At 72.6% G+C, this 110,343-nt stretch carries 111 protein-coding genes (1 of these 111 cut by a window edge); 59 read left to right on the forward strand and 52 right to left on the reverse strand.

Annotated features, from left to right (window positions below; translation table 11 throughout):
- A protein-coding gene (locus ACIBD9_RS11660; RefSeq protein ID WP_396716787.1) for an ABC transporter substrate-binding protein crosses the window boundary here: on the forward strand, positions 1-305 show its end. 643 nt of this gene lie to the left of the window's left edge; 305 of the gene's 948 nt are visible here — the last part of the coding sequence; its start codon lies beyond the left edge, outside the window; it ends in the stop codon at positions 303-305.
- Between the two features lie 203 nt (positions 306-508).
- On the opposite strand, the gene ACIBD9_RS11665 is transcribed toward ACIBD9_RS11660, so the two are convergent.
- The 4 genes from ACIBD9_RS11665 to trmB form a co-directional block, all read right to left on the reverse strand.
- Complete coding sequence (locus ACIBD9_RS11665) at positions 509-1,411, reverse strand: endonuclease domain-containing protein (RefSeq protein ID WP_396716789.1); 903 nt, start codon at positions 1,409-1,411, stop codon at positions 509-511.
- Between the two features lie 250 nt (positions 1,412-1,661).
- Complete coding sequence (locus ACIBD9_RS11670) at positions 1,662-2,306, reverse strand: hypothetical protein (protein ID WP_396716791.1); 645 nt, start codon at positions 2,304-2,306, stop codon at positions 1,662-1,664.
- Positions 2,307-2,448: 142 nt separating this feature from the next.
- The gene (locus tag ACIBD9_RS11675; RefSeq protein ID WP_396716793.1) at positions 2,449-4,962 is read right to left on the reverse strand and encodes a DEAD/DEAH box helicase; all 2,514 of its coding nucleotides are present in this window, start codon (positions 4,960-4,962) and stop codon (positions 2,449-2,451) included.
- A gap of 112 nt (positions 4,963-5,074) precedes the next feature.
- The gene (gene trmB / locus ACIBD9_RS11680) at positions 5,075-5,782 is read right to left on the reverse strand and encodes a tRNA (guanosine(46)-N7)-methyltransferase TrmB (RefSeq protein WP_396716795.1); all 708 of its coding nucleotides are present in this window, start codon (positions 5,780-5,782) and stop codon (positions 5,075-5,077) included.
- A 130-nt stretch (positions 5,783-5,912) separates the two neighbouring features.
- Between trmB and ACIBD9_RS11685 the strand changes: the two genes are divergently transcribed.
- A complete protein-coding gene (locus ACIBD9_RS11685; protein ID WP_396717171.1) occupies positions 5,913-6,560 on the forward strand; it encodes a hypothetical protein in 648 nt (215 codons plus the stop codon).
- Between the two features lie 205 nt (positions 6,561-6,765).
- Entirely contained in the window at positions 6,766-7,431 is a 666-nt protein-coding gene (locus tag ACIBD9_RS11690) for a class F sortase (RefSeq protein ID WP_396717173.1), read from the forward strand.
- A 17-nt stretch (positions 7,432-7,448) separates the two neighbouring features.
- Here the strand turns inward: ACIBD9_RS11690 and ACIBD9_RS11695 are convergent, their stop codons facing one another.
- From ACIBD9_RS11695 to ACIBD9_RS11710, 4 genes are all read right to left on the reverse strand, one after another.
- Positions 7,449-8,324 (reverse strand): alpha/beta fold hydrolase, encoded by an 876-nt coding sequence (locus tag ACIBD9_RS11695; RefSeq protein ID WP_396716797.1) that lies wholly within the window; start codon positions 8,322-8,324, stop codon positions 7,449-7,451.
- A 363-nt stretch (positions 8,325-8,687) separates the two neighbouring features.
- The gene (locus ACIBD9_RS11700; protein ID WP_124854512.1) at positions 8,688-9,005 is read right to left on the reverse strand and encodes an antibiotic biosynthesis monooxygenase; all 318 of its coding nucleotides are present in this window, start codon (positions 9,003-9,005) and stop codon (positions 8,688-8,690) included.
- 59 nt (positions 9,006-9,064) lie between these two features.
- On the reverse strand, positions 9,065-9,862 hold the full coding sequence (locus ACIBD9_RS11705; protein ID WP_396716799.1) for an exodeoxyribonuclease III: 798 nt from the start codon (positions 9,860-9,862) through the stop codon (positions 9,065-9,067).
- A 37-nt stretch (positions 9,863-9,899) separates the two neighbouring features.
- A complete protein-coding gene (locus ACIBD9_RS11710) occupies positions 9,900-10,820 on the reverse strand; it encodes a proteasome assembly chaperone family protein (RefSeq protein WP_396716801.1) in 921 nt (306 codons plus the stop codon).
- 420 nt (positions 10,821-11,240) lie between these two features.
- Here ACIBD9_RS11710 and ACIBD9_RS11715 point away from each other — a divergent pair, with 420 nt between their 5' ends.
- The 3 genes from ACIBD9_RS11715 (at position 11,241) to ACIBD9_RS11725 (ending at position 13,156) form a co-directional block, all read left to right on the forward strand.
- Positions 11,241-12,098, forward strand: coding sequence for a peptidase M23 (locus ACIBD9_RS11715; RefSeq protein WP_396716803.1), 858 nt, complete (start codon positions 11,241-11,243; stop codon positions 12,096-12,098).
- A gap of 106 nt (positions 12,099-12,204) precedes the next feature.
- The gene (locus ACIBD9_RS11720) at positions 12,205-12,351 is read left to right on the forward strand and encodes a hypothetical protein (protein WP_167457721.1); all 147 of its coding nucleotides are present in this window, start codon (positions 12,205-12,207) and stop codon (positions 12,349-12,351) included.
- A gap of 49 nt (positions 12,352-12,400) precedes the next feature.
- Entirely contained in the window at positions 12,401-13,156 is a 756-nt protein-coding gene (locus tag ACIBD9_RS11725) for an EcsC family protein (RefSeq protein WP_396716805.1), read from the forward strand.
- A 37-nt stretch (positions 13,157-13,193) separates the two neighbouring features.
- Here ACIBD9_RS11725 and ACIBD9_RS11730 read toward each other — a convergent pair whose 3' ends face one another.
- Positions 13,194-14,045, reverse strand: coding sequence for a GDSL-type esterase/lipase family protein (locus tag ACIBD9_RS11730; protein WP_396716807.1), 852 nt, complete (start codon positions 14,043-14,045; stop codon positions 13,194-13,196).
- Positions 14,046-14,165: 120 nt separating this feature from the next.
- Positions 14,166-14,759, reverse strand: coding sequence for an antibiotic biosynthesis monooxygenase (locus ACIBD9_RS11735; protein WP_396716809.1), 594 nt, complete (start codon positions 14,757-14,759; stop codon positions 14,166-14,168).
- Positions 14,760-14,892: 133 nt separating this feature from the next.
- On the opposite strand from ACIBD9_RS11735, the gene ACIBD9_RS11740 reads away from it, so the two are divergent.
- The 6 genes from ACIBD9_RS11740 to ACIBD9_RS11765 are packed head-to-tail and all read left to right on the forward strand — an operon-like array spanning position 14,893 to position 20,337.
- Entirely contained in the window at positions 14,893-15,711 is an 819-nt protein-coding gene (locus ACIBD9_RS11740) for an NmrA family NAD(P)-binding protein (protein WP_396716811.1), read from the forward strand.
- A gap of 52 nt (positions 15,712-15,763) precedes the next feature.
- Positions 15,764-16,027 (forward strand): DUF6343 family protein, encoded by a 264-nt coding sequence (locus tag ACIBD9_RS11745; protein ID WP_354943480.1) that lies wholly within the window; start codon positions 15,764-15,766, stop codon positions 16,025-16,027.
- 12 nt (positions 16,028-16,039) lie between these two features.
- Entirely contained in the window at positions 16,040-17,455 is a 1,416-nt protein-coding gene (locus ACIBD9_RS11750; RefSeq protein ID WP_396716813.1) for an NADP-dependent succinic semialdehyde dehydrogenase, read from the forward strand.
- A 52-nt stretch (positions 17,456-17,507) separates the two neighbouring features.
- Positions 17,508-18,473: a TIGR03885 family FMN-dependent LLM class oxidoreductase gene (locus ACIBD9_RS11755; protein ID WP_396716815.1), complete on the forward strand. Its 966-nt coding sequence runs from the start codon at positions 17,508-17,510 to the stop codon at positions 18,471-18,473.
- Between the two features lie 38 nt (positions 18,474-18,511).
- A complete protein-coding gene (locus tag ACIBD9_RS11760) occupies positions 18,512-20,083 on the forward strand; it encodes a Na+/H+ antiporter (RefSeq protein ID WP_396716817.1) in 1,572 nt (523 codons plus the stop codon).
- Positions 20,080-20,337, forward strand: a complete 258-nt coding sequence (locus tag ACIBD9_RS11765) for a UBP-type zinc finger domain-containing protein (RefSeq protein ID WP_091401591.1) — start codon at positions 20,080-20,082, stop codon at positions 20,335-20,337. Before ACIBD9_RS11760 ends, ACIBD9_RS11765 begins: the two co-directional genes overlap by 4 nt.
- 3 nt (positions 20,338-20,340) lie before the next feature.
- On the opposite strand, the gene ACIBD9_RS11770 is transcribed toward ACIBD9_RS11765, so the two are convergent.
- On the reverse strand, positions 20,341-21,594 hold the full coding sequence (locus ACIBD9_RS11770) for an MFS transporter (protein WP_396716819.1): 1,254 nt from the start codon (positions 21,592-21,594) through the stop codon (positions 20,341-20,343).
- Between the two features lie 228 nt (positions 21,595-21,822).
- Positions 21,823-22,737, reverse strand: coding sequence for a hypothetical protein (locus ACIBD9_RS11775; RefSeq protein WP_396716821.1), 915 nt, complete (start codon positions 22,735-22,737; stop codon positions 21,823-21,825).
- Between the two features lie 120 nt (positions 22,738-22,857).
- On the opposite strand from ACIBD9_RS11775, the gene ACIBD9_RS11780 reads away from it, so the two are divergent.
- Positions 22,858-23,514 (forward strand): HAD family hydrolase, encoded by a 657-nt coding sequence (locus ACIBD9_RS11780; protein WP_396716823.1) that lies wholly within the window; start codon positions 22,858-22,860, stop codon positions 23,512-23,514.
- A 65-nt stretch (positions 23,515-23,579) separates the two neighbouring features.
- Here the strand turns inward: ACIBD9_RS11780 and ACIBD9_RS11785 are convergent, their stop codons facing one another.
- Positions 23,580-26,189 carry a glycoside hydrolase family 9 protein gene (locus ACIBD9_RS11785; RefSeq protein WP_396716825.1) on the reverse strand — a complete coding sequence of 870 codons (2,610 nt, stop codon included), beginning with the start codon at positions 26,187-26,189 and terminating at the stop codon, positions 23,580-23,582.
- Between the two features lie 273 nt (positions 26,190-26,462).
- Here ACIBD9_RS11785 and ACIBD9_RS11790 point away from each other — a divergent pair, with 273 nt between their 5' ends.
- Positions 26,463-27,188, forward strand: a complete 726-nt coding sequence (locus ACIBD9_RS11790) for a PP2C family protein-serine/threonine phosphatase (protein WP_396716827.1) — start codon at positions 26,463-26,465, stop codon at positions 27,186-27,188.
- A gap of 72 nt (positions 27,189-27,260) precedes the next feature.
- Here ACIBD9_RS11790 and hrpB read toward each other — a convergent pair whose 3' ends face one another.
- Genes hrpB through ACIBD9_RS11805 form a run of 3 tightly spaced genes read right to left on the reverse strand, consistent with a single transcriptional unit; the run spans position 27,261 to position 30,878 of the window.
- Complete coding sequence (gene hrpB / locus ACIBD9_RS11795) at positions 27,261-29,783, reverse strand: ATP-dependent helicase HrpB (RefSeq protein ID WP_396716829.1); 2,523 nt, start codon at positions 29,781-29,783, stop codon at positions 27,261-27,263.
- 28 nt (positions 29,784-29,811) lie between these two features.
- Positions 29,812-30,012: a DUF397 domain-containing protein gene (locus ACIBD9_RS11800; protein WP_334509191.1), complete on the reverse strand. Its 201-nt coding sequence runs from the start codon at positions 30,010-30,012 to the stop codon at positions 29,812-29,814.
- 41 nt (positions 30,013-30,053) lie between these two features.
- Positions 30,054-30,878 (reverse strand): helix-turn-helix domain-containing protein, encoded by an 825-nt coding sequence (locus ACIBD9_RS11805; RefSeq protein ID WP_396717175.1) that lies wholly within the window; start codon positions 30,876-30,878, stop codon positions 30,054-30,056.
- Between the two features lie 183 nt (positions 30,879-31,061).
- Here ACIBD9_RS11805 and ACIBD9_RS11810 point away from each other — a divergent pair, with 183 nt between their 5' ends.
- From ACIBD9_RS11810 to ACIBD9_RS11820, 3 genes are read left to right on the forward strand one after another with little or no spacing between them, the layout of a single operon-like run.
- Positions 31,062-31,688: a GPP34 family phosphoprotein gene (locus ACIBD9_RS11810; RefSeq protein WP_396716831.1), complete on the forward strand. Its 627-nt coding sequence runs from the start codon at positions 31,062-31,064 to the stop codon at positions 31,686-31,688.
- Between the two features lie 47 nt (positions 31,689-31,735).
- Positions 31,736-33,247: an APC family permease gene (locus ACIBD9_RS11815; RefSeq protein WP_396716833.1), complete on the forward strand. Its 1,512-nt coding sequence runs from the start codon at positions 31,736-31,738 to the stop codon at positions 33,245-33,247.
- A complete protein-coding gene (locus tag ACIBD9_RS11820; protein ID WP_387175593.1) occupies positions 33,244-33,834 on the forward strand; it encodes a GNAT family N-acetyltransferase in 591 nt (196 codons plus the stop codon). Before ACIBD9_RS11815 ends, ACIBD9_RS11820 begins: the two co-directional genes overlap by 4 nt.
- 106 nt (positions 33,835-33,940) lie before the next feature.
- Here the strand turns inward: ACIBD9_RS11820 and ACIBD9_RS11825 are convergent, their stop codons facing one another.
- Positions 33,941-34,765 carry a SigB/SigF/SigG family RNA polymerase sigma factor gene (locus tag ACIBD9_RS11825; protein ID WP_387175591.1) on the reverse strand — a complete coding sequence of 275 codons (825 nt, stop codon included), beginning with the start codon at positions 34,763-34,765 and terminating at the stop codon, positions 33,941-33,943.
- A gap of 378 nt (positions 34,766-35,143) precedes the next feature.
- On the opposite strand from ACIBD9_RS11825, the gene ACIBD9_RS11830 reads away from it, so the two are divergent.
- Positions 35,144-35,893, forward strand: a complete 750-nt coding sequence (locus ACIBD9_RS11830) for a hypothetical protein (RefSeq protein WP_396716836.1) — start codon at positions 35,144-35,146, stop codon at positions 35,891-35,893.
- On the opposite strand, the gene ACIBD9_RS11835 is transcribed toward ACIBD9_RS11830, so the two are convergent.
- Positions 35,842-37,431, reverse strand: coding sequence for a phospholipase D family protein (locus tag ACIBD9_RS11835; protein WP_396716838.1), 1,590 nt, complete (start codon positions 37,429-37,431; stop codon positions 35,842-35,844). The genes ACIBD9_RS11830 and ACIBD9_RS11835 overlap by 52 nt on opposite strands.
- Before the next feature lie 134 nt (positions 37,432-37,565).
- Between ACIBD9_RS11835 and ACIBD9_RS11840 the strand changes: the two genes are divergently transcribed.
- Positions 37,566-37,694 carry a hypothetical protein gene (locus ACIBD9_RS11840; protein WP_274528164.1) on the forward strand — a complete coding sequence of 43 codons (129 nt, stop codon included), beginning with the start codon at positions 37,566-37,568 and terminating at the stop codon, positions 37,692-37,694.
- 64 nt (positions 37,695-37,758) lie between these two features.
- Here ACIBD9_RS11840 and ACIBD9_RS11845 read toward each other — a convergent pair whose 3' ends face one another.
- The gene (locus ACIBD9_RS11845; RefSeq protein WP_396716840.1) at positions 37,759-38,745 is read right to left on the reverse strand and encodes a pirin family protein; all 987 of its coding nucleotides are present in this window, start codon (positions 38,743-38,745) and stop codon (positions 37,759-37,761) included.
- 11 nt (positions 38,746-38,756) lie between these two features.
- Positions 38,757-39,239, reverse strand: a complete 483-nt coding sequence (locus tag ACIBD9_RS11850) for a MarR family winged helix-turn-helix transcriptional regulator (protein ID WP_238662302.1) — start codon at positions 39,237-39,239, stop codon at positions 38,757-38,759.
- A 155-nt stretch (positions 39,240-39,394) separates the two neighbouring features.
- Between ACIBD9_RS11850 and ACIBD9_RS11855 the strand changes: the two genes are divergently transcribed.
- Entirely contained in the window at positions 39,395-39,928 is a 534-nt protein-coding gene (locus tag ACIBD9_RS11855; RefSeq protein WP_396716842.1) for a GNAT family N-acetyltransferase, read from the forward strand.
- Positions 39,929-39,986: 58 nt separating this feature from the next.
- Here ACIBD9_RS11855 and ACIBD9_RS11860 read toward each other — a convergent pair whose 3' ends face one another.
- Positions 39,987-40,475 carry an FBP domain-containing protein gene (locus ACIBD9_RS11860; RefSeq protein WP_396716844.1) on the reverse strand — a complete coding sequence of 163 codons (489 nt, stop codon included), beginning with the start codon at positions 40,473-40,475 and terminating at the stop codon, positions 39,987-39,989.
- A 60-nt stretch (positions 40,476-40,535) separates the two neighbouring features.
- On the opposite strand from ACIBD9_RS11860, the gene ACIBD9_RS11865 reads away from it, so the two are divergent.
- Together ACIBD9_RS11865 and ACIBD9_RS11870 are read left to right on the forward strand one after the other, a co-directional pair.
- Entirely contained in the window at positions 40,536-41,105 is a 570-nt protein-coding gene (locus tag ACIBD9_RS11865; RefSeq protein WP_387175576.1) for a TetR/AcrR family transcriptional regulator, read from the forward strand.
- A 33-nt stretch (positions 41,106-41,138) separates the two neighbouring features.
- The gene (locus tag ACIBD9_RS11870; RefSeq protein ID WP_396716846.1) at positions 41,139-41,726 is read left to right on the forward strand and encodes a DUF1684 domain-containing protein; all 588 of its coding nucleotides are present in this window, start codon (positions 41,139-41,141) and stop codon (positions 41,724-41,726) included.
- A gap of 44 nt (positions 41,727-41,770) precedes the next feature.
- On the opposite strand, the gene ACIBD9_RS11875 is transcribed toward ACIBD9_RS11870, so the two are convergent.
- Positions 41,771-42,358: a general stress protein gene (locus ACIBD9_RS11875; RefSeq protein ID WP_396716848.1), complete on the reverse strand. Its 588-nt coding sequence runs from the start codon at positions 42,356-42,358 to the stop codon at positions 41,771-41,773.
- Between the two features lie 111 nt (positions 42,359-42,469).
- On the opposite strand from ACIBD9_RS11875, the gene ACIBD9_RS11880 reads away from it, so the two are divergent.
- From ACIBD9_RS11880 to ACIBD9_RS11890, 3 genes are all read left to right on the forward strand, one after another.
- A complete protein-coding gene (locus ACIBD9_RS11880; protein ID WP_396717177.1) occupies positions 42,470-44,299 on the forward strand; it encodes a glycoside hydrolase family 15 protein in 1,830 nt (609 codons plus the stop codon).
- A gap of 150 nt (positions 44,300-44,449) precedes the next feature.
- Positions 44,450-47,326, forward strand: a complete 2,877-nt coding sequence (locus ACIBD9_RS11885) for a ricin-type beta-trefoil lectin domain protein (RefSeq protein WP_396716850.1) — start codon at positions 44,450-44,452, stop codon at positions 47,324-47,326.
- Positions 47,327-47,456: 130 nt separating this feature from the next.
- Positions 47,457-47,957, forward strand: a complete 501-nt coding sequence (locus ACIBD9_RS11890; RefSeq protein WP_396716852.1) for a metallophosphoesterase family protein — start codon at positions 47,457-47,459, stop codon at positions 47,955-47,957.
- Between the two features lie 17 nt (positions 47,958-47,974).
- Here the strand turns inward: ACIBD9_RS11890 and ACIBD9_RS11895 are convergent, their stop codons facing one another.
- Positions 47,975-48,193, reverse strand: coding sequence for a DUF3072 domain-containing protein (locus ACIBD9_RS11895; RefSeq protein ID WP_396716854.1), 219 nt, complete (start codon positions 48,191-48,193; stop codon positions 47,975-47,977).
- 86 nt (positions 48,194-48,279) lie between these two features.
- Here ACIBD9_RS11895 and ACIBD9_RS11900 point away from each other — a divergent pair, with 86 nt between their 5' ends.
- Positions 48,280-49,239, forward strand: a complete 960-nt coding sequence (locus ACIBD9_RS11900) for an NAD(P)/FAD-dependent oxidoreductase (RefSeq protein ID WP_396716856.1) — start codon at positions 48,280-48,282, stop codon at positions 49,237-49,239.
- Between the two features lie 41 nt (positions 49,240-49,280).
- Here the strand turns inward: ACIBD9_RS11900 and ACIBD9_RS11905 are convergent, their stop codons facing one another.
- The 3 genes from ACIBD9_RS11905 to ACIBD9_RS11915 all read right to left on the reverse strand — a co-directional run bounded on the left by ACIBD9_RS11905 (position 49,281) and on the right by ACIBD9_RS11915 (position 53,515).
- A complete protein-coding gene (locus ACIBD9_RS11905) occupies positions 49,281-50,573 on the reverse strand; it encodes a cation:proton antiporter (protein WP_396716858.1) in 1,293 nt (430 codons plus the stop codon).
- Positions 50,574-50,679: 106 nt separating this feature from the next.
- Positions 50,680-51,357: an HAD family hydrolase gene (locus ACIBD9_RS11910; RefSeq protein WP_396716860.1), complete on the reverse strand. Its 678-nt coding sequence runs from the start codon at positions 51,355-51,357 to the stop codon at positions 50,680-50,682.
- A gap of 25 nt (positions 51,358-51,382) precedes the next feature.
- Positions 51,383-53,515, reverse strand: coding sequence for a SpoIIE family protein phosphatase (locus tag ACIBD9_RS11915; protein WP_396716862.1), 2,133 nt, complete (start codon positions 53,513-53,515; stop codon positions 51,383-51,385).
- A gap of 199 nt (positions 53,516-53,714) precedes the next feature.
- On the opposite strand from ACIBD9_RS11915, the gene ACIBD9_RS11920 reads away from it, so the two are divergent.
- A complete protein-coding gene (locus ACIBD9_RS11920) occupies positions 53,715-54,524 on the forward strand; it encodes a hypothetical protein (protein ID WP_396716864.1) in 810 nt (269 codons plus the stop codon).
- Positions 54,525-54,593: 69 nt separating this feature from the next.
- Here ACIBD9_RS11920 and ACIBD9_RS11925 read toward each other — a convergent pair whose 3' ends face one another.
- Positions 54,594-54,947, reverse strand: a complete 354-nt coding sequence (locus tag ACIBD9_RS11925; protein WP_396716866.1) for a DUF6401 family natural product biosynthesis protein — start codon at positions 54,945-54,947, stop codon at positions 54,594-54,596.
- Positions 54,948-55,110: 163 nt separating this feature from the next.
- Between ACIBD9_RS11925 and ACIBD9_RS11930 the strand changes: the two genes are divergently transcribed.
- Complete coding sequence (locus tag ACIBD9_RS11930) at positions 55,111-55,560, forward strand: hypothetical protein (protein WP_396716868.1); 450 nt, start codon at positions 55,111-55,113, stop codon at positions 55,558-55,560.
- Here ACIBD9_RS11930 and ACIBD9_RS11935 read toward each other — a convergent pair.
- Positions 55,557-55,766 carry a hypothetical protein gene (locus tag ACIBD9_RS11935; RefSeq protein ID WP_238660529.1) on the reverse strand — a complete coding sequence of 70 codons (210 nt, stop codon included), beginning with the start codon at positions 55,764-55,766 and terminating at the stop codon, positions 55,557-55,559. The two genes, ACIBD9_RS11930 and ACIBD9_RS11935, sit on opposite strands and share 4 nt — an antisense overlap.
- Before the next feature lie 158 nt (positions 55,767-55,924).
- Between ACIBD9_RS11935 and ACIBD9_RS11940 the strand changes: the two genes are divergently transcribed.
- A complete protein-coding gene (locus ACIBD9_RS11940; RefSeq protein ID WP_396716870.1) occupies positions 55,925-57,235 on the forward strand; it encodes an MFS transporter in 1,311 nt (436 codons plus the stop codon).
- Here the strand turns inward: ACIBD9_RS11940 and ACIBD9_RS11945 are convergent.
- The 4 genes from ACIBD9_RS11945 to ACIBD9_RS11960 form a co-directional block, all read right to left on the reverse strand.
- Positions 57,193-57,453, reverse strand: coding sequence for a hypothetical protein (locus tag ACIBD9_RS11945; protein WP_357224662.1), 261 nt, complete (start codon positions 57,451-57,453; stop codon positions 57,193-57,195). The genes ACIBD9_RS11940 and ACIBD9_RS11945 overlap by 43 nt on opposite strands.
- 97 nt (positions 57,454-57,550) lie before the next feature.
- The gene (locus ACIBD9_RS11950; protein ID WP_091401658.1) at positions 57,551-58,012 is read right to left on the reverse strand and encodes an SRPBCC family protein; all 462 of its coding nucleotides are present in this window, start codon (positions 58,010-58,012) and stop codon (positions 57,551-57,553) included.
- Between the two features lie 51 nt (positions 58,013-58,063).
- Positions 58,064-58,480: a DUF2795 domain-containing protein gene (locus ACIBD9_RS11955; protein WP_396716872.1), complete on the reverse strand. Its 417-nt coding sequence runs from the start codon at positions 58,478-58,480 to the stop codon at positions 58,064-58,066.
- A 102-nt stretch (positions 58,481-58,582) separates the two neighbouring features.
- A complete protein-coding gene (locus ACIBD9_RS11960) occupies positions 58,583-59,569 on the reverse strand; it encodes a YihY/virulence factor BrkB family protein (protein WP_396716874.1) in 987 nt (328 codons plus the stop codon).
- Between the two features lie 176 nt (positions 59,570-59,745).
- Between ACIBD9_RS11960 and ACIBD9_RS11965 the strand changes: the two genes are divergently transcribed.
- Complete coding sequence (locus ACIBD9_RS11965; RefSeq protein ID WP_396716876.1) at positions 59,746-60,147, forward strand: ChaB family protein; 402 nt, start codon at positions 59,746-59,748, stop codon at positions 60,145-60,147.
- A gap of 69 nt (positions 60,148-60,216) precedes the next feature.
- On the opposite strand, the gene ACIBD9_RS11970 is transcribed toward ACIBD9_RS11965, so the two are convergent.
- Entirely contained in the window at positions 60,217-61,650 is a 1,434-nt protein-coding gene (locus ACIBD9_RS11970; protein ID WP_396716878.1) for an aldehyde dehydrogenase family protein, read from the reverse strand.
- A gap of 72 nt (positions 61,651-61,722) precedes the next feature.
- Between ACIBD9_RS11970 and ACIBD9_RS11975 the strand changes: the two genes are divergently transcribed.
- Complete coding sequence (locus ACIBD9_RS11975; protein WP_396716880.1) at positions 61,723-63,330, forward strand: phytoene desaturase family protein; 1,608 nt, start codon at positions 61,723-61,725, stop codon at positions 63,328-63,330.
- A 162-nt stretch (positions 63,331-63,492) separates the two neighbouring features.
- Here the strand turns inward: ACIBD9_RS11975 and ACIBD9_RS11980 are convergent, their stop codons facing one another.
- The 3 genes from ACIBD9_RS11980 to ACIBD9_RS11990 form a co-directional block, all read right to left on the reverse strand.
- Positions 63,493-64,260, reverse strand: coding sequence for a polyprenol monophosphomannose synthase (locus tag ACIBD9_RS11980; RefSeq protein WP_396716881.1), 768 nt, complete (start codon positions 64,258-64,260; stop codon positions 63,493-63,495).
- A 148-nt stretch (positions 64,261-64,408) separates the two neighbouring features.
- A complete protein-coding gene (locus ACIBD9_RS11985; protein ID WP_396716883.1) occupies positions 64,409-65,410 on the reverse strand; it encodes an SDR family oxidoreductase in 1,002 nt (333 codons plus the stop codon).
- Positions 65,407-65,835, reverse strand: a complete 429-nt coding sequence (locus ACIBD9_RS11990) for an SRPBCC family protein (protein WP_396716885.1) — start codon at positions 65,833-65,835, stop codon at positions 65,407-65,409. Before ACIBD9_RS11990 ends, ACIBD9_RS11985 begins: the two co-directional genes overlap by 4 nt.
- 287 nt (positions 65,836-66,122) lie before the next feature.
- Here ACIBD9_RS11990 and ACIBD9_RS11995 point away from each other — a divergent pair, with 287 nt between their 5' ends.
- From ACIBD9_RS11995 to ACIBD9_RS12030, 8 genes are all read left to right on the forward strand, one after another.
- Complete coding sequence (locus tag ACIBD9_RS11995; RefSeq protein ID WP_396717179.1) at positions 66,123-67,685, forward strand: HAD-IIIA family hydrolase; 1,563 nt, start codon at positions 66,123-66,125, stop codon at positions 67,683-67,685.
- On the forward strand, positions 67,682-68,656 hold the full coding sequence (locus ACIBD9_RS12000) for a glycosyltransferase (protein ID WP_396716887.1): 975 nt from the start codon (positions 67,682-67,684) through the stop codon (positions 68,654-68,656). Before ACIBD9_RS11995 ends, ACIBD9_RS12000 begins: the two co-directional genes overlap by 4 nt.
- Complete coding sequence (locus tag ACIBD9_RS12005) at positions 68,641-69,858, forward strand: glycosyltransferase (RefSeq protein ID WP_387175522.1); 1,218 nt, start codon at positions 68,641-68,643, stop codon at positions 69,856-69,858. The genes ACIBD9_RS12000 and ACIBD9_RS12005 overlap by 16 nt, the downstream gene beginning before the upstream one ends.
- Complete coding sequence (locus tag ACIBD9_RS12010; protein ID WP_396716889.1) at positions 69,855-70,565, forward strand: SIS domain-containing protein; 711 nt, start codon at positions 69,855-69,857, stop codon at positions 70,563-70,565. The genes ACIBD9_RS12005 and ACIBD9_RS12010 overlap by 4 nt, the downstream gene beginning before the upstream one ends.
- Positions 70,566-70,629: 64 nt before the next feature.
- Complete coding sequence (locus ACIBD9_RS12015) at positions 70,630-72,090, forward strand: PfkB family carbohydrate kinase (RefSeq protein WP_396716891.1); 1,461 nt, start codon at positions 70,630-70,632, stop codon at positions 72,088-72,090.
- Complete coding sequence (locus ACIBD9_RS12020) at positions 72,087-72,788, forward strand: SDR family oxidoreductase (RefSeq protein ID WP_396716893.1); 702 nt, start codon at positions 72,087-72,089, stop codon at positions 72,786-72,788. The genes ACIBD9_RS12015 and ACIBD9_RS12020 overlap by 4 nt, the downstream gene beginning before the upstream one ends.
- Entirely contained in the window at positions 72,785-73,738 is a 954-nt protein-coding gene (locus tag ACIBD9_RS12025; RefSeq protein ID WP_396716895.1) for a glycosyltransferase family 9 protein, read from the forward strand. Before ACIBD9_RS12020 ends, ACIBD9_RS12025 begins: the two co-directional genes overlap by 4 nt.
- The gene (locus ACIBD9_RS12030) at positions 73,722-74,705 is read left to right on the forward strand and encodes a DNA topoisomerase IB (protein WP_396716897.1); all 984 of its coding nucleotides are present in this window, start codon (positions 73,722-73,724) and stop codon (positions 74,703-74,705) included. Before ACIBD9_RS12025 ends, ACIBD9_RS12030 begins: the two co-directional genes overlap by 17 nt.
- Before the next feature lie 153 nt (positions 74,706-74,858).
- Here ACIBD9_RS12030 and ACIBD9_RS12035 read toward each other — a convergent pair whose 3' ends face one another.
- Positions 74,859-75,893 (reverse strand): helix-turn-helix domain-containing protein, encoded by a 1,035-nt coding sequence (locus ACIBD9_RS12035; RefSeq protein ID WP_396716899.1) that lies wholly within the window; start codon positions 75,891-75,893, stop codon positions 74,859-74,861.
- Positions 75,894-75,903: 10 nt separating this feature from the next.
- Positions 75,904-76,665 (reverse strand): TetR/AcrR family transcriptional regulator, encoded by a 762-nt coding sequence (locus ACIBD9_RS12040; RefSeq protein ID WP_396716901.1) that lies wholly within the window; start codon positions 76,663-76,665, stop codon positions 75,904-75,906.
- A gap of 82 nt (positions 76,666-76,747) precedes the next feature.
- On the opposite strand from ACIBD9_RS12040, the gene ACIBD9_RS12045 reads away from it, so the two are divergent.
- The gene (locus ACIBD9_RS12045; RefSeq protein ID WP_396716903.1) at positions 76,748-78,337 is read left to right on the forward strand and encodes an MFS transporter; all 1,590 of its coding nucleotides are present in this window, start codon (positions 76,748-76,750) and stop codon (positions 78,335-78,337) included.
- On the opposite strand, the gene ACIBD9_RS12050 is transcribed toward ACIBD9_RS12045, so the two are convergent.
- From ACIBD9_RS12050 to ACIBD9_RS12065, 4 genes are all read right to left on the reverse strand, one after another.
- A complete protein-coding gene (locus ACIBD9_RS12050) occupies positions 78,327-78,830 on the reverse strand; it encodes a hypothetical protein (RefSeq protein ID WP_387175506.1) in 504 nt (167 codons plus the stop codon). The two genes, ACIBD9_RS12045 and ACIBD9_RS12050, sit on opposite strands and share 11 nt — an antisense overlap.
- Before the next feature lie 88 nt (positions 78,831-78,918).
- The gene (locus ACIBD9_RS12055; protein WP_396716905.1) at positions 78,919-80,550 is read right to left on the reverse strand and encodes a RecQ family ATP-dependent DNA helicase; all 1,632 of its coding nucleotides are present in this window, start codon (positions 80,548-80,550) and stop codon (positions 78,919-78,921) included.
- Positions 80,551-80,623: 73 nt separating this feature from the next.
- The gene (locus ACIBD9_RS12060; protein ID WP_396716907.1) at positions 80,624-81,574 is read right to left on the reverse strand and encodes a TIGR03557 family F420-dependent LLM class oxidoreductase; all 951 of its coding nucleotides are present in this window, start codon (positions 81,572-81,574) and stop codon (positions 80,624-80,626) included.
- A gap of 88 nt (positions 81,575-81,662) precedes the next feature.
- Positions 81,663-81,788: a hypothetical protein gene (locus ACIBD9_RS12065; RefSeq protein ID WP_007458111.1), complete on the reverse strand. Its 126-nt coding sequence runs from the start codon at positions 81,786-81,788 to the stop codon at positions 81,663-81,665.
- A 217-nt stretch (positions 81,789-82,005) separates the two neighbouring features.
- Here ACIBD9_RS12065 and ACIBD9_RS12070 point away from each other — a divergent pair, with 217 nt between their 5' ends.
- The gene (locus ACIBD9_RS12070) at positions 82,006-83,496 is read left to right on the forward strand and encodes a glycoside hydrolase family 3 protein (RefSeq protein WP_396716910.1); all 1,491 of its coding nucleotides are present in this window, start codon (positions 82,006-82,008) and stop codon (positions 83,494-83,496) included.
- Between the two features lie 10 nt (positions 83,497-83,506).
- Here the strand turns inward: ACIBD9_RS12070 and ACIBD9_RS12075 are convergent, their stop codons facing one another.
- Both ACIBD9_RS12075 and ACIBD9_RS12080 read right to left on the reverse strand, forming a co-directional pair.
- A complete protein-coding gene (locus ACIBD9_RS12075; protein WP_387175497.1) occupies positions 83,507-83,794 on the reverse strand; it encodes a GNAT family N-acetyltransferase in 288 nt (95 codons plus the stop codon).
- The gene (locus ACIBD9_RS12080) at positions 83,791-85,017 is read right to left on the reverse strand and encodes a cysteine desulfurase-like protein (protein WP_396716912.1); all 1,227 of its coding nucleotides are present in this window, start codon (positions 85,015-85,017) and stop codon (positions 83,791-83,793) included. Before ACIBD9_RS12080 ends, ACIBD9_RS12075 begins: the two co-directional genes overlap by 4 nt.
- A 95-nt stretch (positions 85,018-85,112) precedes the next feature.
- Between ACIBD9_RS12080 and ACIBD9_RS12085 the strand changes: the two genes are divergently transcribed.
- The 7 genes from ACIBD9_RS12085 to ACIBD9_RS12115 all read left to right on the forward strand — a co-directional run bounded on the left by ACIBD9_RS12085 (position 85,113) and on the right by ACIBD9_RS12115 (position 89,761).
- Positions 85,113-85,478 carry a hypothetical protein gene (locus ACIBD9_RS12085; RefSeq protein WP_396716914.1) on the forward strand — a complete coding sequence of 122 codons (366 nt, stop codon included), beginning with the start codon at positions 85,113-85,115 and terminating at the stop codon, positions 85,476-85,478.
- Positions 85,479-85,537: 59 nt separating this feature from the next.
- Positions 85,538-86,359 carry a DUF1206 domain-containing protein gene (locus ACIBD9_RS12090; RefSeq protein WP_396716916.1) on the forward strand — a complete coding sequence of 274 codons (822 nt, stop codon included), beginning with the start codon at positions 85,538-85,540 and terminating at the stop codon, positions 86,357-86,359.
- An 83-nt stretch (positions 86,360-86,442) separates the two neighbouring features.
- Positions 86,443-87,630 (forward strand): mechanosensitive ion channel family protein, encoded by a 1,188-nt coding sequence (locus ACIBD9_RS12095; protein WP_396717181.1) that lies wholly within the window; start codon positions 86,443-86,445, stop codon positions 87,628-87,630.
- Positions 87,631-88,195: 565 nt separating this feature from the next.
- Positions 88,196-88,630, forward strand: coding sequence for a phage holin family protein (locus tag ACIBD9_RS12100; protein WP_238661390.1), 435 nt, complete (start codon positions 88,196-88,198; stop codon positions 88,628-88,630).
- The gene (locus ACIBD9_RS12105) at positions 88,627-89,001 is read left to right on the forward strand and encodes a DUF3618 domain-containing protein (protein WP_196927356.1); all 375 of its coding nucleotides are present in this window, start codon (positions 88,627-88,629) and stop codon (positions 88,999-89,001) included. Before ACIBD9_RS12100 ends, ACIBD9_RS12105 begins: the two co-directional genes overlap by 4 nt.
- A complete protein-coding gene (locus ACIBD9_RS12110) occupies positions 88,998-89,270 on the forward strand; it encodes a DUF4235 domain-containing protein (protein WP_030338235.1) in 273 nt (90 codons plus the stop codon). Before ACIBD9_RS12105 ends, ACIBD9_RS12110 begins: the two co-directional genes overlap by 4 nt.
- A gap of 287 nt (positions 89,271-89,557) precedes the next feature.
- Positions 89,558-89,761, forward strand: a complete 204-nt coding sequence (locus tag ACIBD9_RS12115; RefSeq protein ID WP_030338233.1) for a cold-shock protein — start codon at positions 89,558-89,560, stop codon at positions 89,759-89,761.
- A gap of 122 nt (positions 89,762-89,883) precedes the next feature.
- On the opposite strand, the gene ACIBD9_RS12120 is transcribed toward ACIBD9_RS12115, so the two are convergent.
- Complete coding sequence (locus ACIBD9_RS12120) at positions 89,884-90,075, reverse strand: hypothetical protein (RefSeq protein WP_387175485.1); 192 nt, start codon at positions 90,073-90,075, stop codon at positions 89,884-89,886.
- A gap of 88 nt (positions 90,076-90,163) precedes the next feature.
- Positions 90,164-91,147, reverse strand: coding sequence for an aldo/keto reductase (locus ACIBD9_RS12125; RefSeq protein ID WP_396716919.1), 984 nt, complete (start codon positions 91,145-91,147; stop codon positions 90,164-90,166).
- Between the two features lie 83 nt (positions 91,148-91,230).
- Here ACIBD9_RS12125 and ACIBD9_RS12130 point away from each other — a divergent pair, with 83 nt between their 5' ends.
- Entirely contained in the window at positions 91,231-92,025 is a 795-nt protein-coding gene (locus ACIBD9_RS12130; protein WP_396716921.1) for a trans-aconitate 2-methyltransferase, read from the forward strand.
- Positions 92,022-93,044, forward strand: a complete 1,023-nt coding sequence (locus tag ACIBD9_RS12135; protein WP_387175479.1) for an adenosine deaminase — start codon at positions 92,022-92,024, stop codon at positions 93,042-93,044. The genes ACIBD9_RS12130 and ACIBD9_RS12135 overlap by 4 nt, the downstream gene beginning before the upstream one ends.
- Before the next feature lie 242 nt (positions 93,045-93,286).
- Here ACIBD9_RS12135 and ACIBD9_RS12140 read toward each other — a convergent pair whose 3' ends face one another.
- Together ACIBD9_RS12140 and ACIBD9_RS12145 are read right to left on the reverse strand one after the other, a co-directional pair.
- Complete coding sequence (locus tag ACIBD9_RS12140) at positions 93,287-94,690, reverse strand: HAMP domain-containing sensor histidine kinase (protein WP_238661396.1); 1,404 nt, start codon at positions 94,688-94,690, stop codon at positions 93,287-93,289.
- A 29-nt stretch (positions 94,691-94,719) separates the two neighbouring features.
- Positions 94,720-95,409: a response regulator transcription factor gene (locus ACIBD9_RS12145; RefSeq protein ID WP_091401712.1), complete on the reverse strand. Its 690-nt coding sequence runs from the start codon at positions 95,407-95,409 to the stop codon at positions 94,720-94,722.
- 73 nt (positions 95,410-95,482) lie between these two features.
- Between ACIBD9_RS12145 and ACIBD9_RS12150 the strand changes: the two genes are divergently transcribed.
- Positions 95,483-96,403, forward strand: a complete 921-nt coding sequence (locus ACIBD9_RS12150) for an ADP-ribosylglycohydrolase family protein (protein WP_396716923.1) — start codon at positions 95,483-95,485, stop codon at positions 96,401-96,403.
- A gap of 202 nt (positions 96,404-96,605) precedes the next feature.
- On the opposite strand, the gene ACIBD9_RS12155 is transcribed toward ACIBD9_RS12150, so the two are convergent.
- Positions 96,606-97,607 carry a DUF1775 domain-containing protein gene (locus tag ACIBD9_RS12155; protein WP_396716925.1) on the reverse strand — a complete coding sequence of 334 codons (1,002 nt, stop codon included), beginning with the start codon at positions 97,605-97,607 and terminating at the stop codon, positions 96,606-96,608.
- Positions 97,608-97,795: 188 nt separating this feature from the next.
- Here ACIBD9_RS12155 and thrS point away from each other — a divergent pair, with 188 nt between their 5' ends.
- Entirely contained in the window at positions 97,796-99,805 is a 2,010-nt protein-coding gene (thrS, locus tag ACIBD9_RS12160) for a threonine--tRNA ligase (RefSeq protein ID WP_396716927.1), read from the forward strand.
- Positions 99,806-100,043: 238 nt separating this feature from the next.
- Here thrS and ACIBD9_RS12165 read toward each other — a convergent pair whose 3' ends face one another.
- Positions 100,044-100,784 carry a D-Ala-D-Ala carboxypeptidase family metallohydrolase gene (locus ACIBD9_RS12165; RefSeq protein ID WP_396716929.1) on the reverse strand — a complete coding sequence of 247 codons (741 nt, stop codon included), beginning with the start codon at positions 100,782-100,784 and terminating at the stop codon, positions 100,044-100,046.
- A gap of 165 nt (positions 100,785-100,949) precedes the next feature.
- Here ACIBD9_RS12165 and ACIBD9_RS12170 point away from each other — a divergent pair, with 165 nt between their 5' ends.
- Positions 100,950-101,462, forward strand: a complete 513-nt coding sequence (locus ACIBD9_RS12170) for an HIT family protein (protein ID WP_396717183.1) — start codon at positions 100,950-100,952, stop codon at positions 101,460-101,462.
- A 47-nt stretch (positions 101,463-101,509) separates the two neighbouring features.
- Here ACIBD9_RS12170 and ACIBD9_RS12175 read toward each other — a convergent pair whose 3' ends face one another.
- Positions 101,510-101,992, reverse strand: coding sequence for a hypothetical protein (locus tag ACIBD9_RS12175; protein ID WP_396716931.1), 483 nt, complete (start codon positions 101,990-101,992; stop codon positions 101,510-101,512).
- A 99-nt stretch (positions 101,993-102,091) separates the two neighbouring features.
- On the opposite strand from ACIBD9_RS12175, the gene ACIBD9_RS12180 reads away from it, so the two are divergent.
- Positions 102,092-103,150: an aldo/keto reductase gene (locus ACIBD9_RS12180; RefSeq protein WP_396716933.1), complete on the forward strand. Its 1,059-nt coding sequence runs from the start codon at positions 102,092-102,094 to the stop codon at positions 103,148-103,150.
- Positions 103,151-103,305: 155 nt separating this feature from the next.
- Here the strand turns inward: ACIBD9_RS12180 and ACIBD9_RS12185 are convergent, their stop codons facing one another.
- Positions 103,306-105,462, reverse strand: coding sequence for an elongation factor G-like protein EF-G2 (locus ACIBD9_RS12185; protein WP_396716935.1), 2,157 nt, complete (start codon positions 105,460-105,462; stop codon positions 103,306-103,308).
- A gap of 249 nt (positions 105,463-105,711) precedes the next feature.
- Between ACIBD9_RS12185 and pgsA the strand changes: the two genes are divergently transcribed.
- The 5 genes from pgsA to pdxS all read left to right on the forward strand — a co-directional run bounded on the left by pgsA (position 105,712) and on the right by pdxS (position 110,200).
- The gene (pgsA, locus tag ACIBD9_RS12190; RefSeq protein WP_396716937.1) at positions 105,712-106,341 is read left to right on the forward strand and encodes a phosphatidylinositol phosphate synthase; all 630 of its coding nucleotides are present in this window, start codon (positions 105,712-105,714) and stop codon (positions 106,339-106,341) included.
- Positions 106,342-106,387: 46 nt separating this feature from the next.
- Positions 106,388-107,320 (forward strand): phosphatidylinositol mannoside acyltransferase, encoded by a 933-nt coding sequence (locus tag ACIBD9_RS12195; RefSeq protein WP_396716939.1) that lies wholly within the window; start codon positions 106,388-106,390, stop codon positions 107,318-107,320.
- A gap of 55 nt (positions 107,321-107,375) precedes the next feature.
- Positions 107,376-108,536, forward strand: a complete 1,161-nt coding sequence (locus ACIBD9_RS12200) for a glycosyltransferase family 4 protein (protein WP_396716941.1) — start codon at positions 107,376-107,378, stop codon at positions 108,534-108,536.
- Between the two features lie 81 nt (positions 108,537-108,617).
- Positions 108,618-109,121: a hypothetical protein gene (locus ACIBD9_RS12205; protein WP_396716943.1), complete on the forward strand. Its 504-nt coding sequence runs from the start codon at positions 108,618-108,620 to the stop codon at positions 109,119-109,121.
- A 161-nt stretch (positions 109,122-109,282) separates the two neighbouring features.
- Complete coding sequence (gene pdxS / locus ACIBD9_RS12210) at positions 109,283-110,200, forward strand: pyridoxal 5'-phosphate synthase lyase subunit PdxS (protein ID WP_396716945.1); 918 nt, start codon at positions 109,283-109,285, stop codon at positions 110,198-110,200.
- The last annotated feature ends 143 nt before the right edge of the window (positions 110,201-110,343 follow it).

Genomic DNA, 110,343 nt, shown 5'->3' on the forward strand with positions numbered 1-110,343 from the left:
GCGACACCGGCCTGGGCCGCCCCGAGCGGCAGTTGCTCGCCAACAAGGAGGACAAGCGCTTCGACCTGGTCAGCCCCGAGCGGATCAACGAGGTCGACGGTGACGTCATCTTCGTGACCGCGTACGGCGACAAGGCCGCCGCCGAGCAGACCAAGGTCGCCGGCGGGACGCTCTGGAAGGGCCTCAACGCGGTCAAGGCCGGCAAGGCGTACCCCGTCTCCGACGAGGTCTGGATGACCGGCATCGGCGTCGGCGCCGCCAACAAGATCCTCGACGACCTGACCAAGTACCTCCCCGCCGCCTGACCAACCCCCAGGCACACCCGCGCACGTCCGCGAACGTCTGCGCGCCCCCGCGCACGTCCGCGCATCCGCCCGGGGACACGCACCCTGCGCACTCGCGCAAGGCCGCGCGCCCCGCGCACCCCCTCATGATCGTGCTCGATCCAGGAAGTAGTGGCCTCCCCGTCGAGGGAGGCCACTACTTCCATGTTCGAGCGCGATCATCGTCACCGGGGGGAGCGCGAGCGTGCCCGTAGGGCGACTCGGACCTCGGCGAGGAACCCGTCGAAGTCGTCCCGGAGGCGCTTGGCGGTCACGTGCAGCACGATCCAGTCGCCGCCGAGCAGTTGGTTGAGGCGTTGGCGGTCCCGATGGAACTGCTCGGGGTCGTCGTGCCAGAGCCCGTCGTACTCCACCGCGACCTTGAACTGCGGCCAGGCCAGGTCCAGCCGGGCCACGAACCGGCCCTGCTCGGCCACGACCCACTGCGTCTCCGGCCTCGGCAGGCCGGCGAGCACCAGCCGGACCCGGGTGCGGGACTCCTGAGGGGATTCCGCGCCCGCGTCGGCCAGGTCGACCGCGCGTAGCAGCGACCGCCAGCCGCGTCGACCGGCCCGGCTCAGCGCGTACTCGCGCAGGGCCGGCACGGTCGTCAGCCGGCTGGCCAGCATGGCGTCAATGACGACCACGGCCTCGACCACGTCGAGCCAACGGGCCACGTCCCAGCAGGTACGCGCCGGGCTGGTCACCGTGACCCCGGCCCGGTCCACGGTGTCGCCGGGGTCGATGGCTGCGCGGTGGACCCGTATGCCGGCGGTCGGGCCGATCCGGGTGGTGGCGGGAACGAGGACGTCGACCGGCTCGGTCGCGATCGGCTTTGCACAGCCGTACAGGCCGGCGGCAGCGCGCCCTGCGATGGCGGCATCGGGCGGGACCAGCCAGCGTCGGACGGCGGCGCATCTGATGGTGTGGGTGACTGTGACCCGGGCATCCGCGTAGACGTCGCGGAAGAGCGGTCGCCACGCCGAGCTGCGGAGGTCGTTGCGGGTCAGTAGGCCTCGCGAGACGGCGGTCGAGCCACGGAAGACCCGACCCCGCAACTGCGGCGGCCGGCGAGGAACTTTCGGCATGGGCCTCAGGCTGGCCGAACCCCTTCGCGTTCCGCTGCCCCTGTGGATAACCGCCGTCACCGCACCGGTGCCGATGCGCGCCGTTGTCCCCATGATCGCGCCCGAACATGGATGTAGTGGCCTCCCGAGAAGCGGAGGCCACTACATCCTGGATCGAGCGCGATCTTGCCGAGCGGGCGCGCGAAGGGCGTGGAGCGCGTGGTGACGTTGAGGGTGGGGTGGGGTGGGGTTGAGGGTGGGTGGGGTGGAGTTAGGCGGCGGTGGACCAGATGGCGCGGAAGGCGGCGGCCTCGCCGGAGAGCCATCGTTCGATCTGGTCGGGCTTGGCGTCGGCGGGCATGCGGTGGGCCTGGCCGCGGCGGACGTCGACCAGGACCGGCTCGGCGTGCGGGAGCACCGCGTCCATGTGTCGGGCCATCAGGTGCAGGGTGGCGAGCACCGACTCCTCGCTCGGTGGGGCCTCGTCGAAGTGCAGGCGGACCGCTTCGGCGTGGCCGTCGGCGTGGCGTACCCCGAAATGGGGATTGATCTTGACGGGCAGGTCGCCCAGCATGGCCAGGGCGTCGCGGGTCTGGGCGAGATCGACGGCGGCCGGCTCGCCGAGGGAGTGCAGCCAGCTCGTGGCGCCGGGGACGAGCGCCTGGTAGAGCGGGCGCCACCGTGGCTTGACGATGTCGGCCACCCCGGCCAGGTGGGTGCCGCCGGTGTGGAAGGCGATGTCGGCCTTGAGCGCCTTGACGAACTGGCCGTGCGGGTTGAAGCCGGACCGGCTGGCGCGCTGCTTGCGCAGCCCCCCGACGAAGGTCGCCTTGGTGGGGCCGGTGCGGTCGACGTAGCGGGTGAAGCCGAGCAGTGTGGCGTAGGGGGTGAGGGGCGTGGAGGCGGGCGCGGTCACGGGCGTCCTCCCAGGTCAGGAACTCGATTAGTACATACATTCTAATCGACGGGTCTGACATCGCCCAGTGAAAACGGGGGTGCGGAAGACGCGACAAAGGGGGCCGTCCGGCGGGCGGACGACCCCCTTCGCGGGGAGGACCCTAGAGCTGGCCGACGTCGGTGATCCGCACGACCGCGGCGCCGACCTCGTCCGAGGCCGCCAGGTCGATCTCGGCGCTGATGCCCCAGTCGTGGTCGCCGTCCGGGTCGTCGAAGATCTGCCGTACGGTCCACCGCTCCCGGCCCTGCTCGATCATGAGCAGCGCCGGACCGCGGGCGTCCGGCCCGACCCCGATCGAGTCGTACGCCTCGAAGTACGGCGCCAGGGCGTCGGCCCACGCGTCGTAGTCCCAGCCGTCCTCGGCGTCCAACTCGGCGAGCAGGTCCCAGCGGCGTAGCGCGGCCAGCTCGACGCGGCGGAACAGCGCGTTGCGCACCAGCACCCGGAACGCCCGCGCGTTGCGGGTCACCGCCGGTGGCCGATCGGTCAGGGCGGCGTGCGCCTGGGCCACCTCGGCCACGTCGGACGGGTTGCGCAGCCGCTCCCACTCGTCGATGAGACTGGAGTCGACCTGGCGGACCAGCTCGCCCAACCACTCGATGAGGTCGATCAGCTCCTCGGTCTTGGCGTCCTCGGGCACGGTCTGGCGCAGCGTCTTGTACGCGTCGGCCAGGTAGCGCAGGACGAGACCCTCCGAGCGGGTCAGCCCGTAGAACTGCACGTACTCGGTGAAGGTCATGGCCCGCTCGTACATGTCGCGGACGACGGCCTTGGGGGAGAGCTGGTGGTCGGCGACCCAGGGGTGCCCCTGTCGGTACATCTCGTACGCGGCGTCCAGCAGCTCGGCCAGGGGCTTCGGGTGGGTCACCTCGTCGAGCAGTTCGAGGCGCGCCTCGTACTCGATGCCCTCGGCCTTCATGGCGGCGACCGCCTCGCCGCGCGCCTTGAACTGCTGCGCGGAGAGGATCTGGCGGGGGTCGTCGAGGATCGACTCGATGACGCTCAGCACGTCGAGCGCGTACGACGGGGACTCGGCGTCGAGCAGCTCGATGGTGGCCAGCGCGAGGGGGGAGAGCGGCTGGTTGAGGGCGAAGTCGAGCTGGAGGTCGACGGTGAGCCGGATCCGCCGGCCGGTCTCGTCCGGCTCGGGCAGCTCCTCCACGACTCCGCCGGCCCGCAACGCCCGGTAGATGGCGATCGCCCGGCGGATGTGCCGGCGCTGCGCGGCGGGTTCCTCGTGGTTGTCGGTGAGCAGGTGCCGCATCGCGGTGAACGCGTCACCGGGCCGGCCGATGACGTTGAGCAGCATCGAGTGGCTGACCTGGAAGCTGGAGGTCAGCGGCTCCGGCTCGGCGTCGACGAGTCGGTCGAAGGTGGGCTGGCCCCAGCCGATCGAGCCCTCCGGCGGCTTCTTGCGGACCACCTTGCGCCGCTTCTTCGGGTCGTCGCCGGCCTTGGCGAGGGCCTTCTCGTTGTCGATGACGTGCTCGGGGGCCTGCACCACGACCCGGCCGATGGTGTCGTAGCCGGCCCGGCCGGCCCGCCCGGCGATCTGGTGGAACTCCCGGTTCTTGAGCAGCCGGGTGCGGACCCCGTCGTACTTGGACAGGCCGGTGAACAGCACGGTGCGGATCGGCACGTTGATGCCGACGCCGAGGGTGTCGGTGCCGCAGATGACCTTGAGCAGGCCGGCCTGGGCGAGGGTCTCCACCAGGCGGCGGTACTTGGGCAGCATGCCGGCGTGGTGCACGCCGATGCCGTGCCGGACCAGCCGGGAGAGCGTCTTGCCGAAGCCGGCGGTGAACCGGAAACCACCGATCGCCTCGGCGATCATGTCCTTCTCCGCGCGGGTGCACACGTTGACGCTGGTCAGCGCCTGAGCGCGTTCCAGTGCGGCGGCCTGGGTGAAGTGCACCACGTACACCGGGGCCTGCTTGGTCTCCAGCAGCTCCTCAAGCGTCTCGTGCAGCGGCGTCATGGCGTACGAGAAGATGAGCGGGACCGGCCGCTCCGCCGTGCGCACGACGGCGGTCGGCCGCCCGGTGCGCCGGGTCAGGTCGTCGACGAAGCGGGTGGTGTCCCCCAGGGTGGCGGACATCAGGATGAACTGGGCCTGCGGCAGCTCGATGATCGGCACCTGCCACGCCCAGCCCCGGTCGGGCTCGGCGTAGAAGTGGAACTCGTCCATGATCACCTGGCCGACGTCTGCCTTCGTGCCCTCGCGCAGGGCCAGGTTCGCCAGGATCTCCGCGGTGCAGCAGATGATCGGGGCGTCGGCGTTGACGCTGGCGTCGCCGGTGAGCATGCCGACGTTCTCGGCGCCGAAGACCTCGCAGAGCGCGAAGAACTTCTCCGACACCAGGGCCTTGATCGGCGCGGTGTAGAAGGTCGTCCGGCTGTCGGCGAGGGCCGCGAAGTGCGCGGCGATCGCCACCAGGCTCTTGCCCGAGCCGGTGGGCGTGTTCATGATCAGGTTGGCGCCGGAGACGATCTCGATGACCGCCTCTTCCTGATGGGGGTAGAGGTCGAGGCCGCGCTCCTTCGCCCAGCTGGCGAACGCGTCGAAGAGGGTGTCGGGGTCGGCGCTTGTCGGCAGCGCGGCGGTGAGCGTCATAGCCTGTCCATGGTGCCTGGATCATGCCCCGGTACGCCAACCCGGCCGGCACCGGACCCCCGTCCGGACGTCCCGAACGCGCCGCTGCGTTCCGGTTCGGGCGTTTCGCCGGTCACCGTCGGCGGTACAGCAGGTCGGCGACCGGCCGGCCGGCCGTGATCGCCCGCCGCTCGAACTTCGTCACCGGTCGGTGCGCCGGCCGCGGCGCGAAGCCGCCGTACGCGTCCACCAGCTCCGGGTCCGCCTCCAACGTCTCCCGCATCGCCTCGGCGTACTCGGCCCAGTCGGTCGCGCAGTGCAGCACACCGCCGGAGCGCAGCCGGGACCGCAGCAGCGCCACGTGCGCCGGCTGGATGATCCGCCGCTTGTGGTGGCGGGACTTCGGCCACGGGTCCGGAAAGAAGACGTGTACGGCGTCCAACACGCCCTCGGGCAAGCCGTTGACCAGGGACAACGCGTCGCCCTGCGCGACCCGCACATTCCGCAGGCCACCGCGCTCCACCAGGTCGAGCAGGTTGGCGATTCCCGGCGTGTGCACCTCGACCGCCAGATAATCTCGATCCGGGTCGGCGGCAGCCATCGCAGCGGTGCTGTCGCCCATGCCCGAGCCGATCTCCAGCACCACGGGAGCCCGGCGACCGAACAGGTCGGCAAGGTCGACGGGCACGACCGGTCCGTCCGGCACATCCAGGCCGTACGCGGGCCAGAGCCGGCTCAGCGCGTCGGTCTGCCGGTCGCTCATCCGACCCCGGCGGGGGTGGAACGTGCGGATCGTCCGGCTCACGGGCGGGACGGCGGGGTCATGGTCGGTGGCGGTCACAGCGACCCGAGCGTACGCGACGACGCCCGCGGATCGGATGTGATGTGCGACCGGAAATGAGAGGATCCAACTGGTACGGCAGGTCGGGTGCTCCACTACCTGACCCGGCCGCACGGCGTCGAGAGGGGGCATCGTGACACTGACCCGCGGCGTCGTGAGCCTGTCGCTGGTGACCGTGTTCGCCGGTCCCCTGCTGGCCGCCGCGCCCGCTCTCGCTGCCCCTCAGCCTGCCGCCGTCGCTCTCGCTGCCCCTCAGCCTGCCGTCGCCGGTCTCGTCGTGCCCGAGCGGGCTGTTGCCGTCGCGGTCGCGCCGCAGCCGGGAGGGCCGCCCGGTGGCGCGCCTCAACCGACGCCGGTGGTGGACATCTTCGTCGAGGTGAGCCCCAGCACGGTGCAGCCCGGATATCTGGTTGGCCTCCGGGCCAGTTGTCGGGACAACTCGGTGGGCGCCACCGTGGTCTCCGACGCCTTCGGGGCGGTCGGCGTGCAGCCGCAGGGCGGAGTGCTCACCGCCGCTCCGATGGTGCGCGAGCGCACCCGCCCCGGCAACTACCGGGTCAAGCTGGAGTGCCGGGACGGCGAGACCGCCTCGACCATGCTTCAGGTGGTCAAGAAGATCCCCGTCCAGCCCAGCCGTGGTCCGGCGACCGGCTTCGGTGGGAGCAGCGGCGGGATGACCGGCAAGCTGCTGCTGCCCGGCGGCGCGGCACTGACCATCACCGGGCTGATCCTCGCCGTGATGGCGTTGCGCCGCCCCCGAGCCGTGACGCGTCGCTGAGCCCGCCATGACGATCTTCCGCCCCACGCCGCCGCCGGCCGGTTCACGCCCGCCGTTCGCTGGCCGCCCCGCCTCGCCGCCCGATGACGCTCGGCTGTCCCTGGACGACGGTTGGCCGGGCTCCGACGGCCCGCCGGATGCCCAGCGCCCGCCAAGTCACCAGCGCCCGGATCCCGACCGCTCGCCGGATCCCGACCGCCCGTCGGTGGCCGCGCGTCCGCCGACCGCCGTCGCCCCCCGGCGTAGTCGTCCCTCCGGCCGCAGCCCCTGGTCCGTACCGTTGGCCGTGGTGTTGGTGTTGGCCGGGGTCTTCGCCACCGGGGCGGGGCTGGGCCGTTCGGTCGGCCCGTTCGACCTGGCCCCGACCGGCGGTGACCGGCCGGCACGCAGTGAGTCGGCCGGGTTGTCGGCCAGTCGTCCGGTGAGGCTCAGTGTGCCGGCGATCAAGGTGGCCGCGCCGGTGGCACCCGTCGGGCAGGCGCGGGACGGCTCGATCGCCGTACCACCGCTGGAACGGCACAACGAGACCGGTTGGTACGACCGTGGCCCCACCCCCGGTGAGCCTGGCCCGGCGGTGATCGTCGGGCACGTGGACACGAAGACCGGCCCGTCGGTCTTCTACGACCTCGGCAAGCTGCACCCCGGCGACCTGATCGAGGTGGCCCGGGCGGACGAGTCGGTGGTGGTGTTCCGGGTCGACACCGTCGAGCACTTCCCGAAGGACCAGTTGCCCGGCGAGCGGATCTACGGCCACGACGGGCCACCCGGGCTGCGGTTGATCACCTGTGGCGGGCAGTTCATCGGGGGCCGCACCGGCTACGCCGACAACGTCATCGCCTTCGCCACCCTCCAGTCCTCCCGCAAGTCCTGAAACAGACCCGCCGGGCGTCAGCTCAGGAACGCCAGGAGTTGGCGGGTGGTCTCGTCGGGGGCTTCCTCCGGGATGAAGTGCCCGACTCCGACCGGCTCGCCGCGTACGTCGTCAGCCCACTCGCGCCAGATGGCGAGCGGGTCGTCGTAGAGCTTCGCGACCTGGCCGTGTTGGCTCCAGAGAAACAGCACCGGGCAGGCGATCTTCCGGTTTCCGCGGTCCGCCTCGTCCTGCTGGTAGTCGAGTGTGGCGGCCGCGCGGAACTCCTCGCAGATCGCGTGCACCGTGGCGGGGTCGCTGAACTGCTTGACGTACGCCGCGCGGACCTCGGCGGGGAAGGCGTCCTTCACCTCGGGCCAGGTGTCGAGCATGAAGTCGACGAGCACCGCCGGCGCCGCGTCGATGAACTGCTCGGGCACCGGAGCCGGTGCCGCCAGGAAGGACCAGACCCAGTAGGAGAGGCTGAACGTCTTGTCGGCGCGGTTGTAGACATCGCCGATGGGCACCACGTCCATCACGGCCAGCCGGGTGACGGCGTCCGGTGCGTCCAGCGCGAGACGGTACGCGCAGCGGGCCCCCCGATCGTGGCCGACGAGTCGGAACTGCTCGTGACCCAGACTCCGCATTACCGCGATCTGATCGCGGGCGATGGCGCGCATGCTGTACGGCTCGTGGTCCGCGGTGCTTGGCGGTTTACCGCTGTCGCCCCAGCCCCGCAGGTCGGTGGCGACGACCGTGTAGTTCTCGGCGAGCCGTGGCGCGACCTGGTGCCACATGAGGTGCGTCTCGGGGATGCCGTGCAGCAGCAGAACGGGCGGCCCGCTCCCGCCGCGGCGCCCGTGGATCGTCGCGCCGGGCGTGTCGATGTCGAACTCTTCGAAGCCGTCGAACATGGCTGGAATCTCCCCGCACCTTGGGATGCGCCCTGACCGAACGGCATGGAATGGCAGGTAGGGCGACTGGTGGCCGGCTACCGCTCGGACCGCCTCGACGCTATCAACGCAGACATCCGGCCCGGTGCGATTCGGCCGTGGTGCGGCACTCTCGACACACGAAGAGCGGCTCGAGATGTGGGCTGCGGGACGGCTGATGACCGAATGCCCGGTCAAGGTCGTGCTCGAACCAGGATGTACTGGCCTCGCGCCGCAGGGAGGGGACTAGATCCAGGATCGAGCACGATCAAGGCGGCGGGTGCCGCTCCGCACCCGCCTCGACGCGCCCCAACGCGCCTGAACCGCCCCGACGGTGGGAGGTGGCTAGGGCTGGGGCACGTGCAGCGCCACCTCGAACTCCAGCAGGCTGGCACCGGTGGAGACCGGGGGACGGGGCTTGTCGCCGGGGGCGGTGGCGTGGGCGGCTCGCGACGGGCCGGCGGCCCACGCCTGGAACGCCTCCTCGCTCTCCCACTTGGTGTAGACGAAGTAGCGGGTCTCGCCCGCCACCGGGCGGAGCAGTTCGAAGCCGAGGAAACCGGGGGAGTTCTCCACCGCGCCGGCCCGGGCGGCGAACCGCTTCTCCAACTCCGCGCCGCCACCGGGCGGGACGTCGATTGCGTTGATCTTCACGACTGCCATCTGCCCACCCTAGCCAGTGAGCGCGGCACCGGGACGGCAGCCGGGACGACGCAGCGGGCTCAGAACGCCTCGACCGCCGGGATCAGGTCCGCGTCGACCACGATCGGCGCGTGGTCGGAGGGGCCCTTGCCCTTGCGGGCCTCGCGGTCCACGTACGCGGAGCGGACCGCTCGGGCGAACGGCGCGGACGCGTACACCAGGTCGATTCTCATGCCCTTGTTCTGGTGGAACATGCCGGCCCGGTAGTCCCAGTAGGTGAAGGGGTGCGGGCCCTTCATCGGGGTGGGCACGACGTCGCTCAGGCCCAGGTTGCGCAGCGCCGCGAGGGCCGCCCGCTCGGCCGGGGTGACGTGCGTGGAGTGGGTGAAGACCGCCGGGTCCCAGACGTCGGCATCGGTCGGGGCGACGTTGAAGTCGCCGCAGACCGCCAGCGGCAACCCACCGGCCAACTCGGTGTCCAGCGCGTCGCGCAGTGCCGCGAACCAGGCCAGCTTGTACGCGTAGTGCGGGTCGTCCGGCGTCCGGCCGTTGGGCACGTACACCGACCAGACCCGCACCCCGTCGCAGGTTGCGGAGATGGCCCGGGCCTCGGGCTCGGGAAAGCCGGGCTCGTCGGCGAACCCGACCCGGACGTCGCCCAGCCCGACCCGGGACAGGATGGCGACGCCGTTCCACCGGCCGTCGCTGTGGCTGGCCACGGTGTAGCCCAACTCGCCCACCTCGGTCACCGGGAAGGCGCCGTCCGGGCACTTGGTCTCCTGCAGGCAGACGACGTCCGGCCCGGTGTCGGCCAGCCACTCCAGCAGCCGGGGTAGACGGGCCTTCACCGAGTTGACGTTCCAGGTCGCCAGGCGCATGCCTCCAGCCTGCCGCATCCGCCGCCGCGACGCCGGGTCAGCTGCCCGGGGTGTCGCCGGGACGGGTCTGTTCGGCCAGGAACCGTTCCAGTTCGGCGCCGAGCTCGTCGGCCGTGGGCAGCGGGCCGGCGTCCGGGGCGAGCAGGCTCTTCTCGCCCCGACCTCGGGCGAACGCGTCGTACTGCTCCTCCAGGGCCTGGACCAGGGCCGCGGCGTCCTCGGTCTGCGCGACCTGCCGGTCGATCTCCACCCGGACCACCTCCGCGGCCGAGCGCAGCCCGTCACCGGGCAGCAGCAGCCCGGTGCTGCGGGACACCGAGGTGAGCAGCACCTCGGCGGCGGCCGGGTACTCGGTCTGCGCCACGTAGTGCGGCACGTGGGCGGCGAAGCCCAGCGCGTCGCGGCCCTGCTCGCCGAGGCGGAACTCCAGCAGGTGACCGACGCTGCCGGGCACCTGGACGCGCTGTAGCCAGGGCTCGTAGCCGGCGATCAGCTCGGGGCGGGTCGCGTGGGCGGTCACCCCGGTCGGCCGGGTGTGCGGGACCGCCATCGGGATCGAGTTGAGCCCGACGGTGAGCCGGACGTCCAGCCGGGCGGCGAGCCCGGCCACGGCGGCCACGAAACGCTCCCACTGCAGGTCCGGTTCGGGGCCGGTGAGCAGCAGGAACGGGGTCTCGTCGTCGTCCTGCAGCAGGTGCAGCTCCAGCTTGGGCGCGTCGACGCTCTCCCAGTGGTCCTCGACGAAGGTCATCACCGGTCGCCGCGATCGGTAGTCGAAGAGCTGGTCGACGTCGAAGGTGGCGATCGGCCGACCCTCCAGCGAGGTGAGTAGCTGCTCACGCGCCAGTCGGCTGGCGTTTCCGGCGTCCACGAACCCGGTGAGGGTCTGGATCAGGACCGGCTGCCCGAGGTCGGGCAGATCGTCGGTGAGCTGGTAGAGCTCGTGTGGGTCGAGCACCGGTGCGGACCTCCCTGAAATGTGCGTGCGGGGTGCCGTCGCGACGGAAGGCACCCGTTCGGGCAACGTACCCGCCATCCTGGTGCATTCCTGCGCCGGGCGATCCGTTGGCCGGGTGGTGGGCGTGACCGGACTAATCGTCTGTTTACGCCACCAGGCCGAGACTCCTGGCCGATCGGCCGAGGGTCGGTTCGGCCCAAAGGCCGAGTTTGTCGATCATGTCAGGCTCGGGGGTGAGATGTCCGATCCTGTCCCGGGCCGTGCCGGTCCGCGTGCGCCGCCGGCTTTCTCCGGTACGCGAGGTACGTTCCCCGGGCGGGTCGACCCGCCCAGGTCGTCCACCAGTACGGGTCGGTTCTGTGGCGAGCGCCACGTGATCACCGTGCGTGATCAGGGTTTTCGCCTGCCTAGCCTCGGTTGATGCGTGACGACGGCACCCTCGACGACCCGTACGCCCCGAGCAGCCCCACTACCGATACGGAGGATGGCACCTCAACCGAACGGACAACCACCGCGAGCCGGCTCCGGGCGTACGCCCGGGACCTGACCGGTCGACGCCGGGCACAGCTGGCGCTGGCCACCGGTGTGGTGTGCTGCCTCGGTCTGACCGCCGTCGTCCAGGTTCGGAACGAGGACGCCGACGCGGCGACCCGGAGTGGTTCGCTCTCCAGCTCCGAGCTGGCGCAGCGCGCCGAGCAGCAGCGCGCCTCCCGTTCCCTCGACCGCACGGCCGCCCCGAGCACCTCCGCAGCCCCGTCCGCCGCGGCGAGCTCCGCCGACCCGGACACCAGCGCGCCGGCCCGCAAGGTCGCCCCGGCGCGCCCGACCGACCCGGCGCCCGTCGCCGGGCTGGACGAGGATCAGATGGAGAACGCCGAGGCGATCGTCCGCGCCGGCCGCAAGATGGGGGTGCCGCGCCGAGGTCTGGTGATCGCGGTGGCCACCGCCATGCAGGAGAGCAACCTCTACAACGTGGCCAGCGGCGTGCTGCCCGAGTCGCAGGACTACCCGCACCAGGGCGTCGGCTGGGACCACGACTCGGTCGGGTTGTTCCAGCAGCGTTCCAGCAGCGGCTGGGGCCCGGTGGGGCGGCTGATGGACCCCGAGTTCGCCACCCGGCAGTTCCTCAGCGCGCTGGAGCAGGTGCCCGGCTGGCAGCGGATGCGGCTCACCGACGCCGCTCAGGCGGTGCAGGTCTCCGCGTACCCCGAGCACTACCAGCAGCACGAGTGGCGGGCCACCCGGGTCGTTGACGCCATCGTGCCGGCGGGGCGGTAACCTACCGCCCACTGTGGACGGTCAGGGTTGAGGCTGTCGCATCCCGGGTACATGTGTTGCGGGTTCGGGGTACACATGAGTACGGGATCACCGACAGGAGGACGCCATGTCACTGATGCAGCGGATCACCACGTTCCTGAGATCGCCGAAGGGGCAGCAGTTGGTCGAGCGAGGTCGTCGAGAGATGGCCAAGCCGGGCAACCAGCAGAAGCTGAAGGGGTTGGCGGCCCGGCTGTCCAACCGCCGCCGCTGACCGCTCCATCGGCCGCCCTGTCCACCGTTCCCACCCCTGGGGAGACCTGGTGACCGACACCCCGCCTGCTGGCGGCCAGCCCGCCGCCCCTACTCCGCAGCCGTCCGCCGACCTGCCGGCCGGGCCGGTGGACGCCCCCGAGGGTCCGCCGGCCCGGCTCTGGGACCGGATGCGGGACGACCCGCAGTACGCGCCGGAGCACCTCGCTCTGGAGGCGGTGCGCCGCCTCGGACCGGAGGCCGTGCAGTGGGCCGGCCGGGCCCGCGCCGAGCAGCCCGGGGTCTCCGCCGACGTCCTGGCCGACCAGGCGGCCCGCAAGTTCGTCAACCTGGCCCGGCTCTCCGGCGCGGTCTCCGGCGCTGCCGGGCTGCCCGGCGCCGTGATCGACGTGGGCGTGCTGGCCTGGACTCAGGCGCGGATGGTGCTGCACATCGCCGCCGCGTACGACGTCGACCCCCTGCACAGTGACCGGGCCACCGACCTGCTGGTCCTCCAGCGGGTGCACAAGGTCGCCGAGAGCGCCCGGCTGGCGCTCGGGGTGGCTGCCGGCCGGGAACGCGCCGACGCGCTCTTCGGCCTGGGCGGCCAGCGCCCGCTCGGTCGGGTCATGCTGCAACTCGGCGTCCGGCTGGCCCAGATGGCCGGCGTCCGGGCCGCGAAGCGGATGGTCGCCAAGATCGTCCCCGGTGCGGCCATCGTGCTCGGCACCTGGGCCAACTCGTCGGCGACAAAGGACCTCGCCCAGCGGTCCCGGGCCCTCTACCGCTCCCGCGGCACCGCCGTCCCGGAGCCACGCCAGCCCTGACGGCCCGCCCGGGTCGTCAGTTGGCCAGGCCTGGTAGTCAGTTGGCCAGGCCGGAGGAGCGCCAGGTCACCTCGGCGATGCGGCCCTGGCCGGTGGCGTTGGGGTGGAACCAGTCCAGCGGGTTGAGCAGGTCCAGGGTGAACCGGACCTTGTGCAACGCGCCGCCGTCGTGCCGGCACCGTGATCCGTACGCCCGGCAGGCCGCCTTCAACTCGGCGTTGTACGCGTCGATCCGGTCCCGGACGGCGGCCCGGCGCGCCCGGTCGGCGGGCGCGGTCGAGGTCGCCTCGGCCAGCAGGGCCGGGCAGATGCCCCGTCGCCACGCGCGGGTCGCCCGGGCGTCGTCGTGCCCGACCTCCCAGAGCCGGTACAGGTCGGGGATGCTCACCACCAGCACCCGGGCCTTCGGCCGGCCGGTCCGCAGGACCCGCAGCCCCCGGTCGACGTCGGCCCGGAACCGCGCCACCGGCGTCATCGCGTCCACCCCGCCCCGGCAGACGTCGTTGGCGCCGATCAGCACGGTGACGTAGTCGGCGCGGTCGCGTACCGCCGCTTGGGCCTGACCCTCCAGGGCGTCCGCGCGGGCGCCGGGACGGGCATGGTTGTACGTCCGGTCGCGGATCGCCGCGTTCTGTTCGAGCAGCCGCCGGTAGTGGCTCTGCACCCGTAGCCCGTCCCCGGTCGACCAGGAGTTGCGCTCGCAGGAGGTGAGCACCAGGCAGGAGGCGAAGCCGGTGCTGATCGAGTCGCCGAGGGCGGCGATGCCGCCGGGCCCGCTCGACGGCGGGGCGCTCGTGGTGGGGCGGGGTGTCGCGGAGTTGCCGCCCTCACAGGCCAGCGCGACCAGCGCCGCGAGACAGGCCAGGGCGGCGACCCAGCGTCGAGGCATGACGTCTCCCGTTCCCGCAGCACAGAGCGACAGCGCGGTAACTCTATGCGCAGGACGGGGTTTGTCGGGAAGTTGCTGTCGGGTATGCGGCAGAGCGCCGACGCGGGGGCCGTCGGGGTGCTATGCGTCCCGCCACGGTGCCCGCTGGCCGTGCAACCACCAGTGCAACGCCCGGGTGATCCGGGGCAGCACCAGATAGGTCATCAGCGGGGTCAGGCAGAGCGTCATCAGCAGCACCCGGGCCGCGAGCGGCACCGCGTCGAGGAAGCGGCTCGTCAGCAGCGTGGCGGTCAGACTCAGCGGGAAGAACGCCAGCCAGATGGTCACCGCCTGCTTCCACCGGGGCGGGGACGCGGGTGGAACCGGCTCCACCGGGTCCACCGAGTGCTCCAGGGGCCTGTCGAACCAGCCCTCGATCCCGGTACGCCGCTCGACCCGGGTGTGCTCGACGATGCCCTGCGCCGAGCTGAGCCACCAGTGTCGCTGCGGCGACTCCTCCCACCGGCGCAGCGTCTCGGCGTCGGCGAAGCGGTAGAGCATGTGCCACTCCGGCGAACCGGGGCCGCTCTGCACCCAGCCCGCGCCGAGGAACCCGGGGAACGCCTCGGCCAACGCGGTGCCGGCCCGCATCCAGGCCACCATCTCGCTGGCCCGGCCGGGGTCGACGCGGCGGGCGATGGAGACGGTCACCGGCACGGCGAGGGTCATTGACATGCGCCCATCCTGCGGTCGGGTGGGGCTGCGGCGCGAACGGATGTAATCGAGCACACCGGCGTTCCGCGGTGTCGTCCGCCGGGCGGAACGGATTCGGCCGGTTCCTGTCGGGGGCCGGTGGTCTACTCGGGCCATGGACGACAGTGAGATCCTCGTGCTCGGCGCGACGGGCACGACCGGGCGGCGGGTGGCCGACCGCCTCCGGGCGCTCGGCGTCGGGGTCCGCGCCGCCTCCCGCGGTGGCCCGGTGCGCTTCGACTGGTCGGTCGAGTCGACCTGGGCGCCCGCATTGGCCGGCGTCTCCCGGGTCTACCTGATGGCACCGGACGGCCAGCCGGTCGAGCCGGCCCTCGTCCGACTGGCGGCGGAGCAGGGGGTCCGCCACGTCGTGCTGCTGTCCAGTCGAGCGATCGAGGCGATGGGGGACGAGCGTCTGCTGGCCGCCGAACGCACGGTCCGGGAGGGCGGCACCGACTGGACGATCCTGCGGGCCGACTGGTTCGACCAGAACTTCGACGAGGGCGTGTTCCGGGAGGCGGTGCTGGCCGGCGCGGTCGCCGTGCCGGTCGGGGACACCCGTCAGGCGTTCGTCGACGCGGATGACATCGCCGCCGTCGCGGTGGCGGCCCTCACCGAGCCCGGGCACACCGGCCAGGTGTACGAGGTCACCGGGCCCCGGGCGATCACCTTTGCCGAGGCCGCCGAGATCATCAGTCGGGCGGCGGGTCGACCGGTGCGCCACCTCGGCACGGCTGACGACTACCGCGCCGCGCTGGGTCCGCTGGGCGTGCCGGCCGAGGAGATCGAGCAGCAGATCGGGGCCTTCGCGGCGCTACGTGACCTCGGCCACGCGGTGCCCACCGACACCGTCCGCCGGTTGGTCGGGCGTGACCCGCGCGATTTCCCGGCCTACGCGGCTGAGGCGGCGGCGCGCGGCGCGTGGCGCGACTGACCGAGGTGTCCGGGTCCGGTTAACGGTCGCGATCGGGGGTAGGTCCGTGGGCATGACGAGATCGCAGCCCCGGCGCGCCCGTGGCACGGTCGGCCACGCCAACAGTGCGCTGAATCTCCGACTCACCCTGGCCAGCTTCGGGCTGGTGATCATGGTGCTCTTCGCGGTGCTGGCGTTCTGGGCCGGCATCGCCTGGCTCGGCGTAGTCTGCGCGATCCTCGCCGTGGTCGCCGTGGTCGACCTGGTCGTGATCCAGCGGCGCCGCGCCGCCCGCCGCCGCGAGGAGCCGGGCGTACGACACTCGTTGTTCGAGTGACAGGAGGACGAGATGCCCCATATCGCCACCACCAACCCCGCCACCGGACAGGTGCTCAAGACCTATGAGGCGATGTCCACCGAGCAACTCGACGACGCTATCGAGCGCACCGACCTCGCGTTCCAGCAGCTGCGGGAGACGACCGTCGACCAGCGCGCCCAGTGGATGAACGCCGCGGCCGACCTGCTGGACGCCGAGCGCGACGAGATCGCCCGGATCATGACCACCGAGATGGGCAAGACGTACGTCGCGGCGCAGGCCGAGGTGACCAAGTGCGCCACGGCCGCCCGCTTCTACGCCGACAAGGCCCCGGCGTTCCTCGCCGACGAGCCCGCTGACGCCGACGCCGTGAAGGCGACCCGGGCGTTCATCCGCTACCAGCCGATCGGCGTGGTGCTCGCGGTGATGCCGTGGAACTTCCCGCTCTGGCAGGTGATGCGCTTCGCCGCCCCGGCGCTGATGGCCGGCAACACCGGCCTGCTCAAGCACGCCTCGAACGTGCCGCAGACCGCGCTGCTGCTGGAGGACGTGTTCCGGCGCGCCGGCTTCCCCGAGGGGGCCTTCACCACAGTGCTGGTCGACTCGGAGGCCGTCGACCACATCCTCAGCGACCCCCGGGTCCGCGCCGCGACGCTCACCGGCAGCGAGCCCGCCGGTCGGTCCATCGCGCAGATCGCCGGGCGGGAGCTGAAGAAGACAGTCCTCGAACTCGGCGGCAGCGACCCCTTCGTGGTGATGCCCTCGGCGGACGTGGACCGGGCCGCCGAGGTGGCCACCACCGCCCGCTGCCAGAACAACGGTCAGTCCTGCATCGCCGCGAAGCGGTTCATCGTGCACACCGACGTGTTCGACGCCTTCGCCGAGAGGTTCGCCGCCAACATGGGCGCGCTGCGCGTCGGCGACCCGATGGACCCGAAAACCGACGTCGGGCCGCTGGCCAGCGAGCGTGGCCGCGACGAGGTGCACGCCCAGGTTCGCGACGCGGTGGACAACGGCGCGACAGTGCTCTGCGGGGGCGAACCGCCGGGCGGCGACGGGTGGTTCTACCCGCCGACCGTGGTCACCGACCTCACCCCGCAAATGCGGATGTGGTCCGAGGAGGTCTTCGGCCCGGTCGCCGGCCTTTTCCGGGTCTCGTCGTACGAGGAGGCCATCGAGGTCGCCAACGGCACCAGCTTCGGGCTCGGCTCGAACGCCTGGACCCGGGACCGAGCCGAGCAGGAGCGCTTCGCCACCGACCTGGACGCCGGCAACGTCTTCATCAACGGGATGACCACCTCGTACCCCGAGTTGCCGTTCGGCGGTGTGAAGAACTCCGGTTACGGGCGGGAGTTGTCGGCGCTGGGCATGCGGGAGTTCTGCAACACCAAGACGGTCTGGGTGGGCGAGGGCGCCGCTTCGGCCGGCGCCGGCGCGCACGCCGAGTAGTTCGGGGCGCGGCACGCGTCAGCCGGCGCCGTCGTGGGTAGGAAGTGTGCCCATGACGTCGTTCGGGTTCCACGCCTCGCATGAGCAGATCGGTCCGCGCGCCCTGTTGGAGGCGGTGATCCAGGCCGAACGGGCCGGCTTCGACGCCGCCATGTGCTCCGACCACTTCTCCCCGTGGAGTGCCCGGCAGGGCGAGTCCGGCTTCGCCTGGTCCTGGCTGGGCTCGGCGTTGCAGGCCACCGGCATGCCGTTCGGCGTGGTCAACGCGCCCGGTCAGCGGTACCACCCGGCGATCATCGCGCAGGCGATCGGCACCCTCGGCGCGATGTACCCGGGCCGGTTCTGGGCGGCCCTGGGCACCGGCGAGGCCAGCAACGAGCACATCACCGGCGACCCGTGGCCGCGCAAGGACGTACGCGCCGCCCGGCTGCGCGAGTGCGTGGACGTGATCCGGGCCCTGCTGGCCGGCGAGGAGGTCAGCCACGACGGGCTGGTCCGGGTGGATCGGGCCCGGCTCTGGACCCGCCCCGAGCAGCCGCCCGCGCTTGTCGGCGCCGCCGTCAGCGTGGCCACCGCCCGCTGGTGTGCCGAGTGGGCGGACGGGCTGATCACCGTGAACGCCCCGGTTGCCCACCTGCGCGAAATGATCGACGCGTACCGGGGCGCGGGCGGGCGCGGGCCGCTGCACCTCCAGGTGCACGTCTCCTGGGCGCCCGAGCAGGCCCAGGCCGAGGCCATCGCCCACGACCAGTGGCGCAGCAACGTCTTCGCCCCGCCGGTCTGCTGGGACCTGGAGACCGTCGAACACTTCGACGTGGTCTCCGCCGACGTGCCGGCCCAGCGGGTCGCCGAGGTGGTGAACGTGTCGGCGGACCTGGGCCGACACGTCGGCTGGTTGGAGGAGTACGTGCAGCTCGGCTTCGACCAGATCGCCCTGCACCACGTCGGGCAGGAGCAGCGCGGCTTCATCGACGCGTTCGGCGCGGAGGTGCTGCCGAAACTGCGCCCGGGCGGCTGATCGGGGCCGCAGGACGCGTACCCCTAGGCTCGTACCCCATGGAAAGCCTGTTTCCGGTCGTCGTCTTCCTGGCGATCGCCACCCTGGGCGCCGCGTTGGCCCGCCGGCTCGGCCTGCTCGCGCCGATCGTGCTGGTCGTCCTCGGCCTGGCGCTCTCGTTCGTGCCGGGCTTCCCGCAGGTGGAACTCGACCCGGAGCTGGTGCTTGTCGGCATCCTGCCGCCGCTGCTCTACGTGGCCGCGCTGGAGACCTCGGTGCCGGCGTTCAAGAACAACATCCGGCCGATCCTGCTGCTCGCGGTCGGCCTGGTGTTGTTCACCGCGTTCCTGGTCGGGCTGGTGCTGCACCTGCTGCTGCCGCAGCTGCCGTTCGCGATCTGCCTGGCTCTCGGCGCGGTGGTCGCCCCACCGGACGCCGTGGCCGCCACCGCCGTCGCCCGCCGGGTCGGGCTGCCCCGCCGGGTCGTCACCATCCTGGAGGGCGAGAGCCTGGTCAACGACGCGACCGCCCTGGTGCTGCTGCGGGTCGCGACGATGGCCACCATCGGCTCGGCCGTCGGTGCCGACAAGATCGCCATCGAGGTGCTGCGGTCCACCGGCGGCGGCATCCTGATCGGGGCGCTCGGGGCGCTGGTGTTCGGCTTCCTGCATCGGCGGATCAACGACCCGCTGCTGGACAACGCGCTGTCGCTGATCATCCCGTTCGCGGTGGTGTTCAGCGCCGAACACCTGCACGCCTCCGGGGTCGTCGCGGTGGTCGTCACCGGTCTGGTGCTCGGGCACAAGCTGCCCCAACTGCTGTCGGCGGCGTCCCGGTTGCAGGTCGGCGCGTTCTGGCGGCTGGTCCGCTTCCTGCTGGAGGGCCTGGTCTTCCTGCTGGTCGGGCTCCAACTGCGGGAGGTGCTGCGCGATCTCGACGAGCCGATCGGCTCACTGATCCTGATCACCTTCGCGGTGCTCGCCACCGTCTTCCTGACCCGGTTCGTCTGGCTCTTCCCGGCCACCTACCTGGCCCGGTTGGTCCCCCGGGTCCGCCGCCGTGACGCCCGGCCGTCACCGAAGTTCCCGATCATCATCGGCTGGGCCGGCATGCGGGGCGTGGTGACCCTGGCCGCCGCGCTGGCCCTGCCGCTGACCCTGGCCGGCGACGAGCCGTACCCCAGGGCGTTGTTCATCTGGCTGGCCTTCGCCGTGATCGTTTTCACGCTGGTCGGCCAGGGCGCCACCCTGCCGCTGGTCGCCCGCCGCCTGAAGCTGCCGCAGGACGACCCGGTACAGGACGCGCTCTCCGCAGCCGCAGTACAGCAACAGGCCAGCAAGGCCGCCCAGGACCGCCTCGACGAGTTGGCCGACAGCGCACCGGACCCGGTGGTGGACCGGCTGCGCCGAGCGGTGGAGGACCGCACCAACATGGCGTGGGAACGACTCGGCGGCGACGAGCGGGAGACCCCGTCGCAGGCGTACGGTCGGCTGCGGCAGGAGATGATCGACGCCGAGCGGGATGTGTTCCGGGCTGCCCGAGACTCCGGTCGGATTCCTGAGGAGGTGTTGGTGCGGGCCTATCGTGACCTGGACCTGGAAGAGTCGTTGCTGCGAGAGGTTGAGAAGTGAGCTGTCAGCACCTGACCGAGGCCGGTGCCGCCGAGCCCCGCACCCCCGACGAGTGCGCGGACTGCGTCGCCATCGGCGACACCTACTGGGTGCACCTGCGCACCTGCCTGAGCTGCGGGCAGGTCGGCTGCTGTGACTCGTCGCCAAACCAGCACGCGAGCAAGCACTTCGCCTCCACCGGCCACCCGGTGATCCGCTCGGCGCAGCCGGGCGAGGCCTGGCGCTGGTGCTTCGTCGACGAGGAGATCGGCTGACGGTCAGCCCGGGTGCGGTGACCGGTCGGCGCGGTCGGCCAGGGCGCGTCGGGTGAGCGGTGGCACGGCGAGGCCGGTGAGCGCGAGCAACCCCGCCAGCGCCAGCCAACCGACCGGGCCGCCGTCGATGATCAACCAGGTCAGCAGGGCCGGGCCCGCCGCGCGGACCAGCCCGGCGAGCAGACCGTCGACCCCCTGGTAGGCACCGAGGGCGTCCGGGGCGGCGAGGTCGTAGGCCAACGCCGCCCCGGCCCCTGCGTGCCACAGGTCGCCCAAGGTGTAGATCACCGTCGCGCCCAGCAGCAGACCGACCGCCACCGTGGTGGGCGCGACGGCGGTCACGGCCCAGAGCAGCATCCCGGCCGCGAGCACCAACCCCGCCCGGCGCATCGTCGTCGCCGCCGACACCGCGTGCCGGGCGCTCCCGCTGAGCCGTACGGCGAACAGCACGGTGAGCAGCGTGTTGACCAACAGGAGAGCGGAGACCGTCACCAGCGGCGCGTCGGTGTGCGCCACCACCCACAGCGGCAGCACCAGCGTCAACGCCACGTGGTGCACGGAGAGCACCGCCGAGGCTCCGACGACCGCGAGGAACGGCCCGTCGCGCAGCGCCCGACCGGCTCTCTGCCCCAGGGGTCGCCGGGCCGGCGGGTACGCCGGGAGTCGCATGATCAGCGCCGCCGAGACCAGATAGGTGGTGACGTTGCCGAGCACCAGCAGCCGGTACGCCCACCCGGTGTCCACCACGAGCGCGAACGCGGCCAGCCCCGCACCGAGCGCCACGCCCAGGTTGGCCACCGCGCGCAGGGTGGCAAAGGCGTGCACCCTGCCCTGCGGGCCGCCCACCGCGGCGACCAGCGCGGCGCGGACGGCAAGGTTGCCGGAGATCAGCAGAGCGTCCAGTGTGGCCACCAGCAGAAAGACCGGAAGAGAGCCGACCAGCAGGTACGCGGCGGCGACGGCGGCCTGCGCCAGTTGCAGGACGGCGCGGAGGCTCCGCGGGTCACGTCGGTCGGCGAGCCCGCCGAGCGGCACGCTGGCAGTGAGCCCGACCAGGCCGGCGAGAGTGAGCCCGAGCCCCACCTCCGTCGGGGTCAGCCCCACGGCGCGGGTGAGGAAGAGCGCCGCACCCGTTACCCACAGCCCCGTGCCAATCGTGTTGGCGAGGGTGGCCAGCGACAGGGTACGTAGCCGACCGGGCGGCGGCAGCGGCGACAGGGACCGCCAGCGGTCGCGAACCTCCGCCGTGGTGCCCATTCACCGACCCTAGAGCCGCCGCCTGCTCATCGAAGCCCCGCGTAGTGCGCCGCCCGTCACATTCCGTGTCCAGGCCGATGTCGGGTGGGCCCAGCGCAAAGCTCCACTCGCCTTGCCGTGCCCACAGCCCTCACCTGGCTTCCGTAGCCACGGCGGCCTGTCACCGCCTGATCGGCAGGACACGGTCTGCGGCAATGGGTGCCCACTGTGGTCGTCGCCCGGCCCGGCTCAGCGGCTGATGGAGTCGACGAGGCGTTCGGTGGCGAGGCAGGAGACGAGGCAGCGTTCCTTGGCGTCGCCGCTCAGTCGGGCGGTCCAGTCGGTGAGGCCGCCGTCGCCAATCTCCAGGGTGCCGCCCAGAGCGGTGATGCGTAGTGCACACCCGGTGTAGTAGCCGCGACCGCGAGACCGCTCCGGTTCGTCCACGAGCGGCACGACATGGCCGGCGAGTGCCGGTCGGACGGTGTCCGCCAGCCGCTCCCGAACGACCCGGTCGTCGAACGTGGTGACGTGCAGCCGGGGCTCGGCGGTAGGTGCCAGCTCGGCGAGCACGGTCCGCCAGTAGGTGAGGTGCCGGACCAGCAGTCGGGCCTGGGTCTGGCCCGAGCCAGTGTCCCGGGTGCTGGACACCAGGGCGAAGAGCCGAAAGTGCGCCGACGCGTCGCTGCCGAAGTCCTGCGCCCGCAGCACCCGATGGGCGGCGGCCAGATGCACCTCGCGCTGTCGGCGGCGACGCACGGCCGCCTCGACGGCGAGGGCGTTGGTGGGATCGCTCAGCACCTCGCTGGCGCGCATCGTGGTGACGATCCTGTTCTGGCTGATCGGCGCGACCGTCGAGCAGGTGCCGACCGGTACGACCGGCGACAGCTCCACGCCGGCCACGTCGGCGGGCAGCAGTTGCCACATCCGGGCCTCCACCTGGGCCAGTACGCGGGGGTCGGCACCGGCTGGGCGGACGAAGCGGTCCTCGTGCCAGCGGCGTACCACGTCGGTTGGGCGTACGGTAGCCGCCCGGTCGCGGGCCACGCTCAACAGCAGACTGCGCAGGTCTGCGCCGGACAGCCCGGCCAGCGCGGTCCGCGTCCCCGCCGCCATCGCCGCCCACACCCGACGCTCCGCGCCGGCCAGTTCGCCGCCATCCATGGCGCCACCATGGCTCACTGGGAGCGTCCGATCCATCGGTTTTGCCGCGCGTCCGGCCGCTCGTACCCCCGTCTACGCTTCACCGACGGTGCGAGCGTCGACGGGGGACGGGGGACGGACATGATTGACACGGTCATCTTTGATGTCGGTGGGACGATTCTCGACGAGTCCCACGAGTTCGCCGCCTGGGCCGACTGGCTCGGCGTACCCCGGCACACGTTTTCGGCGGTCTTCGGTGCGGTGATCGCCCGGGGTCTGGACTATCAGGAGACGTTCCGGGTCTTCCGGCCCGACTTCGATCTCACCACCGAGCTGGAGCGTCGGACGGCTGCCGGCCAGCCGGAGTCGTTCGCCGAGGAGGATCTCTACCCGGACGCGCGAGGGTGCCTTCAGTCCCTGAAGGACCAGGGCCTGTTCGTGGGCCTGGCCGGCAACCAGCCAGCTCACGCGGAGGCGACCCTGCGCGGTCTTGACCTCCCGGTGGACGTGATCGGCACGTCGCACGGGTGGGGCGTGGCGAAGCCGTCACCGGTGTTCTTCGAGCGGGTCGTCGCCGCGGGCGGTGGTGTGGCGTCGTCGATCCTGTACGTCGGCGATCGGCCGGACAACGACGTGCGCCCGGCCCTGGAGGCGGGCATGAAGACGTGCCTGATCCGACGTGGCCCGTGGGGGCACATCCTCGACCCCTCCACCGTGGCCGAGCGGTGCCTGTTCCGGATCGACTCACTGGACGAACTCCCCGGCCTGGTCGCGAAGCACAACGCGGCCGGCGGTTGACCCGCCGACCGCGTGATCGTGCGCTCCTGGTGGCCACCCGGTAAGGGCGGCCACCAGGACCGGGGTCAGGTCAGCGAGCAGGCCGCTCCGTTGACGGTGACCAGGCCGGGGCTCGGGTTGGCGCCCCCGCCGGTTGTCGCGTTGAAGCCGAACGTCACAGTGCCGCCGGGCGCGATCTTGGCGTTGTACGACTCGTTGCGCGCGGTCACCGTCGCGCCGGACTGGGTGACCTTCGCCAGCCACGCCTCGCGTACCCGCTGGTCACCGGTGAACGCGAAGCGCACGCTCCAGCCGTTGACGGCCGTGGCGCCCGTGTTCTGGATGGTCAGCTGCCCGGTGAACCCGGTGCCGCCCTGCCAGGCGCCGTAGTTGGCGTAGCGCGCCGTGCAGGTGCTGGCCGGTACCGCGCCGGCCTCACCCTGGTCGGCGAGGAACGAGGAGATCCAGGCCAGCGCCGAGTTCCAGTTGATCGCCACCTCGTTTGTCGAGTACGAGTTGATGTCGTCGACGTAGCAGAACATCGGCTCGCAGCCGGCGAGCAGTTGCGCCACGAACGGGTCCTGGAGGGCCGCGTTCGGGCCTCCGGCGAGGGAGCCGGCGGGCGGCCGGGGCAGGTTCGGGTCGAGCTGGTGGCCGAAGATCCGACTGTGCTGGTTCTGCGCGGCGTGCTCTCCCCACCCGGTGACGTAGGAGATGTTCAGGGCGTTGCGACCGAAGATGTAATCCATGGCCTGCACGGCGCCGTCGCGGTAGGCGGGGTTGCGGGTCAGGTCGAACGCGGTGGCCAGCACCACGGCGTTGTTGATGACGTTGCTGTTGCCACCCCAGAAGTAGCTGTTGGCGTCACCGGGCATCGGCAGCCCGTACGCCTGTCGGCGCAGCTCGGCGAGGTACGTGTCGGCGGCGGCGGTGACCGAGGCGCGGACCCGAGCCAGATCGGCGGCGGGCAGCCCGTTCGGCACGGTGGCCAGGTCGAGGCGGCCCAGCGCCGCCACGCTCTGCCAGCCGAAGCCCCGTGCGTCGAACACGTTCCCGGTGTGGTGCGGTGAGGCGGTCAGGTCGGTCAGGTAGTTCTGCGCCCCGGTGGTCAGGTACAGCTCGGCAGCCGCCCAGTAGAACTCGTCGGTGACGTTGCTGTCGTCGTACGCGCCGCCGCCGGTGCCGTCGGTCGGGCTGGCGTACACCGCCGGGTGGGCCTTGGCCGCGGCGTAGGCCGTCTTCGCGGCAGTGCCGCAGCGCGTCGCGAACGCCGCGTCGTAGGGGGCGAAGAGCCGCGCGCACTGGGCGGCGGTGGCGGCGAGGTTGAGGGTGGCCGCGGTCGACGGTGGGTGCAGCTCGCGCGGCTGCGGGTCGTCCTGCGGGGCGAGGGGCAGCCCGGTCCAGTTCTGATCGTGGATCTTGTGGTGGACCATGCCGGCGAGCGGCTTGCCGGCGGGCACCTGCATGCGCAGCAGGAACTCCAGCTCCCAGCGGGCCTCGTCGAGGATGTCCGGCACCCCGTTGTCGCGCTCGGGCACCCGCAGCGTGCCGTCGGCGAGCTCGGCGCCACCGCCGGCGGTGGCCGCCGTCTTGGTCCGCTCGAAGGTGTTCAACAGCTGGTAGGTGGCGATACCGCCGTTGACCACGTACTTGCCGTGGTCGCCGGCGTCGTACCAGCCGCCACGCACGTCGAGGGAGTAGTCGCAGACACCCGGTTGGCAGGGCACGTTGGTGTCGCCCTGGTTGGGTGCGACGCCGAGGTGGCCGGCGGGTCGGGCGTACTCGTCGCCGATCAGGTCGCCGTCGATGGCGATGCCGCTGCGCTGGGCGTAGAAGAACTGCAACGAGTCGGAGCGCAGCTGGTCGTAGAGAGCGCCGGAGATGTCGAATGGGTGGCTGGTCTCGCCGTCCACGGTGAGCGTGAGCCCGGTGCCGGCGGTGCGGTAGCTGGAGAAGTCGACAGTCTGCACGTTCTGCCCGGAGGCGGCGTCGACACCGCGAGCGGTGGTGGTGCCACTGGCCACGACCGCGCCGGCGGCGCTGCGCAGCTGCCAGGGCAGCGGTTCGGTGGCCTCGGTGACGACAGTGGCGTTCTTCGGGCCACCGGGAAGGTAGCCGACCTGGTTGACGCGCACCCGCGGCCCGGTGTCCGGCTCGTAGGGCACGGGTGGCTCCCCGCCGCGCAGCGAGACGTCGTCCAGGCAGATGGTCTGCGCCTGGGCGGAACCGCCGACCTGGAAGATCAGTTGGGCGTTGGGGTTGTCGTCCGGGACGGTGAAGGTCTGCTCGACCCGCTGGGCGGTGCCGGTCGCGGTGGCGTCCACGGCCGCGTACGTCGTGTACGGGGCGCTGCCGAGCTGCAACACGGCCTTGACCGCGGCGCCGGGAGTGGCGGACACGGAGAAGCCGAGGGTGTATTCGGCGCCGGCGATCAGCGGCACGCCGTCCTGGCCGATGCCGGCGTCCCACGGGTTGGCCAGCCCGCCCGCGACCGTGGTGCAGAGCCGGCCGTCGGTGACCGCCAGCGCGCCGGTGCCGAAGGAGAACCAGGGGCTCACCCCGGCGCTGAAGTCGCCGTTGTCGATCTGCTCGGGGGCGTCCGGTGGTGGGTCGGCGTGGGCCGCGCCGGCGCCCGCGCCGGTGAGGGCCAGAGTGGTCGCCGCAGCCAACAGGAGGCGGCGTCGGGATGGCGTCACGGGGAGTCCTTCCGGGACGGAAAGTGGGACGGTGGTGGTGGCACGGTGGTGCGCGGAAACCTGGGAGCGCTCCCAGGTATCGGCTCGATGTTTCCAGTGCCGGTACGCCATGTCAATTGATCTGGTTGGATGGGTTCTGGCATTCGACAAGGGCGGTCAGCCCGACGGCGTCTCCCGTCGCGCCGCCGCCCGAACGTGAGATTGGCCGCGCCACGCGCCGTCGTCCTGATCTCCTAGAGACAACTGCGCCCTTCGCCTGGCAGGCTGCCTCCCATGACCCTGAAGCTGCGTTCCGTGGGAACGAGCGACCGTGGGCTGATCCGCAGCGGAAACCAGGACGCCCTGCACGCCGGCACCTGGCTCGTCGCCGTCGCCGACGGCATGGGCGGGATGGCCGCCGGCGACCTGGCCAGCGCCCTCACCATCGACGCGGTCGCCCCGCTGGACGTGGAGACACCCGAGGACGCCCTGGTCGCCGCGCTCGAGGGTGGCATCGCGCTGGCCACCGCCCGGATCCGACAGGCGGTCGCCGAGGATCCCGAGCGCCAGGGCATGGGCACCACGCTGACCGCCCTGCTCTTCGCCCGTACCGGCAGCTGCCTGGCGCTCGCGCACGTGGGCGACTCCCGGGCCTACCTGTTCCGCGAGGGCGTGCTCAAGCAGGTCACCCGGGACGACACGTTCGTCCAGATGTTGGTGGATCAGGGCGTGATCACCCCGGACCAGGCCAGCAGCCACCCGCGCCGTGCCGTGGTCACCCAGGCGTTGCAGGGCGAGGAGGTTTCCCCGTCGTACGCGACCATGGTGCCCCGGGCCGGCGACCGGTGGCTGCTGTGCAGCGACGGCCTCTCCAACGTGGTCCGCCCGGACACCCTCACCGAGGTGCTCAGCGGCTATCCGGACCGGGGCGCCTGCGCCGCCAAGCTGATCGACCTGGCCCTGCACGCCGGCGCGCCGGACAACGTCACCGTCGTGGTGGCCGACGTCGTCGAGGAGTAGACCGGCCCGCGGCCGACGTGGTCGGGGAGTAGACCGGCCCGCGGCCGACGTGGTCGGGGAGTAGACCGGCCCTCAGCGCCGACGTGGCGTGGCGTGCCGGGTGGGTTTCGCCGTTCCCGGATCCTCCGGCCACGGGTGCCGGGGATAGCGCCCGCGCAGCTCGGAGCGGACCTGCGGATAGCCGGTACGCCAGAACGACGCCAGGTCGGCGGTGACCGCCACCGGCCGACCGGCGGGGGAGAGCAGGTGCAGCAGCACCGGCACCCGACCGTCGGCGATGCGGGGAGCCGCCGGCCAACCGAACGTCTCCTGGAGCTTCACGGCGAGCACCGGCGCGGCCGGGTCGCTGTAGTCCAGCCGGATCCGGGAACCACTCGGCACCTCGATCCGCTCCGGGGCCAGCTCGTCGAGGCGGGCGGCCTGCGCCCAGGGCAGCAGCCGACGCAGCGCCGACGACACGTCCACCCGCGCCAGGTCGGCCCGGCGTCGGGCGGCGGCCAGCTCCGGGCCCAGCCAGCTCGGTGCGGCGTCGAGCAACGAGTCGTCGTCGACCTCCGGCCACGGACCGCCCAGGTGGTGTCGGAGGAACGCGAGCCGCTCGCGCAGCGCCCGCGCCGCCGGCGTCCAGGGCAGCAGCCCCAGCCCGTCCTGACGTAGGCCGGTCTGCAACGCGGCGGCCACCTCCGCCCGGTCCGGCCGGTCCAGCCGCCGCTGGACCAGCTCGATCGCGCCCAGCCGGGTCACCTCCCGGGCCACCACGTCCCCGTCGGACCAGCCGACCTCGCGGCCGGTGCGCAGCAACGGACCGGCCGCCTCCCGGGCCGTCGCCTCGTCCACCGGGGAGGCCCGGCGGATGCGGGCCGACGGCGCGCCGGGGGTGCGGTCCGCGACCGCGACCGCCAGCCAGTCGGACCCGGTCAGCCCCGAGCCGGCCGCCAGCTCCGCGGCGGTCCCGCCGGTCATCAGGTACGCCGAACCGCCCGGCCGCCGCACCCGGGCCAACCGTTCCGGGTACGCCAGACCGACGAGCAGCCCGGCGGCGAGGTCGTCGCTCAGCCCACCCGAGCCGGCGCGGTCCTTCGGCGGGGCGCCGGTCGGCAGCGCGGCGCGCAGCCGGCGTACCTCGGTGCGCCAGCGGGCGGTCGCGCCCGCGTCGACGCCGGTGCGCAGCCGACGCCAACCGGCGACCAGATCGTCGCCGGGGCCGGCCGCGCTCTCCTCGGCGAGCAGGGCGACCACCTCGGCGGCCCGGTCGGCTCCGACCCGGCCGGCGCCGTCGAGCAGCGCCCGGGCCAGCCGTGGGTGCGCCCCGGCGGCGGCGATCGACCGTCCCCGTGCCGTGATCCGACCGTCGGCGTCGACCGCGCCGAGGGTCTCCAGCGTCTCCCGGGCCACCGTCATCGCGGCGGCCGGCGGCGCGTCGGGCAACGCGAGCCCGACGCCGTCCGGTCGGCCCCAGGCGGCCAGCTCCAGCGCGAAGCCGGTCAGGTCGGCGGTGGCGATCTCCGGCTCGGCGCGGGCGGGCAGCCGCTCGTGGGTCGCCGCCGACCAGCAGCGGTAGACGTATCCGGGGGCCTCCCGGCCGGCCCGGCCGGCCCGCTGGGTGGCGGCGGCGCGGGAGACCGGCACGGTGACCAGCGCGCCCAGCCCACGGGCCAGGTCGATCCGGGGCACCCGGGAGAGCCCGGCGTCCACCACGATCCGCACACCCGGAACGGTCAGACTGGTCTCGGCCAGCGCGGTGGCCAGCACCACCCGCCGTCGGTCCGCGCGACGCAGGGCGGCGTCCTGCTCGGCGCCCCGTTGACGGCCGTGCAGCGGCAGCAGCGCGACCGTGTCCCGCAGGTCGTTCAGGCGGCCGGTGACCGCCGCGATCTCGCCGGCCCCGGGCAGGAAGACGAGCACGTCGCCGTCGTGCTCACGCAGCGCCCGCCGGACGGTGGCGGCCACGTGGTCGAGCAGGGCCCGGTCCACCGGCCCGGCCCCGGGCGGGGCGATCGGGCGGGCCGGGGGCACCCAGACCCGCTGCACCGGATGCAACGCCGAGTCGGCCCGTACCACCGGGGCCGGGGTGGGCCCACCCAGCAGCGCGGCGAACCGGTCGGTGTCCGGGGTCGCCGACATCGCCAGCAGCCACAGGTCGGGCCGGAGGGTGGCGCGTGCCTCCACGGTGAAGGCCAGCGCGAGGTCGGCGTCGAGTTGGCGTTCGTGACACTCGTCGAGCAGCACGGCACTCGTGCCCGGCAGCTCCGGGTCGTGGTGCAGCCGGCGGACCAGCAGGCCGGTGGTGACCACCTCGATCCGGGTGGCCGGGCCGACCAGGCGCTCGCCGCGCACCGCGTAGCCGACCCGCTCACCGACCCGTTCGCCGAGCAGCTCGGCCATCCGCCGGGCGGCGGCACGAGCCGCCACCCGGCGGGGTTGGGCGATCACCACCCGACCGGTCACCCGGTCGGCCACGGCCAGCGGCGCGAGGGTGGTCTTGCCGGTGCCCGGCGGGGCCACCAGCACACCGGCGCCGGCCGCGTCGAGTGCCGCGACCAACGCCGGCAGCACCGGACGGACCGGCAGGTCAAGGGTTACGTCGGAGAGCACGGCCCAGTCTCGCACCGGGGCGGGTGCGTCAGGAGCGACGGACCTCGCCGACGCCGAGCACGAAGGCCCGCCAGGCCACCGCGCCGAAGGCGAGCACCGGGCCGGAGCGGTCCTTGCTGTCCCGGACGGCGACCTGACCGTCGACTGTCGCGACCTCCACGCAGTTGCCGTTGCCGCTGCTGCGCGTGCTGGTGCGCCAGTCCGCTCGGGTCAGGTCGTACGCCGTCATCCGCGGTACCTCTCGTCTGCGTCGGCGTGCCGCAGAAGCGGTCACGCAAAGTTACGAGAAGCCTGCTCAAGACGGGTCATCGACGCCGTCGGATCGAGCGCCATCCGGCACAGCTCCTCGTGCAGAAGGCTATACCCGAGCACATGATCGGCATCCTCCAGAGCCAGTCCCATCGTGAGGTTATCCAGGTAAACAACGGACGCGTCGGCGGCATCGGCGAAGTTGAGGATCACGTACGGGGTGCTCATGGCCGGATGGCCGCCGGCCGCGAATGGAAGTACCTGAATTGTCACGTTGGGTAGTTGCGCGATTCGGCTCATGTGGACCAGCTGTTCGGCCATCACCGCGGTGCCGCCGACCGGGCGCAGGAGCACCGCCTCGTTGAGGATCACCGACAGGTCGACCGGGTCGTCGCGGCGCAGCACCTCCTGCCGGCGCAGTCGGGCGGCGATCTTGCGCTCCAGGCCGTCCTCGCCGGCGGTGCGCCGGAAGATCTCCCGGGCGTACGCCTCGGTCTGAAGCAGCCCGGGCACCGACTCGGCCTCGTACGTGCGCAGCGCCGCCGCCTCGGCTTCCAGCCCGACGTAGAACTCGAACCACTCGGGGAGCACGTCGCTGTAGTTCTGCCACCAGCCGCGCTGCTGTGCCCCCCGGGCGATCTCGATCAGCGCTTCGGCATCCGAACCGGTCACCTCGTACAGCGCGAGGGCGGCCCGGACGTCGCGCGGTTTGATGCCGATCTGCGCGGTCTCGATCCGGGAGAGGTTGCTCTTCGACATGTCGAGTTGGCGGGCGGCCACATCGAGGGTCATGCCCGCCCGTTCCCGGAGTTGGCGGAGCTCCCGCGCGATGCGGCGTCGCCGCACGGTCGGGCTGGCGGCGGGTCGGATGGTGGGAGTGGCGGTCACCGTCCGAGTCTGCCACGACAAGATCCGCAGGTCGCGGATGCACGGAGTGCAACTTTCAAATCTGGGAGTTGCGTTGCAGTAGCTGTCGGTGCATCCTTTCCCGGTCGCGATCACTGTGGACACACCTGTGCGGGAGGACCGTTGCTCATCGCCGACGAGTTCTTCCTGATCGCACACAACGACAGTCGCGGCAAGGCCAAACTGCACCCGGCGGCGACCGGGCTCGGGCTGGCCGGCGGGCTCCTCGGCGAGCTGATCCTTTATGGACACATCACCGTCATGGGCGGGCAGATCACCGTCATCGACCGGCGCCCGCCAGCCGATGCCCTGGCGCACACCGTGCTGGACCAGTTGGTCGGCGAGTCCCAGCACCGGGAATTGCGCACCTGGCTGAGCTTCCTGGCGCAGAGCGCGACCGCCTCGGTGGGGGAGCGGCTGGCCCGTGCCGGGGTGCTGCGCCGCCAGGAGAGCCGCCGGCTGCTGCGTACCACGGTCAGCTACCTGCCGATCGACCTCAACGCGGTGGCCTGGCCGGCCACCCGGCTGCGGGCCCTGCTGGACCGGCCGGACCCGCCCGGCGTGCCGGACGCCCTGCTGCTCGGCCTGGTCGTGGCCGCGGGGCTCACCCGCGAGGTGCTGTGGAGCGCCGGCCCCCGCGCGCACCACCGGTTGAACGTCCTCATCCCCGCGCTGCCGGCCCCCCTCAAGGAACTCGTCGGGCACACCGAGGCCGCCGTCGGCGCGGCCGTGCTGCGCGGCATCCCCTGACCCCCCCGGTAACCCCCAACCCTCCCCTCGACAACCGGAGTAGTCGTATGCCCCCGACATCGACAGTCGACCGACCCAGCAACGTCTCCGAGGCCCTGGCCCGGGGCCGTCTCGGCATCCCCTCGGTGATCTTCTTCGTCCTCTCCGCCGCCGCGCCGCTGACCGTGGTGGCCGGCGTCGTCACCACCGGCTACGGCGTCATCGGGGTGACCGGAATCCCGCTGGCCTTCCTGCTGGTCGCCGCGGTGCTCGCGCTGTTCTCGGTGGGCTACGTGGCGATGTCGCGCCGGGTGGAGAACGCCGGCGCCTTCTACGCCTACATCTCCCGTGGCCTCGGCCGACCGGCCGGCGTGGGCGCCGCCTGGGTCGCGCTGATCGCGTACAACGCGCTGCAGGTCGGGCTGTACGGCACCATCGGTGTGGCGGCCGAGCCGGTGCTCGACCGGCTCTTCGGCGGGCACCCGCACTGGGCCGTCGTGGCGCTGGTGGCGTGGGCGTTGGTCGGCCTGCTCGGCCTGCTCCGGGTCGACCTCAACGGCATGGTCCTGGCCGCGCTGCTGGTCGCCGAGATCGTGGTGGTCCTCATCTTCGACCTGGGACAGCTCGGCAACCCGGCCGACGGCCAGGTCAGCTTCGCCTCGTTCGCGCCGGACAACCTCTTCGTGCCGGGTGTCGGCGCGGTGCTGGTGCTCGCCGTCCTCGGCTTCGTCGGCTTCGAGTCGGCGGTGGTCTTCAGTGAGGAGAGCAAGGACCCGAAGCGGACCGTGCCGTTGGCCACCTACCTCTCGGTGGCGATCATCGCCGGGCTGTACGCGCTGTCGTCCTGGACCATGACCGTCGCCGTCGGGCAGGACCGGATCGTCGCCGAGGCCGGCGAGCAGAGCGTCGGGCTGATCTTCAACCTGGCCGCCGCGCAGCTCGGCGACACCGCGGTCACCATCGGGCAGGTGCTCTTCCTGACCTCGGTGCTCGCCGCGATGATCTCGTTCCACAACACCACGGCCCGCTACACGTTCGCGCTCGGTCGGGAGCGGGTGCTGCCAGCGGTGTTCGGGCAGACCTCGGCCCGTACCGGGGCGCCGCGGGCCGCCTCGGTGGCGCAGAGCGCCCTCGGGCTGCTGGTCATCCTGCTGTACGCGGTCAACGGCTGGGACCCGGTGGTCCAGCTGTTCTTCTGGGTCGGCACCACCGGCGGCTTCGGCGTCCTGCTGCTGATCGCCACCACCTCGGTGGCGGTGATCGCCTACTTCGTCCGCTCCGCCGGCGGCGAGAACCTCTGGCGACGGGCCATCGCACCCGGCCTGGCCACCATCGCGCTCTTCGTGATCATCTGGTTGGCCGTGTCGAACTTCGCCAACCTGCTCGGCGTCGCGCCGGACTCGACGCTGCGCTGGGCGCTGCCCGCCGCGTACCCGGTGGCTGCCCTGCTGGGCATCGGCTGGGCCTTGCTGCTGCGCAGCAACCGCCCGGACACGTACGCCCGGATCGGCCTGGGCGCGGCGAGCGCCGCCGCCGCCGTCAAGCCGGACGCGCCAGCCGCCGTGGAGGTGACCCGATGAGCGTGGTCATCGAGCGGCTCGGGCCTGAGGAGACCGCCCTCGTGGCCGGTCGGATCGCCGAGGCGTTCACCGTCCTGGAGGTGACGTACTGGCTGGTCCCCGACCCGAGCAAGCGGGAGGCCGTGCTGGCCGGAGACTTCGAGATCCTGGTCGGACACGCGATGCGGCACGGCCTGGTCCACGCCACCGCGGACCGGGCCTCGGTGGCGGTCTGGTTTCCGTCGGTCGGCGAACCGGCGCCGCCGCCGGCGGACTACGACGCCCGACTGGCCGCCGCCTGCGGCGAGTGGACCGACCGGTTCCAGCACCTCGACGAGCTGTTCGCGGCGAACCACCCGCACCCGGATCACCACCACCTCGCGTTCCTGGCGACCCGACCCGACCGGCAGGGGCAGGGGTTGGGTAGCGCGCTGATGCGGCACCACCACGCCTGGCTGGACGCCAACGGGATGCCGGCGTACCTGGAGGCGAGCAGCCCGCGCAGCCGGGACCTGTACGCGAAGCACGGCTACCTGGCCGGCGAGCCGTTCCGGGTGCCCGACGGCACGCCGTTCTGGCCGATGTGGCGGGAGCCGGTCGGCCACTGACGGGACCTCACCGCTACGGTCAGCGTCCGCGTTGTCACGTTGACGTGACAACGCGGACACGGAGGAGGGCCGGGTCCACGGACCCGGCCCTCCGCTCGTGAACTGGTCAGTACGTGCCGTCGAGCTGACCGCGCAGCTTGGTCAGCGCCCGGGTCAGCAGCCGCGAGACGTGCATCTGCGAGACGCCGATCTGGTCGGCGATCTGCGACTGGGTCAGGTTGCCGTAGAAGCGCAGCGTGAGGATCTTCTGCTCGCGCTCGTCGAGGGTGGCCAGCGCCGGGCCGAGGGCGACCCGCAGCTCAGCCAGCTCGAACTCGCTGTCCTCGCCGCCGAGCATGTCGCCCAGCTCGGTGGCGCGCTCGCCGTCGCCGGTCGGGGTGGACAGCGACACCGCGTTGTACGCGCGGGCGCCCTCCAGGCCCTCCAGCACCTCTTCCTCGGTGAGCTTGAGGTGCGCGGCGATGTCGGCGACGGTCGGCGAGCGGCCGAGGGTCTGCAGGAGCGAGCTGTTGGCGTCGGAGATGGCCAGCCGCAGCTCCTGGAGCCGACGGGGCACCCGGATGTCCCAGGTGCGGTCCCGGAAGTGCCGCTTGAGCTCGCCGATGATGGTGGGGATCGCGTAACCGGCGAAGTCGACGCCACGCTCGGGGTCGAACTTGTCGATGGCCTTGATCAGGCCGATCGCGGCGGTCTGCGCCAGGTCGTCGTTCGGCTCGCCGCGCCCGCTGTAGCGGTGGGCGAGGTGGTTGGCGAGAGGCAGCCAGGCCTCGATCGCCCGGTCTCGCAGCGCGGCGCGCGACGGGTGGTTGGCGGGCAGCGCCGCCATGGCGTTGAGCAGGTCGGCGGCGCTGTCGGTGAGAGCGCGCGGGTCGAGCTTGGTGCTGGTCTTCACGGCGGCGCTCGGCTGCTCGGTGATCGTTGGCGCGGTCATGGGTGGTCCTCCCTGCACCTCGTCCGCGGACAAAAAGACGTGACGCTTTGGTTTAGCTTCCAATGGGCCGTTCGGGAGTCACCTTAACCTGATCGTCTCCCAGAAATCTAGCCGAAAGGTTGATGTACTTAAGGCGTGTTCAATAACAAAACGGGCAAATGACGCAGCAGTCGGGGTGGCTGTGAGGATCCCTACCCGTTGTTCCGGCCGTAACCGCCGCTGCCCGGTCGGCCGACCGGTTCGGCCGATCGGTCCACGGGTCGCGTCGAGTGGTCAACATGAAATCCGACAAGTCGCCAGGAGTGTCGACTATCCGTCCTTGTCCCGCTGGCGGGACCGGCCGTAGCGTCGCGTGTACACACCCGGTTCGGAGGCACCGTGCTCGATCCAGCCGCTCCCCAGCTCGTCGTGAACAGTCGCACCCTCTACTTCAGCTGGCTGCCGGCAGATCCCGACGCGGTCGCTGCGCTGGTCCCTCCTGGGCTCTCCCCCCGCCCCGACCGGCAGGTCTTCCTCAACCAGTACGTCGTCGACGACGAGACGCAGACCTCCGGCTTCGGCGCGTACTCGCTGACCTACCTCGGCGTCTCGCTGGTGGGCGTCGACGCGCCCGGCGGCCTCAACGCGGGCGGCTGGTGGACCCACTACGTGGCCTCCAGCCGCCGGGTTCGTGAGTACGCCGTCGCCCGCGGCGCCCCGGTGCTCGCCGGGCGCACCCGGATCGACGTGACCGGCGAGGATCTGCTTTCCGAGACGGAGATCGACGGCACACCGCTGATCCGGGCACGGTGTCGCGTGGGGGAGACCGGGCACGTGATCAGCAGCGGGCACCACCGCTACTTCACCAGGCGCGACGGCCAACTGCTCAGCTCGGCCTACCCGTTCGTCGCCGAGCCGGTCGCCCCGTTCGAGATCGAGTCGGTGGAGTTCCTCCAGCCCGGCCACCCGTTGTACGCGCTGCGCCCGGCCAACCCGCTGACCATCGGCTTCGGCTACTACTCACCGCGCTCGTCGTTCGCCTACCCCGGCGGGCTGAGCGTGCACGCGGTCGCCGCGCCGGAGCCGGCCCGGCCGCTCTACCAGGTGCCGGCCAGTCTCGCCCGCAGCGGCCTGCCGTCCGGGTCGTAGACCAGCCGGTACACCGGCAGCGCCCAGGCCCGGGTGTACCACGGCAGCCGCTCGGGGCGGTGCGGGCGCAGCCGCCCGGGCGGCCGGTCTCCCACCTGACCGTCGTCGTACCACTGCTGGAGCGCGTCGGCGGCGGCCGTGACGGCCGCGACGGCGTCCGCCGGGTCCAGCAGGTCGGCGTCGTCGGCGCCGTCCGGGTCACGGTCCAGGTGCTCGCGCCACAGCCGCAGTCGCAGGTCCCGGGCGAAGGTCCGCGCGCCGTCGCCCCGCCCAGCGGGGTCGGTGGGCTCCCGCTGGTCCAGGGTGTCGTCGAGCACCGCGCAGGACAACTCGCTGTCGTGGGTCCAGGACCGCCGGTTGAAGTTGTCGCTGCCCACACTGGCCCAGACGTCGTCGACCACGCAGACCTTGGCGTGCACGTAGACCGGGGTTCCAGCGTGGTTCTCCACGTCGAACACGTGCACCCGGTCCGGTGCGGCCCGCTCACACAGTGACAGCGCCTGCTCGCGCCCGACCATGTTCGGTGGCAACGCCAGCTTGCCGTCCACGTCCGGGTGGCGGGGGACGACGGCGATCAGGTGCAGGTCCGGGTTGTCCCGCAGCGCGTGCGCGAACAGGTCCGCTACCTCGGCCGACCAGAGGTACTGGTCCTCCAGGTAGATGAGCCGGCGGGCACGGCGTACCGCCTTGGTGTAGCCCCGGGCCACGGTCCGCTCCCCGTTCGGTGCGAACGAGTAGCGGGGACGGACGGCGGGGTAGGTGCGCAGCACCTGGATCCGGTGCCGACCGCAGGGCGGCGGGTCGGCCGGTTGCTCGGGCAGCGGGTCGGGGCGCAGGTCCGAGCCGCGCAGCCGATCCCGCAGGTAGGCCATCGGGTTCTCCGAGTCCAGTGGCATCGGGTCGGTCCAGCGTTCCCGGAACAGGGTGTCCAACGCGCCGACCACCGGACCGCGCACCGAGAGCTGCACGTCGTGCCAGGGCGGATTCGGTCCGTACCGGGGGGACATCTGCACCGGCTGCGGGTCGCCGTGGTGCGCGGCGTCATCCCGTCGGCTGTGGCACAGGTCGATCCCACCGGCGAAGGCGACGTCCCGCTCGGGCGCGCCCAGGTGCCGCAGCACCACGAGCTTCTGATGGTGCGAGCCGCCGCGCCGGACCCGTTGGTCCAGCAGCACCTCGCCACCGGCGGCCGAGACCGTCTCGCTGAGGTCGCGGTTCTCCGCCTCGCTGTACGCCAGGACGTCGAGGTGCGAGCGCCAGATCAACCCCTTGACCACGACACCGCGCTGCGCGGCCTGCGCGAAGAGCTGGGCCACGGTCGGACCGTCCGGGCGCAGCCGCTGGTCCGGGTCGCCCCGCCAGTCGGTGAAGAACAGGTGGTCGCCGGGGCCCAGGGCCTCGACCTCGTCGACCAGGCGGTCGAAGTACGCGGCACCGTGAATCAACGGCTCGGCGAGGTTTCCCGTGGTCCAGACGGGTATGCCAGACACCGGGTTGGCGCGTTCCTCTGCGGTGAGAAACCAGTCCTGCAATGGCACCGTCCAGCCCCCCTGGAGGTCGGCAACGTCCTCACGGTAGGACCCCCGACGCGGGTCCGCACGCCAGGCCGGCAGACCGGTGACCTGGCCAACGCCATCGGAAGCGACGCGACAACAGCCGAGGAGGCCACACCATGCCCCGCGACACGACGAACCCCGTGACCGAGCACCGCGAGCCGGCGGTGGAGAGCGAACGGGGGGCGCTGGTAGCGGTGTTGGTGATGGTGATTCTGGGAGTTGCCGGTATTTTTGCGGTCTCCTGAGGCGGCGCCGACGCCCCCGGTGTGAACCGGAGGCGTCGGCGCCGATCTCAGCGGTCGACCGTGGTCAGGGCCGGGTGCCCTGGCCGCCGGTGTGCGGGAGCCGCTCGGTGGGGATCACGCCGAGACGGCCGGCCTGGAAGTCCTCGAATGCCTTGAGCAGTTCGTCCCGGGTGTTCATCACGAACGGGCCGTACTGTGCCACCGGCTCCCGGATCGGCTGACCACCCATGATGTAGAGGTCCAGCGCCGGGGTGTTGCTGTCCTGTGCCGTGTCGGCGCTGAACCGCAACGCGTCGCCCGCGCCGTGCACCGCGAGCTGACCGGTACGCACCGGCCGCCGGTCGGTGCCGACCGTCCCGCGACCGCCGAGCACGTACACCAGGGCGTTGAAGTCGGGCCGCCAGGGCAGGTCGACCTGTGCGCCCGGCTGCACGGTGACGTGCGTGATGGTGATCGGCGTGAAGGTCGAACCCGGGCCGCGGTGCCCGGCGACCTCGCCGGCGATGACCCGGATCAGCGCGCCGCCGTCGGGCGTGGTGAGCAGCGCCGACTCCCGACCCCGGATGTCCTGGTAGCGGGGCGGGTTCATCTTGGCCGAGCGGGGCAGGTTGACCCACAGTTGGGTGCCGTGGAAGAGCCCGCCGCTCACCACCAGGTGCTCCGGCGGCGCCTCGATGTGCAGCAGGCCGCTGCCCGCCGTCATCCACTGGGTGTCGCCGTCGGTGATGGTGCCCCCACCGCCGTTGGAGTCCTGGTGGTCGAAGACGCCGTCGATGATGTACGTGACGGTCTCGAAGCCGCGGTGCGGGTGCCACGGGGTGCCCTTTGGCTCCCCCGGCGCGTAGTCGACCTCGCCCATCTGGTCGAGGTGGATGAACGGGTCCAGGTCGGTGGTCGACACCCCGGCGAAGGCGCGACGGACCGGGAAGCCCTCACCCTCGAAGCCGCTGGGCGCCGTGGTCACCGTACGGACCGGGCGGATCGTGGTGGCCTCGTCGAGTCGAGGCAGGCGGGGCAGGACGAGAACGTTGTCGACGGTGATCGCGGGCATGTCGAGGGCTCCTAACGGGGGGCAGGGGTGGTCGAGCTGACCCGCGATGCCCGCAGGCGCTCGCCGAGCCGGTCGAAGACCCGGGTGAGACAGGCGACCTCGGCATCGTCGAGGTCGTCCATCAGGTGGGTACGCACCGACGCCAGATGGTGGGGTGCGGCTTCCCGCAGGGCGAGCAGCCCGGCGGCGGTGAGCACCGCCTCGCTGCCGCGCCGGTCGTCCGGGCAGGGCTCCTTGCTGACCAGGCCACGGCGCTGCATGGAGGAGACCTGGTACGTGAGGCGGCTGGGCGAGAAGATCAACCGGCTGGCCAGCTCGCCCATCCGCAGCCGCTGCCCCGGCGCCTCGGAGAGCAGGACCAGCACGTGGTAGTCGGCGAAGCTGAGGCCGCTGTCGACCCGCAGGTCCTCTTCCAACTGGGTGTAGAGACGCTGGCTGGCCTCGATGTAGGCGCGCCAGGCGGCCTCTCGGGTGCTGTCCAGGCTCTCGGTCATGACACGACGATAGCACTGTTTCAAAACTTAACTACTGCTGTTGAGCGTCGCCTGGGTCACTCCTAGGCGCCCTGGCGGGAAGATCGTGCAGCTTTGAAGAAAACCTGCGGTAATCCGGCGGCGTGGAGGTGGCGGTTGTGCGAGACTCCGGCCTCGTGGAACACGTGGAACTCGCCGCCGCCGACCTGTTGCTGCGCCCGTGGCGAGACGAGGACGCCCCGGCGGTGCGCGACGCCCTGCGCGACCCGGCGATCGCCCAGTGGAACCCGCAGGGCGGCGGTCCGATCGACGACGAGGTCGCCCTGCTCTGGGTCCGCCGCCGGGCCGACTGGTCAGCCGGCGACCACGCCTCGATGGCGGTCACCTCGGCGGCCGACGGCAAACTGCTGGGCTCGGTGTCGCTGCACCACATCCACCACGGCGACGCGTCCATCGGCTACTGGACGGTGCCCGCGGCCCGGGGGCGTCAGGTGGCGGTGCGCGCGGTCGTCCGGCTCACCGACTGGGCGTTCGCGGAACTCGGGCTGCACCGGGTGGAGCTGTGTCACGCGGTGGCCAACCCGGCGTCCTGCCGGGTCGCCGACCGCGCCGGCTACCCGGCCGAGGGAACCCTGCGCGAGTCGTACCGGTACGGCGACGGCCGCCGCTACGACGAGCACCTGCACGCCCGCCTGGCCACCGACCGCTAGGCGCGGGCCGGGGTCCGAACACGCTTCGGCCCCGGCCGCGCCCGGTCGCCTCGAACCGTCACTCGGTGACCTTGCGCAGGAAGGTCGCGAGGGCGGTCCGGACGCGGTCGATCCGCTCCGGCAGGGGCAGTGGCTCGGGCGCGGGGGGCCCGGCGTGCTTCTTCCCCCGCAGGTACAGCGAGCAGGCCAGGTCGGAGCAGAGGTACGTGCCCACGGAATCGCCCTGCCGTCCGCTCGGACCGGCCTTGGGGGCGGTCATCAACGAGACGCCACCGCCGAGGTGCGTGGTCAGGCAGAACGAGCACATGCTGTGCCGCACGCGCCCCGTCTGGTGCGTCGCGGCCCGCAGCACCACCCCGGCCAGCTTGCCGTCGGTCTCGGCGACCAGGTAGGCCCGCTGCGGCGCGGAGGGATCCCGCCAGCCGAGGAAGTCGAGGTCGTCCCAGGGTCGCATTTCAAGATCGTTCGGTACGGCCAGCCGCTTCGCCTCGCCCCGGCTGCAGTTGACGAAGGACGCGCGGATGACGGATTCGGTCAGGACCAACATAGGTAGTAGCCTAGCTCCACTAGGCAAACCATTAACGTAGCTAGGTTTGGAGTGTGGTGGATGGCACGCGCAGGGGTGACCGTCGAACGCCTGACCCTGGCCGGGGCCGAGCTGGCCGACGAGGTGGGCGTGGAGAACGTGACAGTTGCCGCGCTCGCGCGCCGTTTCGGGGTGAAGGACGCGAGTCTGTACTTCCACCTCAAGAACGCCCACGACCTGCGGGTCAGGATCGCTCTGCTGGCGCTGGCCGAGCTGGCCGACCGGGTCGCCGCCGCGCTCGCCGGCCGGGCCGGCAAGGACGCGCTGGTGGCCTTCGCCAACGCGTACCGCGACTACGCGCGGGAGCACCCGGGCCGCTACGCGGCCATGCAGATCGACCTCGACCCGGAGACCGCCGCGACGAGCGCGGGCGTCCGACACGCCGAGATGACCCGGGCGATCCTGCGCGGCTACCGGCTCTCCGAGCCCGACCAGACCGACGCGGTGCGGATGATGCACAGCACGTTCCACGGCTTCGTGAGCCTGGAGAAGACCGGTGGCTTCCGGCACACCCCACGCCCCACCGACGACTCGTGGTCGCGCACCCTGGACGCCCTCGACGCCGTCCTCACCAACTGGCCGTCGCGCTGAGGTGCCGCAGCGCCGCGGCATAGGCTCTGTGGCGTGGATGATCTGGAGCTGGCCGACTGGCGGGAGCGGATCGCCCGGCTGTACCTGTCCGACGTCGACCTCGCCGGCTTCCGCGCCGGACGCGACGAACTCTTCGCCAGCCACCCGCAGAGCCCGATCCCCGTGGCGGAGCGACAGGACTTCACCGGAGTGCGCTACTTCCCACCCAATCCCGAGGCCGTGGTCGAGGCGCCCCTGCGGCCGGCCAGCGGAGAGTTGCGCATCGACACCGGCGGCCCGGACGGGGTGATCGCGTACCGGCGGGTGGCGGTTGCCGAGACGTCATGGGGGCCGCTGACCCTGTGGTGGATCGAGGCGTACGGGGGTGGGCTGTTCGTGCCGCTGCGCGACGGCACCTGCGGGCGGGAGAGCTACGGCGGAGGGCGGTACCTCACCGACACGGTGAAGGGCACCTTCGGTCGGGGTGTCGAGCTGCTGCCCGGCGACCGGGTCCGGCTGGACGCCAACTACCTCTACAACCCGAGCTGCGCCTACGACGACCGCTGGGCCTGCCCGCTGGCACCACCGGAGAACCGGGTCGACGTGCCGCTGCGCGCCGGCGAGCTGGCGTACCACGACTGAACGGCCGTCCCGGCGTGGTGCCGGGACGGCCGGTCGGTCGTCGCTCAGCGGGCGTTCGTCGCCGAGCTGGGCATCTGCATCCGACCGAGCAGCTGTCGCGCCTGGTCGGCGAGCTGAGCGTCGACGATCACCGCGTACTGGCCGGCGCGCAGTGAGCTGGCCGACGTGAAGTCGCGCTGGCCGCCCGTCATCGCGTGCGCGACCGCGCCGAACACGGCACCCCAGATCGCACCGATCACCAGTCCGACCAGGATCACCGCCAGCCAGTTGCCGACGGTGAAGATGCCGAACAACAGGCCGATGAAGAGCCCGAACCAGGCGCCCGTGCCGGCGCCGAGCAGGCCGGCTCGACCGGTGGTCATCCGCCCGAGCACCGTCTCCACCAGGGTGAGGTTGGTGCCGACGATGGCGCTGTGCTCCACCGGAAAACGGTTGTCGGCCAGGTAGTCGACGACCCGCTGCGCGGTCGGATAGTCCGGGTACGAGCCGATCGTCACGGTCGGCGGGCCGCTCTCCGGCCCGTGGCCGTCCCCGGCCGGTGTCGACAGGCGGCCGGCCGGCCCGGATGGAAGCAGGTCGCCACCCTGTGTGCCGGACCGCCAGGCGGCGGTCGGCCCCGAAGCTGACGTCATGAGCATCCTCCCTCGTCAGCTGCGGGGGTTCCCCTCCAGGCCGGGCGGTAACGCGGTGTCCACCGTCGGACAGCAGGGGCATGGGTGCGGACTGCCCGGGTAGCCAGTCAGGTGGAGAGCGGACAGATCAGCGACTACGGGTTCCTCGCCGACAGCCGCAGCGCGGCGCTGGTGGACGCCTCGGGCTCGGTGAACTGGTGGTGCCCGGGCCGGTTCGACGCCCCGTCGGTGTTTGGGCGGCTGCTCGACGACAACGCCGGGCACTGGTCGATCCGACCGGAGGGCGACTACCGCGTCGAACGCTGCTACCTCGACGACACCCTGGTGCTGCGGACGGTCTTCCACACCGCGCAGGGGGAGGTCGCGCTGACCGACGCGCTCGCCTTCGAGCCCGGCTCGCGTGGTCACGACATCGGCCTGCACTCGCCGCAGGTGCTGGTCCGTTCGGTGGAGGGGCTGTCCGGTTCGGTGCCGATGCGGGTGCACTACCGACCGCGCTTCGAGTACGGCCGCACCATCGCCTACCTGATCGAGCGGGAGGACATGCTGGAGGCCATCGCCGGGGCCGCCCGACTCACCCTGCGCGGCAGCGAGCGGTTGACCGCCGGCGACGGCGAGGCCACCGGGACGTTCACCGCCCGCGCCGGCTCGAGACACAACTTCACCCTCGGGTACGCCCCGACCTACGACGCTCCGCTGCCCGAGGTGCCGGACGCCGACCAGACCATCGCCGACACCGTCGCCGGCTGGCGTTCCTGGACGGCCGAGCACCCGTACGACGGGCTCTACGCCGAGGAGGTGCGGCGCAGCCGGCTGGTGGTGCAGGGCATGACGTACCGGCCCAGCGGTGCGGTGGTGGCCTCGGTGACCACCTCGCTGCCGGAGGAACTCGGCGGGAACCGCAACTACGACTACCGCTACGTCTGGGTGCGCGACTTCAGCCTGACCCTGCGGGCGCTGTGGCGGTCGGCGTGCCTGGACGAGGTGCAGCGGCAGTTCGCCTGGTTGGGTCGGGCGATGGGCCGCGTCGACGACAGGCCGGTACCCATCATGTACGGGGTGCTGGGGGAGCGGGACCTCACCGAGCATCGGCTGGAACAGCTCGGCGGGTACCGCGACAGCCCACCGGTGGTGATCGGCAACGATGCGTGGCAGCAGCGGCAGACCGACATCTTCGGCGAGGCGATGGATGCCGCCTGGTTGATGCGCGACAAGCTGGAGCCGCTGGGCATTGAGGTGCAGCACGTTCTCCGGGTGCTCGCCGACCAGGCCGAGCGGGACTGGGCGTTGCCCGACGCGGGCATGTGGGAGGAGCGCGGCACCCAGCACCACCACGTGTCCTCGAAGGTGCAGTGCTGGGTCGCCCTGGATCGGGCGGTCCGCTTCGGTGACAAGCTCGGCGAGCCGCAGGACGTGGCCCGCTGGGCGGCTGCCCGCGACGCGGTACGCGCGGAGGTGCTCGAGCGGGGCTGGAACGAGCGGCTCCAGTCGTACACCGGGAGTTTCGAATCCGACGACCTGGACGCCTCGGTGTTGGTGATGCCGCTGGTCGGATTCCTGCGGGCCGACGATCCGCGGATGCGCTCGACGATCCGCGCGGTGGAGCAGCGGCTCTCCCACGACGGCCTGCTGCGGCGCTGGGACGGCGACCCGGCGGGGTTTCTCATCTGCTCGTTCTGGCTGGTGTGTTGCCTGGCGCTGGCCGGTGAGCGGGATCGGGCGCACGAGCTGTTCCGGGGGTTGGCGGAGCGGGTCAACGACCTCGGCCTGTTCGCCGAGCAGATCGACCCGCTGACCGGGGAGCAGTTGGGCAACTTCCCCCAGGCGTTCTCCCACATCGGCCTGATCAACGCCGCCGGTGTGCTGACCGACGTCGAGCGGGACCCGACGCTGCGGCAGTGCGGGATGCCCCCGGCGTACTTCTCTCCGGTGCGCCGCTGAGCCGGACTTTCGCGGAGATCGTGACAACTTTCTATCTGTTGACGCGAAGTTCTATCGCTTTCCAGCGAAAGGCGTTAATGTCCGGGACACCCTGCGGTGCTCCTCCAGTCGGCGGGAGCGGCACCGAGATCCCGGACAGCTGGAGGTCTCGTGTCCCGCACACCGCGCCGACGTCTCGTCAGCGCCACCACCCTGCTCACCGTCCTGGTCAGCCTCTGCCTCGTTCCGCAGGCGACCGTTCGCCCGGCTGCCGCGTCCCCGGCCCGGGCCGTCGCCCTCACCCCGCCCGCCACCGTCGGTTTCGAGAAGGTCGCCCTCGACGGCGGTCTCTCCATGGGCGAACCGATCGAACTGGCCGTCGCACCCGACGGCAAGGTCTTCTACATCAACCGGGGCACCAGCAGCGCTGGTGGTCAGGTCCGCCTCTACAACCCGGCGACGAGGTCCACCACGGTCGCGCTGACCCTGGCGTTGGACGCCCGCTTCGAGGACGGCCTGATCGGCATCACCCTGCACCCGAGCTTCGCGAGCAACCGGTGGGTCTACCTCTTCTACTCGCCGAAGGTCACCCCACTGGTCAACCGGATCAGTCGGTTCACCTTCAACCCGTCCACCCTGCTGCTCGACCCGGGCAGCGAGGACGTGCTCATCGAGTGGCCCACCGAACGCGACCTGTGTTGCCACTCGGCCGGCTCGATGAGCTGGGACACCGCCGGCAACCTGTACTTCGCCGTCGGCGACAACACCAACTCCGGCGGCGACTCCGCCGGGATGGCCCCGATCGACGAGCGGACCAGCCGCAACGCCCAGTACGACGCCCAGCGCACCTCCGGCAACACCAACGACCTGCGCGGCAAGATCAACCGGATCCACCCGGAGAACGACGGCAGCTACACCGTCCCAGCCGGCAACCTCTTCGCCGCCGGCACCGCGCGCACGCGCCCGGAGATCTACGTGATGGGCGTGCGCAACCCGTACCGGATCTGGGTGGACCGCAAGGCCAACAACACCCTCTACTGGGGAGAGGTCGGCCCGGATGCCGGCACCGACCTCGCCAACCGCGGCCCGGCCGCGTACGACGAGTTCAACCGGGCCAACGGGCCCGGCAACTACGGCTGGCCGTACTGCGGCGGCCCCAACGTCGCCTACAACGACTGGGACTTCGCCACCGCCACGCCGCGCGGCTGGTTCCCCTGCGGCGGCTCGACCGGCCCGGTCAACAACTCACCCCGCAACACGGGCGTCCAGCAGCTTCCGCCGACGAAGCCGGCACTCGTCTGGGAGCAGCACGGCGGCAGCGAGGACTGGCCGGCGCTGGACAACCCGGGCGGGTGTGGGTCGCCCAACCACGTGGAGGTCTACCACTACGACCCGAACCTCGTCTCGGACGTGAAGTGGCCGGCCTACTACGACAACAAGTGGCTGATCTCCGAGTACTGCCGCAACTGGATCAAGGAGGTCCAGTTCGACAACGGCAACCCGTCCACCGGGGCGCCGACCGTGATCGAGCCGGTGCTCGCCGGCATGAAGCTCGTCCACCCGATCGACTGGCAGTTCGGCCCGGACGGCTCGCTCTACCTGCTGGAGTACGGCAGCGGCTACTTCTCCGGCGCGGTCGACGCCGGTCTCTACAAAATCAACTACGTCCAGGGTGGTCGGTCGCCGGTCGCCAAGGCCACCGTCAACCGGGACAACGGCCTGGCCCCGCTCTCGGTGACCTTCTCCAGCGCCGGCAGCTCGGATCCGGACGGCGACCCGCTGACGTACGCCTGGGACTTCACCAACAACGGCAGCACCGACTCGACCGCCGCGAACCCGTCCTTCACGTACCCCGCGAACGGGAGCTACAGCGCCCGGCTCACCGTCAACGACGGCACCGGCCGCAGCGCGACCACAGTGGTGTCGCTGGTGGTCGGCAACAACCGGCCGACGGTCACCCTGACCGGACTGCCCGCCGGCGGGCTCTTCGACTGGGGGCAGGACCTGGCGGTGGGCGCCTCGGCCAGCGACCCGCAGGACGGCACGCCGGCCTGCTCGGCCGTGGTCGTCCGGGCCGCGCTGGGCCACCAGGAGCACGCCCACGAGGAAGGGGAGGGGACCGGCTGCGGCGCGACCTTCAACACCGGCCCGGTGCACGCCGGCCCCGACTCGGTGCTGTTCTTCGTCCTGCGGGGCAGCTACACCGACCGCGGCGCGACCGGCTCGGCCGCGCTCACCGGCGAGCAGGAGATCAGCCTCTACCCGAAACAGTGGCAGGCCGAGCACTTCGTCCAGCTCAACGGCCCGAAGGTGATCGACCAGGCGGCAGCCGAGGGTGGCAAGCGGCTGGGTGACGTCCAGAACGGCGAGAGCGTGCGGCACCACGCGGTGAGCCTCAAGGGGATCACCGGCGTCCGGGCCCGCGTCTCCTCCGGCGGCCCCGGGGGCACCCTCTCCTTCCGGTACGACTCACCGACCGGCACCGAGGTCGCCCGGATCGCGGTGCCGAACACCGGTGGCTGGGACAACTACACCGAGCTGAGCGCCACGGTGACCAGGCCCGACGACGGCACCCACGACCTGTACCTCGTCGTCACCGGCGGCAGCGGGGCGTTGCTGGACGTGGACAGCTACACCTTCACCGGCCCGGGCGTCGGCACCGGCGGTGCGCGCACCGGTGAGGTCAAGGCCCTCGGCAAGTGCGCGGACATCGCCTCCAGCCAGACCGCGAACGGCACCAAGGTGCAGACCTGGACCTGCAACGGCAGCGCCGCGCAGCGCTGGACCCTGCCCGGTGACGGCACGGTGCGTGGGCTCGCCAAGTGCCTGGACGTGAAGGCGAGCGGCACCACCGACGGCACCCTCGTGCAGCTCTACGACTGCAACGGCAGCGGGGCCCAGCAGTGGGCCGCCCAGCCGGACGGCAGCCTGCGCAACCCCCAGTCCGGGCGTTGCCTCGACATCCCCAACTCGGACCTCACCGACGGTCGGCAACTGCGGATCTGGACCTGCAACGGCACCGGGGCGCAACGCTGGACCCTGCCGTGACCGTCCCCTGACCGGCTCGGCACCCGTACGCGAGCGTCGCTGACGCACGGGGCCGGGCGGCGGGGGCGGAGCCCGGCCGTCCACCCACGTCCCCCGGGTGGACGGCCGGGACTCGGGGGACAATGCCGGTATGCGGCTGGTGCTCACGGCGGACACCCACGTACCGAAGCGGGCCCGGGACCTACCCGGGCCCCTCTGGGCGGCCATCGAGGCTGCCGACGTGGTGGTGCACGCCGGCGACTGGGTGGACGAGGCGTTGCTCGACGCCATGACCGCGCGCTCGCGCCGGCTGGTCGGGGTGTACGGCAACAACGACGGCCCGGCGCTGCGCGCCCGGCTGCCGGAGGTGGCCCGGGTCGAGCTCGACGGTCTGCGGGTCGCCGTGGTGCACGAGACCGGTCAACGGACCGGCCGCGAGCAGCGGTGCGCGGCCCGCTTTCCCGACGTCGACCTGCTGGTCTTCGGGCACTCGCACATCCCCTGGGACACCGAGGCGCCCGGTGGGCTGCGCCTGCTCAACCCCGGCTCACCCACCGACCGCCGCTCCCAACCCCACGCCACCTACCTCACGGCCGAGGTGCACGCGGGCAGCCTGAGCGAGGTGCGGCTGCACCGCCTGCCCCGCCCCTGACGGCCCAGCCCCCGGGGTTACTGGCCTCGACCGGTCTCGGCCTGGAGCTCGTCGATGCGCTTGGACGCCTCGGCCTTGGTCAGGTCGTCCGGGAGCTCGGCATGGGCCTCCCGGGCCAGCGTGCTCAGGTAGGACTCCTGGGCGGCGGTCGGCGGCTCGTCCCCGGTGACCCACTCGTCCGGGTCCTTGATCGCGGCGTTCTGGTCGGCCTGCTCGGTACGGCGGTCCGTCATCATTATCACCCTCTCTTTCGAACAGGTGTGCCAGTACCCCGATCTCCGATGGTTCATGCCCGAACGCCGCCGCCACCTACGATCATCGGATGACGGTGGACCGGTCGGGTGTCGTGGTGGTCGGGGCGGGCATCGCCGGGGTGGCCTGTGCGGTCGAGCTGACCCGGGCCGGAGTGCCGGTGCAGGTGCGGGAGCGGGGTCACGTCTGCGGTGGCCGGATGGCCAGCAAACGCTTCCAGGGTCGGCCGGCGGACATCGGCGCCGCCTACTTCACCGCCACCGACCCCGACTTCGCCGCACTTGTCGAGCAGTGGCGCGCCGCCGGGTTGGTCCGCGAGTGGACCGACACCTTCCAGGCGTACGACCGGAGCGGGAACCGCGAGGTGCCCGGGCCGATGCGTTTCGCCGCCCCCCGTGGGCTGCGCTCGTTGGTCGAGCACCTGGCCGGCGCCGTGCCGGTGACCGTCGACCGGCTGGTGCTCATGGTGGAGCCCGGGCCGGTCGTGGACGGGGAGTCGTGTGCGGCGGTCGCCCTGGCCATGCCAGGTCCGCAGGCCGCCCTGCTGCTCGACCCGGGCCTGGCCGACGCCACCCGGGTCGTGCAGGCGCAACGCTGGTCGCCGTCACTGGCCGCGGTGCTGCGCTTCCCGACCCGGCGCTGGCCGGACTTCCGGGGCGCGTTCGTCAACGAGCACCCGGTCCTCAACCTCGTCTGCGACGACGGCGACCGGCGCGGTGACGGCGCGCCGGTACTGGTCGCGCACACCGTGCCGGAGTTCGCGGCCGGGCACCTGGCCCAACCCACCGGGGCCGGCCCGGCCATCGAGCAGGCCGTCCGGGACCTGCTGGGGCTGCCCGAGCAGGCCGTCGACGTGCACGTGCACCGCTGGACGTACGCGAAGCCGACAAGCCATGCCGACGGTGCCACCCACCACCTCGACGCCGACGGGATCGGCCTGGCCGGCGACGCGTTCGGCAAGCCGCGGGTGCAGAGCGCCTGGCGCTCCGGCCGGGACCTGGGCCGCGCGCTGGCCACCCGCCTGGCCTGAACGCAGGCGCTCAGGCGTGCCCGGCTGGCTGAGGCACGCCCTCAGGCGTGCCCGGCTGCCGCGACGGGCCGAGCGTCGGCGTCCCGCTCGGACGGGTCGGAGGTCCGCTCGCCCTCCCGGTCCAGCAGCTGCATGACCGGGGTTGCCGTGATGCCGTGCAGCACGACGGAGACGAGCACCACCAGCCCGACGGTCGCCCAGAGCAGCTCGGCCTGCAAGTCGGCCTTGGTGGTGGCGTACGCGAGGTAGTAGAACGAGCCGACGCCGCGAATGCCGAAGAAGGAGATGACCCAGTGCTCGGCCGGGCGTCCCGGTGCGCCGCGCAGCGACAACCAGCCGACCACCGGCCGCACCACGAACACCAGCGCCAGCCCGACGGCGGCCGCCGGCCAGGTCAGCGGACCCAGCAGGCCACCCACGATCGCGCCGCCGAGCAGCAGCAACAGCACCAGGGTGAGCAACCGTTCGACCTGCTCGGCGAAGTCGTGCAGCACCGAGTGGAACTCGTGGGTTCGCTCGGCGGCCCGGATGGCGCGGGCGGCCACGAACACTGCCAGGAAGCCGTACCCGCCGACCACTTCCACCAGCCCGTACGCCAGGAACGTGGCGGCCAGCGCCAGGAAGCCCTCGGCGTGCCGGGCCAGCCGCAGCTCACTGGGTGCGCGGAAGAACAGCTTACCGAGCAGCCAGCCGATGAGCAGGCCACCGCCGACGCCCATGCTGATCTTCCAGAGCACGTCCACGGTGAACCACTCGGCAAACCAGTCGCTCGGGGCGAGGCTGGTCGAGGCGATGGCGATGGCCGCGTAGACGAACGGGAACGCCAGCCCGTCGTTGAGGCCGGCCTCGGAGGTCAACGCGAAACGGACCTCGTCCTCGGAGTCCTCCACGTCGGTCGGCTCGCCAACCTGCACGTCGGCGGCGAGCACCGGATCGGTGGGCGCCAGCGCGGCGCCCAACAACAGCGCGGCGGCCGGCACCAGCCCCGCCCACCACCAGCCGAGCAGGGCCACCGCCGCGATGCACAGGGGCATCGCGATCGCCAGCAGCCGCCAGGTGGACGACCACCGCCGCCAACTCAACGGCCGGTCGATCTTCAGCCCGGCGCCCATCAGCGCGACGATCACCCCGATCTCGGTGAGGTGGGTGGTCAGCTCCGGGTGGGCCAGGGGGTCCGGAGACGGCAGCCCGACCGGTAGGAGGAACACCAGCATGCCGAGGGCGAGGAAGGCGATCGGCATGGACAGCGGGCGCCGCTCCAGCACCCGCGGCAGGATGCCCGCGAGCAGAGCGCCCAAGCCCACCAGCGCGAACGCCACATCTACCGGCTCCACGGCACCACCCTTCGACCGCACCCGCGAGGCGCGGGCAGGTGGTGACAGACCTTGCCCCGCAAGGACTCCCGCTATGCGCGTCCGAGCCGGTGGACCTGTGTGATCCTCACCGGGGCCGGGTGAGCGGTGAGTCCGCCAGTTCGTTCAGCAGTGCGGCCGGGTCGTCGTAGACCGCCACGGCACCCGCGCCGGCGAGCTCGCCGCGGCTGGTGCCACCGCAGGTCAGGCCCACACACGGAATGTTCAACTTCCCGGCCGCGGCGACGTCCCACACCGAGTCGCCGACGAAGACCACCCGCTCGGCGGCCAAGCCGGACTGCTTCAGCGCGGCGACCAGGATGTCCGGTGCCGGCTTGCTCTGCTGGGCGTCCTCAGAGGAGGTGACCGTCTCGATCACGTCGTCGGCGGCCAGCGCCCGACGCAGCGCGCCCACCTCGGGTTCCGAGGCGGAGGTGGCCAGCACGACCCGCAACCCCCGCTCGGCGCAGGCGCGCAACAGGTCGGCCGCCCGGGGTAGCGGCGTGAGTCGTTCCCAGTACTCGGCGTAGAGCGTGTCGTGCGCGTCGCGCAGCTTCGAGTCGGCGTCGCGGTCCCGCTCCGGGCCGAGGAGGTGGTCCAGGAGTTTGTCCGACCCCATCCCGATCGAGCGGTGCACCACCGCCATCGGTACCGGCTGATCGGTCTGGCGCAACGCCTCCCACCAGCTCACGGTGTGCAGGTAGGTGGTGTCGACCAGGGTGCCGTCGACATCGAAGAGGACCCCGGCGGGTCGGTCGGTAGCCATGGGCGTCCTCCTACCCTCGGGCGGCTCAGGGATGCGCGGCCGGCGGCGTGAGGATCTCGAACCAGACCGTGGAGCCGCGCACCGACGGGTCGGTGCCCCAGGCGTCGCTGAGCTCCTCGATCAGGCCGAGGCCGCGCCCGCGACTGCTCAACGTGTCGGTACGGGCCCGGGTGACGGTGCCCCGGGTGCCGGAATCCGCGACTGAGACGAGCAGCCGCTCGGCGCTGAGGTCGATCTCCACCCGGGCGGCCGTGCCGGCGTGCAGCAACGCGTTGGTGGTCAGCTCGCTGGTGCAGAGCACCGCCGCCCCGATCACCGACTCGGGCACCTGCCACTCGCTGAGCTGCCCTGTCAACCAGTGCCGGACCCGGCTGGGCGCGGTCGGCTCAGCGGGCACCTCCATGCTCGCCGAACGACTCGGTTTGAGCGCGTGCTCGACCGCCAGCACGGCCACGTCGTCCTCGGTGCCGCCCGGGACCGCCGCGGTGGCCACCGCGCAGAGTGCGCGCGGGTCGCCGCTACCGGCCTTGGCGACGGCGTCGCTCAGCCCGGCCAGCCCGGCGCTCAGGCTCTGCCGGCGGCGTTCCACCACCCCGTCGCTGAACAGCAGCAGGGTGTCACCGGGACGGAATGCGACAGTCGTGGTGCCCGGCCGACCGCCCAGCCCCAGCGGCGGTCCGGCCGAGATGTCGACGTACTCGGCGTGAAACCGTCCGTCCGGGTCGCCCCGGCGGATCAGCGGCGCGGGATGACCGGCGCTGGACAGGGTCAGCTCCCGCCGCTCCGCGTCGATCACCCCAAACGCCACGGTGACGAACAGTTCGTGGGTGCCGGCCTCCGCGCCGAGGCTGGTCACCAGCCGGTCCAGGCCGGCCAGGACCGCGGCGGGCGCCGGGTCGGCCAACGCCAGGGCGCGCAGCGCGGCCCGGACCTGGCCCATCCGCGCGGCGGCCTGCACGTCGTGCCCGGCGACGTCGCCCAGCACCACGCCGAGCGAGCCGTTGGGCAGCAGGAACGCGTCGTAGAAGTCGCCCCCGGCCGCGTTGCCGTCCACGCCCGGGTCGTAGCGGGCCGCGATCCGCAACCGGGGCAGATCCGGTAGGTGCTCCGGCAACATGCTGCGTTGCAACAGCTGGGCCGTGCCGTGCTGGGTCTCGAAGCGGCGGGCCCGCTCGGCGGCCTGGCCGATCAGCTCGGCCGAGGCGGCCAGCAGCGCCCGCTCCGCGGGTGACCAGGTGTGCGGGACCTGATAGCCGACCGCCAGCCCGCCGCGGACCACCGAGGTGCCCAGGGGCAGGGCCGCCATCGCGCGGATCTTCTGGTCGTGGCGGTCCACGGCGGTGTCCCGCAGCGGTTGCCCGTCCCGGGTGAACGACGGGCCGCCGGAGCGCGCCGCCTGCACCACGGGGGCCGACCAGTCCGCCGCCGCACGCCGCCAGAGCGGGGGAAGCCGCTCGTCGGCCTCGTCCAGCAACTCGCCCCGGACCCGCCGCACCATCCGCCAGCCGCCGCCGCCCTCGTCGACAGCGAACGAGGCCTGGTCGGGGTCGAACGTGGTGATCGCGTACCGCAGCGCCACCCTGGCCACGTCGTCGAGGGTGAGGGTGCCGGCGAGCGCCGCCGCCACCTCGCTGAGGCTCTGCAACTGCTCGGTGACGTGGGTGGTCTCGGCCGCGACCGTCAACACGCCGACGATCCGCCCGGCGCTGTCGCGCACCGGCGAGTATCCCCGGGTGAAAACCGCCTGCTCCACCGTGGCGGAGTGCCCACGGACCAGCGGCAGGGTGGACTCCTTCTCCAGGAAGGGCACGCCCTGCCGGTAGCAGCGCTCGATCACCGCACCGACGCCGGGCAGCGCCCAGATCTCCGCGAACACCTCGGCGGCCGGGCGGCCGAGGGCGCTCGGGTGCTTGGTGCCCAGCAGCTCGGCGTAGCCGGCGTTGTAGAGCAGGACGAGGTCGTCGCCGTACGCGAGGGCCATCGGCATCGGCGAGGCGAGGATCAGCTCCACCACGGCCCGGAGGGCGACGTCCCAGTCGCCGGCCGGGCCCAGCGGCGTGTCGGCCCAGTCGTGGGCGAGCACGCCGCCGGCCGACCCGGTGGGTGCGCCCGGGCCCGGAGTTGCTGGCAAGGGGACCCGCCCGACCGTTCCTGGCATGTTCGCAGCCTAGTCGGCCGGCCGGAAAAGGCATCAGACCACGGCGGCGGGCCCGTCGCCGCGTCCGTTCCGGTGGCCGTTCGGGCAGTTCAGGGCCCCTGTCCGGAGGTCTGTCGCAAAAAACGCCGCGCGCTGCGCGGAGTGCCGGACCGGTTGCCGGGTATGCGCCCGGCGCAGTCCATGCGACAGGAGGGACATCATGCTGAAAACCCTCGCGGTCCGGCAGGCCGACATCGGCGATGCCATCGCCGACACCTGGAGGTCGGTGCTGCTCTTCATCCCGAAGGCAGTGGCCTTCATCGTCATCCTCGTGGTCGGCTGGCTCATCGCCAGAGCCGTCCTCAAGATCGTGGATACGGTGCTGGAACGGGTGCACTTCGACGAAGCCGTCGAACGTGGTGGCATCAAACGGGCCCTGGAGAGAACGAAGTACGACGCCAGCGACATTCTGGCCAGACTGGCGTACTACGCCGTACTGCTGTTCACGCTGCAGTTCGCCTTCGGAGTCTGGGGGCCCAACGCGATCAGTGACCTGATCCGCGGCGTGGTGTCCTGGCTGCCGCGAGCGTTCATCGCGATCGTCATCGTGGTGATCGCGGCCGCGATCGCCAACGCTGTGCGGGATCTGGTCACCGGGGCGCTGGGAGGGCTCTCGTACGGCAAGGTCCTGGCCGACCTGACGGCGATCTTCATCATCGCGCTCGGTGTGATCGCCGCCCTGAACCAGGTGGGTATCGCCACCACGGTGACCACTCCGGTGCTGATCGCGGTGCTCGCCACGGTGGCCGGCATCCTGATCGTCGGCGTCGGCGGTGGTCTCGTGAAGCCGATGCAGAAGCGCTGGGACGGCTGGCTGGACCGGGCGGCCCAAGAGGCTCGGGCGGTGCAGCAGCAGCGTCAGGCCGCGTCGGCCGGGCGTAGCGACGTGGAGCGGCAGATGGCCGACCGCGGGGGTGACCGCACCCAGGCGATGCCTCGGGTGGACGAGACCCAGCAGTACCGCTCGTAGCGGGACGTAACGCCACGGCGGGTGGGGAGGGTGTTCCGCGTACCACGCGGAATGCCCTCCCCTGGCGTGTCAGTCCTGGTCCAGCGCGCGAGCCAGCGCGCAGACCGCGACCAGGCGGGTGAGCAGCCACTCCGGGCGGCTCCAGTCCACCGGCCCGTTGGGCGGCGCCCACCCGTGCTCCAGGGCGGCGGTGCGCACCCCCTCGGCGTAGCCGGCGAGTGCTGCGGAGGTCAGCGGCGTGCGGTCCCCGTCGAGGCTGTCCCGGACGGCCGCCGCGTGCTGGTCGACGAGGGCCAGCAGCCCCGGTCGTGCGGCGGCGGCGGTGAGCCCGACAGTGCCCACGGAGACGGTGAGGGCGGCCAGGGTGGACCGCGCCGAGTCGACGGCGGTACGGGAGGCGACCCGGTTGAACGGCACACGCATGGTGACCGAGGCTAACCGACAGGTGACCGCGTCGGCCTCGTCCGCTCGGCGGATGTCGGCTGCGCCACTGGGGCGGTCGCCGGTGACCTGGGGGATTGATCCGGCACAGACGGGGCAGGAGGAGAAGCACCCACGGATGGCGGCACACGGCACGGAGGCACGGATGGGACAGCAGGCGGACGGACCGGACGAGCGGCACCGGCGGCCGGACGGGGTCAGCGACGCGACCGTCGCCGCGCTCGGCAAGCTCAGCGAGGCGTTGGAGTGTGTGGAGCGGGCCCGGGGACACCTCTACTCGATGCACCAGCTGATCGGCCATGCCGACCTGATGCTCGACGACGCGGTGGAGCAGTTCCGCTCCGCCGGGCATCCGCACCTCGCCGACCGGATCGCCTCGGAGTTGCGTGGCCGCAACGTCATCGCCGGACGGTGGACGTTCCAGATCGTCGAGGACTTCGACGACGGCTACCACGCGCTGTTTCGGGAGTTGGACCAGCAGGCCCGCGACGAGTTGGTGGGTGGGCGGCGCCACCTCTACGAGGCGGAGATGAAGGAACGCCGCCGTAGCCGGGGCCGGCCGGGCCACGAGGCCCGGCCGGGCGGCGAAGGCTAGTCGCTTGTCGCGTCGGCCGGGCGTCGCCGTGCCGCGTCGTCAGCGATGATCACGGTGGCCACCATCAGCGCGACGCACAGGCTGAACAGCCACGACTCGTCGCTGACGAGCCAGGCGGACACGGGGGCCTGGAGCGCGGCGAGCAGGAAGCCGAGCCAGGCGAGCCGGCGCTGACGCGTGGAGAGGATTCCGGAGCCTTGATGCATCCCGAAATTCTTACGCGAAAGGGCCTGCTTGCCGTCCTCCGATCGGCCGATTCTGGATGAGCTGTCCGTTTTCTCGACCGTACGGACACGACTTCTTTGCGCCGCGAGCGATCGGGTGCCGACGGCGCTAGGGTGCCCCTGCGGCAGGATGGTGCCTCGTGTCCACCCCGCCCGCACGCCCCCGCGCCGCACTGCTCCTGCTGGCCTACCTCGCGTTCGTCAGTCTCGGCCTGCCCGACGGCCTGCTCGGCGTCGGCTGGCCCTCGATCCGGGGCGACTTCGACGTGCCGACCGAGGCGGTCGGGTGGGTGCTCACCGCCGGCACCATCGGCTACCTCACCTCCAGCGTCCTGGCCGGTTTCACGCTGGCCCGGGTCGGCGTGGGCGTCCTGCTCGCCGGCAGCACCCTGCTGGCCAGCCTGGCGCTGATCGGCTACTCGGTGAGCCCCGTGCTGGCGGTGCTGGTGGGCTGTTCGCTGCTGGTCGGGCTCGGCTCCGGCGCGGTCGACTCCGGGCTCAACGCGTACGCCGCCGGGACCTTCGGGCCCCGCCACATGAACTGGTTGCACGCCTTCTTCGGCCTCGGCGTGGCCATCGGTCCGCTGATCATGACCGGGGCACTGAGCGCCGGGCTGACCTGGCGCTGGGGGTACGGCATCGTGGCCGCCGCCCAACTCGTCCTCGCCATCGCGTTCGTGCTCACCGTGCGGGCGTGGCACCGCGACGTCCCGGCCAGCAGCGCAGCGGACGGCGCTGGCCAGGCCGTGCCCGTCGGCACCGATGGTAGGCCGGCACCGATGGTCCGGGTCCCGGTTCGGGACACGTTGCGGCTGCCGGCGGTCTGGTCGGGGACCCTCGCCTTCGTGCTGTACGTGGCGATCGAGGTGTCCGCCGGTCTGTGGGCGTTCCTGCTGCTGACCGAGGGGCGCGGGCTCAGCGCGGCGGTGGCCGGTGGCTGCGTCTCCGCGTACTGGGGCAGCCTTTTCGTCGGTCGAGTCGTGCAGGGTCTGGTGGCCGAACGCCTGGGGGCGGGGCTGGTGCTGCGGGTCAGCCTGGCCGGAATGGCCGTCGGCGCGGCGCTGGTCGCCGTTCCCGCGCCGGCCGTCCTGGCGGTGCTCGGCCTGATCGTGGTCGGTTTCGCCGCCGCGCCGGTGTTTCCGCTGCTCACCCTCACCACCGCCGAACGGGTGGGCGCGGCGCACGCGGACCGGGCCATCGGGCTGCAGATCGGTGCCGCGGGCACCGGTGCGGCGCTCGTCCCGGCCGGGCTGGGCGTGCTGATCGGCAACACCTCGGTGCAGGTGCTGGGCTCGGCCCTGTTGGTGCTCGCGCTGGCGCTGATCGCGCTCCACGAGTGGGGCGCGCGCCGACCCACCGCCGGACCGCCCGGGCGGGCGGCGCCCGCCCAGCCCGGGAGCAGCGATCCTCAGACGTCCGGCCCGGTCCGGCCGGTGGTGGACGGGCGGTAGGCGCGCTGCGGGTCGGTGGCCTCCCGGCTGTTGCCCTGGGCCTGGCCGTCGCGGTCCGACGCGGCCGGCCCGTGCCCGAACGCGGCCTCCTCGCCGGCGTCGTTGCCCGTCACGTCGTCGGCCTGCCCGTCGAGGCTGGAGCCCGACACGGCGCGCTCCAACTCCTCCAACGGAAGCCGTTCCTCGTCCCGCCACACCCTGATGTTGTCGTCGGTCATACCTTCAGCCGTACCCGGGCACGATGATCGCAAACGGTGCCCGGATACGGCGATGGCCGCCGGGAGCCCGGCGGCCATCTCAGGTCACTGCTCAGGATCACGGCTGCGGACGGTCCACCTGTCCGCGCCAGGCACCGGTCTCCTGGCCACGCCGCTCGATGTAGGTCTTGAACCGCTCCAGGTCGCCCTTGGCCCGCCGGTCGACGATGCCGAGCTTGTCGCCGGCCTGCTCGACGACACCGTGCGGCTCGAACTCGAGCTGCAGGGTGACCCGCGTCTTGTCCTGGTCCAGGCGGTGGAAGGTCACCACACCGGCCTGCTGGGTGCCGTCGGTCGAGCGCCAGGCGACCCGCTCGTCGGGGAGCTGTTCGGTGATCTCGGCGTCGAACTCGCGCTTCACCCCGGCGATGTCCACCGTCCAGTGGGTCATCGTGTCGGAGAGCTGCCGGACCTCCTGCACACCCTCCATGAACTGGGGGAACTCCTCGAACTGCGTCCACTGGTCGTACGCGGTGCGCACGGGCACGGAAACGTCCACGTGTTCGGTAACGCCACTCATTGGGGAACCTCCTTCAGTCGCTGGTGGATTGCCGGATCGGGGGGATCCTGGTCACCAGCGAGTTGTCTCGTTCTTGTTGCCCAGCGCGGCCCAGACCTCGGAGACCGTCTGGTAGACGGTGCCGTCGGGCAGCCGTTCCAGCGCCGCCACGATGTCGTCCGGCGCCTCGTTCTCACGGGCGCTGGCGATGAGCACCAGACGGTCGCCCGGCAGCGCGCTCATCGAGATGAACCGGCCGAGCCGGCTGCGCTGCTCGACGTCCGTGGAGCTCATGCCCTGCGGGGTGCCGGTGCGCAGGTCGCCGGCGGGGGCAGTGGTCGTCTCCGGCTGGTCCTCGCCCGCCGGTTCGGGCACCCGCGACTCGTCGACCCGAGAGCCACCGGTCCCCGGCCCCTGTACGAGGCCGCTGACCTCCTGACTCATCTGTTCGTCGATCCTCGGTCCGTGCTTGCTGTTGCCACGCTCCATGCCTTCTGCGCTACCCGGCACCCCAGCCGATAAACCGGCACCGGGCCACGAACCGGCCCCCGGCCCGGCTCCGGACCGGACATCCGGGCCGGAAACGGAGGCTCAGTCGTCAGCGGGCCTACGCGGCGGCAGCACCGGCTCCTCCGGGTCCGGGTCGCCGGCCTGCAACTGCCGCCCGCGCTGCACCTCGGCGTTGATCTGCACACCCAGCATCAGCGCCGAGTTGGACAGGTAGAGCCAGACCAGGAACGCGATGGCTGCCCCGAGGCTGCCGTAGGTGGTGCTGTACGAGCCGAAGTTGGCCACGTAGAGGCCGAAGCCGAAGGAGGCCGCCGCCCAGGACACCAGGGCCACCGCGCCGCCGGGGGTGAGCCAGCGGAACCGGGGCTGGCGCACGTTCGGCGCGATCCAGAACAGCAGCGACAGCAGCACCATCATGATCATGGCGAGGACCGGCCACTTCGCCACACTCCACGTCGTACGGGCCAGACCACCGGCGTTGATCAGGTTGCCGACCGCGTCGGTGACCGGCCCACTGACGATCAGGCCGAGGGCGACGACCGCGAGCAGCACCAGCGTGATCGCCGCCAGGCCGATCTGCAGCGGCCGGAGCTTCCAGACCGGGCGGCCCTCGGTCACCCCGTAGACGGCGTTCGAGGCCCTCGTGAACGCGCCGATGAAGCCCGACGCGGACCACAGGGCGCCGAGCAGGCCGAAACTCAACAGCAGCTTCGGGTTGCTCTGGTCGAGCACCACGGTCCGGATCACCCCGACCACGCCGCCCTCCTCGTCGGTCAACACCGACCCGGCACCCACCTGGTTGGCCAGGTCGACCACGGTGTCGACGGTCCGCTCGCCGCTGGAGACCAGGCCGACCAGGGCCACCACCACGATGGCGGACGGAAAGAGCGCCAGGACGCCGTAGTAGGTAAGCGCGGCGGCCCAGTCGGAGCAGTTGTCGTTGACGAAGTTCTGCACGCTGCGGACCAGCACCCCGCGCCACGTCCGCCAGCTCAGCTGCCGCATGCGTCGGGGCACCCGCGTGCCCGGTGTGCCGTCGAGCGTCGTACCGGGCTCCGTGGTCGTCATGCCCGCTCCCTGCGCCCCGGCCGCCGGATGACCGGTCGTCCGGTCTGGCCTGGCCCGGCGGTACCCCGATGGGGAAATCGACAAACCCACCCGGCTTCCGGCCGACGCCGCTATGGTTTGCCGCCGCCCCACCGGGGAACGGTCACGGTGACCCTGTCGACACGGAGGAGGACGAGATGCCCGGGCGCGAGGACTTGCCCAGCACGCTGCGGCGCTCCCCGGATAAGGCGCAGCGCACCTGGGAGAAGACGCACGACTCGGCGGTCGAGACCTACGGCGAGGGGGAGCGGTCGCACCGCACCGCCTTCGCGGCGGTGAAGCACCAGTTCGAGAAGGTGGGCGACCACTGGGAGCCGAAGGACCACAAGGGCCCCAGCGACCAGCAGGCCGCCGGTGGCGGGCCGGAACGACGGGCCCCCACGGCGGGCGGCGTGGACGCCAACGCCACCAAGGACCACCTGATGTCGGTAGCCCGCAAACTCGACGTACCCGGCCGGTCCAGCATGACCAAGCCAGAGTTGGTCACGGCCATCGAGAAGGCCAACGACCGCGCCACCCGCAAGGCCCGCGGCGACTGACGCCGCTGCACCACAACGCAACAGACGCGGTACGGGCGGACGCGCCACCCCTGCGTCCGCCCGTGCTGTTCACCAGTGCCCGCCGCCCGGCGCCTCGATGTGCACCGCCTTCGTGGCGGTGAACTCGTCCAGCAGCTCCGGGCCGTACCCGTAGCCCTGCCCGCTGGCCCGGCGCGGATGCGCGGCACCCCCCGGCGCGCCCCCGAACACCGCGTTGACCTTGACGGTGCCCACCGGCAGCTCCCGCCAGGCCCGCTGCGCGTGACTCATCGACGAGGTCAACACCGTGGCAGCCAGCCCGTACGGGGAGTCCGCCGCACAGCGCAGCGCCTCGTCGAACGAGTCGACGACCACCACCGGGGCGACCGGCCCGAACGTCTCCTCCCGGACCAGCGGCATGTCGTGGCGGCAGTCCGTGACGACGGTGGCCGGGTAGAACGCCCCCGGCCCGTCCGGCACCTCGCCGCCCGCCCGCACCCGTGCGCCGTCCGCCACCGCGGCCGCCACCTGACCGTGCACGTGGTCCCGGTGCCGTCGGTCGACAAGCGGGCCCAGCTCGGTGCCCGGGTCCCGACCCGGCCCGACCCGTAGCGCCCCGGCGCGTCGTACCAGCGCGGCCACGAAGTCGTCGGCCACCTCCCGGTGCACGTAGAGCCGCTCCACCGCCACGCAGATCTGCCCGGCGTTGGCGAACGCGCCGAGCGCGGCCTGCTCCGCCGCCCACTCCGGGTCGACGCCCGCGTCCACGATCAACGGATCGCTGCCGCCGTTCTCCAGGAGCACCTTGGCGCCGGTGCGGGCCGCGGCGGCGGCGATCGACCGCCCGGTGGCCGTGGAACCCACGTGCGCCACCACGTCGACCTCCTGCGCCGCCAGCGCCGCGCCCACCTCCGGGCCGCCGGTGAGCAGCGACAACACCCCGGCCGGCAACGCCTGGTCCAGTGCTCGGGCCAGCAGCCACCCCGTCGCCGGCGTGCGTTCGCTCGGCTTGTAGAGCACCACGTTCCCGGTCACCAGGGCCGCACCGAGCAGACCGCAGGAGACCGCCACCGGGTCGTTCCACGGGGTGATCGCCGCGACCACCCCGCGTGGCTGCGGGGTCAGGAAGTCCAGCGCCTCGTTCTCGCCGTTCAACGTGCGCCCGCCGCGCAGCGGTGCCAGTTCCGCATACTGTCGCAGGGTGCCGATCCCCGCCTCGACGCCGCCGCGGGCGTCCGCCAACGGCTTGCCCATCTCCGCGGTGACCGCCGCCGCCAACTCCTCGGTGACCGCAGCCACCGCGTCCGCGGCCCGGTGCAGCGCCGCCGCCCGTTCGGCCGGCGCGGTCGCCGCCCACTGGGCCGCCGCGTTGCGGGCCGCCTGGGTCGCCTTGCCCACCTCGTCGGCCGTGGCCACCGGCACCGTGCTCACCGGTGTGTCGTCCGCCGGATCACGCACGACCAGTTCGCCGCCGTCGCCGCCCGCACCCCACACCCCGCCCACTAGCTGCGCAACCGTGTACATGCGGCGCTGGATGCCCCCGCCCCGGCGAGGCAAACGCGTTTCGCCCGGTTGCGCGCCGGGTAGGCGGATCCGATGACAACCACCGCCGCGCAGAGCGCGGACGCCGTCGTCGTCGGCGCCGGCCACAACGGCCTGGTCGCGGCCAACCTGTTGGCGGACGCCGGCTGGGACGTGGTGGTGCTGGAGGCGACCGCGGTGCCCGGCGGCGCGGTCCGCTCCGCCGAGGTCACCGCGCCCGGCTACCTGAGCGACCTCTACAGCTCGTTCTACCCCCTCGGGTACGCCTCACCGGTGCTGGGCGGCCTCGACCTGGGTCGGCACGGGTTGTCCTGGCGGCACTCGCCGGACGTGCTGGCGCACCTGCTGCCGGACGGCCGAGCCGCGGTGATCAATCGGGACCCGGACATCACGGCCGCGTCGCTGGAGCAGTTCGCCCCCGGGGACGGCAAGCGTTGGCTCAACGCGTACACCGACTGGCTGGACGTGGCCGAGCCGATGCTGGAGGCGATCACCTCACCGTTCCCGCCGGTACGCGGAGGGCTGGGTCTGCTGCGCCGGTTGCGCGTCGCCGGGGCGCTGCGACTCGCGCGCCGGCTCGTCGTACCGGTCCGCAAGATGGGCGACGAACTCTTCGACGGTCCCGGTGGGCCGGCCCTGCTGGCCGGCTGCGCCCTGCACACCGACCTCTCCCCGGAGGAGGCCGGCTCCGGGGTGTACGGCTGGCTGCTGGCCATGCTCGGCCAGCAGGTCGGCTGGCCGGTGCCCGAGGGCGGCGCGCAGCAGATCACCAACGCGCTTGTGGATCGGTTACAGGGGCGCGGCGGGGCGATCGTCTACGGTGCCCGGGCCGACCGGGTGCTCACCGCCCGGGGCCGGGCGATGGGGGTCCGGACCGTCGGCGGCGCGCTGTGGCGGGCCCGGCGGGCCGTGCTCGCCGACGTCCCGGCGCCGGCCCTCTACCTCGACCTGGTCGGCGCGGCGGCACTGCCGTCCCGGCTGGTGGAGGACCTGGCGCACTTCCGCTGGGACGGCTCCACGCTGAAGGTGGACTGGGCGCTCTCCGGGCCGGTGCCCTGGACGAACCGGCAGCTGGCCGGCGCCGGCACCGTGCACCTCGGCGCGGACCTCAACGGGCTCACCCACTACGCCAGCGAGCTGGCCCGTGGCGAGCTGCCCCGCGACCCGTTCCTGCTGGTCGGGCAGATGTCGGTGGCGGACCCGAGCCACTCCCCGCCGGGCACCGAGTCCCTCTGGTCGTACACCCACCTGCCGTTCCGGCGGAACTGGCGGGCCGAGGAGGTCGCCGGGCACGTGCAGCGGATGGAGGACGTGCTGGAGGCGGCGGCCCCGGGTTTCCGGCGTCTGATCGTCGGCCGACACGTGGCCGGGCCGGCCGACCTGGAGAAGGGCAACCCGAGCCTGGTCGGTGGCGCGCTCGGTGGCGGGACCGCCGCCGCGTACCAGCAGCTCTTCCTGCGCCCGATCCCTGGCCTGGGCCGGGCGGACACCCCGGTGGACCGGCTCTTCCTGGCCAGCGCGTCCGCGCACCCCGGCGGCGGTGTGCACGGCGCACCGGGCGCGAACGCGGCCCGCGCGGCGCTGGCCCGCGACCGCGCGCTCACCGGCCGCGCCTACGCCGCAGCCATCGCCACCGCCCACAAGGCCATCTACCCCGCCTAACCGCCCGCCGCACCAACCCCGCCGCCCCGCCCCGCCCCGTGGATCAAGGAGTTGTGGTGGGTGACAAAGCGCCCGGCGGGGTGGCAAACGGGCACCACAAGTCCATGATCGACCGCGTGGTGGGGCGGGGGTGGGGCGAGGGTGGGGTGGGGTGGGGGCGGGTTAGCGGGTTATGTTGCGGTGTTTGCTGCGGAGGCGGAAGGGCATGAGCGCGCTTTCCACCTTGGTCGCGGTGGTCATCTTGGAGACGCCGTCGCGCCGCTCCTCGAAGCGGATCGGCACCTCCAGGATGGTGTGCCCCAGCTTGGTGGCGAGGTAGTGCATCTCCACCTGGAAGCTGTAGCCGTTGGACTGCACCCGCTCCAGGTCGATGTCGCGCAGGGCGTCGGCCCGCCAGATCTTGAAGCCGGCGGTGAGGTCCCGGATGCGTACCCGCAGCAGGGTGTGCACGTAGAGGTTGGCCCAGCCACTGAGCGCCCGGCGGTAGAGCGGCCAGTTCTCGTCCAGCTCGCCGCCGGGCACGTAGCGGGACCCGATCACCACGCTGGCCTGGGTGGAGAGCAGCGCGCCCAGCATCCCCGGCAGCGCCTCCGGCGGGTGCGAGAGGTCGGCGTCCATCTGCGCCACGTACTCGGCGCCGCCCTCGACCGCCCGGGTCATCCCGTCCACGTACGCGCGGCCGAGGCCCTCCTTGCCGGCGCGGTGCACGACCTCGATCCGGTCGGGGTGCTCGATGGCCAGCTTGTCCGCCACCTCGCCGGTGCCGTCGGGGGAGTTGTCGTCGGCGACGAGGATGCGCAGCCCCGGCAGCGGCAGTGCGAGCAGCCGCTCGACCAGCGCCGGGAGATTGCCCGCCTCGTTGTACGTGGGCACGACGACGGTCAGGCGTGCGTCCCGCCACGGCGACGGCAACTGCACCGGCTTGATCATGTCGGTCATCCTCGGTTTGCGGACAAGGGTCATGGAAAGGGTATCCAGTTCCCGCATTCGGTCCGAGGGAGGCACCCCTCCCGGGCGTTGCGAACCCTCCCCGCCCACCCCACGCGAGCGTCGAAGCCCTGGTCAGAGGCTTGCGTGGTCAGCGTCGACGGCGAGCAACCGCGCTGAGGGCGAGCGCCGCGACGGCGAGCGCGACACCGGAGAGCGCCGGCTTGTGGGTGCCGACCCAGAGCGCCGCCGAACGGTCCCGCGCCTGCTCGGAGAACACCCCCGCCGCGCCCCGGTCGGTGTCCGCATCGCCGGGGTGATCCAGGTTGTCCCGCCAGGTCGCCGGGTCGATCTCCGCACCGGTCTGCTGACTGTCGTAGCCGTCACGGGCCAGCTTCCGGTCGAGCAGGCCGGGGAACAGGGCGTCGGCCAGCCGGGCCTGCCAGGTCGGGCCGCCCACGTTCAGTTCCCTGGTGCCGCGGTCGGCGGCCCACACGATGGCTCGGGCGGCCAACTCCGGAGTGAAGATCGGGGGCACCGGCTGCGGGTGCCGGGGCAGCCGGGTGCGGACCCAGGAGAACTGCGGCGTGTTGACCGCGGGCAGCTGCACCATCGACAACTTCACCCCCGGACAGTCGTGCAGCAGCTCGGCGCGCAGCGAGTCGTTGAACCCCTGCACGGCGTGCTTGCTCGCGCAGTACGCCGACTGCAGCGGGATCCCCCGGTAGGCCAACGCCGAGCCCACCTGCACGATCGTGCCCCGCCCGTGCGCCCGCATGTGCCGCAGCGCGGCGAGGGTGCCGTGCACCGTGCCCAGGTAGGTGACATCGGTGACCCGACGGAACTCACGCGCCGGAATCTCCCAGGCCGGCGCGAACACCGACGCCATCGCGTTGTTGACCCACACGTCGATGCCACCCCAGTGGTGCACCACGTCGTCGGCGGCCTGCTGCACCGCGCCCGCGTCCGCCACGTCCACCCGGTACACGCGCACGTCGGCCGCGCCGCGCAGCCGGCACTCCCGCTCGGCGGCGACCAGACCGGCCTCGCCCCGAGCCAGCAGCGCCAACCGGGCGCCGCGCGCCGCGTACGCGTGGGCGACGGCCCGGCCGACGCCGGCACTCGCGCCGGTCACCACGACGGTCCGGGTCACGACGCCCCCTTCTGCCGGGTGGCGATGTCGGAGAGCCGGGCCAGCGTCTCCCGGTTACGCCTGTGCAGCACCAGATCGTTGATCTTGTTGTGGACCCAGCGCAGCGGGCCGGCGGCGAAGTCCTCCCCGATGCGCACCCGGGTGGCGCCCTCGCCGACCGGTTGCAGGGTGAAGGCCACGATCGCCTCCCCGGCCGGCCAGAGGCCGGCCTTCAGCACGAGCCGGTGCGGCGGTTCGCTGACCAGCACCGTCGACGCGTCCTGCAACGAGAACGGCCACGGCCCGGCCCGGTGGTGCAGTTGGCTGCCCACCCGGGGCCAGGCGTCGTCCACGTCCCGTACGTGCGCGGTGCCGACCACCCAGTCGCTGTACGTCCACCCGTCCGCGAGCACGTCGAACACCTGCTGCGGGGGAGCGTCGATCACTTTCTCCACAATCGCCACCGGGATCCCATACCCGGACCACGGCACGGGCTAACGGCCGACCGGGTTAGCTTCTCCGCAACGGCGGGTAAGGCGGACCCGGGGCATGGCTGGCGCGCTGGCCCGCCGCCTCGACGGCGACGTTTACTCCTCGGGGCGCAGGGAACCCGCCGGCTGTGCGACAGGACCAGGAGGATCCGTATCAGCGCAGGTCAGCCCAGGTGTACGCCGCTGCTGACCGCGCCGGTTCCGGGTCTGTCGCAAGGCCCCGACCCATGCTGTACGACGCGGTGCTGCTGGACCGCGACGGCACCCTGATCGAGGACGTGCCGTACAACGGCGACCCGGAGAAGGTACGGCCGGTGCCGGGCGCGCGGGCGGCGCTGGACCATCTGCGCGCGGCCGGGCTGCGACTGGCGGTCGTCACGAACCAGTCGGGCCTGGCCCGGGGTTACTTCACCGGTGAGCAGATGCGGGCGGTGCACGCCCGCGTCGAGGAGCTGTTGGGCCGGTTCGACGCGTGGCTGGTCTGCCCGCACGACGACGCCGACGGTTGTGACTGCCGCAAGCCGGCGCCCGGTCTGGTGTACGCCGCCGCCCGCGAGTTGGGCACGACCGCGTCCCGGTGCGTGCTGGTGGGCGACATCGGTCGGGACATCGCCGCCGCGCTGGCCGCCGGGGCAGCGGGGGTGCTGGTGCCCACCCCGGTGACCCGACCGGAGGAGATCGCCGCCGCCGGGTGGGTGGCCACCGATCTGCCGGCGGCGGTGGCGGAGATCCTGCGCCGCCAACAGGCCGTGCAGCCCTCGGCCCCGCACACCGAACCGGTCCGGACGGCGCTGGTGGTCCGCTCGGACTCGGCGGGTGACGTGCTGGTCACCGGGCCGGCGATCCGCGCCGTCGCGGCCGGGGCGGAGCGGGTGGTGCTGTTGTGCGGGCCGCGCGGTCGGGCCGCCGCCAACCTGTTGCCCGGCGTCGACGAGATCATCGAGCATCCGCTGCCGTGGATCGACCCCACACCCGGGCCGGTCGACCCGCAGTCCATGCGGAGCCTGACCGCGCGGCTGGGCGCCGTCGGCGCGGACCAGGCGGTGGTGTTCACCTCGTTCCACCAGTCCGCCCTGCCGCTGGCGCTGCTGTTGCGGATGGCGGGGATCGGCCGGATCGCGGCAATCAGCGACGACTATCCGGGCTCGCTGCTGGACATCCGGCACCGGGTGCCGGTCGGTGTCCCCGAGCCCGAACGTGCCCTCTCCCTGGCCGCCGCCGCCGGTCACCGGCTGGCCGACGGCGACGAACCCGTCCTCCGGCTCCGCCGAGACGCCGTGCCGCCGCGCCCGGCCGACCTCGGCGACCCGGGGTACGTGGTGCTGCACCCCGGGTCGGCCGCGTCGAGCCGGGCCTGTCCGCCCGAGGTGGCGACCCGGATCGTCGGGGCGCTGACCGACGCCGGGCACCGGGTGCTGGTCACCGGCGGCCCGGACGAGCGCGCGGTCACCGCCCGGGTCGCCGCGGCCGGCGGCACCGACCTGGGTGGCCGCACCGACCTGGCCGGGCTGGCGGCGATCGTCGCGGACGCCGGCGCGGTCGTGGTCGGCAACACCGGGCCCGCGCACCTCGCGGCCGCCGCCGGAGTCCCGGTGGTGAGTCTGTTCGCGCCGACCGTCCCGTTCGGCCAGTGGGGGCCCTACCGGGTGCCCACCGTCCGGCTCGGCGACGCGGCCGCGCCCTGCCGGGACACCAGGGCGGCCAGCTGCCCGGTCCCCGGGCACCCCTGCCTCAGTGGCGTCGACCCGGACGAGGTGGTCGCCGCGCTCCGGACGCTCGCCCCCAGCGGTGGTGGCGGCCGATGAACATCCTGCTCTGGCACGTGCACGGCTCCTGGACCACGTCGTTCGTGCACGGCAGCCACCGCTACCTGATTCCCACCACACCCGACCGTGGCCCCTACGGCCTCGGCCGGGCCCGCACCTACCCCTGGCCGGACAGCGCGGTCGAGGTCACCCCGGAGGAACTGCCGGGCGCCGACGTCGACCTGGTCATCCTGCAACGCCCCGAGGAAATCGACCGGGCCGAGGAGTGGCTCCGCCGCCGCCCCGGCCGCGACCTCCCCGCGATCTACGTGGAACACAACACCCCCAAGGGCGACGTGCCCAACACGCGTCACCCGATGGCCGACCGCGACGACCTGCTCGTCGCCCACGTCACCGGGTTCAACCAGATCTTCTGGGACACCGGCGCCACCCGCACCACAGTGGTCGACCACGGCATCGTCGCCCCCTCGGCGTCCTACACCGGCGAACTGGACCGGCTCGCCGTGGTGATCAACGAGCCGGTACGGCGTGGTCGGGTCACCGGCACCGACCTGCTGCCCCAGTTCGCCGAGATCGCGCCGCTGGACGTGTTCGGCATGGGTGTCGCCGGCCTGGGCGATCACCTCGGGCTGCCCGCCGACCGGCTCACCAGCCACGACGACGTGCCCCAGGACCGGATGCACGCCGAACTGGCCCGGCGGCGGGCGTACCTGCACCTGTGCCGGTGGACCTCCCTCGGGCTCAGCCTCATCGAGGCGATGGCGATCGGCATGCCGGTCGTCGCGCTCGCCACCACCGAGGCGGTGATGGCGGTGCCCCCGGAGGCGGGGGCGCTCGCCACCCGGACCGACACCCTGCTCGACGCCGCCCGCCGGTTCATCACCGAACCGGCGACCGCGCGTCAGGCCGGAGCGGCGGCGCGAACCGCCGCGCGCGACAGGTACGGCCTCGACCGTTTCCTCGCTGACTGGGACCGGCTGCTGGAGGAGGAAGTATGCGGATCGCGATGATCTCGGAGCACGCCAGCCCGCTCGCCGTCCTCGGAGGGGAGGATGCCGGCGGCCAGAACACGCACGTCGCGGAGCTGTCCGCCGCGCTCGCCGCCGCGGGGCACGAGGTGCGGGTCTACACCCGCCGCGACGCGCCCGACCTGCCGGTGACCGTCCGCAGCCCGGACGGGTACGACGTCGTGCACGTGCCGGCCGGCCCGGCCGAGCCGGTGGCCAAGGACGCGCTGCTGCCGCACATGCGGGAGTTCAGCAACTGGCTGATCGAGCGCTGGCGCGGCGGCGACTGGGTGCCCGAGGTGATCCACGCGCACTTCTGGATGAGCGGTCTGGCCGGGCTGACCGCGGGCCGGCAGACCGGGGTGCCGGTGGTGCAGACGTACCACGCGCTGGGCACGGTGAAGCGCCGCTACCAGGGTGTGCAGGACACCAGCCCGGCCCGACGGGTCTCCTACGAGCGGGAGTTGGGCCGCTCGGTGGACCGGATCGTCGCGCAGTGCCGCGACGAGGTGGGCGAGCTGGTCCGGATGGGCGTCCCCCGGTCCCGGATGACAGTGGTGCCCTCCGGGGTCAACCTCGCCACCTTCGCCCCGCTCGGACCGGCCGCCGACCGGGAACCGGGACGGGCCCGGATCCTCACGGTGGGGCGGCTGGTCGAGCGCAAGGGCTTCCAGACCGTGATCCGCGCGATGGCGCTGGTCCCGGACGCCGAGTGCGTGGTCGTCGGCGGCCCACCCGAGGGGCTGTTGGAGACCGACCCGTACGCCCGGCGGCTGCGGGCCCTCGCCGAGTCGTGCGGGGTGGCCGACCGGGTGCACCTGGTCGGCGCGGTGCCCCGGGAGGAGATGGGCCGCTGGTACCGCTCGGCGGACCTGCTGGTCGCGGCGCCCTGGTACGAGCCGTTCGGGTTGACCCCGCTGGAGGCGATGGCCTGTGGGGTGCCGGTAGTCGGCACGGCCGTGGGCGGCATCCGGGACACCGTGGTCGACGGGACGACAGGTGACCTCGTGCCGGCCCGGGACCCGAACGCGCTGGCCGCCGCGATTCAGGGCCTGCTCGACGACCGGATCAGGCGCTTCGCGTACGCGACGGCGGCACGTGAGCGGGCCCGGACGCGGTACTCGTGGGCGGCGACCGCCGAGCGGCTGGTCGAGGTCTACAGCGAGGTGGCCGCCGTGCGCCGGCCGACCCGGGTGGTGGCTTGATGCCGGCGGGCAGCCTGCTCGACACCCACCTGACGAACCTCGCCGCGGCGCTGGTGCCGTACCGGCGGTGTGAGCGGCAGTTGGCGCGCTGGGGCGCGGACCTGGCCCACCGGCTGGCGGCCGGGGGCCGCCTGCTGGTCGCCGGCAACGGCGGTAGCGCCGCCGAAGCCCAGCACCTCACCGCCGAGCTGGTCGGCAAGCTGCGTGACGACCGTCAACCGCTGTCCGCGATCGCGCTGCACGCCGAGACGAGCGCGCTCACCGCCATCGCCAACGACTACGGCTACGCCGACGTGTACGCCCGCCAGGTGCGCGCCCACGGCCGTCCCGGCGACATCCTGCTGCTGCTGAGCACCAGCGGAACCAGCGCCAACCTGGTCACCGCCGCGCAGGCCGCCCGTGACGTCGGGGTGACCACCTGGGCGCTCACCGGCACCGCCCCCAATCCGCTCGCCGACGCCTGCGACGAGGTGCTGGCCGTCGCATCCCCGGACACCCAGGTGGTCCAGGAGCTGCACCTGGTGACCAGTCATCTGCTCTGCGAGTACCTCGAAGAGGAGTTGCCCGCCGCGTTGGCGGCGGCCGCCGCCCCGTCGATCGTCCACCCCGGGGAGCCCGCGCCGGCCGGTCGGCTGCCTGCCGCGCCGGTGCGCACCGGGGTCGAGGTGGTGCTCGACGGCGGGACCGGACAGCAGGTCGACGCGTGAGCCGGACAGCAGGTCGACGCGTGAGCCGGACAGCAGGTCGACGCGTGACGATGAGGAGGCAAGCGTGAGGGGACCGGTGGTGGTGCTCGGGGACACCCTGCTCGACCGGGATGTGGAAGGTGTGGTGAACCGGCTCTGCCCGGACTCCCCGGTGCCGGTGCTCGACGAGACCGTGGCCACCGACCGACCGGGGGGCGCCGGGCTGGCGGCGGTGTTCGCCGCCGCGCAGGGCGCCGAGGTGGTGCTGGTGACCGCCCTCGCCGACGACGCCGGCGGGGCCCGGTTGAGCGCTCTGCTCGCCGCCGCCGGCGTGCAGGTGTACCCACTGGCCCTCTCCGGCGCGACGCCGGAGAAGATCCGACTGCGGGCCCGGGGGCGGGTGCTGCTGCGCCACGACCGTGGCGGCACGTCCGGGGAGCCGGGTCAGCCCTCCGACGAGGTGCTCCGGGTGATCGGCGCGGCGTCGGCGGTGCTGGTCAGCGACTACGGCCGGGGGGTGGCCCGGCAGCCCGCGCTGCGCGACGCGTTGGCCGCCACCCGCGCGCCGGTGGTGTGGGACCCGCATCCGCGCGGCCCGGCGGCGGTGCCCGGCGTGCACCTGGCCACCCCGAACGAGTCCGAGGTGCGCGAGCTGGTCCCCGCGCTGCCCGGCGCCAGCCGACTGGCCACCGCGTCCCGTGGCGCCCAGGGGCTGCGGCGGCGCTGGCGGGCCGGCGCGGTCGCGGTGACGCTGGGCGGCGACGGCGCGCTGCTCTGCCACGCGGGGTCGACGCCGCTGGTGGTGCCGACGCCGGGTAGTGCCGAGGGGGACACCTGCGGTGCCGGCGACCGGTTCGCGGCGGCCGCCAGCCTGGCGCTGGCCCAAGGCGCGCTGGTCTCCGAGGCGGTGCAGGTGGCGGTCGCCGAGGCGTCCGCGTACGTGGCAGGTGGGGGAGTGGCGACGGCCCTGCCGCCGTCGACGCCCGCGGTGCGGGCCAGGAGCGCGCCGGGGCCGCGAGCCCTCCAACCGGGACCACTCGGTGGTGCCGTGGCCAACCGGGTGGGGGTGGCCGCCGTCGCCACGCTGCTGGCCGAGGTACGCGCCGCGGGTGGCACGGTGGTGGCGACCGGCGGTTGCTTCGACCTGCTGCACGCCGGGCACGTGGCCACCCTGGAGGCGGCCCGGCAGCTCGGTGACTGCCTGATCGTCTGCCTGAACTCCGACGCCAGCGTGACCGGGTTGAAGGGGCCGGACCGGCCGGTGCAGTCCGAAGGTGACCGCAGCCGGCTGCTGGCCGCCCTGAGCTGCGTCGACGCCGTCCTCATCTTCGACGAGCCGACCCCGGAGGCGGCCCTGTCGTGGGTACGCCCCGACGTCTGGGTCAAGGGCGGCGACTACGCCACCGGCGGTGGGGACGGGAACGCCACCCTGCCGGAGGCGGAGGTCCTTCGCCGGTGGGGCGGGAACACCGTGGTGGTGCCCTACCTGGACGGTCGGTCCACCACCGACCTGATCGTCCGCACGCTCTCGGAGCGGATCCGATGACCGCCACGCGGCCCGGCGCCGGGCCCACCGTCCTGGTCACCGGCGGCGCCAGCGGACTCGGTGCCGCCGTGGTCGCCGCGGTGGCCGCCTCCGGTGGCCGACCGCTCGTACTGGACCGGCAACCGCCTGTCGACGGGGTGTCCTGGACCGAGTGCGACCTGGCCGACACGCGGGCCGCCGAGGTGGCCACCCGGCACCTCGCCGAGCAGGCCGGTGGCCTGGACGCGGTGGTCACCGCCGCCGGCACGGACGTGCCGGGTCGACTCGCCGACCTGCCGGGGGAGACCTGGGACCGGATCGTCGCCGTCGACCTGCTGGCCACCGCGGCGGTGATCCGGGCAGCGCTGCCGTTCCTGCTGACCTCCCGGGGCCGCATCGTCACGGTCGCCTCCACGCTGGGCGTCAAGGCGGTCAGCGACGCCACCGCGTACTGCGCGGCGAAGTTCGGGGTGGTGGGCTTCACCCGGGCCCTCGCCGCCGAGCTGGCCGGTCAGGTCGGCGTCACCCTGCTCATTCCGGGTGGGATGCGCACCGCGTTCTTTGACGAACGTGACCCGCAGTACAAGCCGGGGCCGGACGCGATCCTGAACGAGCCCGCCGACACCGCCGCCGCGATCATGTTCGCGCTCAACCAACCGCCCGGTTGCGCGGTGCGCGAGATGGTGGTCTGTGCCGAGCAGGAGACCTCGTACCCGTGATCCTCGTGCTGCGCGCCCTCGGCGTCGGCGATCTGGTGACCGCGGTGCCCGCGCTGCGGGCGCTGCGGGCCGCGTACCCCTCGCGGGAGCTGGCGCTCGCCGCGCCCGGCTGGCTGGCCCCGCTTGTCGACCTGGTCGGTGGCGTCGACCGGCTGGTGGACACCGCCGGGCTGGACCGACCCCTCCGGGTTCCGTCGGCCCCGCGGGTCGCGGTCAACCTGCACGGGCGTGGCCCACAGTCGCACCGGCTGCTCGCGGCCATCCGGCCCGGCCGGCTGTTCGCCTTCGCCAACCGGGACGCCGGCTGTGCCGACGGCCCGCGCTGGGCCGTCGACGAGCACGAGGTGGACCGGTGGTGCCGGCTGCTGTCCTGGTACGGCATCCCGGCCGACCGCGCCGACCTCAGCCTGCGTCGACCCGCGCCGGCGGGGCTGCCCAGCGGTGTCACAGTGCTGCACCCGGGCAGCAAGATCCCGGCCAAACGGTGGCCCGCCGACCGGTTCGCCGCGCTGGCCCGGGCGCTTACCGACCAGGGGCACCGGGTGCTGCTCACCGGCTCGGCCGACGAACGGGCGTTGGCGGCCCGGGTGGCCGAGGCGGCGGGCCTGCCCTCGGACGCCGTGCTCGCCGGCCGGACCGACCTCGGCGCGCTCGCCGCGCTGGTGGCCGACGCCCGGCTGGTGGTCAGCGGGGACACCGGAATCGCCCACCTCGCCACCGGGTACGGCACCGCGTCGGTCGTCCTCTTCGGGCCGGTGCCACCGGCGCACTGGGGGCCACCACCGGACCGGCCACGGCACCGGGTGCTCTGGGCCGGCGGGCAGGATTGGCCCGGGTGGGACGGGGTAGGAAGCCACCCGACGATGGCGGCTCTGCACCTCGACGAGGTGCTGGCCGCCGTGGCCGAGGTGGAGAGGGTGGTGCGGGTCTCCGGTGCGGTTGCGGCGTAGCGACCCGGGTCGACCGGGGTACGGACGGCGTCGACGCGGACGGGGCTGGCTCTTCGTCGACCCGTCCGGTGCTCCGGTGCGGGATCCGGATGTCCTGGCCCGGCTGCGGGAGCTGGTGATCCCCCCGGCCTGGCAGGACGTCTGGATCGCGCCGCACCCGAACGGGCACATCCAGGCGATCGGGATCGACGCGGCCGGTCGCAAGCAGTACGTCTACCACCCGCGGTGGCGGGAGAAGCAGGACGAGGCGAAGTTCGACCACATGCTGGAGGTGGCCCGGCGGCTGCCGGCGCTGCGCGAGCGGGTGGGGCGGGACCTGGACGGCCGTGGCCTGGGCCGGGACCGGGTGCTGGCGACGGTGACCCGACTGCTGGACATGGGGATGTTCCGGGTCGGCAGCGACCAGTACGCGAACGGCGACGACCCGACCTACGGGGTGGCCACCCTGCGGCCGGAGCATGCCCGGTCCCGGGGCGGCTGCGTGGTGTTCGTGTTTCCCGCGAAGGGGGGCATCGAACAGGTTCGCCGGATCGAGGACCCGGAGCTGTGCCAGGTGCTTGTCAATCTGCGCCGTCGTCGACGACAGGCCGAGCGGCTGTTCGGCTACTGGGACGGCCGGGAGTGGCGCGACGTGCGCAGTGACGAGGTCAACGGCTACCTGCGCGACGCCAGCGGTGGGGAGATGACCGCGAAGGACTTCCGCACCTGGCACGCCACCGTGCTCGCGGCCACCGAGCTGGCCACCGCCGGCCCGGCCCGCTCGGTGACCGCCCGGCGTAAGGCGGTGGTCGCCGTGATGCGTGAGGTGGCGGACCTGCTGGGCAACACGCCGACGGTGGCTCGCGCGTCCTACGTGGATCCCCGGGTGGTCGACCTCTACCACGACGGGGTGGTGGCGTCGGTGGACCCGCGGGCGCCTCGCGAGGAGGCGGAGCGGGTGGTCCTGAAGCTGCTGGAGGGAGCCTGACCGGCCCCGTCAGCGTTCTGGGGGAAGCGCGACGGGACCGGAGCCTCGGGCGTGAGCGGGGTGCCACCGGGCGGCCGCCCGCCGCTCGCGCGGCGGGCGCCTCGCCACGGCCCCCGTTGGCGGCCCACCAGGCGATGGTCGGCCGCGTTGGTGTCAGTCTGCCGGCAGCGAGTTGACCGTGGACGCCCGGCGGTTGACGATCCGCGCCAGATCCGAGCCACCGTCGCGATGTTCTTGCGGGGTGGTGCCGTACGCGGCCCGGAATGCCCGGCTGAAGTGGGCCTTGTCGGGAAATCCCCACCGCGCCGCGACGGTCTGCACGGGCTGGTTACGCAGCGCCGGGTCGGTCAGGTCGCGCCGGCACCGGGCCAGCCGCAGATCCCGGATGTACGACGCCACAGTGGCGTCCTCGGACTCGAACAACCGGTGCAGGGACCGCACCGAGATGTGGTGGGCGTCGGCGACGACCTGTGGGCCGAGCGTCGCGTCGCCGAGGTGGCGGTGGATGTACGACTGCACCTGGGTGAGTAGGGCCCGGCGGCGGACCTCGGTGGGCACGGCGTCCTCGGCGACGAGGTGCCGGCCGAGCATGGTGGTGGCCAGGTCGAGGCCCACCGCGCCGAGCCGGCTGGCGTCGGCGGCATGGTACTGCTCGGGGTGCCCGGTCACCTGGAGCAGGAACTGCGCCAGCAGCGCCCCGATGCCCTCGCTGCCGGACATCCGGCCGCCGTAGAGCGCGGCCATCCGCTTCGGCGGTAGGGGCAGAGCGGCATGTGGGATCAGCGTGATGATCGAGGTGGCCTGGTCCCGCTCCGGCTCGGTGGCGTGGTGGCGCACGTCGTGCGGCCGGGACCCGTCGTAGAAGGTGAACTCGCCGGCCAGGATCTCGCTGCGGCGACCGTCCTGGCTGGACGCGCCGATGCCGCCGGTGGTGAGGGCGAGGATGTACAGCTCCGGGTCGGACTGACGGACCAGCTTCCGGGTCCGGGTGGCGTCCAGGGACGGGTATTCGTACTGCACCAGCTGGATCGGGCCGAGCGCGATGAAGTCGGCGCGGGCGGCGAAGTCGTCGCTGTGCGCGGACTGGATGCGCAGCGGCGCCGAGGTGCGCGCGACGAGGTCCAGCCACATGCCGAACCGTTCCCCCGGTGGCAGGACGGTGGTGTCGATGGTGTCTCTCGGCAGCATCAGAGCTCCCTCAGCCCGCTCGACGCTGGATCAGCGCCTCGACGCCGTCGAGGATCCGGTCCAGGCCGAAGGTGAACTCGTCGTCGGGGTCGTCGTCCTGGTTGAGTACGCCGGCGGCGAGCACCCGGTGCAGCGCGGGGAAGCGGGCCGGGTCGATGAGCCGGGCCACCAGCCGACCGTACGCCGGCATCATCTCGCTGGGCTCGACGCCGGCTGCCCGGCCGCCCTCGGCGACCTGCGACGTGAGGGTGGCCTCGTTGCGGACGTACCCGGTGATCAGCAGGAGCACCGACATCTTCTCGCCCTCGGCGAGGGTGGTGCCGTCGAGGCAGCGCAGCCCGTCCTCCATCCAGCCGAGCTGCTGCGGGGTGATCGGCGGGCCGCTGATCGGCACGTGCAGCAGCCAGGACCGTTGCCGCAGCACCTCGTGCTCGGCCCAGGCCCACCGGGTGAGGCCGGCACGCCAGTCGTCCTCCGGCTTGGGTGGGCCGGGGGACGGGCCGTACCCGGCGTCCACCATGAGCATCAGCAGCTCGTCCTTCGAGCCGACGTACCGGTAGAGGGCCATGGTCGCGGCCCCCAACTCCTTGGCCACCCGGCTCATCGAGACGGCCGCCAGACCGTCGGCGTCGGCCACGCGTACGGCGGCGTCCACGATCGCGGGCACGCTCATTCCCGGCCGAGGGCCCTTGGGTGGTCGCTCCCGCAGCCCCCACGCGCTCTCGATGGACGGCGGGAGCACTGGCCCGCTGTCGTCTGTCTTCGCCGCCACATTTCCTCCTTGCCTCGCCATCCTAGTTCTGCGTATGGTCTACGCATAACAGCGTACGCAATACGCAGAAGGAGAATCGATCATGACGACCACCACCACTCCGGCAGCGCGGGCCGGCCGACGGGAGTGGATCGGGCTCACCGTGCTGATGCTCCCGCTGCTCCTGGTCTCGATGGACGTGTCGGTGCTCTACTTCGCCGTCCCGTTCATCAGCGCGGAGCTGCACCCCACCGCCACCCAGCAGCTCTGGATCTTCGACATCTACGGCTTCGTGCTGGCCGGGCTGCTCATCACCATGGGCGCTCTGGGCGACCGGATCGGCCGGCGCCGGCTCCTGCTGATCGGCGCCACCGCCTTCGGGGCGGCGTCACTGCTGGCCGCGTACGCCGACAGCACCGCGACGCTGATCGCCGCGCGCGCCGTGCTCGGCCTCGGTGGGGCCACCCTGATGCCCTCGACGCTCGCCCTGGTGCGCAACATGTTCCACGACGCCAAGCAGCGCGGCGCCGCCATAGCCATCTGGACCGCCACCCTCACCGGCGGCATCGCGATCGGCCCGGTGCTCAGCGGCATCCTGCTGGAGCACTTCTGGTGGGGCTCGATCTTCCTGATCAACATCCCGGCGATGCTGATGCTGCTCCTGCTCGCCCCGCTCCTGGTGCCCGAGTTCCGCAACCCGGCGACCGGGCGGTTCGACCTGGTCAGCGCGGTACTGTCACTCGGGGCGCTGCTGCCGATGATCTACGGCATCAAGGAGATGGCCCGCGACGGCGTCAGCCCGGTGCGGGTCCTCGCCATCGTCGGCGGCCTGCTGCTGGGCGCGCTCTTCCTGCACCGGCAGCGGACCCGGGCGTACCCGATGGTCGACCTCGGGCTGTTCCGCCGCCGTGGCTTCGGCGGGTCGCTCGCGGTCAACCTGCTGGCGATGTTCGCCATCGTCGGCTTCGCCATCTTCACCACCCAGCACCTGCAGCTGGTGCTCGGCCTGAGCCCGCTGCGGGCGGCACTGTGGAGCCTCGTGCCGTCACTGGCCGTGGGTGGAGTCGCGCCGGCCGCCGCCGCCCTCGCCCAGCGCGTCGAACGGGCGTACCTGATCGCTGTGGGGTTCGGGATCGCCGTGGTCGGCTTCGCGGTGTTGACCCGGGTCACGCCGGAGACGCCGCTGTGGCTGCTGCTCGTCGGCGCGAGTGTCTACGCGGCTGGCCTGGTGCTGGTGATGTCCCTCGTGACCGAGCTGGTCCTCGGCGCGGCGCCGCCCGAGCAGGCCGGTGTCGCGTCGGCGCTGACCGAGTCCAGCAGCGAGCTGGGCGGCGCGCTGGGAATGGCGATCCTGGGCAGCGTCGGCGCGGCGGTCTACCGCCGGGAGATCGTCGACGGCCTGCCGGCCGGGCTGCCCGCCGACAGCGGCGCCGCGGCCCAGGAGACCCTGGGCGGCGCGCTCGCGGTCGCCCAGGGGCTGCCGGCGGATCTGGCCGACGCGGTGCGGCACGCCGCCGCTGTCGCGTTCACCGATGGGCTGCACCTGGCGGCGTACGCCGCCATGGCGGTGATGCTGCTGGGCGCGGTCACCGCGCTTGTCGCGCTGCGCGGGGTCCGACCGGCCGACTCGACGGCGCTGGCCGCCGAGCCGACCGGTCCGGCCGACACGTCGTTGTCGTCGGTCAGTCGGTGAGCACGTGCGCGAGCCGGTCGCGGAAACGCCGCTCGGAGTCGCTTACCGACTCGCCGCCGATGCCCAGCAGCCCACCGCTGGACGCGGCCCCCACCACCTGCTCGGCGATCTTCACGAGCCAGTGCTTGTACGCGCCAGCCTCACCCTCGTCGACCCGCGCGGCCAGCAACGCGCCGGCCTCGCCGGCCCGCAGCAGCACGTCGTCGATGTACGCCCCGGGGTCGGCGGGCGCGATGGCCGGCAACTCCTCGCCGGTGTCCGGGTCACCGACCCGGGTGACGATCTCACCGGCCACGGCGGCGACCAGCGGGCTGGCCGACTCCCGGCCGGCGGCGATGGTCTCCAGCCCGGCCGCGTTCTCCGCCATGGTCCGGCGGGTGCCGTCGGACTCGGCGGCGCTCGCCGCGGTCAGAACCGACTGCGGCAGGCCGACCAACAGCCCCCACTCCCCGTCGGAGAAACCGAACCCGGTGTACGCCGGCTGCTCGATCACGGCAACGCCCCTTCCGCCCTGCTCTGCTTGGTCAATCGGTGCTCTGCTTGGTCGACTCACCGGGCCCGACACCGGTGCCCGGGTCAGGCTAGTCCAGGGTCAGCAGGCCCTGTTCGGACACCACGCGCACCGACAGCGTCTTGTACCCGACCTCATCGAAGAGAACCGTCATCTTGTCCTCCTCGTACGAGAGCACCAGGCCCGACCCCCACTCCGGGTGGCGCACCTGGCTGTGCACCGGGAACGGCCCGACCGCGCCCTGGTCGGCCACGCTGGTGCCGTTGTGGCAGTTGTCGCAGTGGCCGCAGACGTGCGTCATCTGCTCGCCGAAATAGGCCAGCAGGGTCTGCCCCCGGCAGGCCCGGGTTTCGGCGAAGGCCCGCATCATGTCGGTGCGGGACCGGGTCACGGTCTGCTGGCGCTCGGCCTCGGCCAGCGCCGCAGCGGCGGCGTCGGTAGGAGTGGGGGAGTAGCGGGGAGCGCCGACGCGCTGCCGGGCGCGCGGCTCGGCCGCCCCGACCTGCTCCAGCAGGGAGAGGTACTGGCCCAGCTTGCGCGGCCCGAGGCCGGTGGTCTCGCGCAGCTCGGTCTTGGTGGCCGGCTTGCGGCGCAGCAGCGCGGCGAGGTCGCGCAGTTCGTCGACGTCGGGCAGGCCGCCGCTGAAGAACCGTTGCAGGCCCACGTCCTCGGCCTGCCACAGCAGCAGCACCCGGGCCGGTTGCCCGTCGCGGCCGGCCCGGCCGATCTCCTGGAAGTAGCTGTCCGGTGAGTCGGGCAGCGCCATGTGCACCACCCAGGCGATGTTCGGCTTGTCGATGCCCATGCCGAACGCCGAGGTCGCCACCATGATGGGGACCTGGTCGGCGAGGAACGCCTCGTGCAGTTCGGCACGCGCGCCGGCCGCCATCCCACCGTGGTAGAACTGCGCCGGGAAGCCGGCGTCGGTCAACCGGGTGGCCAACTCCTCGGCGGCGCGCCGGGTCGGCACGTAGATGATCCCGGGTCGCTGGTCGTCGCGCAGCAGCGCGATCAGCCGCCGCCACCGGTAGTCCTCGGTGGGGCAGTGCGCGACCTCGACGAACAGGTTCGGCCGGTCCAGCCCGGAGACCACCACCTCCGGCTCGCGCAACCGCAGCCGGGCGATGATGTCGTCGCGTACCGGAGGGGAGGCGGTGGCGGTCAGCGCGACCACCGGCGGTCGGCCGATGCCGTCGATGAGGTGCCCGAGCGCCAGGTAGTCGGGGCGGAAGTCGTGCCCCCACGCGGAGATGCAGTGCGCCTCGTCGATCGCCACCAGCGCCGGCTTCAGCGCGGCGACCTCGGCCATCCGCTCGGGGTTGCTGAGCTGCTCCGGGGTGATGAAGAGGAACTCCGCCCGGCCCTCGCGGATCTCGGTGATCGCCTCGGCCTGCTGGGTGGGCGACTCGTTCGAGCTGATCCGCACCGCCCGCAGCTCCGGGCGTTGCCGCTCGTTGAGGGAGGCGATCTGGTCCTGCTGGAGGGCCAGCAGTGGGGAGATCACGACGGTGGGGCCGGGTATCAGGCTGGCCGGGATCTGGTAGATCGCCGACTTGCCGGCACCGGTGGGCAACACCACCAGCGCGTCTCGCCGCTTCATCACCGCGCGCATGGCGGCCAGTTGGTTGGGCCGCAGCGCCTTCCAGCCGAAAAGGCTGCGGGCCGCGCGGCGCAACGTCATCGAGTGCGTGGACAGTTTCATCGAGGGCCGGAGGTACCCGGGCCCATGACCGCCGAAACGCGTCCCGACGATCATGGGCCCGTTGATCGCCGACTCAGCGCAGCCGGGGCAGGACCTCGCGCTGGTAGAGGTCGAACAGACCCTGGTAGTGCGGGCCGGTGTTGGCCACGTAGACCTCGTCGAAGCCGGCCTTGGCGTACTGGTCGATCATCTCCAGGTGCGCGTCGGCGCTGTTGCCGCAGACGAACGCCTCCTTCAGCATCTCCGGCTTGACCAGCTCGGCGGCCTGCTCGAAGTGTCGCGGCGAGGGCAGCACCTGGGACAGCTCACCCGGCACCCCCGCGTTGGGCCAGCGCTCGTACGCGATGCGCAACCCCTCCTCCTCGCTGTCCGCGTACGCCGCCTTGAAGCCGGCCTGGCACGGCTTGTCGCCGCCGCCGTTCTCCCGGAAGCGCCGGACCATCTCGCCGTCGGGCATGGTGCTCACGTAGCCGTCGCCGATCCGGGCGGCCAGGTCGATGGACTTCGGCCCGAAGCCCGAGACGTAGATCGGCGGGGGAGTGTCGGGCAGCGTGTAGATCCGGGCCTGTTCCACGGTGTAGTGCTTGCCGTGGTGGCTGACGAAGTCGCCGCCCCACAGCGCGCGCAGCACCTCGACGGCCTCCTCCAGCATCTCCAGCCGGACGTCGGCCGGCGGCCAGGCGTCGCCGAAGATGTGCTCGTTGAGCGCCTCGCCGGTGCCGACGCCGAGCACGAACCGCCCGCCGTGCAGCACCGCGCTGGTCGCCGCCGCCTGCGCGATGACGGCCGGGTGGATCCGCACGGTCGGGCAGGTCACCGCCGTGGTCACCGGCAGCGAGCAGACCTGGCTGAGCGCGCCGATCATCGACCAGACGAACGGGCTCTGGCCCTGTGCGTCCACCCAGGGGTGGTAGTGGTCGGAGATCCACAGCGCCTCGAAGCCGGCCCGTTCGGCGCCGCGCGCCTGCTCCAGCAACTCGGCCGGCGTGAACTCCTCACTGGACAGAAAGTATCCGATCTTCATGGCTTACCCCTTCGGCGCACGGACCTGCTGATGGGGAGAGCCGTACCCCGGCGACGCCCGGTCACACCGGTTCGCACCGTCGGCCGGGTCAGCGTCGACCGAACATCGCCCGGATCGCGGCGAGCAGCAGCAGGGCGCCGACCACCAGGCCGAGCAGGCGTACGCCGGGGATGTCGGCCGGGCTCGTCGCGTCGGCCAGCAGGGCGGAATCCATCCCCGCACTCTCCCCGGGGAGCGGGCCGCCAGGCAACTGTAAGGTTTATTGACTATTGAATCGCTCAGTGTGACCATGGCAGGACCGCCTGCCGGTGGCGGTGCGCCGAGGGCGCGCGAGAGATGGGGTACGGGGGCCGCATGAGCGAGCGCAACCAGCGGATCGACGGGGGCGCACCGTCGCCGGTGATCGACACTGATCACTCCGAGGGGGCGGAGTGACCACGACCAGCGGGCACCTCCCGGCGCTCGCCGCCGCCGTCCTGCAACCCGGCTTCGTCGGCACCACCCCACCGCCGTGGGTGTGCCGCTGGCTCGGCGAGGGTCTCGGCTCGGTGGTGCTCTTCGCCCGCAACGTCGTCGACACCGAGCAGGTGGCCGCGCTCACCGCGACGCTGCGCGCGGAACGGCCGGACGTCATCGTGGCGATCGACGAGGAGGCCGGTGACGTCACCCGGCTCGAGTCGGTGCGAGGCAGCTCCCGGCCCGGCAACTTCGCCCTCGGCGCCGTCGACGACCCGGAGCTGACCGAGGCCGTCGCCCGGGACCTCGGCGCCGAGCTGGCCGCGGCGGGGGTGACCCTCAACTACGCCCCGGACGCCGACGTCAACTCCAATCCGGCGAACCCGGTGATCGGCGTCCGCTCCTTCGGCGCCGACCCGCTGCTGGTCGCGCGGCACACCGCCGCCTGGGTCCGCGGCCTCCAGGCCGGTGGCGTCGCGGCCTGCGCCAAACACTTCCCCGGGCACGGCGACACCCGGGTCGACTCCCACCACGACCTGCCCCGGATCACCGCCGACCGGGACCGGCTGGACGCCTGCGAACTGGCTCCGTTCCGCGCCGCCGTCGCCGCCGGCGTGCAGGCCGTGATGACCGGCCACCTGCTGGTGCCCGCGCTCGACCCGCACCTGCCGGCGACGCTGAGTCAGCGCATCCTGGGTGGGTTGCTCCGCGACGAGCTGGGCTTCTCCGGCGTGGTGGTCACCGACGCGATGGAGATGCGCGCGGTCGCCGACCGGTACGGCTTCGCCGGGGCGACGGTCCGCGCCCTCGCCGCCGGGGCCGACGCCATCTGCATCGGTGGCGAACGGGCCGACGAGCAGGCCGCCCGTGAGCTGCGCGACGCCATCGTGGCCGCCGTCGCCTCCGGTGAGCTGCCCGAGGAACGCCTCGCCGAGGCCGCCAAGCGCGTCGGTCAACTCGCCGCCTGGACGGTGGCCGCCCGCAGCGGCGGCTCGGCCGGAGCGCGCGGCGCCGCCGACGTCGGGCTGGTCGCCGCCCGCCGGGCCGTCCGGGTCACCGCCGCCCCGGGCACGACGGTCGCGCTGCCCCTGACCCGCGCGGCGCACGTCGTCGAGTTCGAGCCGCTGCGCAACATCGCCATCGGCGCCGAGACCCCGTGGGGCATCGGCGAACCACTGGCCGAGCTGCTGCCCGGCACCAGCACGGTCCGCTACGCCGAACCCGACGTGCCGGCCGACCCGGGCGCCGGGGCGGGTGGCCGCCCCCTGGTCCTGGCCGTCCGTGACCTGCACCGGCACGACTGGATGCGTGCCGCCGTGCACCGCGCGTTGGCCGCCCGCCCGGACGCGGTCGTGGTCGAGCTGGGCGTGCCCGAGCTGGTCACCGGGGCGGTGCACCTGGCCACCCACGGCGCCACCCGGGCCAGTGGACAGGCCGCCGCCGAGGTGCTCACCGGAACCCGCTGACCGGCCCGCCCTACGGAAGGTCGGCGACCAGGTCGGCGTACTCGGGGTGCTTGTCGATGAACGCGGCCATGAAGGGGCACTGCGGCACCAGCTTCGTGCCGCGTGCCCGGAGCTCGTCCAGGGTGCCGCGGACCAGCGTGCCGCCCACCCCCTTGCCCTGAAAGCCCCGGTCCACCTCGGTGTGGGTGAAGACCAGCACCTCCCCGCGCGGCAGGTACGCGGTGAAGCCCGCCAGCGCGTCGTCGACCAGGATCTCGAAGCGGTGCTTCGCCGGGTTGTCCTCGACCAGGGTGCTCATCCGGCCATTCTCCCCGCCGGCTCGGCCAGCGCGTCGAGTTCGCCGAGCAACCGGTCCACCTCGTCGGCCGTGTTGTAGTGGTAGATGCTGGCCCGCACCGCGCCGCCGCTGTCGCGCAGACCCATCAGCTGGAAGTACTCGTAGGCGTAGTAGTCGCCGACGGAGAGGCAGAACCCGGCGGCGCCCAACGCCTCCTGGGTGGCAGTCGGCGACATCCCGGCCACCCGGAACGAGACCGTCGGGCAGCGCCGCGCCGGCGAGCCGTAGACGGTGATCGCCGGCCGCTGCGCCAGCCCGGCGAGCAGCCTGTCCAGCAGCGCCTCCTCGTGTGCCTGGGCGGCGGCCAGCCCGGCCCGCAGCCGCGCCCGTCGGTCCCCGACCGCGTCCGGGTCCAGCCCCGCCAGGTGATCCACCGCGGCGGCCACGCCGGCCAGCAGCGGGAAGCTCGGCGTGCCGTACTCGAACCGGTCCGGCACCGCGTCCGAGGACGGCACGAGCTTCGCCGGGCGCAGCGCCGCCCACCGGGCCGGGTCCGCCACCATCGCCGCCAGGTGCGGCCCGGACCACTTGTACGCGCTGGTGACCAGCACGTCGGCGCCGAGCGAGGTCAGGTCGGTCGGCCCGTGCGGGACCGAGTGCACCCCGTCGACGTAGACCAACGCGCCGACCGCGTGCGCGGTCTTGGCGATCGCCGCCACGTCCGGCATGGTGCCGATGGCGTTGCTGCCGGCGGTCACCGCGACCAACCGGGTGCGCTCACCGACCAGGTCCGCGTACTGGGCGGCGGGCAGCTCACCGGTGTGCCGGTCGACCTCGGCCCAGCGCACCGTCGCGCCGGCCGCCTCGGCGGCCTGCACCCACGGCCGCACGTTCGCGTCGTGGTCGAGCCGGGAGACCACCACCTCGTCACCCGGGCGCCACGCCGCGCCGAGCGTGCGGGCCAGGGTGTACGTCAGCGCGGTCGCGCTCGGGCCGAGCACCACCCCGGCCGGGTCGGCGCCGAGCAGGTCGGCCACCGCAGAGCGGGCCTCGGCCACCAGCTCCAACGACCGGCGGCCCGCAACGTTGGCGGCGCTGCGGTTGCCGACCGCCGACCGCATGGCGTCGGTGACCGCGTCGATCACACCGGCCGCGGTCTGGGTGCCGCCGGCACCGTCGAAGTGGACGAAGCCCTCGGTCAGGGCGGGGTAGGCGGCCCGGGTGCGGGCGATGTCGAACGGCATGTCCCGGACCCTAGCCGGTGGTCTCGTGCCCTGGTCGCCCGCCAGGTGATCACCGTTCGGCGACGACGTCGCGGATGTCTCGTACTCTTGGCGAGGTGACGAACCGACCCGCCACCATGCCCGTTCCCTCCGTCCGCCGCGCCGCCGGTCTCCTCGCCGGTCTGGCGCTCGGCCTCGCCGTGCTCACCGGGTGCAGCTCCCAGGGCGCCTCCACCGACTGCGGGCTGGACGCCTGCACGGTCACCTTCGAGCGGGGTGTCGATGCGAGCGCCACCATCCTGGGCGTCGAGGCCAAGCTGGTCGGCGCCGAGGGTGACCAGGTGACCGTCGAGGTCGCCGGTGAGCAGCTCACCCTCACCACCGGCCAGCAGGCCGCCGAGGCCGGGGGCTTCGCGGTCACCCTGGACAGCGTGACCGACCAGCAGGTCAAGATTCGCGTGTCGCGTAACCCGGGCAGCTGACCTGGGCGGGCGGCGGTGGCCGACGTTTGGGGATCTTCCGAATCGGAGATTGTGACGCCATGTCACTCACCCGTAGCGCCGAAGCCACCGCCTCCCGTACGGCGGACAGCCGGTGGTTGGAACTCCTCGCCCGGGCCGGCTTCATCGGCTACGGGATCGTCCACCTCCTCTTCGCCTGGTTGGCGTTGCAGATCGCGTTCGGCACGTCGTCCGACGACGGTGACCAGTCCGGCGCGCTGCGCACCCTCTCCGCCCAGCCCCTCGGCAAGTTCCTGGTCATCGCCGTCGCGGTCGGCCTGCTCGCGATGGCGATCTGGCAGGCGCTGGAGGCGGCGGTCGGGCACCGCGCCGAGCGCGGCAAGGAGCGGGTCACGGAACGGGTCGCCTCGGCCGGCCGGACCATCGTCTACCTCTACTTCGCGTGGACCGCGTTCAAGGTCTTCAAGGACGCCGGCTCGAACAGCGCCGACCAGCAGGAGGCCCTGACCGGCAAGCTGATGACCTCCAGCGGTGGCCGCTGGCTGGTCGGCCTGGCCGGGCTGGTGCTCGCCGCGATCGGCGTCGGCCTGGTGATCTACGGCGTCGTCAAGCGCTTCGAGAAGCACCTGAAGACCGGCGAGATGAGCCCGAAGACCCGCAAGCTCGCCCGCCGGCTGGGCATCGCCGGGTACGCCGCCAAGGGCGTCGCGTACGCCATCGCCGGTCTGCTGATCATCGTGGCCGCGGTGAAGTACGACCCGGAGAAGGCTCGCGGTCTGGACGCCGCGCTGCACACCCTGCGTGAGCAGTCGTACGGCACGTTCCTGCTGACCCTGGTCGCCCTGGGCATCGCCGCGTTCGGCGTCTTCTGCTTCTTCCAGTCCCGGTACCGCAAGGTCTGAGCTGGTCGATACCACGGATGTCGGGCACTCTTGGGCTTTTGCCCGAAGTGCCCGACGCCTGGTCGAAGGGGAGCACCGAAGCCGTGCAGAACTATCTCGAAACGGCCGTCGCCGCGCTCGTCGCGGCGGCGGTCGCCCTGTTCCTGGTCGAGGTCGTCCACCGGGTGACCCGGCGGTTCGGCCGCCGGTCCCTGCTGTTGACCGAGTTGACCGATCACGCGCACCGCCCGTTCCAGGTCGCCGGAACGGTCCTGGCCGTGCAGTTCGCCGTCCGCTTCACCACCGGGTACGCGGTCGGCGAGAGCTGGCGTCGACTGCTGTTGCACCTGCTCATCCTCGGCGTCATCGCCACCCTGGCCTGGCTGGTCGCCTGCCTGCTGGTCGTCGTGGAGGACACCGCGCTGGCCCGGTTCCGGGTCGACGTACCGGACAACCGGCACGCCCGACGCGTACGCACCCAGGTGGTGATGCTGCGCCGGCTGACCATCGCGGTGATCGTCATCCTGGCCGTCGGCGTGATGCTGATGACGTTCCCCAGCGTGCGGGGCATCGGCGCCGGCGTGCTGACCTCCGCCGGTGTGGTCGGTGTGGTGGCCGCGCTCGCCGCGCAGAGCCTGCTCGGCAACGTCTTCGCCGGCCTCCAGCTCGCCTTCAGCGACGCCGTCCGGCTCGACGACGTGGTAGTCGTCGAGGGGGAGTGGGGTCGCATCGAGGAGCTGACCCTCAGCTACGTGGTCGTACAGATCTGGGACGACCGCCGGTTGATCCTGCCCACCTCGTACTTCACCAGCAAGCCGTTCCAGAACTGGACCCGGACGGAGGCGGCGGTGCTCGGCACCGCCGAATTCGACGTGGACTGGGCGGTGCCGGTGCAGACCATGCGCGAGGAGCTGCGCCGCCTCGTCGAGGGCACCGAACTGTGGGACGGGCGGGTCTGCGTCCTCCAGGTCACCGACGCCACCGGTGGGACGGTCCGGTTGCGCGCGCTGGTCAGCGCCGCCGACGCGGGCAGCCTGTGGGACCTGCGCTGCCTCGTCCGGGAACACCTGGTCGCCTGGATCCGGGACAACCGCCCGACCGCGATGCCCCGGCTGCGCGCCGAACTGGGCGACTCCACCAGCAGCCTGTCCTGGCAGTGGGTGCAGCCGAGGCGCCCGGCCCGCCGCCTGTCCGAGACCGAGGCCCCCGACGACGCCCGTGTCTTCGGCGGCAGCGACGACGGCGACGCCCGCAGCGAAGCCTTCGTAGGCCCCGAAGAAACCCGCCCCTAACCCACCCCGTCCCCGCGCCCCGCGCTGGCCCGCGCCCCGCGCTGGCCCGCGCCCCGCGCTGGCCCGCGCCCCGCGCTGGCCCGCGCCCCGCGCTGGCCCGCGCCCCGCGCCCCGCGCCCTCGCGCCGCCCCCGCGCCCTCGCGCCGCCCCGCGCCCCGCAAGATCGTGCAACTTCCTGGTTGTAGTGGCCTCCGTCCTCGTCGGAGGCCACTACAACCAGGATCGAGCGTGATCTTGCGGGGCGACCCCGACGATCATGAACTTGCCGGTCGGTTTGCCTGGTTTGTCCCCGCCGACCTCATGATCAACGCGGCGGCGCCAGGTCAGCGGGAGGCGGGCGGCCGGGGGAGGGGGAAGGGCGCGGGGGAGAGGTCCGTTGCGGGAGGTTTGGTCGGGCTTGGGTGGGGGATGTGCTGCCGGACGTCTCTGGCGTGATCGCGGCGGCTGGCCGCGTATCGGCGGCGCGGCGTCCGGACAACGGGGACGGTGAGCTGCCTGTCGCGCTTTAGGATTGACGAGCGACGACTTCGGGCATACAGCGCGGTGATGAGGAAAGGAGGACAGCATGGCTGACGTGGCGAAAGCCCGCACATCCCAGAATGGGAGCGAGCCCTCCACCGCCGAGCTGGTGCAGCGGGCCACCGAGCAGATCTCCCGCCTCGTGCGGGACGAACTGACGCTGGCCCGAGCGGAGTTGACCCAGAAGGGTAAGCACGCCGGCATCGGGATCGGCCTGTTCGGTGGCGGTGGCGCGCTCGCGTTCTTCGGCCTGGGTGCGCTGGTCGCCACGGCGATCCTGCTGCTCGACCTGGTGTTGCCCGCCTGGGCCGCGGCGCTGATCGTGGCGGTGGCCTGCTTCCTGGTGGCTGGCATCCTCGCCCTGGTGGGCAAGAAGCAGGTCAGCCGTGCGGTCCCGCCGATGCCGGCGGCCACGGTCCGTAGCCTCCGGGCAGACATGGACACCGTCACCGCCGCGGTGAAGGACAGGGGGCGGCAATGACCGGCAACGGGACGGGCGACACCGAGGCTCTCCGCGAGGAGATCCGTCGTACCCGGGTCGAGTTGGGCGAGACGATGGAGGCGTTGGCCGCCAAGGCCGACGTCAAGGCGCGTCTCAAGGAGTCCGCCGAGCAGGCCAAGGAGCGGATGCGGGAGCAGGCGGCGCAGACCGTCGCCCGGGTCCGCGGTCAGGCCGCGCGTGGTGCCGGAATGGCGCGGGCGCAGGCCTACGAGAAGGGCGAGTTGGTACGCGCACAGGCGTACGACAAGGGTGAGTTGGTGCGCCGTAACCCGGTGCCGTGGGCGGCCATCGCGGCCGGCGCGGTGGCCACCGTGGTGGTGCTGATGATCGTGCGGGGGAGGCGTAGGTGAGTAAGAGCATCGGCAGGGTCGCGTACCGGCCGGTCGGCGTCTTGATGGGTATCGCGGCGGGCGCGGTGGCCGGGGCGATCTTCCGACAGGTCTGGAAGGTCACCGCGGGCGACGGTGAGGCGCCCAACGCGACCGACGAGGATCGCGGCTGGGGCGAGATCCTGGCCGCCGCGGCGTTGCAGGGCGCCATCTTCGCGGTCGTCCGGGCCGCGGTGGACCGGGGCGGCGCGGTCGGCGTGCGCCGGATGACCGGCAGCTGGCCGGACTGACCAGCAGCGACTTCAGCCCCCTTCCCGCATCGATGGGAAGGGGGCTTTCGCTTGGCATCGCACGCCGCCCAGCGCACCTGAGGCATCCGTCAGGTCACATGTCGGAGAAATTCGTCGGAGAGGTCGTGACAGACTTTTTGCCTCCGTGATTTGCTGGTCCCCGCTGTTGCGAGATGGCGTGGGTTGAGAGAAGTCTCCTTCGTGGGGCCGCCTCAGGCGCCGCTGCTCAAAAACGGCCAATCGGCCGGACGGCGTGCACGGCCGCCAGTTTTTAGAGGGAGAAACACATGGCTCAGGGAACCGTGAAGTGGTTCAACGCTGACAAGGGCTTCGGCTTCATCACCGTCGATGGTGGGGGTGCTGACGTGTTCGTCCACTTCTCGGCCATCCAGACCAGCGGCTACCGCTCGCTGGAGGAGAACCAGCGGGTGGAGTTCGAGATTGCTCAGGGTCAGAAGGGCCCGCAGGCTGAGCAGGTCCGTCCCATCTGATTGAGACGGCCGGCCCCCGCCGGCCAGTGGGACGATCCGGCTCAAGGGTCGCTCAAAGCCCCGCATCCCCGGTTGGGGATGCGGGGCTTTCCACCTACTCGGGCTCCCGGTGGAGCGACGGCTCAGCGTCGACGCGAGCGCAGGCCGAGCCAGAGCACCACCAGCCCGGCCAGCGCCACGAGCGGGCCGATCAGCGCCCAGATCTTCTCGTCGGTCATCACGCTGCCGCTGACGTAGCCGAGGCCCTGGACCGTCCACACCGCACCGATCACCACGGCCAACAGGCCGAGGGTGAGCGGAAGCCAGCCTCTCATCGCGTCCCCTCTCCGCCGCCCGGGGCGGCGCGCCGCCGTCCAGCATCGCCGGCCGGGCGGCGCGACGCGAGCACCCCGGGCGCGCGGGTCACCACCGGTCGTGCACCTGCGGGCGAATCAGCTCGTCGTAGGTCTCGCGGACGGCTGCCAACTGCTCGTCGGTGAGCGGGGACAGGGCCGCCGTGGCGGCGTTGCGGCGGGCCTGCTCGGCATCGCGGGCACCGGGGATGACCACGGTGACGCCCGCCTGGTCCAACACCCAGCGCAGCGCGAACTGCGCCATCGTGCGGTCCGCGTCGACCAGCGGGGCCAGCCGGCGTACGGCGGCCAGACCTCGGTCGAAGTCGACTCCGGAGAACGTCTCTCCGACGTCGAAGGCCGCGCCGTGCCGGTTGTAGTTGCGGTGGTCGTCGGCGGGGAACTCGGTGTGCTCGTCGTAGCGGCCGGAGAGCAGGCCGCTGGCGAGCGGCACGCGGGCGATGATGCCGACACCGGCGGCCGCCGCGGCCGGCAGCACCCGCTCCAGCGGCTTGTGGCGGACCGCGTTGAGGATGATCTGGACGCTCGCCACCCCCGGTCGGGCGATCGCGGTGAGGGCCTGGTCGCAGGTCTCGACGCTGACCCCGTACCCGGCGATGGCCTTCTCGGCGACGAGGGTGTCCAGGCCGTCGAAGACCTCGTCGGAGGAGAAGACCTCGGTGGGCGGGCAGTGCAACTGGACCAGGTCCAGGGTGTCCATGCCGAGGTTGGACCGGGAGCGGTCGGTCCACTGCCGGAAGTTGGCCAGGGTGTACGCCTCCGGCCGCTGCTCGACGCGGCGACCCATCTTGGTGGCGACGGTCAGCCCGGCGTCGGGCCGGCTGCGCAGGAAGCGGCCGATCAGCTGCTCGCTGCGGCCGTCGCCGTACACGTCGGCGGTGTCGAGGAAGGTGACCCCGGCGTCCACGGCGGCGGCGAGCACCGCCATGGCGTCGTCCTCGCTGACGGTGCCCCAGTCGGCGCCGAGTTGCCAGGCGCCCAGACCGACCGCGCCAACGGTCCGGCCGAGCCGGTTGAAGCTGCGCTGTTCCATGCCCCCGAGCCTAGTGATCGGGTTGCCGCCCTGCCACGCGAGCCGTACCGTAGCAGTACGAACGTACGGTTTGGGAGGCGACCATGTGGGACCCGACGACCTACCTGCGCTTCGGCGACGAGCGATCCCGGCCGTTTCGCGACCTTCTCGCCCGGATCCCGGCCGAGCGACCCCGGACGGTGGTCGACCTCGGCTGCGGCCCCGGCCAGCTCACCGCCACCCTCGCCGAGCGCTGGCCGACGAGCCGGGTGTTCGGCGTCGACTCCTCACCCGACATGATCGAGCGGGCCGAGGCCCTCGGCGCGCCTGTCGACTTCGCGGTCGCCGACCTGCGCGACTGGCGTCCGGCCGGCGACGAGGACGTGGTGGTCAGCAACGCGGCGCTGCAGTGGGTCCCCGGTCACCAGGAGTTGCTGTGCCGTTGGGCCGCTGAGCTGCCCGTCGGCGCCTGGCTCGCTATGCAGGTCCCCGGCAACTTCGCCGCCGACTCGCACCGCGCCCTGCGGGAGGTCGCCAACCGGCCGACCTGGCGGGCCGAGGTCGCCCCGCTGCTGCGCGCGGACCCCGTCGACGACCCGGCCGACTACGCGGCGCTGCTGACCGCCGCCGGCTGCGCGGTGGACGCCTGGGAGACTACCTACGTGCACCTGCTGCCGGCTCGACCCGCCGCCGAGCACCCGGTGCTGGCCTGGATGGAGGGCACCGCGCTGCGCCCGGTCCGGGCCGCACTGGACGCCGCCGGCTGGTCCGCCTTCCGGACCGAGCTGGAAGTACGGCTCACCGCGGCGTACCCGGTGCGGCAGGGTCAGGTGTACTTCCCGTTCCGCCGCGTCTTCGTCGTCGCCCGCACCGGCGACCCTGCCCAGGAGAATCCGTGACCGACCTGTCCACCTTCATCGCCGGTCTGCCCAAGGTGGAGCTGCACGTGCACCACGTCGGCTCCGCCTCACCCCGGATCGTCGCCGAGTTGGCCGCCCGCCACGAGGGACGCACCCCCGTACCGGCCGACCCGGACGCCCTCGCCGCCTACTTCGAGTTCCGCGACTTCGCGCACTTCATCGAGGTCTACCTGAGCGTCGTGGACCTCATCCGCGACCCGGAGGACGTCTGGATCCTCACCCACGAGGTGGCCCGGGAGCTGGCCCGCCAACAGGTCCGGTACGCGGAGCTGACCATCACCCCGTACTCGCACGTCCGACGGGGCATTCCCGCGCCGGCGTTCTGTGAGGCCATCGAGGACGCCCGCAAGCGCGCCCTGGCCGACTTCGGCATCGAGCTGCGCTGGTGCTTCGACATCCCCGGCGAGGCTGGCCTGCCGGCAGCCGAGGAGACGCTGCGCATCGCCCTGGACGAGCGCCCGGACGGGCTGGTCAGTTTCGGTCTGGGTGGCCCGGAGATCGGGGTACCCCGACCGCAGTTCCGGCCCTACTTCGACCAGGCCCGCGCCGCCGGGCTGCGCTCGGTGCCGCACGCCGGGGAGACCACCGGGCCGCAGACCGTCTGGGACGCGCTGAACGAGCTGGGCGCCGAGCGGATCGGGCACGGCATCTCCGCCGCGCAGGACCCGCAGCTGCTCGCCTACCTGGCCGAGCGGCAGATCGCGATGGAGATCTGCCCGACGTCCAACGTACGCACCCGGGCGGTGGCCAGCCTCGACGAGCACCCGCTGCCCCGGCTGGTCGAGGCCGGGCTGCTGGTCACCATCAACTCCGACGACCCGCCGATGTTCGGCACGACCCTCAACGACGAGTACGCGGTGGCGGCCCGCCTGCTCGGGGTCGGCGCCGAGGGTCTGGCCGGGCTGGCCCGCAACGCGGTGACGGCGTCCTTCCTCGACCCCGCCGGCCAGCAGCGGATTCTCGCCGAGATCGACGCGTACCTCGCCACCGCCGGCTGAGCTGCCCGGGTGCCGGCTGGGCCGGTCGGTCGAGCAGGGCGCGCGGCGGGAGCGTGGGTGTGGGGGGACCTGTGACTCCCGCCGCGCGCGCGGCTCCACCGGCCGTGGGTGCGTGGTGCGCTCGGCCGGTGGAACTGGTGGGTTCGTGCTCTGATCCTGTCAGCCCGCGGCCGATCCAACGCGGTCGTTAACCGCGATCTAAGGAAGACTTGCGCCGGCGCACAACCCGGGGTTCGGCCGGGTCAGTCGTCGGTGGGGCGCTGGCGGGGCCAGCGACGCCCACTGGCCTTCGGGTCCCGGGCGTCGCGGGCCATCCGACCGACCAGACCGAAGCGGCTGACCTGCCGGGGCGTCGCCTCCGGGTCGGCGAGCAACATCACCACGCTCGCCCCGCCCAACCGGGCCCGGTCGATGCTCACCGAGCCGTTGGCCTGCAACGCCACCCGCTTGGCGATGTCCAGGCCGAGCCCGGTCGAGCCCTGGTCACTGGTGCCTCGGCGCAGTGCCCGGTCCGGGTTGGCGATACCGGGGCCGGCGTCGTCGATCCGGATCGCCACGTAACCGTCGCGCCGGGACACGGCCACCTCGAACGCGGTGCCCTGCGGGGTGTAGCGGAAGACGTTACCGATCACCGCGTCCAGCGCGGCGGCCAGTTCGGCCCGAGGCACCGGCGCCGGGATGCGCAGCTGCGCGCCGTTGACCCGGTGCGGCCGGTTCTGGTCGCCGGCCAGCGCAGCCCAGAACACCATCCGGTCCCGGACCACCTCGCTGACGTCGCACATCGCCGGCCCGGCCTCGAGCGCCACCGTCTTACGGGTGGTCTTGATCAGCACGTCGATCTCACCCTCCAGGGTGACGATCGCCTGCCGGATCCGCCGGATCCCGCGCAGCCGGTCCAACTCCGCCGGGCTGAACGAACCCACGCTGGTGTCGTCGGACTCCAACGCCTCCGCGTCCAACCGCAGCACCGTCAACGGGGTACGCAGACGATGCGACAGGTCGGCCACCAACTCCCGCTCGTCGGTGCGGGCGGCGTCCAGCCGGTCCGCCATCCGGTTGAAGGCGTACCCGGCCTCGGCCAACTCGCGCGGACCGGTCGGCTCGACGCGTACGCCGAGGTCGCCGTCGCCGACGGAGAGCGCGGCCTTGACCAGACCCCGGGTCGAGTCCACCGCGCGGGCGGCGACCCGGTCGACCACCAGCACCGCCGCGCCGGCCATCGCCGCACCGACCGCGAAGAGCAGCAGCCAGGTGCCGCCGGCGCCCTCGCCCAGCGTCGACTCCGGTAGGAACACCTCGACCACGGCCGTCCGGTCACCGAGGACGACCGGGTCGAGCCGGGCCACACCCCCGTCGACGTCGACGACCAACGACTGGCGCTCGGAGCGGGCCCGGTCCAGGTCACTGCCGCTGGCCCGACCGGCGGACTCGTCCAACCCCAACCCGTGCACCACGGGCCGGGTGGGGGCGCCCTCGGCGCTGGCCACCACGGCACGCTCGACGACCGCCGGGTCGGTGCTCACCGCCAGCGCGCCGGTCACCAGCGCGCTGCGGCGTGCCGCGTCGGCGATCGCCTCGTCCCGGCTCTGCTCCCGCAGGCTGAGCCCGAGCGGGATCAGGAACGCGAGCGCGACGAGACTGCACATGCCGGCCGTGAGCAGGGCCAGCGCCGTCCTCAGTCCGGTGCCACCAGCCGGAATCCGACCCCCCGCACGGTGCGCAGGTAACGCGGCTTCGCCGCGGACTCGCCCATCTTTCTGCGGAGCCAGTACAGGTGAACGTCGATGGTCTGATCCTCGCCGACCGATGGCTGCCGCCATACCTCCTCCAAGAGTTCCCGGCGGGACACTACCCGCCCAGGTCGTGCGGCGAGATACGCCAACAGGTCGAATTCCTTGCGGGTCAGCGCCAGCGGCTCCCCGTCGAGCTGGGCGCTGCGCTCGCCCACGTCCACCCGCAGCCCGCCGACGCTGTGCACCGCGGGCTGCACGGACCGACTGGCCCGGCCGGCCCGGCGCAGCACGGTGGTGATCCGCGCGTCAAGGTGTGCCCCGGTGAACGGCTTGACCATGTAGTCGTCGGCGCCGGCGCGTAGCAGCTTGACCACCGACTGCTCGTCGTCGCGGGCGGTGGCGATGATGATCGGAACGTCGGTGATGCCGCGCAGCATCCGCAGCGCGTCCGAGCCGTCCAGGTCGGGCAGGCCGAGGTCGAGCACCACCAGGTCGGGTGTCTCCGCGGCGACCCGACGCAGGGCGTCCAGCGCCGTACCCACGGCGTGCACGGCATGCCCCCGGTCGGTGAGGGACCGCAGCATCGCGCCGCGTACGACGTGATCGTCTTCGACCAGGAGCACGGAGGCCACGACAAGACCGTACTTGGCCTGGCAAGTTGATCGCGTTGCGGCGTGCCTGGCGACCGGGCAAGCTGGTACGACGATGTCGTTCACCCTGTTCGCCGATGCCCGCCTGGCGCTCGCCCGGGACAGCCTCGCCGGTCTCTCCACCGGCGACGCGCTCGGCGCGCAGTACTTCCTGCCGGGGCCGGCGCCCGTGGATCTCGCCGCCGACGCGCTGCCGCCGGCGCCCTGGGAGTGGACCGACGACACCGAGATGGCCTGCTCGGTCCTCGCCCAACTGGCCGACTCCGGCGGCATCGACCGGGACCGGCTGGCCCTCTCCTTCGCCGAGCGGTGTACCGAGCGCCGAGGCTACGGCGCGGGCGCGACGCTGATCCTGGGGCTGATCCGCACCGGCACCCCGTGGCCGCTGGCCGCCGCCTCCGCCTTCGACGGGCAGGGCTCCTGCGGCAACGGCGCGGCGATGCGGGCCGGCCCATTGGGCGCGTACTTCGCCGACTCGACGGCGCGCGCGGCGGCGCAGGCCCGCGCCTCCGCCGAGGTGACGCACGCGCACCCGGAGGGGATCGCCGGCGCGGTCGCCGTCGCCGTCGCCGCCGCACTGGCCGCCCGGGCCCGCCTCGACGGTCACCGGCCGGCCCCGGAGCGGCTGCTCGCCGGCATCGCCGCCGCGCTCGACCCCGGCACCGAGGTGCACCGGGGCGTACACCGGGCCGTCGGCCTGCTCGGCCGGCCGCTGCCCCGGGTGGTGGCGGCGCTCGGCAACGGCTCCCGGGTGACCGCCCAGGACACCGTCGGGTTCACCCTCTGGGTGGCCGCCACCCACCTCGACGACTATCCGGCGGCCATCGAGACGTGCGTACGGGCCGGTGGGGACGTCGACACCACGGCCGCCACCGCCGGAGCCGTGGTGGCGGCGTACACCGGCGTCGGTACGCCGGGCGGGGTGCCCGAGCAGTGGCTGGCCGCCCGCGAGCCGCTACCTACCTGGCTGCCCTGACCGCGCTGTCCTTACCGCCGGGCTGCCCTGACCGCCGGGCTGCCCTGACCGCGCTGTCCTTACCGCCGGGCTGCCCTGACCGCGCTGTCCTTACCGCGCTGCCCTGACCGCCGAGGCTGCCTTGCCGACGATCAACTCGGCTTCCTGCAAATCGGGCTGTCCGCGCGGTTGGGATGTCGCGGTTTCCGGGAACCCGAGTGGATCACCGCGATGCCGCGGAAACAGCGGGCGTCGAGTCGGCGGGCGTCGAATCGGCGGGCTGCGGGTCGGTCGGCGTCGGGTCGGCGGGCTGCGCGGTCTCGGCTGCGCGGCCACGCGTCGCGGCGGGCTTTGCGGTCTTGTCCGCGCGGCCGGTTATCTCGGCCAGGGTCGCGGCCTCGTCGGGCGTCGCGTCGGGCGTGGCGGTCTCGTCCGGGTCGCCGGTCACCTCGGCGAGCGCGGTGGCCTCGTCCGGGTCGCGTCGGCGCCACCGGCTGACCAGCCAGCCGATCGCCGCGCCGCCGCCCAACCCGGCCAGCAGGCCGGCGGCCAGCATCCCGTCGGCGCTACCCTCGTCGGCACCGCCCGACCGGGCCGGCGGCGCGGCGTCCACACCCCTGTCCGGGGCGGCTGGTGCGCCGGCCGCCGGGGCGGCGTGCCCGCCGTGTGCGGCCGGACCCGCCGCGCCGGGCGCCGCCGGCAGCAGGGTGAGGGCCGGGGCCCGGTGCGGACCGGCGGGGTCCGCCCACCGGACCACCGTGCCATCGGCGTACGTCTGGACGACCTCGAAGGTGAGCCGCTCGGCCTGCGGCATCGGCCCCATGGAGAGCGCCAACCGGGCCGGCCCCGGGTCGCTCTCACCGACCCGGACCCAGGTCACCGCGCTGGTCACCGTGCTCACCCCGGAGGAGTGGATGCCGGCCACCGGCTTGTCCAGGGTGCGGGAGCTGATCCGGGGCGCCCAGCCGTTCACCGACATGGGGTAGACCTCGGCGATCGGCGCGTCGGCCGGCAGCCGTACCTCGATCTGCTTGGTCTTCGTGCCGGCCCGCTCCTCCGGAACGGTGAACTCCAGCCGTACCGCGTCGCCCTGCCGGGCCTCCGTCGGGGTGGTCGTCACGTCCGCCGCGTACGCCGTGCCCGGCCAGAGAAGCAGCCCAGCGGCGGTCACCGCGGTCGCCGCCACGATCCGCCGCCGACGGCCACCGCCGTGCGTGCTCGCCATCTCGTGCCCCCATCCGTGTCGACGCGGCCGGCACCGGTTTCCGGCCACACCCTCTAGTTCGGCTGGGAGGCGGGAAAGGTTCAACGTCGGCGGAAGGAAGGTGCCCTTCCCGGTCGGGGGCGGGGCGACCGATAGCATCGGCAGGAGCCGAGGATCGGCACCGTTTCGTATTGCTTGGAGGAGTCACCGTGTCCGCACCCCGTACCCCCGCCGTGGCCGACCCCGTCGTCGTCGCCGCCGGGACCACGGCGGCCGACGCGGTGGCCGCGGCCGGACTGCCCGCGAACGGCCCCAAGGCGATCGTCGTGGTCCGCGACCCGCAGGGCCAGCTGCGCGACCTGGACTGGACGCCGGCCGAGGAGACCGTCGTCGAGCCGGTCAGCCTGGACTCGCCCGACGGGCTCAACGTGCTGCGCCACTCCACCGCGCACGTTCTCGCCCAGGCCGTGCAGGACATCTTCCCCGAGGCCAAGCTGGGCATCGGCCCGCCCATCGAGAACGGCTTCTACTACGACTTCGACGTCGACAAGCCGTTCCAGCCCGATGACCTCAGCAAGCTCGAGAAGCGCATGCAGGAGATCATCAAGTCCGGGCAGCGGTTCCGCCGCCGCCGCTTCGGCAGCCTGGACGAGGCGCGCTCCGAGCTGGCCGACGAGCCGTTCAAGCTGGAGTTGATCGAGGTCAAGGGCGAGGGCCTGGACACCGACGAGGTGATGGAGGTGGGCGGCGGCGAGCTGACCATCTACGACAACCTCGACGCCAAGGAGGACAAGGTCTGCTGGTCGGACCTGTGCCGGGGTCCGCACCTGCCGACCACCCGACTGATCGGCGCGTTCAAGCTGATGCGCTCCGCCGCCGCGTACTGGCGGGGGTCGGAGAAGAACCCCCAACTCCAGCGGGTGTACGGCACCGCGTGGCCGACCCGCGACGAGCTCAAGGCGTACCTCAAGCTGTTGGAGGAGGCCGCCCGGCGCGACCACCGCAAGCTCGGCGCGGACCTCGACCTGTTCAGCTTCCCCGACGAGATCGGCTCCGGCCTGGCGGTCTTCCACCCCAAGGGCGGCATCATCCGCCGCGAGATGGAGCACTACTCCCGCCAGCGGCACGAGGCGGCGGGGTACGAGTTCGTCAACACCCCGCACATCACCAAGGCGCAACTGTTCCAGACCTCCGGTCACCTGCCGTACTACGCGGACACCATGTTCCCGCCCATGCAGTTGGAGGGCGCGGACTACTACCTCAAGGCGATGAACTGCCCGATGCACAACCTGATCTTCAGGGCGCGCGGGCGGTCGTACCGGGAACTGCCGCTGCGGATGTTCGAGTTCGGCACGGTCTACCGGTACGAGAAGTCCGGCGTGGTGCACGGCCTGACCCGGGTCCGGGGCCTGACCCAGGACGACTCGCACATCTACTGCACCCGCGAGCAGATGGCCGGCGAGCTGTCCACGCTGCTCAGCTTCGTGCTGGACCTGCTGCGCGACTACGGCCTCGACGACTTCTACCTGGAGCTGTCGACCCGGGACGACTCACCCAAGTTCATCGGCGCCGACGAGGACTGGGCCGAGGCCACCGAGGCGCTGCGGACCGCCGCCGGGACCTCCGGCCTGGAACTGGTGCCCGACCCGGGTGGCGCGGCGTTCTACGGGCCGAAGATCTCGGTGCAGGCGCGCGACGCGATCGGCCGGACCTGGCAGATGTCCACGATCCAGATCGACTTCAACCAGCCGGAGCGGTTCGGTCTTGAGTACCAGGCCGCCGACGGCAGCCGGCAGCGGCCCGTGATGATCCACCGGGCGCTGTTCGGCTCGATCGAACGGTTCTTCGGGCTGCTCACCGAGCACTACGCGGGCGCGTTCCCGGCCTGGCTGGCACCGGTGCAGGTGGTCGGCATCCCGATCCGTGAGGACCACACCGACTACCTGCATGGCTTCGTCGCGGCGCTGCGCGCCGAGGGCATCCGGGCCCAGGTGGACGCGGGTGACGACCGGATGCAGAAGAAGATCCGGACGGCTCAGCAGCAGAAGATCCCGTTCATGGTGATCGCCGGTGACGACGACGTGGCGGCCGGCACGGTCTCCTTCCGCTACCGCGACGGCTCCCAGCGCAACGGGGTGCCGATCGCCGAGGCGGTGACCCACGTGCTGGACGTGGTCAGCTCACGGACCAACATCGGCCCCTCCGCCGCCCCCGAGTAGCGAGACCACCGCACGGGCCGCGTGCCGCCCGTCGCGGCCCGCAGCCGCCCGCCCGCTGCCCGTCGCGGCCCGCGAGCCGCCCGCCCGCCGCATGATCGTGCTCGATCCAGGAAGTAGTGGCCTCCCCGGTCTGGGAGGCCACTACTTCCATGTTCGAGCGCGATCTTCGCCCGGAGGCCGGCGCCCGGAGGCCGGCGGGTCGGGGGAGGCGGCGGGTCGGGGGAGGCGTTGCCGGGTGTCAGATGCCGCAGTTGGGCGCTGACCAGCCTCCGACGGCCGCCACGTGGGTGTGGTCGTTGTGGTCCGGGTAGCCGGGGCCGAGGATCTGCCCGAAGCCGTGGTTGCGGGCCTGCTGTGCCAGCCGGCAGAACGACGGGGAGCCGACCAGGTCCACCCCGTCGCCGTACAGGTGTCGGCTGTTCGACGCTCCGCCGACCGCGCTGTTGCAGGCGTAGCTGCGGAAGCTGCTGCTGATCGCGATGGCCACGTCGCCGAGGGCGTGCCGCATGGCCTGGAGCTTCCACATGGAGACGAGCGCGTTGAACCGGGCGGTGCTCGCCGAGACCGCGCCGCCGGACCAGTCGCTGTTGCACTTGTTCAGCTCGGCGTAGCTGAAGTTGGCCGGGGTGCAGTCGTCGTCCTGGAGGGCGTAGAGCCGGTTGAACGTCTGTGGGCCGGCGATGCCGTCGGCGGGCAGCCCGTACGCCTGCTGGAAGCGGATCACCGCCGATCGGGTGGCCGGGCCGTACGCGCCGTCGAGGGTGAGCACCGCGCCGTAGCCGGGGTAGCCGGCGACCCGGATCTGGAGTTGCCGGACGTCCTCACCGGAGGCCCCCTGGGACAGGGTGCGTCCCCAGGTGTAGCAGCCGTCCGCCTGGGCCGCGGCGGCAGTGAGGGTGACGCCGGCCACTGTGGTGGCGGCGGTCAGCGCAACTGCCGCGAGGAACCTGCCGAGCCGTCGGAACATGTAGCCCTCCATCAATTCATGGAAGTACGTGGATGCATGGAAGTTTCAGGCCTTGGCATTAATCCGTCAAGAACTTGCAGTGCCGGGTTTCCTGACGGGCGGGTGTCGCGGCGTGTCCACGGGGCTCCGTAGGATCGGCTCGTGACAGGGGCGGAACGGCACACGGACATCGACGGCATGGCTGACGGCCTGGAGCGGCTCTGGACGCCGCACCGGATGACCTACATCTCCGGCGAGGACCGCCCGGCCGAGGGCTACGAGAAGCCGACCGGCTGCCCCTTCTGCCGAGGGCCGAAGCTGCCCCCGGAGGAGAGCCTGGTGGTGGCCCGGGGCGAGCACGTGTTCGTGGTGCTCAACCTCTACCCGTACAACCCGGGGCACCTGCTGGTCTGCCCCTACCGGCACGTCGCCGACTACACCGACCTGGACGTGCCGGAGACCACCGAGCTGGCGACGTACACCCAGACCGCCATGCGGGTGATCCGCAAGGTCAGCAACGCCCACGGCTTCAACCTGGGCATGAACCAGGGCGGGGTGGCCGGCACCGGCATCGCCGCGCACCTGCACCAGCACGTGGTGCCGCGCTGGGGCGGCGACTCGAACTTCATGCCGGTCATCGGCCGTACCAAGATCCTGCCGCAGCTGCTCGGCGACACCCGCGACCTGCTCGCCCGCGCCTGGCCGTCCTGACCGCCGCCGGCCGCGCCGCCGGCCCCGCGGCGTTCGCACCGGTCCGGCTAGTCGGCGCGCAGCAGCGGGGTCAGCTCCGACCAACTCTCCACCCGGTGTACGCGGGGCAGCAGCGCGGCGTGTGCGGCGACCTCGGCCCGGCGGGGCCGGAACAGGAAGCGGTACGGCACCGAGTCGAGGTAGCCAAGCACCTCCAGCCTGTCGTCCACGAAGTGGGTCAGGCCGAGGCGTCGAGCGACCGGCGCCTTGTCTGCTCGGGTGCGGCAGAAGTGCACCCGCTCGACGGGGATGCCGGTGCGCGCCGGGAAGTCGTGGTGGGCCAGCCACTCCCGGGTACGCCGCTCGGTGGCCTCACCGCACTTGGACACCAGGTGCACCTCGTCGAACGCCGGGCCGATCGCCGCGAGCGCGTCGAACGCCCCGACGACGGCCGGGGTACGCAGATAGTGCGCGCCGAAGAACGACGTGTCCGCGTCGTCGTCGGCCGGCTCGATGATCACTCCGCCGATGTCCACACCGAGCCGTCGCATGGCGTTGATCATGCCGCACCGTGACCGTCTCCGTGCACCCGCGTGGCCACCCGGCGGATCTCCTGCGCCCCGGCCCGTCGGAGGTGGCACGATCGGCCGATGGCAGTCACGACACGGACGTTGGGGCGCAGCGGCATCGAGGTCAGCGCCCTCGGCATGGGGTGCTGGGCGATCAGCGGGCCCTGGGCGGAGGGCAGCCAGCCGCTGGGCTGGGGCGCGGTCGACGACGACGAGTCGGTGCGGGCGGTACGGCGGGCGCTCGATCTGGGCATCACCCTCTTCGACACCGCCGACACGTACGGGGCCGGGCACGGTGAGCGGGTGCTCGGTCGCGCGCTCGCCGGTCGCCGCGACGACGCCGTGATCGCCACCAAGTGGGGTTACACCTTCGACGAGGCCGCTCGGCAGGCCACCGGCGAGGACGCGTCGCCCGCGTACCTGCGCAGTGCCGTGACCGCCTCGCTGCGCCGGCTCGACACCGACCGGATCGACCTCTACCAGCTGCACCTGGCCGACCTGCCGGTGCCGAGGGCGCAGGCGCTGATCGGGACCTGCGAGGACCTGGTGGCCGAGGGCCTGATCCGCGCGTACGGGTGGAGCACCGACCGCCCCGACCGGGCCGCCGCGTTCGGCCACTCCGCCGCCGGTGCCACCGCCGTGCAACACACCCTGTCGGTGCTACGCGACGCCCCTGAGCTGCTCGCCGTCTGTGACAAGTACGACCTGGCCAGCGTCAACCGGGGTCCACTCGGGATGGGGCTGCTCACCGGCAAGTACTCGGCCACCTCGACACTGCCCCGCGACGACGTACGCGGGCTTGCCCCGGGCTGGTTGGAGTGGTTCCGGGGTGGCCGGCCGGCACCGGAGTGGCTGCGCCGGGTCGGCGCGGTCCGTGCCGCGCTCACCGCCGACGGACGTACCCTCGCCCAGGGCGCGCTGGGCTGGATCTGGGCCCGCAGCGGTCGCACCATCCCGATCCCGGGCTGCCGTACGGTCGCCCAGGTCGAGGAGAACGCCGCCGCGCTGCACCGGGGGCCGCTGCCGGCGGACCAGTTCGTCGAGGTGGAGCGTCAGCTCGCCGCCGTCCGGACGGCTGCCCTCCGCGACGCCGACCGCCCCCACCGGCCCCACCCCACCCACCCCACAGTCCACCCGTAACCAAACCCCACGCGCCGCGCGCTCCCGCGAGGCGCGCTCGAGCCGCCCCAGCCCGCGCCGATCTTGCACTTCCTGCGGGGACTTATGCCGCGACAGCGACATAAGGACGACAGCAAGTGCAAGATCGCGGGCGGGGATGAGGGGCGGGGCGGGGGTTACGGGGTGTGTTTCTTGCGGGCCTGGTCGGCCAGGTGGGCGGGCATCGGGTCGTGGCGCACGAAGTGGCGGCGGAAGGTGCCGGTGCCGGCCGTCATGGAGCGCAGCTCCACGGCGTACCGAAGTAGTTCGGTGGCCGGCACCTCGGCGCGGACGAGGGTGCGGCCCTCGGTGTCCGGGTCCGGTTCGGTGCCGAGCACCCGGCCACGCCGGCCGGACAGGTCGCCCATCACCGTGCCCACCGAGCCGTCGGGGACCCGGATGGTGACCTCGTCGATCGGCTCCAGCAGGGCCGGCTGGCCACGCTCGGCGGCGTCGCGCAGTGCCAACGCGCCGGCGGTCTGGAAGGCCGCGTCGGAGGAGTCGACGCTGTGCGACTTGCCGTCGACCAGGGTCACCCGCAGGTCCACCACCGGGTGGCCGGCGACCAGCCCGCGCTCCAGTTGGGCGCGGACGCCCTTCTCCACGGACGGGACGTAGTTGTGCGGCACCGCGCCGCCGACCACCCGGTCGACGAACTCGAAGCCACCGCCGCGGGGTAGCGGCTCGACCTCGATGTCGCAGACCGCGTACTGGCCGTGGCCGCCGGACTGCTTGACGTGACGGCCGTGCCCCTTCGCGGGCACGGTCAGGGTCTCGCGCAGCGACACCTTGACCGGCTCGGTGTCCAGTTCGACGCCGCCGGCGCGCAGCCGGTCGAGCACCACGTCCGCGTGTGCCTCGCCCATGCACCAGAGCACCAGCTGGTGGGTCTCCGGGTTGCGCTCCAGCCGCAGCGTGGGGTCACCGGCGACCAGGCGGGCGAGGTTGCGGGCCAGGGCGTCCTCGTCGGCGCGGCTCCGGGCGACGATCGCCACCGGCAGCAGTGGCTCCGGCATCTCCCAGGGGGCGATCAGCAGCGGGTCGTCCCGGGTCGAGATGGTGTCGCCGGTCTCGGCGCTGCCCGACTTGGTGATCGCGCAGATGTCGCCGGCCACGCAGAGCGGCACCTCCCGCAGGGTGGCGCCCAGCGGGGTGTAGATGTGCCCGACCCGCTCGTCGGCGTCGTGGTCGGGGTGCCCGCGTTCGGCCATGCCGTGGCCGGAGACGTGCATGGTCTGGTCGGGGCGCAGCGTGCCGGAGAAGACCCGGACCAGCGAGACCCGGCCGACGTGGCGGTCGACGGTGGTCTTGACGACCTCGGCGACGAGCGGCCCGGCCGGGTCGCAGGTCAGCGGCGGACGCGGCGAGCCGTCCACGCCGGTCACCGCCGGCAACTCGTGCTCCAGCGGCGACGGGAACGCGGCGGTCAGCACCTCCAACAGCACGTCCAGCCCGACACCGGTCTCGGCGCAGACCGGCACCACCGGGTAGAAGTGGCCCCGGGCGACGGCCTTCTCCAGGTCGTCGATGAGCACCTCGGTGCTGATCTCCTCGCCGTCGAGGTAGCGGTCCATGAGGGTCTCGTCCTCGCTCTCGGCGATGATCCCCTCGATCAGCTCGTCGCGGGACTCGTCGATGGCCCGCTGGTGCTCCGGGTCCGGGTCGCGCACGTCGGCGGGCAGCCCGGCGCTGTAGTCGAAGACCCGGCGGGTGATCAGGCCGAGCAGACCCTCGGTGGACACTCCGTCATCGCCGAGCATCGGCAGGTAGAGCGGCATCACGTTGTCGCCGAAGAGGCGCTGGCAGAGCGCCACCGTCTCGTCGACGTCGGCGCGGGGCTGGTCCAGTCGGGCCACCGCGACGGCGCGGGGCATGTCGACGGCGGCGCACTCCTCCCACAGCGCGACGGTGGCCGCGTCCATGCCGCCGGCGGCGGAGACCACGAAGAGCGCGGCGTCGGCGGCCCGCAGCCCGGCGCGCAGCTCGCCGACGAAGTCGGCGTACCCGGGGGTGTCCAGCAGGTTGACCTTGATGCCGTTGTGCAGCAGCGGCGCGCAGGACAGGCTGACCGAGCGCTGCTGGCGTACGGCGGCGGGGTCGTGGTCGCCGACCGTGGTGCCGTCGACCACGGAGCCGGCGCGGCCGATCGTGCCGGTCGCCGCGAGCAGCGCCTCGACCAGGGTGGTCTTGCCCGCCCCGGAGTGCCCGACGAGCACCACGTTGCGAACCCGCTCGGGCTCGGTCACCACCGGCGTGCCGCCGGTGAAACCCTTCTCTTGACTCTTCTGCGCCATGGGGCGCACCTCCCTCAGCCGGTGGTGGTGGCGACCGCCGCGCGACGGGAAGCGGCCCGGGGCGAGTGCGCGGCGATATCCTCCGGTGGTCTGCTGCACAGCGGGAACGGGACGGGCGGACGGGTGAGCTGGCTCACCTTCCGGCTCGATCTCACACCCGTTGCCGGATAGGCACAAGCCTCCCCCGGGCGGGTCGGCGGTACCGTCCGTATCGCCGGAGCTGGGCGGACCGTTATCGTGGGGACCGCCATGGCGAAGATCTTCCAAGTGTCGGCCCGCGCGGGGATGACCCGCGTCGTCGAGCCGATTGCCCGCGCCCTGCTGCGCGCGGGCGTCACCCCCAATGCCGTCACCGTCGCGGGCACCGTTGGTGTGCTCGTCGGCGCGCTCGGCTTCGGTGCTCGCGGCCATCTGGTCGCGGGCGCGTTGATCGTCACCCTGTTCGCGCTCACCGACCTGCTCGACGGGACGATGGCCCGGATGAGCGGCGGCTCCACCAGGTTCGGGGCGTTCCTCGACTCAAGCATGGACCGGGTCGCCGACAGCGCCGTCTTCGGCGCGGTCGCGTACTGGCTGGCCACCCAGGGCGACCACTCCGGAGTGGCCGCCGCGTTGGTCTGTCTGGCCGCCGGCAGCCTCGTCTCCTACGTCAAGGCCCGCGCCGAGGGGCTCGGCATGACCTGCAACGTGGGCATCGCCGAGCGCACCGAGCGGCTGCTGATCGTCGGGGTCGGCGGGATCCTCACCGGTGTCGGTGTCGACCCGGCGCTGGAGATCGCGCTCTGGCTCCTCGCCGCCGTGTCGATCTTCACGGTGGGGCAGCGGATGACGCACGTCTACCGCCAGGCCCAGCAGCTCCAGCCGGACGGCCAGGCGTGAGCGGCGTGCCGGCGACCTGGCGTCGGACGACCGGCGGCCGAGTCGCGTGAACCTCACCGAGCTGGGCTACATCGCCGGGTGGCGGGTGGTCCGCGCGCTACCCCGGCCGTTGGTGGCGGCGGCGTTCCAGGCGGGCGCGGACCGCGCCCACCGCGCCGGCGGCGGGGGTACGGCCCGACTGCGCGCCAACCTGCGCCGGGTGGTCGGCCCGGAGCTACCCGACGCCGAGTTGGACGATCTCGTCAAGCGCGGGTTGCGCTCGTACGCCCGGTACTGGATGGAGGCGTTCCGGCTGCCCGCCCTGAGCCGGTCGCAGATCCTGTCCAATTTCCGGCTCGACGGCGCCGAGTTGCTCGCCGCCGACGTGGCCGCCGGTCGGGGCGCGGTGGTGGCCCTGCCGCACGCCGGCAACTGGGATGCCGCGGGCGCCTGGGTGGCGGCCACCGGTTGGCCGATCACCACGGTCATGGAGCGGCTCAAGCCGGAGGGCGTGTACAAGCGTTTCATGGCCTTCCGGGCGAGTCTGGGGATGGAGATCCTGCCGACCCACGGGGGGCCGCGTCCGGCTTTCGACGTGCTGCTGGACCGGCTGCGGGCCGGTGCGGTGGTGCCGTTGCTGGCCGACCGGGACCTCTCCGCCCGGGGGGTGGAGGTGGACTTCTTCGGTGGGAAGACCCGGATGCCCGCCGGGCCGGCGTTGCTCGCGCTGCACACCGGTGCGCCGCTCTACGTGGCCTCGCTGTGGTACGAACCGGATGCCGCCTGTGCGTCGCTGGCTGGTCCGTTGCCGGTGCCGGGGCCCGAGGTGGGGCCGCTGGACCAGCGGGTCCGGTCGCTGACCCAGCTGATCGCCGACCGTCTGGCGGCCGGTATCGCCCGGCATCCGGAAGACTGGCACATGTTGCAGCGGATGTGGCTGGACCAGGCGAGGTCGGGGGAGGGCGCGGCGCTGCCCTCGTCGGCCTCCGGCCCGGCCTGAGGAGGTGGGCACGTTGAGGTGGTGTCCCGCAGCCGCGGACGGGGGGCGCTGACGCATGCGGATCGGCATCGTGTGCCCGTACTCCTTCGACGTGCCCGGTGGGGTGCAGAACCACGTCATGGACCTCGCCGAGGCGCTGATCGCGCTCGGCCACGAGGTCAGCGTGCTCGCGCCGGCCGACGAGGATTCACCGCTGCCGGAGTACGTGGTGTCCGCCGGACGTGCCGTTCCGCTGCCGTACAACGGTTCGGTGGCCCGGATCGCGTTCGGCCCGGTGTCCACCGCCCGGGTGCGGCGGTGGATCACCAACGGCGACTTCGACGTGCTGCACGTGCACGAGCCACTGACGCTGAGTCTGTCGCTGTTGGCCGTACTCTCCGCCCGTGGCCCGGTGGTGGCCACGTTCCACACCGCGATGACCCGTTCGCGGGTCCTCGCCGCCGCCCAGGGTGTGCTCCAGATCGTGCTGGAGCGGATCACGGCCCGGATCGCGGTGAGCGCGTTGGCCCGCAAGGTGCAGGTCGAGCACATGGACGGCGGCGCGGTGGAGATTCCCAACGGGGTGGCGGTGGCCAAGTTCGCCGACGCCGAGCCCTTGCCGGGCTGGCCGGGGGAGTGCGCGACGGGCACCGGCGGCACGCTCGGCTTCCTGGGCCGGTTCACCGAGGCCCGCAAGGGTTTCCCGGTGCTGCGCGACGCGTTCGTGGCGTTGGCCGCCACCCGGCCCGGTCTGCGGTTGCTCGTCGCCGGCCCGGGTGACCCCGACGACCTGTTCGACCAGTTCCCCGTCGAACTGCACGAGCGGATCACGTTCCTCGGCCTGGTCAGCGAAGCCGACAAGGCGCGCATGCTGCGCAGTGTGCACCTCTACGTCGCCCCGAACACCGGCGGCGAGTCGTTCGGCATGATCCTCACCGAGGCCCTCGCCGCGGGTACGACGGTCGTCGCCAGTGACCTGGACGCGTTCCGGAGGGTGCTCGACGGTGGGCGGGCCGGTCGGCTCTTCCCCACGGGTGACCCGGTGGGGCTGCGTGCGGTGCTCAGCGAGCTGCTGGACGACCCGGCCGGGCGGGCCACGCTGAGTGCCTGCGGTGATCAGGTGGTCGCGAATTTCGACTGGCCGGTGGTTGCCCGCCGCGTTCTGGAGGTATACGCAGCGGCGATCGAGGCAACCGACGGGCGGGTCATCGACCAGGAATGGGTGGGGCTGGGCTGAGCCGGTGTGACGGATGGTGCGGTGCTGACCGGTGGGACCGGTCCGGCCGCGCCCAATCGGACGAAACGGAGCAGCACTACGATGCCGCACATGTGGTGGGTGGTGGCCGCGAGCGTGGTCGTGGGGCTGGTCGCGGCGTACCTCATCTGGACCGCCGGCCGGGTCGAACGGCTGCAGGGCCGCGCGGAACTGGCGGCCCGGGCCCTCGACGCCCACCTGCTGCGCCGCGCGGCGGCAGCCGCAGTCCTGGCTGAGCGCCGTTTCGGCGTCGAGCTGTACGCGGCGGCCCGGATCGCCCTGGACGCCAGCCCGGACGAGCGGGAGGCGGCGGAGAACGACCTGACCCGACAGTTGCGCGGCGTCCAGTTGGACCCGGGCGACCCGGACTGCGCGGCGGTCATCGCCGCCAGTCGTCGGCTCGCGCTGTCCCGGCAGGTGCACACCGACCTGGTCCGGGACGCCCGCTCGGCGCGCAGCCGGCCGCTGGTGCGCCTGTTGCGGATGGGGCGGGGTCGGGATTGGCCACGCTACTTCGACATCGACGACCCGACCCTCGTCGTGCCGGCGGACGTCCCCGCGGCCTGACCTCCGACGGTCGCCGGCTGCTCCCCGGCGGGCACAGGGCGGGCCGGTGACCAGGGCCACAGTGCAGGCCACCGGGGGTCTGATTGGCTGTCGGTACGGCGTTGCACCGCGCGTAGCATTTTCGCTGCCACCCCCAGAGCACGTCCAAGGAGCGATGACCCGTGCCCGAGAACACCGCGTCGAACACCGGTACCGCCCCCGTCGTCGGCACCGCCCGCGTAAAGCGTGGCATGGCCGAGATGCTCAAGGGCGGCGTGATCATGGATGTCGTCAACGCCGAGCAGGCCAAGATCGCCGAGGACGCCGGCGCCGTCGCGGTGATGGCCTTGGAGCGGGTGCCCGCCGACATCCGCGCGCAGGGCGGGGTGTCCCGGATGAGCGACCCCGACATGATCGACGGGATCATCGAGGCGGTCTCCATCCCGGTGATGGCCAAGGCCCGCATCGGCCACTTCGTGGAGGCGCGGATCCTCCAGTCGCTCGGCGTGGACTACGTCGACGAGTCCGAGGTGCTGACCCCGGCCGACTACGCGAACCACATCGACAAGTGGGCGTTCACCGTGCCCTTCGTCTGTGGCGCGACGAACCTGGGCGAGGCGCTGCGCCGGATCACCGAGGGCGCGGCGATGATCCGCTCGAAGGGCGAGGCGGGCACCGGTGACGTCTCCAACGCCACCACCCACATGCGGAAGATCCGCCAGGAGATCCGCCGGCTGGCCTCGCTGCCGGCCGACGAGCTGTACGTCGCGGCCAAGGAGCTGCAGGCCCCGTACGAGCTGGTCAAGGAGGTCGCCGAGAGCGGCAAGCTGCCGGTGGTGCTGTTCACCGCGGGCGGGATCGCCACTCCGGCCGACGCGGCGATGATGATGCAGCTCGGCGCGGAGGGTGTCTTCGTCGGTTCCGGCATCTTCAAGGCGGGCAACCCGGCTCAGCGGGCCGCCGCGATCGTCAAGGCGACCACCTTCCACGACGACCCGGACGTGCTGGCCAAGGTGTCCCGGGGTCTCGGCGAGGCGATGGTCGGCATCAACGTCGACGAGATCCCGCAGCCGCACCGCCTGGCCGAGCGCGGTTGGTGAGCGCGAGGAGTGAGCCGCTCTTGCGAGCCCCGCAGTCGCGAGGGAACGAAAGGTTGGTGAGCGCGAGGAGTGAGCCGCTCTTGCGAGCCCCGCAGTCGCGAGGGAAGGAAAGATTGGTGAGCGCTCTGTCCGGCGGCGTGACG

The sequence above is a fragment of the Micromonospora sp. NPDC050784 genome, assembly GCF_044456765.1.
Lineage (GTDB): Bacteria > Actinomycetota > Actinomycetes > Mycobacteriales > Micromonosporaceae > Micromonospora > Micromonospora foliorum.

What these genes read in the sequence shown, in the direction of transcription:
- ACIBD9_RS11665 (WP_396716789.1), bottom strand. Translation starts at nt 1,411, where the DNA reads ATGCCGAAAGTTCCTCGCCGGCCGCCGCAGTTGCGGGGTCGGGTCTTC.
- ACIBD9_RS11675 (WP_396716793.1), bottom strand. Translation starts at nt 4,962, where the DNA reads ATGACGCTCACCGCCGCGCTGCCGACAAGCGCCGACCCCGACACCCTC.
- ACIBD9_RS11695 (WP_396716797.1), bottom strand. Translation starts at nt 8,324, where the DNA reads ATGTTCGACGGCTTCGAAGAGTTCGACATCGACACGCCCGGCGCGACG.
- ACIBD9_RS11700 (WP_124854512.1), bottom strand. Translation starts at nt 9,005, where the DNA reads ATGGCAGTCGTGAAGATCAACGCAATCGACGTCCCGCCCGGTGGCGGC.
- ACIBD9_RS11705 (WP_396716799.1), bottom strand. Translation starts at nt 9,862, where the DNA reads ATGCGCCTGGCGACCTGGAACGTCAACTCGGTGAAGGCCCGTCTACCC.
- ACIBD9_RS11715 (WP_396716803.1), top strand. Translation starts at nt 11,241, where the DNA reads ATGCGTGACGACGGCACCCTCGACGACCCGTACGCCCCGAGCAGCCCC.
- ACIBD9_RS11720 (WP_167457721.1), top strand. Translation starts at nt 12,205, where the DNA reads ATGTCACTGATGCAGCGGATCACCACGTTCCTGAGATCGCCGAAGGGG.
- ACIBD9_RS11730 (WP_396716807.1), bottom strand. Translation starts at nt 14,045, where the DNA reads ATGCCTCGACGCTGGGTCGCCGCCCTGGCCTGTCTCGCGGCGCTGGTC.
- ACIBD9_RS11735 (WP_396716809.1), bottom strand. Translation starts at nt 14,759, where the DNA reads ATGTCAATGACCCTCGCCGTGCCGGTGACCGTCTCCATCGCCCGCCGC.
- ACIBD9_RS11740 (WP_396716811.1), top strand. Translation starts at nt 14,893, where the DNA reads ATGGACGACAGTGAGATCCTCGTGCTCGGCGCGACGGGCACGACCGGG.
- ACIBD9_RS11745 (WP_354943480.1), top strand. Translation starts at nt 15,764, where the DNA reads ATGACGAGATCGCAGCCCCGGCGCGCCCGTGGCACGGTCGGCCACGCC.
- ACIBD9_RS11750 (WP_396716813.1), top strand. Translation starts at nt 16,040, where the DNA reads ATGCCCCATATCGCCACCACCAACCCCGCCACCGGACAGGTGCTCAAG.
- ACIBD9_RS11755 (WP_396716815.1), top strand. Translation starts at nt 17,508, where the DNA reads ATGACGTCGTTCGGGTTCCACGCCTCGCATGAGCAGATCGGTCCGCGC.
- ACIBD9_RS11760 (WP_396716817.1), top strand. Translation starts at nt 18,512, where the DNA reads ATGGAAAGCCTGTTTCCGGTCGTCGTCTTCCTGGCGATCGCCACCCTG.
- ACIBD9_RS11770 (WP_396716819.1), bottom strand. Translation starts at nt 21,594, where the DNA reads ATGGGCACCACGGCGGAGGTTCGCGACCGCTGGCGGTCCCTGTCGCCG.
- ACIBD9_RS11775 (WP_396716821.1), bottom strand. Translation starts at nt 22,737, where the DNA reads ATGGATGGCGGCGAACTGGCCGGCGCGGAGCGTCGGGTGTGGGCGGCG.
- ACIBD9_RS11780 (WP_396716823.1), top strand. Translation starts at nt 22,858, where the DNA reads ATGATTGACACGGTCATCTTTGATGTCGGTGGGACGATTCTCGACGAG.
- ACIBD9_RS11790 (WP_396716827.1), top strand. Translation starts at nt 26,463, where the DNA reads ATGACCCTGAAGCTGCGTTCCGTGGGAACGAGCGACCGTGGGCTGATC.
- ACIBD9_RS11800 (WP_334509191.1), bottom strand. Translation starts at nt 30,012, where the DNA reads ATGACGGCGTACGACCTGACCCGAGCGGACTGGCGCACCAGCACGCGC.
- ACIBD9_RS11815 (WP_396716833.1), top strand. Translation starts at nt 31,736, where the DNA reads ATGCCCCCGACATCGACAGTCGACCGACCCAGCAACGTCTCCGAGGCC.
- ACIBD9_RS11820 (WP_387175593.1), top strand. Translation starts at nt 33,244, where the DNA reads ATGAGCGTGGTCATCGAGCGGCTCGGGCCTGAGGAGACCGCCCTCGTG.
- ACIBD9_RS11825 (WP_387175591.1), bottom strand. Translation starts at nt 34,765, where the DNA reads ATGACCGCGCCAACGATCACCGAGCAGCCGAGCGCCGCCGTGAAGACC.
- ACIBD9_RS11840 (WP_274528164.1), top strand. Translation starts at nt 37,566, where the DNA reads ATGCCCCGCGACACGACGAACCCCGTGACCGAGCACCGCGAGCCGGCG.
- ACIBD9_RS11845 (WP_396716840.1), bottom strand. Translation starts at nt 38,745, where the DNA reads ATGCCCGCGATCACCGTCGACAACGTTCTCGTCCTGCCCCGCCTGCCT.
- ACIBD9_RS11850 (WP_238662302.1), bottom strand. Translation starts at nt 39,239, where the DNA reads ATGACCGAGAGCCTGGACAGCACCCGAGAGGCCGCCTGGCGCGCCTAC.
- ACIBD9_RS11860 (WP_396716844.1), bottom strand. Translation starts at nt 40,475, where the DNA reads ATGTTGGTCCTGACCGAATCCGTCATCCGCGCGTCCTTCGTCAACTGC.
- ACIBD9_RS11865 (WP_387175576.1), top strand. Translation starts at nt 40,536, where the DNA reads ATGGCACGCGCAGGGGTGACCGTCGAACGCCTGACCCTGGCCGGGGCC.
- ACIBD9_RS11875 (WP_396716848.1), bottom strand. Translation starts at nt 42,358, where the DNA reads ATGACGTCAGCTTCGGGGCCGACCGCCGCCTGGCGGTCCGGCACACAG.
- ACIBD9_RS11890 (WP_396716852.1), top strand. Translation starts at nt 47,457, where the DNA reads ATGCGGCTGGTGCTCACGGCGGACACCCACGTACCGAAGCGGGCCCGG.
- ACIBD9_RS11895 (WP_396716854.1), bottom strand. Translation starts at nt 48,193, where the DNA reads ATGATGACGGACCGCCGTACCGAGCAGGCCGACCAGAACGCCGCGATC.
- ACIBD9_RS11900 (WP_396716856.1), top strand. Translation starts at nt 48,280, where the DNA reads ATGACGGTGGACCGGTCGGGTGTCGTGGTGGTCGGGGCGGGCATCGCC.
- ACIBD9_RS11910 (WP_396716860.1), bottom strand. Translation starts at nt 51,357, where the DNA reads ATGGCTACCGACCGACCCGCCGGGGTCCTCTTCGATGTCGACGGCACC.
- ACIBD9_RS11915 (WP_396716862.1), bottom strand. Translation starts at nt 53,515, where the DNA reads ATGCCAGGAACGGTCGGGCGGGTCCCCTTGCCAGCAACTCCGGGCCCG.
- ACIBD9_RS11920 (WP_396716864.1), top strand. Translation starts at nt 53,715, where the DNA reads ATGCTGAAAACCCTCGCGGTCCGGCAGGCCGACATCGGCGATGCCATC.
- ACIBD9_RS11925 (WP_396716866.1), bottom strand. Translation starts at nt 54,947, where the DNA reads ATGCGTGTGCCGTTCAACCGGGTCGCCTCCCGTACCGCCGTCGACTCG.
- ACIBD9_RS11930 (WP_396716868.1), top strand. Translation starts at nt 55,111, where the DNA reads ATGGGACAGCAGGCGGACGGACCGGACGAGCGGCACCGGCGGCCGGAC.
- ACIBD9_RS11935 (WP_238660529.1), bottom strand. Translation starts at nt 55,766, where the DNA reads ATGCATCAAGGCTCCGGAATCCTCTCCACGCGTCAGCGCCGGCTCGCC.
- ACIBD9_RS11945 (WP_357224662.1), bottom strand. Translation starts at nt 57,453, where the DNA reads ATGACCGACGACAACATCAGGGTGTGGCGGGACGAGGAACGGCTTCCG.
- ACIBD9_RS11950 (WP_091401658.1), bottom strand. Translation starts at nt 58,012, where the DNA reads ATGAGTGGCGTTACCGAACACGTGGACGTTTCCGTGCCCGTGCGCACC.
- ACIBD9_RS11955 (WP_396716872.1), bottom strand. Translation starts at nt 58,480, where the DNA reads ATGGAGCGTGGCAACAGCAAGCACGGACCGAGGATCGACGAACAGATG.
- ACIBD9_RS11960 (WP_396716874.1), bottom strand. Translation starts at nt 59,569, where the DNA reads ATGACGACCACGGAGCCCGGTACGACGCTCGACGGCACACCGGGCACG.
- ACIBD9_RS11965 (WP_396716876.1), top strand. Translation starts at nt 59,746, where the DNA reads ATGCCCGGGCGCGAGGACTTGCCCAGCACGCTGCGGCGCTCCCCGGAT.
- ACIBD9_RS11970 (WP_396716878.1), bottom strand. Translation starts at nt 61,650, where the DNA reads ATGTACACGGTTGCGCAGCTAGTGGGCGGGGTGTGGGGTGCGGGCGGC.
- ACIBD9_RS11975 (WP_396716880.1), top strand. Translation starts at nt 61,723, where the DNA reads ATGACAACCACCGCCGCGCAGAGCGCGGACGCCGTCGTCGTCGGCGCC.
- ACIBD9_RS11980 (WP_396716881.1), bottom strand. Translation starts at nt 64,260, where the DNA reads ATGATCAAGCCGGTGCAGTTGCCGTCGCCGTGGCGGGACGCACGCCTG.
- ACIBD9_RS12000 (WP_396716887.1), top strand. Translation starts at nt 67,682, where the DNA reads ATGAACATCCTGCTCTGGCACGTGCACGGCTCCTGGACCACGTCGTTC.
- ACIBD9_RS12005 (WP_387175522.1), top strand. Translation starts at nt 68,641, where the DNA reads ATGCGGATCGCGATGATCTCGGAGCACGCCAGCCCGCTCGCCGTCCTC.
- ACIBD9_RS12020 (WP_396716893.1), top strand. Translation starts at nt 72,087, where the DNA reads ATGACCGCCACGCGGCCCGGCGCCGGGCCCACCGTCCTGGTCACCGGC.
- ACIBD9_RS12035 (WP_396716899.1), bottom strand. Translation starts at nt 75,893, where the DNA reads ATGCTGCCGAGAGACACCATCGACACCACCGTCCTGCCACCGGGGGAA.
- ACIBD9_RS12045 (WP_396716903.1), top strand. Translation starts at nt 76,748, where the DNA reads ATGACGACCACCACCACTCCGGCAGCGCGGGCCGGCCGACGGGAGTGG.
- ACIBD9_RS12055 (WP_396716905.1), bottom strand. Translation starts at nt 80,550, where the DNA reads ATGAAACTGTCCACGCACTCGATGACGTTGCGCCGCGCGGCCCGCAGC.
- ACIBD9_RS12060 (WP_396716907.1), bottom strand. Translation starts at nt 81,574, where the DNA reads ATGAAGATCGGATACTTTCTGTCCAGTGAGGAGTTCACGCCGGCCGAG.
- ACIBD9_RS12065 (WP_007458111.1), bottom strand. Translation starts at nt 81,788, where the DNA reads ATGGATTCCGCCCTGCTGGCCGACGCGACGAGCCCGGCCGACATCCCC.
- ACIBD9_RS12075 (WP_387175497.1), bottom strand. Translation starts at nt 83,794, where the DNA reads ATGAGCACCCTGGTCGAGGACAACCCGGCGAAGCACCGCTTCGAGATC.
- ACIBD9_RS12080 (WP_396716912.1), bottom strand. Translation starts at nt 85,017, where the DNA reads ATGCCGTTCGACATCGCCCGCACCCGGGCCGCCTACCCCGCCCTGACC.
- ACIBD9_RS12090 (WP_396716916.1), top strand. Translation starts at nt 85,538, where the DNA reads ATGTCACTCACCCGTAGCGCCGAAGCCACCGCCTCCCGTACGGCGGAC.
- ACIBD9_RS12100 (WP_238661390.1), top strand. Translation starts at nt 88,196, where the DNA reads ATGGCTGACGTGGCGAAAGCCCGCACATCCCAGAATGGGAGCGAGCCC.
- ACIBD9_RS12105 (WP_196927356.1), top strand. Translation starts at nt 88,627, where the DNA reads ATGACCGGCAACGGGACGGGCGACACCGAGGCTCTCCGCGAGGAGATC.
- ACIBD9_RS12115 (WP_030338233.1), top strand. Translation starts at nt 89,558, where the DNA reads ATGGCTCAGGGAACCGTGAAGTGGTTCAACGCTGACAAGGGCTTCGGC.
- ACIBD9_RS12120 (WP_387175485.1), bottom strand. Translation starts at nt 90,075, where the DNA reads ATGAGAGGCTGGCTTCCGCTCACCCTCGGCCTGTTGGCCGTGGTGATC.
- ACIBD9_RS12125 (WP_396716919.1), bottom strand. Translation starts at nt 91,147, where the DNA reads ATGGAACAGCGCAGCTTCAACCGGCTCGGCCGGACCGTTGGCGCGGTC.
- ACIBD9_RS12130 (WP_396716921.1), top strand. Translation starts at nt 91,231, where the DNA reads ATGTGGGACCCGACGACCTACCTGCGCTTCGGCGACGAGCGATCCCGG.
- ACIBD9_RS12140 (WP_238661396.1), bottom strand. Translation starts at nt 94,690, where the DNA reads ATGTGCAGTCTCGTCGCGCTCGCGTTCCTGATCCCGCTCGGGCTCAGC.
- ACIBD9_RS12150 (WP_396716923.1), top strand. Translation starts at nt 95,483, where the DNA reads ATGTCGTTCACCCTGTTCGCCGATGCCCGCCTGGCGCTCGCCCGGGAC.
- ACIBD9_RS12155 (WP_396716925.1), bottom strand. Translation starts at nt 97,607, where the DNA reads ATGGCGAGCACGCACGGCGGTGGCCGTCGGCGGCGGATCGTGGCGGCG.
- ACIBD9_RS12165 (WP_396716929.1), bottom strand. Translation starts at nt 100,784, where the DNA reads ATGGAGGGCTACATGTTCCGACGGCTCGGCAGGTTCCTCGCGGCAGTT.
- ACIBD9_RS12170 (WP_396717183.1), top strand. Translation starts at nt 100,950, where the DNA reads ATGGCTGACGGCCTGGAGCGGCTCTGGACGCCGCACCGGATGACCTAC.
- ACIBD9_RS12175 (WP_396716931.1), bottom strand. Translation starts at nt 101,992, where the DNA reads ATGCGACGGCTCGGTGTGGACATCGGCGGAGTGATCATCGAGCCGGCC.
- ACIBD9_RS12180 (WP_396716933.1), top strand. Translation starts at nt 102,092, where the DNA reads ATGGCAGTCACGACACGGACGTTGGGGCGCAGCGGCATCGAGGTCAGC.
- ACIBD9_RS12185 (WP_396716935.1), bottom strand. Translation starts at nt 105,462, where the DNA reads ATGGCGCAGAAGAGTCAAGAGAAGGGTTTCACCGGCGGCACGCCGGTG.
- pgsA (WP_396716937.1), top strand. Translation starts at nt 105,712, where the DNA reads ATGGCGAAGATCTTCCAAGTGTCGGCCCGCGCGGGGATGACCCGCGTC.
- ACIBD9_RS12200 (WP_396716941.1), top strand. Translation starts at nt 107,376, where the DNA reads ATGCGGATCGGCATCGTGTGCCCGTACTCCTTCGACGTGCCCGGTGGG.
- ACIBD9_RS12205 (WP_396716943.1), top strand. Translation starts at nt 108,618, where the DNA reads ATGCCGCACATGTGGTGGGTGGTGGCCGCGAGCGTGGTCGTGGGGCTG.